The 82,909-nt window shown below is 72.4% G+C and carries 68 protein-coding genes and 3 pseudogenes; 28 read left to right on the forward strand and 43 right to left on the reverse strand.

From position 1 onward, the window contains the following. Nucleotides 1-635, reverse strand: a pseudogene (locus tag MTP10_RS37595) (hypothetical protein); the annotation flags it as partial. A 79-nt stretch (nucleotides 636-714) separates the two neighbouring features. Here MTP10_RS37595 and MTP10_RS37600 point away from each other — a divergent pair. The 4 genes from MTP10_RS37600 to MTP10_RS37620 all read left to right on the forward strand — a co-directional run bounded on the left by MTP10_RS37600 (nucleotide 715) and on the right by MTP10_RS37620 (nucleotide 5,345). Next, nucleotides 715-1,944: a hypothetical protein gene (locus tag MTP10_RS37600; protein ID WP_310716121.1), complete on the forward strand. Its 1,230-nt coding sequence runs from the start codon at nucleotides 715-717 to the stop codon at nucleotides 1,942-1,944. 256 nt (nucleotides 1,945-2,200) lie between these two features. Beyond that, the gene (locus MTP10_RS37605; protein ID WP_310716122.1) at nucleotides 2,201-3,202 is read left to right on the forward strand and encodes an SIS domain-containing protein; all 1,002 of its coding nucleotides are present in this window, start codon (nucleotides 2,201-2,203) and stop codon (nucleotides 3,200-3,202) included. Between the two features lie 68 nt (nucleotides 3,203-3,270). Beyond that, on the forward strand, nucleotides 3,271-3,930 hold the full coding sequence (locus MTP10_RS37610; protein WP_310716123.1) for an HAD family hydrolase: 660 nt from the start codon (nucleotides 3,271-3,273) through the stop codon (nucleotides 3,928-3,930). A 521-nt stretch (nucleotides 3,931-4,451) separates the two neighbouring features. Next, nucleotides 4,452-5,345: a hypothetical protein gene (locus MTP10_RS37620; protein ID WP_310716124.1), complete on the forward strand. Its 894-nt coding sequence runs from the start codon at nucleotides 4,452-4,454 to the stop codon at nucleotides 5,343-5,345. A 50-nt stretch (nucleotides 5,346-5,395) separates the two neighbouring features. Here MTP10_RS37620 and MTP10_RS37625 read toward each other — a convergent pair whose 3' ends face one another. Then, complete coding sequence (locus MTP10_RS37625; RefSeq protein WP_310716125.1) at nucleotides 5,396-6,712, reverse strand: PLP-dependent aminotransferase family protein; 1,317 nt, start codon at nucleotides 6,710-6,712, stop codon at nucleotides 5,396-5,398. A gap of 72 nt (nucleotides 6,713-6,784) precedes the next feature. Between MTP10_RS37625 and MTP10_RS37630 the strand changes: the two genes are divergently transcribed. Further along, nucleotides 6,785-7,702: a branched-chain amino acid transaminase gene (locus MTP10_RS37630; RefSeq protein WP_310716127.1), complete on the forward strand. Its 918-nt coding sequence runs from the start codon at nucleotides 6,785-6,787 to the stop codon at nucleotides 7,700-7,702. Between the two features lie 197 nt (nucleotides 7,703-7,899). On the opposite strand, the gene MTP10_RS37635 is transcribed toward MTP10_RS37630, so the two are convergent. Both MTP10_RS37635 and MTP10_RS37640 read right to left on the reverse strand, forming a co-directional pair. Continuing rightward, the gene (locus tag MTP10_RS37635; protein ID WP_310716129.1) at nucleotides 7,900-8,931 is read right to left on the reverse strand and encodes a phosphotransferase; all 1,032 of its coding nucleotides are present in this window, start codon (nucleotides 8,929-8,931) and stop codon (nucleotides 7,900-7,902) included. A 232-nt stretch (nucleotides 8,932-9,163) separates the two neighbouring features. After that, a complete protein-coding gene (locus MTP10_RS37640; RefSeq protein WP_310716131.1) occupies nucleotides 9,164-9,712 on the reverse strand; it encodes a GNAT family N-acetyltransferase in 549 nt (182 codons plus the stop codon). Between the two features lie 66 nt (nucleotides 9,713-9,778). On the opposite strand from MTP10_RS37640, the pseudogene MTP10_RS37645 reads away from it, so the two are divergent. Next, nucleotides 9,779-10,653 (forward strand): annotated as a pseudogene (locus MTP10_RS37645) (IS5 family transposase). An 18-nt stretch (nucleotides 10,654-10,671) separates the two neighbouring features. Here the strand turns inward: MTP10_RS37645 and MTP10_RS37650 are convergent. Then, nucleotides 10,672-11,751: a LacI family DNA-binding transcriptional regulator gene (locus tag MTP10_RS37650; RefSeq protein ID WP_310716133.1), complete on the reverse strand. Its 1,080-nt coding sequence runs from the start codon at nucleotides 11,749-11,751 to the stop codon at nucleotides 10,672-10,674. Nucleotides 11,752-11,927: 176 nt separating this feature from the next. On the opposite strand from MTP10_RS37650, the gene MTP10_RS37655 reads away from it, so the two are divergent. From MTP10_RS37655 to MTP10_RS37675, 5 genes are all read left to right on the forward strand, one after another. After that, nucleotides 11,928-12,791 carry a PfkB family carbohydrate kinase gene (locus MTP10_RS37655; RefSeq protein ID WP_310716135.1) on the forward strand — a complete coding sequence of 288 codons (864 nt, stop codon included), beginning with the start codon at nucleotides 11,928-11,930 and terminating at the stop codon, nucleotides 12,789-12,791. 15 nt (nucleotides 12,792-12,806) lie between these two features. After that, nucleotides 12,807-14,123 carry an extracellular solute-binding protein gene (locus MTP10_RS37660; RefSeq protein WP_310716137.1) on the forward strand — a complete coding sequence of 439 codons (1,317 nt, stop codon included), beginning with the start codon at nucleotides 12,807-12,809 and terminating at the stop codon, nucleotides 14,121-14,123. Nucleotides 14,124-14,127: 4 nt separating this feature from the next. Next, nucleotides 14,128-15,015, forward strand: a complete 888-nt coding sequence (locus tag MTP10_RS37665; RefSeq protein ID WP_310716139.1) for a sugar ABC transporter permease — start codon at nucleotides 14,128-14,130, stop codon at nucleotides 15,013-15,015. Then, the gene (locus MTP10_RS37670; protein WP_310716141.1) at nucleotides 15,012-15,899 is read left to right on the forward strand and encodes a carbohydrate ABC transporter permease; all 888 of its coding nucleotides are present in this window, start codon (nucleotides 15,012-15,014) and stop codon (nucleotides 15,897-15,899) included. The genes MTP10_RS37665 and MTP10_RS37670 overlap by 4 nt, the downstream gene beginning before the upstream one ends. 107 nt (nucleotides 15,900-16,006) lie before the next feature. After that, nucleotides 16,007-18,052, forward strand: a complete 2,046-nt coding sequence (locus MTP10_RS37675; RefSeq protein ID WP_310716143.1) for a beta-galactosidase — start codon at nucleotides 16,007-16,009, stop codon at nucleotides 18,050-18,052. Nucleotides 18,053-18,115: 63 nt separating this feature from the next. Here the strand turns inward: MTP10_RS37675 and MTP10_RS37680 are convergent, their stop codons facing one another. From MTP10_RS37680 to MTP10_RS37690, 3 genes are read right to left on the reverse strand one after another with little or no spacing between them, the layout of a single operon-like run. Continuing rightward, nucleotides 18,116-19,459 carry a sugar ABC transporter substrate-binding protein gene (locus tag MTP10_RS37680; RefSeq protein WP_310716145.1) on the reverse strand — a complete coding sequence of 448 codons (1,344 nt, stop codon included), beginning with the start codon at nucleotides 19,457-19,459 and terminating at the stop codon, nucleotides 18,116-18,118. Nucleotides 19,460-19,509: 50 nt separating this feature from the next. Continuing rightward, nucleotides 19,510-20,427 carry a carbohydrate ABC transporter permease gene (locus tag MTP10_RS37685; RefSeq protein WP_310716147.1) on the reverse strand — a complete coding sequence of 306 codons (918 nt, stop codon included), beginning with the start codon at nucleotides 20,425-20,427 and terminating at the stop codon, nucleotides 19,510-19,512. Nucleotides 20,428-20,429: 2 nt separating this feature from the next. Continuing rightward, nucleotides 20,430-21,347: a sugar ABC transporter permease gene (locus MTP10_RS37690; protein ID WP_310716149.1), complete on the reverse strand. Its 918-nt coding sequence runs from the start codon at nucleotides 21,345-21,347 to the stop codon at nucleotides 20,430-20,432. 247 nt (nucleotides 21,348-21,594) lie between these two features. Here MTP10_RS37690 and MTP10_RS37695 point away from each other — a divergent pair, with 247 nt between their 5' ends. Beyond that, entirely contained in the window at nucleotides 21,595-22,731 is a 1,137-nt protein-coding gene (locus MTP10_RS37695) for a LacI family DNA-binding transcriptional regulator (protein WP_310716151.1), read from the forward strand. A gap of 85 nt (nucleotides 22,732-22,816) precedes the next feature. On the opposite strand, the gene MTP10_RS37700 is transcribed toward MTP10_RS37695, so the two are convergent. The 4 genes from MTP10_RS37700 to MTP10_RS37715 all read right to left on the reverse strand — a co-directional run bounded on the left by MTP10_RS37700 (nucleotide 22,817) and on the right by MTP10_RS37715 (nucleotide 29,675). Further along, nucleotides 22,817-23,797, reverse strand: a complete 981-nt coding sequence (locus MTP10_RS37700) for an alpha/beta fold hydrolase (RefSeq protein WP_310716152.1) — start codon at nucleotides 23,795-23,797, stop codon at nucleotides 22,817-22,819. A gap of 448 nt (nucleotides 23,798-24,245) precedes the next feature. After that, nucleotides 24,246-24,563 (reverse strand): hypothetical protein, encoded by a 318-nt coding sequence (locus MTP10_RS37705; protein WP_310716153.1) that lies wholly within the window; start codon nucleotides 24,561-24,563, stop codon nucleotides 24,246-24,248. A 261-nt stretch (nucleotides 24,564-24,824) separates the two neighbouring features. Then, nucleotides 24,825-28,550: an AAA family ATPase gene (locus tag MTP10_RS37710; protein WP_310716154.1), complete on the reverse strand. Its 3,726-nt coding sequence runs from the start codon at nucleotides 28,548-28,550 to the stop codon at nucleotides 24,825-24,827. Then, complete coding sequence (locus MTP10_RS37715) at nucleotides 28,551-29,675, reverse strand: exonuclease SbcCD subunit D (protein ID WP_310716156.1); 1,125 nt, start codon at nucleotides 29,673-29,675, stop codon at nucleotides 28,551-28,553. 107 nt (nucleotides 29,676-29,782) lie between these two features. On the opposite strand from MTP10_RS37715, the gene MTP10_RS37720 reads away from it, so the two are divergent. Next, on the forward strand, nucleotides 29,783-31,276 hold the full coding sequence (locus tag MTP10_RS37720; RefSeq protein ID WP_310716158.1) for a prolyl oligopeptidase family serine peptidase: 1,494 nt from the start codon (nucleotides 29,783-29,785) through the stop codon (nucleotides 31,274-31,276). Here the strand turns inward: MTP10_RS37720 and MTP10_RS37725 are convergent. After that, on the reverse strand, nucleotides 31,249-32,190 hold the full coding sequence (locus MTP10_RS37725; protein ID WP_310716160.1) for an alpha/beta hydrolase: 942 nt from the start codon (nucleotides 32,188-32,190) through the stop codon (nucleotides 31,249-31,251). The two genes, MTP10_RS37720 and MTP10_RS37725, sit on opposite strands and share 28 nt — an antisense overlap. A gap of 299 nt (nucleotides 32,191-32,489) precedes the next feature. Here MTP10_RS37725 and MTP10_RS37730 point away from each other — a divergent pair, with 299 nt between their 5' ends. Then, nucleotides 32,490-33,974 carry an LCP family protein gene (locus MTP10_RS37730; protein WP_310716162.1) on the forward strand — a complete coding sequence of 495 codons (1,485 nt, stop codon included), beginning with the start codon at nucleotides 32,490-32,492 and terminating at the stop codon, nucleotides 33,972-33,974. Here MTP10_RS37730 and MTP10_RS37735 read toward each other — a convergent pair. Genes MTP10_RS37735 through MTP10_RS37750 form a run of 4 tightly spaced genes read right to left on the reverse strand, consistent with a single transcriptional unit; the run spans nucleotide 33,949 to nucleotide 37,295 of the window. Continuing rightward, nucleotides 33,949-34,920 (reverse strand): asparaginase, encoded by a 972-nt coding sequence (locus tag MTP10_RS37735; RefSeq protein ID WP_310716164.1) that lies wholly within the window; start codon nucleotides 34,918-34,920, stop codon nucleotides 33,949-33,951. The genes MTP10_RS37730 and MTP10_RS37735 overlap by 26 nt on opposite strands. Further along, nucleotides 34,913-35,740, reverse strand: a complete 828-nt coding sequence (locus MTP10_RS37740) for an amino acid ABC transporter permease (protein ID WP_310716166.1) — start codon at nucleotides 35,738-35,740, stop codon at nucleotides 34,913-34,915. Before MTP10_RS37740 ends, MTP10_RS37735 begins: the two co-directional genes overlap by 8 nt. Beyond that, nucleotides 35,737-36,381 carry an amino acid ABC transporter permease gene (locus MTP10_RS37745; protein ID WP_310716168.1) on the reverse strand — a complete coding sequence of 215 codons (645 nt, stop codon included), beginning with the start codon at nucleotides 36,379-36,381 and terminating at the stop codon, nucleotides 35,737-35,739. The genes MTP10_RS37740 and MTP10_RS37745 overlap by 4 nt, the downstream gene beginning before the upstream one ends. Then, a complete protein-coding gene (locus MTP10_RS37750; protein WP_310716170.1) occupies nucleotides 36,381-37,295 on the reverse strand; it encodes a glutamate ABC transporter substrate-binding protein in 915 nt (304 codons plus the stop codon). Before MTP10_RS37750 ends, MTP10_RS37745 begins: the two co-directional genes overlap by 1 nt. Nucleotides 37,296-37,401: 106 nt before the next feature. Here MTP10_RS37750 and MTP10_RS37755 point away from each other — a divergent pair, with 106 nt between their 5' ends. Further along, the gene (locus MTP10_RS37755; RefSeq protein ID WP_310716172.1) at nucleotides 37,402-38,541 is read left to right on the forward strand and encodes an ROK family transcriptional regulator; all 1,140 of its coding nucleotides are present in this window, start codon (nucleotides 37,402-37,404) and stop codon (nucleotides 38,539-38,541) included. Here the strand turns inward: MTP10_RS37755 and MTP10_RS37760 are convergent. Genes MTP10_RS37760 through MTP10_RS37770 form a run of 3 tightly spaced genes read right to left on the reverse strand, consistent with a single transcriptional unit; the run spans nucleotide 38,538 to nucleotide 43,116 of the window. Continuing rightward, on the reverse strand, nucleotides 38,538-40,622 hold the full coding sequence (locus tag MTP10_RS37760) for a methyltransferase domain-containing protein (protein WP_310716174.1): 2,085 nt from the start codon (nucleotides 40,620-40,622) through the stop codon (nucleotides 38,538-38,540). The two genes, MTP10_RS37755 and MTP10_RS37760, sit on opposite strands and share 4 nt — an antisense overlap. 60 nt (nucleotides 40,623-40,682) lie before the next feature. Beyond that, entirely contained in the window at nucleotides 40,683-41,687 is a 1,005-nt protein-coding gene (locus tag MTP10_RS37765; protein WP_310716176.1) for an enolase C-terminal domain-like protein, read from the reverse strand. 10 nt (nucleotides 41,688-41,697) lie between these two features. Beyond that, nucleotides 41,698-43,116 (reverse strand): MFS transporter, encoded by a 1,419-nt coding sequence (locus tag MTP10_RS37770; RefSeq protein WP_310716178.1) that lies wholly within the window; start codon nucleotides 43,114-43,116, stop codon nucleotides 41,698-41,700. A 285-nt stretch (nucleotides 43,117-43,401) separates the two neighbouring features. Here MTP10_RS37770 and MTP10_RS42175 point away from each other — a divergent pair, with 285 nt between their 5' ends. After that, on the forward strand, nucleotides 43,402-43,617 hold the full coding sequence (locus tag MTP10_RS42175) for a DUF6192 family protein (RefSeq protein WP_397334574.1): 216 nt from the start codon (nucleotides 43,402-43,404) through the stop codon (nucleotides 43,615-43,617). Between the two features lie 705 nt (nucleotides 43,618-44,322). Further along, complete coding sequence (locus tag MTP10_RS37775) at nucleotides 44,323-45,033, forward strand: ATP-binding protein (RefSeq protein WP_310716180.1); 711 nt, start codon at nucleotides 44,323-44,325, stop codon at nucleotides 45,031-45,033. Between the two features lie 89 nt (nucleotides 45,034-45,122). On the opposite strand, the gene MTP10_RS37780 is transcribed toward MTP10_RS37775, so the two are convergent. Continuing rightward, entirely contained in the window at nucleotides 45,123-46,202 is a 1,080-nt protein-coding gene (locus tag MTP10_RS37780) for a hypothetical protein (protein ID WP_310716182.1), read from the reverse strand. Between the two features lie 104 nt (nucleotides 46,203-46,306). After that, nucleotides 46,307-47,053, reverse strand: a complete 747-nt coding sequence (locus MTP10_RS37785) for a TetR/AcrR family transcriptional regulator C-terminal domain-containing protein (protein WP_310716184.1) — start codon at nucleotides 47,051-47,053, stop codon at nucleotides 46,307-46,309. A 99-nt stretch (nucleotides 47,054-47,152) separates the two neighbouring features. On the opposite strand from MTP10_RS37785, the gene MTP10_RS37790 reads away from it, so the two are divergent. Beyond that, complete coding sequence (locus tag MTP10_RS37790; protein ID WP_310716187.1) at nucleotides 47,153-48,598, forward strand: DHA2 family efflux MFS transporter permease subunit; 1,446 nt, start codon at nucleotides 47,153-47,155, stop codon at nucleotides 48,596-48,598. A gap of 60 nt (nucleotides 48,599-48,658) precedes the next feature. Here MTP10_RS37790 and MTP10_RS37795 read toward each other — a convergent pair whose 3' ends face one another. From MTP10_RS37795 to MTP10_RS37815, 5 genes are all read right to left on the reverse strand, one after another. After that, complete coding sequence (locus MTP10_RS37795; RefSeq protein ID WP_310716189.1) at nucleotides 48,659-49,780, reverse strand: VWA domain-containing protein; 1,122 nt, start codon at nucleotides 49,778-49,780, stop codon at nucleotides 48,659-48,661. Then, a complete protein-coding gene (locus tag MTP10_RS37800) occupies nucleotides 49,773-52,256 on the reverse strand; it encodes a DUF5682 family protein (protein WP_310716191.1) in 2,484 nt (827 codons plus the stop codon). The genes MTP10_RS37795 and MTP10_RS37800 overlap by 8 nt, the downstream gene beginning before the upstream one ends. 226 nt (nucleotides 52,257-52,482) lie before the next feature. Further along, complete coding sequence (locus MTP10_RS37805; RefSeq protein ID WP_310716242.1) at nucleotides 52,483-53,559, reverse strand: AAA family ATPase; 1,077 nt, start codon at nucleotides 53,557-53,559, stop codon at nucleotides 52,483-52,485. Between the two features lie 47 nt (nucleotides 53,560-53,606). Next, nucleotides 53,607-55,043 (reverse strand): DUF5691 domain-containing protein, encoded by a 1,437-nt coding sequence (locus MTP10_RS37810; protein WP_310716193.1) that lies wholly within the window; start codon nucleotides 55,041-55,043, stop codon nucleotides 53,607-53,609. After that, a complete protein-coding gene (locus tag MTP10_RS37815; RefSeq protein WP_310716194.1) occupies nucleotides 55,040-56,461 on the reverse strand; it encodes an SWIM zinc finger family protein in 1,422 nt (473 codons plus the stop codon). Before MTP10_RS37815 ends, MTP10_RS37810 begins: the two co-directional genes overlap by 4 nt. A gap of 81 nt (nucleotides 56,462-56,542) precedes the next feature. On the opposite strand from MTP10_RS37815, the gene MTP10_RS37820 reads away from it, so the two are divergent. Both MTP10_RS37820 and ligD read left to right on the forward strand, forming a co-directional pair. After that, a complete protein-coding gene (locus tag MTP10_RS37820; protein WP_310716195.1) occupies nucleotides 56,543-57,091 on the forward strand; it encodes a cupin domain-containing protein in 549 nt (182 codons plus the stop codon). Between the two features lie 153 nt (nucleotides 57,092-57,244). Then, the gene (gene ligD / locus MTP10_RS37825) at nucleotides 57,245-58,252 is read left to right on the forward strand and encodes a non-homologous end-joining DNA ligase (RefSeq protein ID WP_310716197.1); all 1,008 of its coding nucleotides are present in this window, start codon (nucleotides 57,245-57,247) and stop codon (nucleotides 58,250-58,252) included. Between the two features lie 27 nt (nucleotides 58,253-58,279). Here the strand turns inward: ligD and MTP10_RS37830 are convergent, their stop codons facing one another. Then, a complete protein-coding gene (locus MTP10_RS37830; protein ID WP_310716199.1) occupies nucleotides 58,280-58,732 on the reverse strand; it encodes an Lrp/AsnC family transcriptional regulator in 453 nt (150 codons plus the stop codon). 106 nt (nucleotides 58,733-58,838) lie between these two features. Here MTP10_RS37830 and MTP10_RS37835 point away from each other — a divergent pair, with 106 nt between their 5' ends. Both MTP10_RS37835 and MTP10_RS37840 read left to right on the forward strand, forming a co-directional pair. Further along, nucleotides 58,839-59,693 carry an LLM class flavin-dependent oxidoreductase gene (locus tag MTP10_RS37835; protein ID WP_310716201.1) on the forward strand — a complete coding sequence of 285 codons (855 nt, stop codon included), beginning with the start codon at nucleotides 58,839-58,841 and terminating at the stop codon, nucleotides 59,691-59,693. Beyond that, complete coding sequence (locus tag MTP10_RS37840; RefSeq protein WP_310716203.1) at nucleotides 59,690-60,115, forward strand: nucleoside deaminase; 426 nt, start codon at nucleotides 59,690-59,692, stop codon at nucleotides 60,113-60,115. Before MTP10_RS37835 ends, MTP10_RS37840 begins: the two co-directional genes overlap by 4 nt. Before the next feature lie 4 nt (nucleotides 60,116-60,119). Here the strand turns inward: MTP10_RS37840 and MTP10_RS37845 are convergent, their stop codons facing one another. The 3 genes from MTP10_RS37845 to MTP10_RS37855 all read right to left on the reverse strand — a co-directional run bounded on the left by MTP10_RS37845 (nucleotide 60,120) and on the right by MTP10_RS37855 (nucleotide 63,501). Next, nucleotides 60,120-60,977: an alpha/beta fold hydrolase gene (locus MTP10_RS37845; protein WP_310716205.1), complete on the reverse strand. Its 858-nt coding sequence runs from the start codon at nucleotides 60,975-60,977 to the stop codon at nucleotides 60,120-60,122. Nucleotides 60,978-61,069: 92 nt separating this feature from the next. Beyond that, a complete protein-coding gene (locus MTP10_RS37850; protein ID WP_310716207.1) occupies nucleotides 61,070-62,095 on the reverse strand; it encodes a cytochrome d ubiquinol oxidase subunit II in 1,026 nt (341 codons plus the stop codon). A 2-nt stretch (nucleotides 62,096-62,097) separates the two neighbouring features. Beyond that, nucleotides 62,098-63,501, reverse strand: a complete 1,404-nt coding sequence (locus MTP10_RS37855; RefSeq protein WP_310716208.1) for a cytochrome ubiquinol oxidase subunit I — start codon at nucleotides 63,499-63,501, stop codon at nucleotides 62,098-62,100. A 329-nt stretch (nucleotides 63,502-63,830) separates the two neighbouring features. Here MTP10_RS37855 and MTP10_RS37860 point away from each other — a divergent pair, with 329 nt between their 5' ends. Next, on the forward strand, nucleotides 63,831-64,994 hold the full coding sequence (locus MTP10_RS37860) for a glycerophosphodiester phosphodiesterase (protein ID WP_310716210.1): 1,164 nt from the start codon (nucleotides 63,831-63,833) through the stop codon (nucleotides 64,992-64,994). 58 nt (nucleotides 64,995-65,052) lie between these two features. Here MTP10_RS37860 and MTP10_RS37865 read toward each other — a convergent pair whose 3' ends face one another. Further along, entirely contained in the window at nucleotides 65,053-65,871 is an 819-nt protein-coding gene (locus MTP10_RS37865; RefSeq protein WP_310716213.1) for an alpha/beta hydrolase, read from the reverse strand. Nucleotides 65,872-66,081: 210 nt separating this feature from the next. On the opposite strand from MTP10_RS37865, the gene MTP10_RS37870 reads away from it, so the two are divergent. Further along, a complete protein-coding gene (locus tag MTP10_RS37870; RefSeq protein WP_310716215.1) occupies nucleotides 66,082-67,617 on the forward strand; it encodes an aldehyde dehydrogenase family protein in 1,536 nt (511 codons plus the stop codon). Between the two features lie 215 nt (nucleotides 67,618-67,832). Here the strand turns inward: MTP10_RS37870 and glnII are convergent, their stop codons facing one another. The 3 genes from glnII to MTP10_RS37885 all read right to left on the reverse strand — a co-directional run bounded on the left by glnII (nucleotide 67,833) and on the right by MTP10_RS37885 (nucleotide 72,703). After that, nucleotides 67,833-68,852, reverse strand: coding sequence for a glutamine synthetase (glnII, locus tag MTP10_RS37875; protein ID WP_310716216.1), 1,020 nt, complete (start codon nucleotides 68,850-68,852; stop codon nucleotides 67,833-67,835). 166 nt (nucleotides 68,853-69,018) lie between these two features. After that, the gene (locus tag MTP10_RS37880) at nucleotides 69,019-72,015 is read right to left on the reverse strand and encodes an AAA family ATPase (RefSeq protein ID WP_310716218.1); all 2,997 of its coding nucleotides are present in this window, start codon (nucleotides 72,013-72,015) and stop codon (nucleotides 69,019-69,021) included. Between the two features lie 10 nt (nucleotides 72,016-72,025). Next, the gene (locus MTP10_RS37885) at nucleotides 72,026-72,703 is read right to left on the reverse strand and encodes a hypothetical protein (protein WP_310716220.1); all 678 of its coding nucleotides are present in this window, start codon (nucleotides 72,701-72,703) and stop codon (nucleotides 72,026-72,028) included. 253 nt (nucleotides 72,704-72,956) lie between these two features. Here MTP10_RS37885 and MTP10_RS37890 point away from each other — a divergent pair, with 253 nt between their 5' ends. Next, the gene (locus tag MTP10_RS37890; protein ID WP_310716222.1) at nucleotides 72,957-73,280 is read left to right on the forward strand and encodes a carboxymuconolactone decarboxylase family protein; all 324 of its coding nucleotides are present in this window, start codon (nucleotides 72,957-72,959) and stop codon (nucleotides 73,278-73,280) included. Between the two features lie 56 nt (nucleotides 73,281-73,336). Here the strand turns inward: MTP10_RS37890 and MTP10_RS37895 are convergent, their stop codons facing one another. After that, entirely contained in the window at nucleotides 73,337-73,951 is a 615-nt protein-coding gene (locus MTP10_RS37895) for an urea carboxylase-associated family protein (RefSeq protein ID WP_310716224.1), read from the reverse strand. Nucleotides 73,952-74,078: 127 nt separating this feature from the next. Here MTP10_RS37895 and MTP10_RS37900 point away from each other — a divergent pair, with 127 nt between their 5' ends. Then, on the forward strand, nucleotides 74,079-74,729 hold the full coding sequence (locus MTP10_RS37900) for a TetR/AcrR family transcriptional regulator (protein ID WP_310716226.1): 651 nt from the start codon (nucleotides 74,079-74,081) through the stop codon (nucleotides 74,727-74,729). A gap of 51 nt (nucleotides 74,730-74,780) precedes the next feature. Here the strand turns inward: MTP10_RS37900 and MTP10_RS37905 are convergent, their stop codons facing one another. Both MTP10_RS37905 and MTP10_RS37910 read right to left on the reverse strand, forming a co-directional pair. After that, on the reverse strand, nucleotides 74,781-75,356 hold the full coding sequence (locus tag MTP10_RS37905; RefSeq protein ID WP_310716228.1) for a lytic transglycosylase domain-containing protein: 576 nt from the start codon (nucleotides 75,354-75,356) through the stop codon (nucleotides 74,781-74,783). A 372-nt stretch (nucleotides 75,357-75,728) separates the two neighbouring features. After that, nucleotides 75,729-75,962, reverse strand: a pseudogene (locus MTP10_RS37910) (transglycosylase SLT domain-containing protein); the annotation flags it as partial. A 404-nt stretch (nucleotides 75,963-76,366) separates the two neighbouring features. On the opposite strand from MTP10_RS37910, the gene MTP10_RS37915 reads away from it, so the two are divergent. Further along, entirely contained in the window at nucleotides 76,367-76,852 is a 486-nt protein-coding gene (locus tag MTP10_RS37915) for a glutathione peroxidase (protein ID WP_310716230.1), read from the forward strand. Between the two features lie 253 nt (nucleotides 76,853-77,105). On the opposite strand, the gene MTP10_RS37920 is transcribed toward MTP10_RS37915, so the two are convergent. Beyond that, nucleotides 77,106-77,468: a helix-turn-helix domain-containing protein gene (locus MTP10_RS37920; RefSeq protein WP_310716231.1), complete on the reverse strand. Its 363-nt coding sequence runs from the start codon at nucleotides 77,466-77,468 to the stop codon at nucleotides 77,106-77,108. Nucleotides 77,469-77,660: 192 nt separating this feature from the next. Between MTP10_RS37920 and MTP10_RS37925 the strand changes: the two genes are divergently transcribed. Then, entirely contained in the window at nucleotides 77,661-78,770 is a 1,110-nt protein-coding gene (locus MTP10_RS37925) for an FAD-dependent oxidoreductase (RefSeq protein ID WP_310716233.1), read from the forward strand. A 47-nt stretch (nucleotides 78,771-78,817) separates the two neighbouring features. Here the strand turns inward: MTP10_RS37925 and MTP10_RS37930 are convergent, their stop codons facing one another. From MTP10_RS37930 to MTP10_RS37945, 4 genes are all read right to left on the reverse strand, one after another. Next, nucleotides 78,818-79,492, reverse strand: a complete 675-nt coding sequence (locus MTP10_RS37930; RefSeq protein WP_310716235.1) for a response regulator transcription factor — start codon at nucleotides 79,490-79,492, stop codon at nucleotides 78,818-78,820. After that, on the reverse strand, nucleotides 79,489-80,853 hold the full coding sequence (locus MTP10_RS37935; protein WP_310716236.1) for a histidine kinase: 1,365 nt from the start codon (nucleotides 80,851-80,853) through the stop codon (nucleotides 79,489-79,491). Before MTP10_RS37935 ends, MTP10_RS37930 begins: the two co-directional genes overlap by 4 nt. A gap of 27 nt (nucleotides 80,854-80,880) precedes the next feature. Beyond that, nucleotides 80,881-82,044: an acyltransferase gene (locus MTP10_RS37940; RefSeq protein WP_310716238.1), complete on the reverse strand. Its 1,164-nt coding sequence runs from the start codon at nucleotides 82,042-82,044 to the stop codon at nucleotides 80,881-80,883. Beyond that, the coding region (locus MTP10_RS37945) for an alpha/beta hydrolase (RefSeq protein WP_310716240.1) at nucleotides 82,041-82,909 on the reverse strand (869 nt) is incomplete at its 5' end. The genes MTP10_RS37940 and MTP10_RS37945, both read right to left, overlap by 4 nt.

The following is an 82,909-nucleotide window of genomic DNA, read 5'->3' on the forward strand; positions in this document are numbered from 1 at the left end:
CGCGGGCGCGGCCGCGCCCACAACCGCTCGGCCAGCCGCCCCTCCCCCGGCCCGCCGCCCGTGCCGGCGGCCGGCGGGTTTGCGGCGGGCGGGTCCGCGGCCGGTGGCAGGGCGTCGACGAGGCCCGCGATGAGGCGGCGGCCGGTGGCGGCCACCGAGACGGGATCGAGCTGGTGGCGCAGCGAGTCGGACGCCCCCAGCACGGTGGTGATCACCTGGAGCCGGTCGAGCGGCGACAGGTCGGCGGGCAGGCCCCGCTGCGCCTGCACGGTGGCGCGCAACGCCTCGGGCTCGCTCTCCCAGGCGGCCTCGGGCCGGCCGGCCGGGTCGCCGCTCCAGAGCCACTCGGCGACCGACTCGAAGCCTGCCGTCCGGGCCAGCACGAGCGCGTCGCGCCCCCGGTAGTAGGGCCGGTCGAGGCCGAGGGCCGTGACGCCCGACTCGACGACCAGCTCCGGCGGCTGCCCACGCGGCCGCCCGCGCCGCGCCAGCCGCTCGATCTCGCCGGCCTCGAACAGGCTCCTGCGGTCATCGCCGTGCCGCCGCGTGAGCAGGCCGCGGCTGACATACGCGTAGAGCGTCGCCGGCTTCACGCCGAGCCGCTCGGCCGCCGTGGCGGCGTCGATCCACTCCACGTCCGGCCTCCGCCCATCACCTCTATGTTGACGAAAATCAATATTGATACACATTGAACGGCCATGTCAACGTGAGGACATGCCCCAGATTCACTTCCTCGACGTGACGAACCGGGACGGCGTACAGACCGCGCGCACCGGCCTGTCCAAGTTCGGCAAGACCATGGTCAACTTCTATCTGGCCAAGCTCGGCGTGGCGCAGTCCGAGATCGGGTTCCCGTTCCTGTTCCACGAGGTCCCGTACGTCAAAGCGCAGGTGGCCCTGGCCGAGGCCGGCGCGTTCGGCGGCCTGCGGCTGTCCGGCTGGTGCCGGGGCGTGGCGGCGGACGTGGAGCGCGCGGCGCCCCTGGGCCTGCGCCACTACAACCTGTCGATCTCGACCTCCGACTACATGATCCAGAACAAGTTCCGGGGCCGGCTCGACCGTGACGCGATCGTCCGCGAGATGACCGCCGCCGTCCGGGCCGCCAAGGACGCGGGCGCCGAGACGGTCGGCGTGAACGCGGAGGACGGGTCGCGCACGGACGCCGGCTTCCTGACGGAGTTCGCGCTGGCGGCCAAGGAGGCGGGCGCCGACCGGGTCCGGTACTGCGACACGATCGGCGGCGACACGCCCGGCCGCATCCGGGAGCGGTTCGCCGGGCTGGCCTCGGCCACCGGCATGCCGGTCGAGACGCACTGCCACAACGACCTCGGGATGGCCGTGGCGAACTCCGTCTCCGGTGCTCTCGGCGACCTGGAGGCCGGGCAGGACGCGTGGGTCAACACCTGCGTCAACGGCGTCGGGGAGCGCTCGGGCAACGCCGACCTGCTGTCCACGATCCTGGCCTTCCGGCACGGGTTCGGGCTGGAGGCGAAGGACGCGGAGATCGGCGACCCGATCGACCTGTCGTGGGCACGCCGGTTCGGGCTGTGGGCGGCGTACGCGCTGGGCCAGCCGCTGCCGTACAACCAGGTGGGGGTGGGCCGGAACGCGTTCGCCCACGAGAGCGGCATCCACGCGGACGGCGCGCTGAAGGACCACGGCAACTACGAGCTGTACGACGAGGCGACGCTCGGGCCGTTCCCGGAGGACTGGCACGCCCGGGCCGGGCGGGTGGTGCTGACCGGCGAGTACGGCGGCAAGGCGGGGTTCCGGCACGTCATGGAGGGACTGGACGCCGAGGTGGGCGACGAGGACCTGACGTTCCGGCTGGTGCAGCTCTGCAACGCGATGACCGGCCGCCCGCTCACCGACGACGAGCTGCGGCTGATCGCCGCCCACCCGCGAGAGCTGTCGCTGCTGTTCCCCGGCTACGAGGCCGCCTGAGCCGGGCCCCCGTTCCCCGTGACGCGGCCGCCTGAGACGGGCCGTGCGGCGTGCGCCGGCGGCCGAACCGGCCGGATGATGCCGCCGACGCCGCCGCGCCCGCCGCCCTCCACGGCCGCCCCGTAGACCGGCGCCTCGCCGACATCAACGCCCCCTCTCCCGTTCCGGCTCTTGACGGGCTCTCCCTTCCAGTGAGAACGTTACCAACGCATTGTTGAGAACGTTCTCAAATTCTTGAGAAGCGAACGGAGAGACCGTGACCGACCAGCTGCCGCTCAAGCCCATCGAGTCCGACCTGACGGAGAAGGCGCGCCAGACCATCAGCCAGCGTCCCCAGCTGGAGGAGCTCGTCGCGGAGGCCATCGGCAAGGGCCTGCGCAACGTGTTCTTCGTGGGCGCGGGCGGCTCGCTCATCGCCGCCTACCCCGGCCACTACCTGCTGGAGCGCGAGGACACCGTCCCCGTCTACAAGCTCCAGAGCGACGAGCTGAACACCGGGCGCACCAAGCGGCTCGGCGAGGGCTCGCTGGTCTTCCTCGCCTCCTACACGGGCAAGACCAAGGAGACCGTGGCCGCCGCCCAGTACGCCCGCAGCACGGGCGCCACCGTGGCCGTGATCAGCAAGGAGGGCGGTCCGCTGGCCGAGGCGGCCAACGTCGCCTTCACCGGTCAGAGCGACCTGTTCCTGCAGCTCGCCGCGTACGCCGTCATGCGGCAGAGCGGCGTCGAGCGTGACTGGGCGCTGCTCGACCAGGCTCTGGAGGCGTTGCCCGAGGCGCTGCTGTCGGCCGCCCAGGAGCACGAGGACCGGGCCAGGATCGTCGCCGAGACGCTCAAGGACGAGCCCATCACCTACGTCCTCGGCTCCGGCCCCAGCTACAACTGGGCGTACGGGCTGGCCATGTGCTTCCTGCAGGAGATGCAGTGGAAGCACGCGGCGGCCTTCAACTCGGGCGAGTTCTTCCAGGGCGCGTTCGAGGTCGTCAACGACGACGTGGCGGTCATCAACCTGCTCGGCGAGGACGCCTCGCGGCCCATGGCCGAGCGGGCCAAGCGCTTCCTCGACACGTACGCGAGCAAGAAGACCTTCCACATCGACACGAAGAGCCTGACGCTGCCGGGCATCCCGGCGGAGCTGCGCGGCGAGGTGTCGCCGCTGGCGATCGCCGTGCTGATGGACCGGGTGGCCCGTCACTACGAGGCCGTGCGCGGCCACGACCTGGACAAGCGCAACTACATGTTCAAGGTCGACTACTGATCCCGTACACGGAGACGACGACCCCCCGCCGGCGCTCCGGCGGGGGGCCCGTCATGGAAGGAGACCGTTTGCCCGTCGAGCTGGTGATCTTCGACTGTGACGGCGTGCTGGTCGACAGCGAGCGCATCTCGGTCCGTGTCGGCACGGCGGCGCTGCGCCGGCTGGGGTGGGACATCGACGAGCGCGAGTACGCCGCCAGGTTCGTGGGGTGCAGCGACGAGCACTGGTGGCGAGAGGTGGGCGCGAACGTCCCGCCGGGCTGGCGGGAGCGGCTGGCGGAGGAGCACGACACGGCCATGGAGGCCGGGCTGACGCCGGTGCCGGGCATGCCCGAGGCGCTGGAGGGCCTGACCGTGCCCGCGTGCGTCGCCTCCAACGGCGGGCACGCCAAGATCGCGCGCAGTCTGCGGCTGACCGGCCTGGCCGCGCGCTTCGCCGGCCGCGTCTTCAGCGCCGAGGACGTCGCCCGGGGCAAGCCGGCCCCCGACCTGTTCCTGCACGCCGCCGCCACCATGGGGACGCCGCCGGAGCGGTGCGTGGTGGTGGAGGACAGCCCCTTCGGGGTGCGGGCCGCGCGGGCGGCGGGCATGCTCTGCCTGGCGTTCACGGGAGGGCTCACGCCTCCGGAGCGCCTTTCCGGGCTGGGCGCCACGGGCCTGTTCGACGACCCCGCCGCCCTGCCGGGCCTCGTCGCCGCCCTCGACCGACAGCCGCCGCCACGCTTCTGACCTGCGCCGATCCCACCCATCAGGAGTGCGCCTGTGACGGTCGTCATGGGTCAGGTCACGACCGGGGACTCACCGTACGCAACCACCTGTCGGCCGCGATCCAGAAGCTCGGCGCCCGCACCCGCGCCGAGGCGATCGAGATCGCCGAGGAGAAGGGCTGGCTGGTCTGAGTCGCCGGGCGTGCGCGGGAACCAGCCAGACGACGGTGCCGCGGCCCGAGGAGAAACCCTGCTTCCAGGGACACGAACGGCCTTTTTCGAGGACGTGCGACAGCGGGCATGAAAAGGCCGATCCGTCTCCCTGCTTTCGAGCCGCGAAATACCTGGCTCCCGCCGGGGCGAGAATTTCGGTCACGCCATTGACCTGGGAAGTAGCCGTAATTCGGCAGTTTTCCCACCAGGGCGATTCCGGTCTCCGTGTGTGTGCCGATGCGGCATTCAGAGCGTCGCCGGATTCCCGCGTGACGATTCGCGGAAGTTGCGGTGACACAATGGCGAGCTTACGGCGACATGATCACACCCATGAAGCGCATCCCCCTCCTCCTCTTCGCGATCGCGTTGTTGACGCTGATCGCCACGCCCGCTCAGGCCGCCGGGCTCCACCCGGTCGTCGTCCGGCCCTACGCCGACCTCACCGAGGGTGTCACCGTCGCGCCGGACGGGACCGTCTACGTCGGACTGCTGTCCAAGGGCGAGATCCGGAAGGTCGACGCCACGGGCGCCGACAGCCTGCTGGCTGCCCTGCCCATCGGCGAAGGCCGGCTGAACGGCCTGGCCACCGACCGGCGCGGCACCGTCTACGCCCTGCTCAACTCCGGCCAGGCCGCCACCAACGGCGTCTGGCGGATCACCCCGGACGGCGACGCCAAGCTCCACGCCGCGCTGCCGGTCGGCTTCGCCAACGCCCTCGCCTTCGGGCCCGACGGCGCTCTCTACGTCACCGACTCCACGCACGGCGTGATCTACCGCGTGGCCGGCGGCAAGGCCTCGGTCTGGGTGAAGTCGCCGCTGCTCGCCCCCGGCGCGGACGGCGTGGGAGCGAACGGCGTCGCCTGGCGCTCCGGCGCGTTCTACGTCGCCGTCTCCGACCAGGCGCAGATCGTCCGCGTCCCGTACGGCAAGGGCGGTGCGGCCGGCGTGCCGACCGTCCACGTCAAGGACGCCAAGCTGGCCGGCGCCGACGGCGTAGCCTTCGACGTGCGAGGGCAGCTCTACGTCCCGAGCTTCACGGGCAACACCCTCAACATCGTCCGCGCCGACGGCGACGTGGAGGTTCTCGCCGACAAGCTGGACAGCCCGGCCAGCCTGGCCTTCGACGGCAGGACGCTCTACTTCGCCGACATCGGCGGCAACGGCGCGCCCAGCCTGATGAAGACCAAGACCACGCTCCCCGGCCGGCCGCTGTTGCGCGGCTGATCCCGGCCTCGTCCCGCCTCGATCGAGAAGCCCCAGCCGTCGCGCCAGGGTCATCTCCGCCGTGCCCAGGCTCGCGCGAGCGCCGCAACGGCCTGGTCGGCCACCGGCGGCGGCGGGGCGAAGCTGAGGCGCAGGTGATCGCGATGGCGGCCGTCCACCGAGAACAGGGAGCCGGGCGCGACCGCCACCCCCTCCTCGCGGGCCAGCGCCGCGAACCTGTCGCCGTCGGCGCCCGGCAGCCGCACCCACACCGACAGCCCCCCGGCGGGCCGGGTCCAGGACCAGTCGGGCAGCCGGTCGGCCAGGGCGGCGGTGAAGCGGTCGCGGCGGCGTGCCAGCTCGGCCAGCCACGGGCCGACGGAGTTGTGTTCCAGCAGTTCGGCGGCCAGCCGCTGCGCCACGGCGCTGGTGGCCAGGTCGGAGTCCAGCTTGACTTCGGTGATCCGGGCCAGCAGCGCCTCGGGCGCCGTCAGCCAGCCGATCCGCAGTCCGCCCCACAGCACCTTGGAGAGCGAGCCCACCGTCACCGTGCCGTGCGGGTGCACCAGGGACAGCGGCTCGGGCGGCGCGGCGCCGTCGTGGACGAGACGGGCCAGGGCGCGATCCTCGACCAGCGGCACTCCGGCGGCCCTGGCCAGCTCGGCGACATGCCGCAGGTCGGGCACGGCTCCGGTCGGGTTGCCGACGCCTGCCACGTAGACGGCGGCCGGGCGATGGCGGGCGAAGGCGGCCTCGGTGGCTCCGGGGTCGGTGAGGTCCACGGCGACGGCGTGCGCCCCGGTCCTGCGGAACGCCGCGAGCGCTCCGACGTACGTGGGGTCGCCGACGAGTACGCGCTCCCCCGCCCGCAGCAGCGTGCGCGCGGCCAGGTCGATGCCCTGCTGCGCCCCTCCGGTGATCAGCACGGACCCGTCCGCCGCCGCGGCGTCGCCGGAGCCGAGCAGGGCGCGCAGGCGTGGGTCGCCCATGGCGTCGTAGCCGTGGCCGCTCGGGCTGCGCAGCAGCGTGGCCGGATCGAGCGGCGGCATCGCCAGGTGGGAGGCGTCGGGCACGACGGAGGTCGACAGGTCGGCGGGCAGGACGGCATCGGTGAGCAGCCCCGCCATGGACCGCGTCCGGGTGACGTAGGTGCCGCTGCCGTGGCGGCGCTCGCACAGCCCCTCCTCGCACAGGGCGTTGAAGGCGGTCGCCACCGTGCCCCGGCTCATGCCGACGGCCTGGGCCAGCTCCCGCTCCGACGGCAGCCGGTCGCCGGGTGCGAGGGCGCCGGTCTGGGCGAGGTCGGCCAGCGCACCCGCCAGCCGGCGGCTCGGCGGCCCCTGGTGCAGCCGGATCCGGTCGAGGACCAGCGTGACGAGTGCTTCCATGTGGCACATACTAGCTTGCCACTTTGCCAAGTAGTGGCGTACCGTGCTGAGCCACTTGAGGAGGTGGCGTCCATGGAGACCGGCCGCATCTGGATGGACGGGACGCTCGTCCCGTGGGGCGAGGCCCGGGTGCACGTGCTCTCGCACGCGCTGCACTACGGCACGGGCGTGCTGGAGGGGACGCGGGCGTTCGACACCGGTGCGGGGCCGGCCGTCTTCCGGCTGCGCGAGCACCTCGAACGGCTCCACCGCAGCGCCCGGATCGTCGGGATGCGGGTGCCGTACGAGGTGGAGGAGCTGGAGGCGGCCACGCTGGAGACCGTCGCCGCCAACGGCCACCGCGCCTGCTACATCCGCCACCTCGTGCACCGCGGCTACGGCGAGCTGGGCCTGGCCGCGCGCGCCAACCCGGTCGTGGTGTCGATCGCGACGTGGGAGTGGGAGGCGCCGGCCGCCGGCGTGCGGTTGATGACCAGTACGTGGCGGCGCAACGACCAGGCGGCCGTGCCGACGGCCGCCAAGGCGACGGGCCCCTACCTCAACTCGGTGTTGGCCAAGGCCGAGGCGGTCGAGGCCGGCTACGACGAGGCGGTGCTGCTGAACGCGGCCGGCCAGGTCAGCGAGTGCACCGCCGCCAACCTGTTCGTGGTCCGCGACGGGCGGGTCAGCACCCCGCAGGCGAGCGCGGGGGCACTGGAGGGCATCACGCAGGACACCGTCGAGCGCCTGGCCGCCGACCTCGGGATGCCGGTGACAAGGCACGACATGATGCGTTCCGACCTCTACGGCGCCGATGAGGTCTTCCTGTGCGGCACCGCCGCCGGGGTGGTGCCGGTGCGCTCGGTCGACGGGCGCGAGCTGGCCGCGCCCGGACCGGCGACGAGCGCGCTGGCCGCCGCCTACGAGGAGGCCGTGCATGGCCGCGCCCCCCGCTACCGGCACTGGCTGACCCCGGTACGACCGCGCCTGGCGGCAGACCTGCTCCCCTGAGCCGGGACGGCCGTGGCGATGCCCCGGCAACGGTCAAGAGGGCGTGCGTAACGGCGGCCGGCCCCGTGCGGATTCAGCGGCCGTCTCCCTGGAGGCCCCCAGCCCCACTTGTCGCCCGCGATCCAGGCACTCAGACGCCTGCAGTGGGGCGGAAGCCGTCGAGATCGCCGAGGAGAAGGGCGGGCCGGGCCGAGTCGTCAGGCGGGCGTGGAGGCGAGCCAGGCGACGGTGTCGCGGAGCCCGGCCCACGCCTGCTCGCTGTCGGCCCCGCCGTCGTGCGGCGCGCGGAACCAGCCGGCGAAGGCGGCCACGTCGTCGAGCGCCCACCGCAGCCGGTAGCCGTCCAGGAGGGACCGGTCGGGACGGTGGCCGGTCGCCTCGGCGTAGCGGTCGAGGTCGGTCTGGTTCCGGGCGACGTGCCACAGGTCGCGCTCGGGCGGCGCGAGCCCCACGGTGTCCCAGTCGATGAGCAGGCTCCGGTCACCGAGCGTGAGCACGTTGCCGGGATGCGGCTCCCCGTGGGTCACGACGCGCCGGCGACCGTGCAGTTCCCCGGTCAGCCGGTCCAGCCCGGCCAGCCGGGCGCGCAGCACGCCCGCGTGGGCCGACAGCAGCGCACGCGCGCGTTCCCCGAACGGGCCGCCACGCCGGCGGGCCGCCCGGTCGTCCGGCGCGTCGCCCAGGGCGTCGTCCAGGGCCTGTTCCAGGCCGGCGCGCTGGGGCAGGGCCGCCGGTGCGACGGGGAGCGAGGCCGGGGGCTCCGCCTGGTGGAGGCGGGCGAGCAGGTCGATGACGCGGTGCCGCGCGCCGGGCGTGAGGGACTGGCCGAAGTGACCCGGCGCGCCGGGGACGAACGGGAGGACGCCGACGGCGTGACGGGCCCCGAGCCGCCGCACGGTCCCGCCGCCCTCGGCGGCTCGCACGGGCGCCACGACGAAGTCGAGCCCGCCGTGTTCGCGCAGGTGAACGGCGGTGTCCATGGCCCTCGTCAGCCCACGGTACGCGGCGTCAGGCCCGGTACCGAGATACTCCTTGGCCGCCAGATCCGCCACGGTGACGAACCATTTCCGCCCGGCGTTAGCGCCCTGGGTCGGGGGGACGGTGGCGATCCAGTGGTAGTCGCCGAAGCCCACAGGCGCATACTCCAGGGACACGGAGGACCCAATCCCCCACGCCGCCAGGGCATGCCGCACGTCCTCGTCGCCGACGCCCTCCGGCCGCTCCCTCACGCCCCCAAGGCTAACCAGCCGCCCGAACCACCGTCATCCCGTTGACTCCGCGTAACCAGGATGCCCCGGCAACGGTCAAGAGGGCGTGCGTAACGGCGGCCGGCCCCGTGCGGTTTCAGCGGCCGTCTCCCTGGAGGCCCCCAGCCCCGTACGGTGACCGGCGCCGACCAGGCGGAGCCGTACCAGAAAGTCCCCAAAACTAGGACGTGTTTCATAAGCGGCGCCGTGTGGCTCATACCTCTGGAAGGGAGGGATCGGGTTTCCAGGGGTTTGGTGCGGTAATGGACCAGCGTTCATGGTCGCGCCAGGCCCCGTCGATGTAGAGGTAGGCGGGCGACAGCCCTTCGTAACGGAAGCCCAAGCGCTGGGCCAGGGCCAGGGATGCCTTGTTCGCTGGCTGAATGTTGGCCTCCAGCCGGTGGAGCCGCAGGTCGGTGAAGGCGTGCTGCAGGGTGACGGTGAGCCCGTCGGTCATGTAACCCTGCCCTGCGGACGGGGCGAAGGCTGCATAGCCGAGGGACGCGCCCTGGTAGCGGCCTCGGATGATCGAGTTGATGTTGACCGTGCCGGCGGCTGCGCCGGTCTCCCGGACACGGATCAGAAAGCCCAGGTTGGTGCCGTCGTCGAAGCGGCGCATCCAGACCTGGAACTCCTCCGCGGTCGCGGGCAGCTGCATCCATGGCAGGTGCAGCTCGGTGCTGGCCTGCACGAGCGAGCAGAACTCGTCCTGGTCGGAGAGGGTGAGCGGGCGCAGTTCGACCCGTGATGGCATTTCGGACATGGATCAACGTTAGGGCCTGTTGTGAGCAGTGGATCGCCCGAGCGATCCATCTGGGATGATCTTGGTGTGGGTCGTGGTGATTTGACTGCCGCTCAGTGGGTGGTCCTGGAGCCGTTGCTGCCGGTCGGTAAGAAGCCGGGCAGGCCGCCGAAGTGGACGAAACGGCAGCTCATCGATGGGATCCGGTGGCGGACACGAACGGGTGCGCCGTAGCGGGACGTGCCCGCCCGGTACGGCGAGTGGGAGACGGTGTACGGGCTGTTTCGGCGGTGGCAGCGGGACGGCACCTGGTCGCGGATCTTGAAAGAACTGCAGGCCAGAGCCGACGCCAAGGGCCTGATCACCTGGGAGGTGAGCGTGGACTCCACGATCACCCGCGCGCACCAGCACGCCGCTGGTGCGCGTAAAAGGGGGATCTGCAGGTAGAGCCACCCGGCGGCGTCGATGTCGAGCCCGCCGACCATGGGCTGGGCCGCTCTCGGGGTGGGCTGACCACCAAGCTGCATCTGGCTGTCGAGCAGGGCCAGAAGCTGTTATCGCTGATCATCACTGCTGGTCAACGCGGGGATTCTCCTCAGTTCCAGCCCGTGCTGGAGCGGATCAGTGTGCCCCGGCTCGGACCGGGACGCCCGCGCAAGCGTCCCGACAGGGTCCGTGCCGACAAGGCGTACGGCTCGCGCGCCAACCGCGCCTACCTGCGCAGGCGCGGCATCACCTGCACGATCCCGGAGAAGGCCGATCAGATCCGCCACCGCAAGAACCGGGGCAGCCGAGGCGGTCGGCCGCCCACGTTCTGCAAGATCGACTACCGTGAGCGCCACGCCGTGGAATGCGGCATCAACCGGCTCAAACGCCACCGGGCCGTCGCGACCAGGTACGACAAGCTCGCCGTCCGCTATGAAGCCACCGTGACCATCGCCGCCATCACCGAGTGGCTGTGACCACATTTGAAACACACCCTAGCGGGAAGAGGCGGACTCTCGCTCGATGAAACGGGTCGGCAGCCTCCGGTGGGTGAAGCGTTTGTCGCTGCCCTGGACGCGGTCGAGCAGCAGCCGCCCCGCCTCCGCCCCCAGCTCGTAGATCGGCTGCGCCACCACGCTCAGCGGCGGCGAGATCGCCTCGGCCCAGTCCGCGTCGTCGAAGGCCACCAGCGACACGTCCACCGGGCAGCGCAGCCCGAGCCCCCGCAGCGCCTGGAGCACTCCCAGCGCCAGGAGGCTGTCCAGGGCGAGGATCGCCGTCGGCGGGTCCGGCAGCGCGAGCAGGCGCCGGGTGGCGGCGGCCGCGTCCTCCCGCCGGAAGCCCTCGGCGCTCACCAGCTCCGGCCGGGGCTCGACCCCCGCCTCCACCAACGCGTCGCGGTAGCCGGCGGCGCGCGCGCCGACCGTGGTGGCCGCCAGCCGCTCCACCCCTCGCAGGCCGGGACGGGACAGCTTGGCACGGAGCTTCTCATCGCCGCCGGTCAGTAATGCGACCGACCGGTGCCCGAGCTTGAGCAGCCGCTCGGTGGCGTCCTTGGCGGCGGCCCGGTTGTCGATGCCGACCGTGTCGGCTTCGAGGCCGGGCACCCGCCGGTCGAGCAGAACGATCGGGATGCCGGCGTCCACGACGGCCTGCAGGGCGTCGCGGTCGGCGACGTCCGTCGGGGCCACGACGAGGCCGTCCACGCGGCGCTCGGCGAGCACGCTCAGCGCCTTGCGTTCGAGCACGAGGTCCTCGTCGGTGTTGACGAGCAGCACCTCCCAGCCGCGCTCGTGGGCGGCGTCGGCGATGCCGCGCAGGGCACGCGAGAAGAACGGGTTCTCGATGTCGGGCACGAGCACGCCGAGCGTGTGCGTCAGCCCCGTGATCATGCTGCGGGCCAGGCTGTTGGGCCGGTAGCCGAGGCGTTCGGCGGCGGCCAGGACGGCCTCGCGGCTCTTCCGGCTCACCGAGCCGTAGCCGCCCAGAGCCCGGCCGGCCGTCGCGGTGGAGACGCCCGCCTCCTTGGCGACGATCTCGATCGACGGCATGGCCCGCCGGACGCTGCCGCTCATGCGCACCCCCGGTGCTGCTTGGTCGTGTCCTGGACATCATCCCTCCGCGAGGAGCGCGAAAGAGGTGATCAACGGGCCACGGTAGCGGATTCGGCGGCAACCCTTGACATGGGTCCCACAGATTGAGAACGTTCTCACCCAGGTGAGTGAGAACCTTCCCAGTCACAGGAGCCCGTGTGAACCCACGCCTGGTTGCCGTCGGCGACAACGTCGTCGACTGCTACCCCGACCTCGGCGTCATGTATCCCGGCGGGAACGCCGTCAACGTCGCCGTCCACGCCCGGAGGCTCGGCGCCGACTCAGGCTACCTGGGCGTCGTGGGCACCGACGCGGCGGGCCGGGCGGTCAGCGCCGCGCTCGCCGGCGAGGGTGTGGATCTGTCCCTGCTGCGCACCGCCGAGGGGCCCAACGCCTCCGCGACCGTCCGCCTGGTCGCCGGGGAGCGCAAGTTCACCGGCGGGCAGGACGGGGTGTCCCGGTTCCGCCTCTCCCCCGCCGACCTCGAACGGCTGGCCGAGGCCGACCTGGTCCACACCGGCGAGTGCTCCTTACTGGAGGACCAGCTTCCGGAGCTGGCCACGGCCGCGCGGCGGCTGTCGTTCGACTTCTCCGAGCGCCCCCGGGAGTACATCGAGACCCACGCCCGCCACGCCGGCATCGCGATCCTGTCGTCCCCGTCCGGCTCGCGCGACGAGGCGCTCGCGCTGGCCCGCCGGGTACGGGACCTCGGCCCCTCACTCGTCGCGGTGACGCTCGGCTCCCACGGAGCCGTGCTCGTCAGCGGCGACGAGACGGCCTGGGCCCCCGCCGAGCCGGTGGACGTGGTCGACACCCTGGGAGCCGGCGACGCGTTCATCGCCCGCCTGCTCGTCGGCGCCGTCCGCGGCGAGAACCTGCCGGACCTCGCCGCGGCCGCCACCGCCTACGCCTCCCACGCCTGCGCCTCGTACGGGGCCTTCGGGCACGAGGCCCCCCTCGACGCCACCCTCGCCACCCCCCAAGCCCCGGATCGCCTCCGGGGCCGAGGCAACGATGCCTAAGAGCAAGGAGTCAGCATGAACAAGCACCGCTGGAGCGCGCTCTCGCTGGTCACCGTCCTCGTCGCCGCGGCCGGCTGCGGCGGCGGCGGGTCCGACGCGGCGCCCGCCAAGGCCGACCTGGCCGCGCCCAAGGAGAAGTCGGGCACGCTGACGATGGTGACCAAGTTCGCCTCCCCGGAGTACGCCCCGTACTTCGAGAAGGTGGTGGCCGCCTACGAGCAGGCCAACCCGAAAGTGGACATCAAGCTGGAGCAGGTCGGCGACCAGGCCTACAAGGACAAGATCCGCGTGCTGAGCGCGTCGCGCGACCTGCCCGACATCTACTTCTCGTGGGCGGGCGACTTCACCAACAAGTTCGTCCGGGCCGGCCTGGCGGCCGACCTGACGAGCGTCCTCGGCCCCGGCACCCCGTGGGGCTCGACGTTCGCCCCGGCGGCGCTCAAGGCGTTCGAGTACAGCGGCAAGAACTACGGCATGCCGATCGACCTCGACGGCAAGTACCTCGCCTACAACAAGACGGTCTTCGACAAGGCGGGCGTCACCGTTCCGAAGTCGTTCGAGGAGCTGCTGACCACCTGCGACAAGCTGAAGGCGGCCGGCGTGCAGCCGATCGCGTTCGGCAACCAGTACGGCTGGGCGGCTATCCACTACATCACCCAGCTCAACGCCTACGACGTGCCGGCCCAGACGCTGACCGCCGACTACAACCCCGCCGGCGGCGCGTTCACCGACCCCGGCTACGTCACGGCGCTCAAGCAGTTCGCCGACCTGGTGGGCCGGTGCGGCACCAAGGACGCCAACGGGCTGTCGCACGAGACCGCGCAGGCGCAGTTCCTGTCCGGCAAGGCGGGCATGCACTACCTGGAGTCGGTCGAGTTCGAGGCGGTCGAGAAGGCCAAGCCGCCGCTCGAGTGGAGCTTCTTCCGGCTGCCCGCGCCGTCCGGCGCCACCGGCGACGCCTCGGCGCTCACGGGCGCGCCCGACGGGTTCCTGGTCAACGCCAAGAGCAAGAACGCGGGGCTGGCGGTGGACTTCCTGACGTTCATGTCCAGCCAGGAGAACGCGGCGGCGATGACCAAGGAGATCGGCTGGCTCAGCCCGGTGAAGGGCTCGGCGGCCGCGGCCAACGCCAACAAGCAGCTCACCGACGCCCTGGCCGACATGGACAAGGCCGGAAATTTCGCGATCTGGCTGGACACGATCACCCACGCTGAGGTCGCCAGCGCGTACCTGTCCGGCGTCGAGGGCATGCTGTCCGGCTCCCGCACCCCCGAGCAGGTCATGACCGGCGTCCGCGAGGCGGCCGCGAAGGCGAAGAAGGAAGTCGGTTGATGCCATGGGCGCCTTGCTGACCCGCTGGCGCGCCTGGGTATGGGTGCTGCCCGCCGTCGCCCTGCTGCTGGTGTTCGTCTACTACCCGATCGTGGACAACCTGCGGCTGAGCTTCTTCTCCTGGAACGCCTTCTCCCCCGAGCCCCGGTTCGTGGGTCTGGACAACTACCGCGAGACGTTCACCGACCCGGTGTTCTGGCGGGCGTTGCTCAACAACATCGCCTACGCCGTCGTCTCCCTGGTCTTCCAGGCCGGCCTGTCGCTGGTGCTCGCGGCGCTGCTGGAGGAGCTCGTCGGCAAGCGGCTGCGCGGGCTGCTGCGCACGCTGTACTTCATCCCGGCCGCCATGTCGATCACCGTCGCGGGCGTCCTGTTCTCCTTCCTCTACAACCCCAGGTACGGGCTGGTGAACGAGGCGCTGCGGGCCGTGGGCCTCGGCCACCTGGCCCGGGCCTGGCTCGGCGAGGAGTCGTCGGCCATCTGGAGCGTCATCGGGATGAGCCAGTGGCAGGGGGTCGGCTACACCGCCGTGCTGTTCGTGGTGGCCATGCAGCGCATCCCGCGCGAGTACTACGAGGCCGCCAAGGTCGACGGCAGCGGGGCGGTCCGCACGTTCTTCTCGATCACGCTGCCGATGGTCCGTGAGATGACGACGCTGATCGTCATCCTCACGGTCTCCGGGGCGTTCCTCGTCTTCAACGAGGTCATGGTGATGACGGCCGGCGGCCCGGACAACTCCAGCCAGGTGCTCGGCACGTGGCTGTACCGCAAGGCCTTCTTCGAGGACGACATGGGCTACGCCGCGTCCGTGGCCACGGTGATCTTCGTCATCACGTTCGCCATCGCGGCCGCGCAGCTGGCCGTGTCCCGACGCCGGAGGTATGACACGTGATCGCGCTGAACTCCGCGCTCGACGGCCGGGCCGCCGCCCGGCACCGGCCCCGCGCCAGCGTGGGCTTCCGGACCGTGGTGGGGCGGGTGCTCGGCTGGACCCTGCTCGGGGCGTTCGCCGTGGCCGTGCTGTACCCGGTGCTGTGGATGGTGCTCAGCGGGTTCAAGGACAACCAGGAGATCTTCAACCAGCCGTGGGGGCTGCCGGGCGAGCTGCGCTGGAGCAACTACGCGCGTGCCTGGGACACGGGCGTGGTCCGCTACTTCACCAACAGCGTCATCGTCACCTCGGCGTCGATCGTGGCCACCACGCTGATCAGCGCCTGGGCCGCGTACGGGCTGTGCCGGCTCAAGCTGCCGTTCGGCAACGCCGTGGCGCTGCTCGTGCTGGGCGGGCTGCTGCTGTCGCCGACGGTGGCGCTCATCCCGCTGTTCCGGCTGCTGACCGCGATCGGGCTGTTCGACACGTACTGGGCGCTGATCGTGCTCTACACGGCCTTCCGCATCCCGTTCACGATCTTCCTGATCCGGGCGTACATGATCGAGCTGCCGCGCTCCGTGGACGAGGCGGCCACGATCGACGGGGCGTCGAAGGCGCAGATCTTCTGGCGGGTCGTCCTGCCGATGTCGCGGCCGATCCTGGTGTCGGCGGCGCTGCTGCAGGCGCTGTTCGCGTGGAACGAGTTCGCGTTCGCGCTGGTGTTCGTCAGTGACGAGTCGCTGAAGACGCTGCCGGTGGGCCTGGTGTCGATGCAGAGCCGGCTCCTGACGGACTGGCCGGTGGTGCTGGCCGGTCTCACCATGGCGGCACTGCCCACGATCGTGCTGTTCCTGGTGGGGCAGCGCCAGTTCCTGCGCGGGCTGACGGAGGGCGTCGGCAAGTAGGAGCGGCTCCGGCGCCGCCGGAGCCGCGCCCGCCTCTGTCCTCACCTGTCCCCGAGGGGGGATGCGGTAGCCTATGTTTACGTAAACATCGGTCTGCAGGAGTAGCAGTGACAGCTCATCAGGCACCCCGCTGGCTTCGCTGGCCCTCGGACACCTCCCGCGGACGCCTCGCCTTCGGCGCGGACTACAACCCGGAGCAGTGGCCCCCGGAGGTGTGGCAGGACGACGTCCGGGCGATGCGCCGGGCCGGGGTGAACATCGTCTCGCTGGCGATCTTCTCCTGGGCCCGCCTCCAGCCACGCGCGGACCGGTGGGCCTTCGACTGGCTGGACCAGGTGATGGACCTGCTCCATGAGAACGGCATCGCCGTGGACCTGGCGACCGCGACCGCGTCCCCGCCGCCGTGGCTGACCACCGCGCACCCCGAGATCCTCCCCGTCGACCACGACGGCCGCACCCTGTGGCCCGGAGCGCGCCAGCACTGGCGCCCGACGTCGCCGGTCTTCCGCGAGCACGCCCTGCGCCTGGTCCGGGCCATGGCCGAGCGGTACGGCGGCCACCCGGCCCTGGCCGCGTGGCACGTGAACAACGAGCTGGGCTGCCACAACGTCTACGACTTCTCCGACGACGCCGCCGCGGCCTTCCGTACCTGGCTGCGCAAGAGGTACGGCACGATCGAGCGGCTCAACCGGGCCTGGGCGACGACGTTCTGGTCGCAGGAGTACGGCGCGTGGGAGGAGATCCTGCCGCCGCGCCTGGCCGCGTCCTACCCCAACCCGACCCAGCAGCTCGACTTCAAGCGGTTCTCCTCGGACGCGCTGAAGGACTACCTGCGGGCGGAGCGGAGCGTGCTGACCGAGCTCACCCCCGAGATCCCGGTCACCACCAACTTCATGGTCATGGGCGAGACCAAGGGGATGGACTTCGCCGACTGGGCGCGCGAGCTCGACTTCGTCTCCAACGACCACTACCTGCTGACCGGGCCGCAGGCCCAGGACGAGCTGTCGTTCTCGGCCAACCTGACCGGCATGCTGGCCGGGGGCGAGCCCTGGTTCCTGATGGAGCACTCCACCAGCGCGGTGAACTGGCAGCCGGTCAACCTGGCCAAGAGGCCCGGCGGCATGGCCCGGGACTCGCTGACCCACGTCGCGTACGGGGCGGACGCCGTGTGCTTCTTCCAGTGGCGGCAGTCGGCGGGCGGAGCCGAGAAGTACCACTCGGCGATGATCCCGCACGCCGGCACCGACAGCGAGGTGTTCCGGTCGATCGTGGACCTCGGCGCGACCCTGGAGGCGCTGGCCCCCGTCGCGGGGACGCGGCGTCGCCGGGCCGCGGCGGCGATCGTGTTCGACTGGGACTCCTGGTGGGCGAGCGAGCTGGACTCCCATCCCACCTCCCGCCTGCGGTACCGGCAGGAGGCGCTCGACTGGTTCTCGGCGTTCGCGGCGGCAGGCGTGCGGGTGGACGTGATCGGCTCCGCCGACGACTTCTCGCACTACGACCTGCTCGTCGCCCCGGTCCTGTACGTGGTGCCGCGGGCGCTCGCCGACCGCCTCAGCGCGTACGTGGCCGACGGCGGCCATCTCGTCACCACGTACTTCTCCGGCATCGTCGACGAGAACGACCACGTGTGGCTCGGCGGTCATCCCGGCGCGCTGCGCGATCTGCTCGGCATCCGGATCGAGGAGTTCGGCCCGCTGCTCGACGGTGACCGGGCCGACCTCGACCTCGGCGTGTCCGGCACCCTGTGGAGCGACCGGATCGACGTCACCGGGAGCGATGTCAAGGTCGTCGCCTCCTACACGTCCGGCGACCAGGCGGGCCGGCCCGCGATCACCACGCGCCCCGTCGGGACCGGCTCGGCGTCCTACGTCTCGACCAGGCTCGGACCCGAGGGGCTGCGGCCGGTGCTGTCCCTGCTCCTGACCACGAGCGGGGTGCGTTCCGAGCTTCCCGCCGCCGTCGCCGGAGCGGTGGAGCTGGCCGTGCGGACCGGTGACGACGCCGACTACTGGTTCCTCATCAACCGCACCGACGAGAGCGTCGTCGTGGACGGCGTGGCGGGCGAGGTGCTCCGGGGGCCGTGCCTGGCCGCCGGCCTGACCCTGGGTCCCCGCCAGGTGTGCGTCCTGCGCCGCCCGCACGGGTCCTGACGGGGGCATGACGAGGCCGGTCGCGGTGTCCCGCGACCGGCCTCGACGGTTCTCGCGGGGGGGTTACTGGACCGTGAAGCCCTGCTCCTGGCCGTACTTCACGGAGGCGTCCTGCCACGCCTTCAGGCCGTCCTGCAGTGTGGTGCCGCTGATGTACGCCTTGCCGACGGTGTCGTTGAAGACGCTGTTGGCGTAGACCTGGTACGGCAGGTAGGACCAGCCGGGGACGACCTGGCTCGCCGACTCGGCGAGGACCTGGTTGATCTGCTGGTCGCCGAAGTACGCGAACTTCTTGTCGCGGAAGGCCGGGGACTCCAGCTGCGCCTTGGTGGCCGGGAACGCGCCGCCGTCCACGCGGGCCTGCGCACCCTCGTCGACACTGGCGTACTTGGCGAAGGCGTAGGCCAGCTTCTTGTTGGCGGCGGCCTCCGGGACGGCCAGCGAGCTGCCGCCGTTCTCCGAGGTGGCCTTGCCGCCGCTCTCCCACTGCGGCATGGGCGCGACCCGCCACTTGCCGGCCCCGGCCTTGACGCCGGTCTCGAGGTTGGCGGGCATCCAGGCGCCGATCACGAGCGTGGCGATGCTGCCGTCACCGAGGCCCTTGTACCAGGCGTCGCTCCACGAGCTGACCGGTGCGACGAGCTTGCCGCTGACGAGCTGCTGCCAGGCCGTGGTGAACTTCTGCGTACCGGCGTCGGCGAAGTTGACGCTCACCTTGGTCCCGTCGACCTGGTAGGGCTTGCCGCCGGCCTGCCAGATCATGCTGGTGGTGAAGCCGGCGTCGCCGGTGTCGTTGGTGATGTACGCCTTCGGGTCGGCGTCGTGCAGCTTCTTGGCCGCCGCGATGTACTCGTCCCAGGTCGCCGGCACGTCGATCTTGTGCTTGTCGAAGACGTCCTTGTTGTAGAACAGGGCCATCGGGCCGGAGTCCATGGGCAGGCCGTAGATCCCGCTGCCGGAGTGGACGGCGCCCCACGGGCCGGGGGTGAAGGTGCCGTCGAGCTTGTCCGCGCCGAAGGCCGTCAGATCGGCGACCGCCTTGCCGAGCGCGAACTGCGGCAGGGCGTAGTACTCGATCTGGGCGACGTCGGGGACGCCGGAGCCGGCCTTGACCGCGTTCTGCAGGGCGGTGTACTGGTCGTTGCCGGTGCCGGCGTTGACCAGGTTGACCTTGACCTTCGGGTACTTGGTCTGGAAGTCGGCGACCACCTTCTTCAGGGTGGGCTCCCACGCCCAGACCGTGATGCTGCCGCCGGCGTCCAGCGCCGCCTGGAGGTCGTCGGTGGACGCGCCCTGGGTGGCGGCGGCCCCGGAGCCGCCGTCACCGGAGGAGCCACAGGCGGTGGCGAGCAGCGACACCGACAGCGCGGCGCCCAGCAGGAGGGCATGGCGGCGGGTTATCGTCATGGATGGCCCTTTCATGGGGTGTGCCTGGAGACGGTCGGGCGTGGCGTCGGTCATCCCTTGACGCTTCCGGCCGACAGCCCCGACTGCCAGTACCGCTGGAGCAGCAGGAACGCCGCGATCAGCGGGACGATGGTGAGCAGTGATCCGGTGATCACGAGGTTGAAGATGGCCTCACCGCCCGCGGTGGACGCCTGGCGGTTCCAGCTGTTGAGGCCGAGTGTCAGCGGATACCAGTCCGGGTCCTTGAGCATGATCAGCGGCAGGAAGTAGTTGTTCCAGGTCGCGACGACGGTGAACAGCAGGACCGTGACGATCCCGGGCGCCAGCAGCGGCAGGCTGATGCGGAAGAACGTCTGAAACTCCCGGGCCCCGTCCACGCGCGCCGATTCGAGGATCTCGTCGGGGACGGCGTCGGAGGCGAACGTCCACATGAGGTAGAGGCCGAACGGCGAGACGAGCGACGGGATGATGATCGCCCAGGGGGTGTCGGTCAGGCCGAGGCCGGAGAACATGAGGAAGGTCGGGACGGCCAGCGCGGTGCCGGGGACCGCGACCGCCCCGATGACGATCGCGAAGACGGCCTTCTTGCCGGGGAAGTCGAACTTCGCCAGCCCGTACCCGGCGATCGTCGCCAGCAGCGTCGCGCCGCCCGCGCCGACGACGACGTAGAGCAGGGTGTTGAGCAGCCAGCGGGTGAAGATGCCGCCGCCGTAGGTGAAGGTGTCGCCGATGTTGGCGAACAGGGCGAAGTCGCCGTCGAACCACAGGCCGAACGTGCCGAGCAGCCCTTCCTGCGTCTTGGTCGCGTTGATCACGAGCCAGGCCAGCGGGAGCAGCGTGTAGAGGAGCACGATCGCGGTCAGTGCGGTCAGCGTGGCGCTGCGCCGCCTCCGCGGTGACCTGCGCCGGATCACCAGAGGGCCGGAGGAGGTCCGCGCGCGGCGGGGAGCGTGGGTGGTGGCTGCCATGGTCAGGCCCCCTTCCGCATGCCGCGGAGCTGGACGACGTAGGCGACGACCATGGTGATCACGCCCATGACGATGGCGACGGTCGCCGAGTAGTTGAACTGCTGGCCCCTGAAGGACAGCGAGTAGGCGTAGTAGTTCGGCGTGAAGTAGGTCGTGATGGCGTTCGGGGCCAGGTCCTTGAGGACGCTGGGCTCGGTGAAGAGCTGGAAGCTGCCGATGATCGAGAAGATGGTCGAGATCAGCAGTGCTCCGCGCAGGGCGGGGAGCTTGATCGACCAGACGATGCGGAGCTGGCCGGCGCCGTCCATCTCCGCCGCCTCGTACAGGGACGGATTGACCACGCGGAGGGCGGAGTACAGGATCAGCATGTTGTAGCCGACGAACTCCCAGGTCACGATGTTGCCGATCGAGGCGAGGATCAGGTCGGCCGACAGGGGGTCCGGCAGCGACAGCCCGAGCGTCTCGTTCAGGTTGCCGATGAGGCCGAACTGGGTGCCGTACATGAAGCCCCACATCAGCGCCGCGACCACCGAGGGCACCGCGTAGGGCAGGAACACCGAGATGCGGAAGAAGCTCGTCCCGTACAACCGGCCGCTGTCGATCGCCAGAGCCACCAGCAGCGCCAGGAACAACATGATCGGGACCTGGACGACCAGGAAGATCGCCACCCTGCCGAAGGCGGACCAGAACTGCGGGTCACCCAGCGCCTTGAGGTAGTTGCCGGCGCCGACGAAGGTGGTCCCGCCGATCAACTGGGTGCGGAAGAGGCTCAGGTAGACGGAGTACGCGATCGGCGCCAGGAAGACGAGCGCGAACACCACCATGAACGGCCCGACGAACCGCCATCCCGTCCACGCTCGCCGCCCCCGGGGCGCCGCCCTCCAGCCGGCCGGCGCGCCCGCCTGCGGTGTTGCGACCACCGGTCCACTCCTCCCTGCCGGGACACCCGACTCTCAGCGTGACGTTCACGTGAACATACGGCCGGCGAGGGAGCCCCCGACCTGCTGACCCAGGGTGAGGAGGGGTGATCGACAAGTGATGTTTACGTAAACGTCCGTGCGGTATCGTGGCACCCGCCACACGGGTCGTCAAGGTTTCCCCCACGTTGACGGCCGTCCCGGCCTTGAGGAGGTCGGACGGCGGCGGAAGGGCGGCAGGGAGGAAGCAATGGACCGGGGCGGTCGGGAACAGAGGGACGCGATGCCGGGCGCGGCGTCCGGTGCGGCGTCTGGTGCGGTGCCCAGCGGCGGCGCGCGACGCGGCGGGTCGAACATCCCCGGCGGGCGCCGCAAGCAGCGCGTCTCCATGGCCGACGTCGCCAAGCTCGCGGGTGTCTCGTCGCAGACCGTGTCGCGGGTCTCGAACGGCCATCCCGGCGTGATCGACTCGACCCGCGAGCAGGTGCTCGCGGCCATGCGCGAGCTGGGCTACCGGCCCAACAGCGCCGCCCGCGCGTTGCGGTACGGCCAGTTCAACACCATCGGCGTCATCCTCTTCAGCCTGGCCTCGACCGGCAACAGCCGCACGGTGGAGGCGATCGCCACCCACGCCGCGGCCGAGGGGTACGCCATCACGCTCATCCCCATCGACGTGCCCACCCAGGACAACGTGCTGGGAGCCTTCACCCGGATGGGCGAGCTGGCCGTGGACGCGGTCGTCGTCATCATCGAGATCCACCTGCTCGACTCCGGCACCGTGACCCTGCCGCCCGGAGTGCACATCGTGGTCGTGGACTCCGACGCCGGCGACCGCTACAGCGTCGTCGACACCGACCAGGCCGAAGGGGCGCGACGGGCCGTCCACCACCTGCTCGACCTGGGACATCACACCGTCTGGCACGTGACCGGGCCGCAGACGTCCTACGCCGCTCAGAGCCGCGCCCGCGCCTGGCGCACCACGCTGGAGAAGGCCGGCCGGCCGGTGCCGCCGCCCCTGCACGGCGACTGGTCGGCCGAGTCCGGCTTCGCCGCCGGTCTCGCGCTCGCCGACGAGCCCGGCTGCACGGCGGTGTTCGCCGCCAACGACCAGATGGCCCTCGGGCTGCTGCGCGCCTTCCACGAGCGCGGCCGGGCGGTCCCCGGCGACATCAGCGTGGTCGGCTTCGACGACATCCCGGACGCCGAGTTCTTCGTCCCGCCCCTGACCACCGTTCACCAGGACTTCGCCGAGGTGGGCCGGAGGTGCGTGCAGCGGGCCCTGGTCCAGATCCACGAAGGCCGCCCCTCGCCCCCCGGCACCGACCTCGTCCCGACCAGCCTGGTGGTCCGGCGCAGCACGGCCGCGCCACGCTCGGCGGCCCCTTGATCGCCCGCCGGCGCCGGGCGACGGTCAGCCGGGGATCGCGTTCACGAGGCGCCGGCCATCAGTGCGGCATCCCCGGTGAAACAGGTCAGGTGAGCGCTCCGGAAAGCCAGTCGGCGGCGGTCGCCAGCCAGTCGGGGCGGACGTTGCCGAGCAGGTGGTCGCCGAGCGGGAGGTGCAGATACTGCCCGCGTGGTGCCAGGCGGGCCAGCGGCTCGCCGTTGGTCACGCCGGGGATGACGTCCTGGCCGCCGTCCACCACCAGCATGGGGCAGGCGATCCGCGGCGCGAGGGCCGACAGGTCCACCTGCCCGGCGAAGCGGCGGCCCTCCGGCCCGCCGCCGGCCCTCTGAACGAGGAGCTCCCGTACGGGGGGCGGCAAGGCGTCCCAGTGCAGCCGGAAGGGACCGCTGACGGTGACGGCGGCCGCGACGCGGGGCTCCCGTGCGGCGCTCTCGGCGACGTAGTAGCCGCCGAGGCTGAGCCCGACGAGTCCCACCCTGTCCGTGCCGAGTGCGTCGACGACCCGGCCGATCACGTGGTGGTAGTCGGCGCGGACCGTGGTGGTGGCGGTGAGCACGCCCTGTCCCGGCCCGTCCATGGCGAACACGGCCATGCCCCGGCGCAGCAGGGCGCCGACCACGTCGTGGAACTCCTCCTTGCCGGAGTCCAGTCCCGGAACCACCACCGCGGTGGCCGCGGCGCCGCCAGGGCCGCGCAGCCAGCCGGCGAAGCCCGGTCCCTCGATCCGGCGCGCGCCCGGCTCCAGCAGGTCGAGGGCACGGCCCATGGCGGTGTCCGCCTCGGCGGCCGCGACCGCCTGCTCACGGTTCGGCCCCAGGGTGGCGAAGTGGAACCAGCGCGCCGCCACCCGCAGGTGCTCGCCCGCGGAGATCGCCGTGGCCGCCTGCCCGGCGCGCGCCAGATGCCCACGCGCGGCGCGCATGAAGGCCGCACCCCAGTCCTCCAGGTCGGCGAGCTCGCCGGTGACGCGCAGGTACTCGTGCGGGTCCAGCCCCGCTCCGGTGGCGCGCGACAGGTTGGCGGCGGCGAATTCCGCGACGCTCATCGTGATGCCCCGATCGTCGGCACGGCCTTCGCCGGATACGGCGTTCCCGCAGGTCGATCACGACCCTTGCGGTCTGGCTCCAGCCTGCGGTACGGCGACAACGCCTCCGCCTTGATCAGCACTTCGGACGGAGAGGGCGCGGGCCGGGTGTCCCGGACGAGCTCCACCGGCCGCGCCGCGTCCCCCGTAGGGATCAATCTGCGCATGCGGCCATGAAACCGGCAGCCGGGTCGCGTGATCCAACAACGGAAGCGGCAGACCGACAACCACGGGTTGTCGCCTGTGGTGACGGGCTTGGATCTGGACCTGGACGCAGGTGCGCCCCTTCGTGCGGGTCTGTCCAGTGATCGGCTCTGCCCCGTCATCGGTAGTGGTGTTGAGTGCTCTTCATCGCAGCAGGGTGCGGTGGCACAGGAGATCGAAAGCCGACCGTCACGCGGGGTGGAACTCAGCGGTGGCGGGTGATCATGGGGCCGAAGTTCTTGCCATAGGTGAGGCCCACTGCGTAGACCGTCCTGGTTCCGGGCACCGCGCTCACCGCGGAGATCTGGACCTCGCGCCTGCGGTTCGCCCCTGCCATCGGCGGTAGCTCGGTCCGGCTGCCGTCGGGCGCGATCCGGACGGTCCCGCTCAAGCCGCCCTCATCGGCTTCCCAGTCGACCAGGATGATCCCGTCAGCGCCGTCGGAGCCGGACGCGCTGGCCTCGGCCGAGCCCGGCATCCGCGACCACGCCTTGCCGTCCCAGTGCATGGTGATGCCGCGCATAACGCGGCCAGGCGCTTGGCGATCAGCTTGGCACTCACAGCACATGATGCTGGAGACGCGCGGTGACCTCGTCCAGCGGCCCGCCACGACACCAGCGCGGCAACCTTAACGACAGTCTCCAGCTCCGGCATCCTTCACCACCCCTCTACGGCGTACACGGCTCCCTGGCAACGTACGCAGCGCCACGCACACCCAAGACCCGAACACCGCGACCAGCGGTCACGTCCGGGGGCGTGTCAGCCACCCGTACGTTCGGGGTGATCAACCGGTGCCGACCGTCGAGAGGGTCGAGCCGGTGCGGGTCTTGGCCACCTTGAGCTGGGCCGGGATGCGGCTGCGCAGCTCCGGGACATGGCTGATGATGCCGACCGCGCGGCCGCCGTCGCGCAGCCCGTCGAGGATGTCGAGCACCCCGTCCAGCGTGTCCTCGTCCAGCGTGCCGAACCCCTCGTCCACGAACAGCGTGCCGATCTCCGCCCCGCCCGCCTCGGCCGTGACCACGTCGGCCAGGCCGAGCGCCAGCGCGAGCGAGGTGATGAAGCTCTCGCCGCCGGACAGCGTCGCCGGGTCGCGGTCCACGCCGGTCCACCCGTCGCACACCCGAAGCCCGAGTCCGCCGCCGGAGCGCCCCCGGGCGCCGGCCGTCTTGCGCAGGTCGTGCTGGAGCAGGTAGCGGCCGGCCGACATGTGGTCGAGGCGCTCGTTGGCGGCGTCGACCACCTGCCGGAGCCGCTCCCCCAGCACGAACGACGACAGGCTCATGCTCCACTGGTTGTCGCTCGACGTGCCGCTGGCCAGGGCGGCCAGGCGCTCGGCGAGGCGGTGCCGCTCGGCGGCGGGCCGCCACCGGTCAAGGCCCTCCTCCAGCTCGGCGAGCAGCTCCCGCAGCCGCCGCTCCCTGGCCTCGGCCCGGTCGCGCGCCGACGCGAGGACGGTGTGGGCGCGCTCGGCCTCGTCGCGCTCCGCCTCCAGCGCCTCCAGGTCGGGAACGGGCTCGGCCGCCGCCGCCACCAGCTCCGGGTCCTCCAGGGTGGCCGTGACCGCCGCGTACTCGTCGTCCAGCCGCCGCAGCGCCTCGGCCCTGCTCTCCTGCTCCGCGGGGGACCGCACGGCCCCGGCCGCCTCGGCGGCGTCGCCGAACCCGGCCTCCACCGCCGCCCGCTCCGCCGCCCGCACCGCCTCGGCCCGCTCACGCTCGGCGGCGACGGCCCGCCGGGTCGCCTCCAGCGCCTCGTGGAGCAGCTCCGCCTCGTCGTTCAGCCGGGACAGGCGGGCGGTGAGCGTCTCGTCGGCGCCGCGCGCGCTGTCGAGCCGCGCGGTCAGCCGCGTCGCGTCCCCGCTGAGCTCCTCCTGCCGGGTACGGCCCGCGGCCAGCCGCGCGGTGACGCGACGGACCCGCTCCTCCAGCTCCACCCGCTCCCGCGCGAGCCTCGCCGCCTCGGCCGCGAGCGCGCTCTCCCGCGCCGCCGACCCCCGCAACCGCCGCACCACCTGCTCGGCCTCGGCCAGCGCGTCGGGCCCCATCTCGGGCGGGAACCCGTCGAGCGGCTCTCCGCCGACGCCGGCCGTCAGCCGGTCGTCGCCGGCCGTCTGCCGGCCGGTGGGGTCGCGTGTTTCGTCCGCCGCCGGTCGCTTCCCGGCTTCGCGCTGGAGGGAGGCGAGGAGGGGCAGGTCGCTCTGGAGGAGGCGGCCGGCGAGGCGGGCGCGTTCGGCGCGGAGGCGGGGGCGGGGGGGGCGGCGGGCCGCGAGGGACTCGCCGACCTCCCGGGACCGCTCCCTGACCTGGTCGCGCTCCACCTCGATCCGCTCGTACACGGCAAGCAGGGCCGGCTCCTGAGCGGCGATCGCCTCCAGGCGGGCCAGCTCCCGCTCCGCCTCCCGCACCGCGGATTCGGCGGCGTCGAGGTCCAGCCCGAGGGTGGCCTCCACCGCGTCGGCGTGGCGGGACCGGAGGGTGGCCAGCGCGCGTTCGGCCGCCTCACGCTCGGCGAGGGCCCTCTCGTGGGCGCTCTCGGCGGCACGCTCGTCGTCCGGTGACGGAGCGCTCGGGGCGGGTGAGGCGGGGGCGGGATGGTGGTCGGAACCGCACACGGCGCACGGGCGGCCCTCGGTCAGGTCGCGGGCCAGCTCGGCCGCCATGCCGTCGATGCGGGCCTGGCGGATGTCGAGCCAGCGTTCGCGCAGGCTCTGGGCCTCGTCCACCAGGGCCTCGCACGTGGCGGAGGCCGTCACCAGCTCGGCCGCCAGGCCGTCGCGGCGCCGGACCGTGTCAAGGGACGTCCGCGCCGCGTCGAGCGCCGCGCCGACCGCCGGGATCACCGCCGCCTCCGCGCGCATCGCGGCCAGCCGGTCGTGGGCCTGCGCGAGCCGTTCGGGCAGCTCCGCCTCGGCGGCGGCCACCTCGGCCCCCTGCCGCTCCAGCCGGGCGATCTCGTCGCGGAGCCGGGTGAGCTCGCGGTCGACGCCGATGAGCTCGGTGGCGCAGGCGTGCACGGCCTCGGCGGCCGGGATGCGGGCCGCGTCCAGGCGCGCGTCGGCGAGCCTCTGCTCGGCCTCCTCGACCAGACCGGGCAGCGTGGCGAGACGGGCGGCGGCGGACTCCTCCTCGGCGACGAGCCGGGTCAGCTCGGACTCGACACGGACCAGGTCGCGGCGCACCACGAGCAGCCTGGCCTCCTCGGTGAGGAGCTCCGACAGGCGCGCGATCTCCGCCTGCCGCTCCCGCTCCAGCCCGGCCAGCAGCTCCGGCTCCACCATGCCGGGCGCGTTCGACCGTCCGGGGTGCGGGTCCTGGGGCGGCTCGGTGGTGTACGGGCTCGCGCCGCCTGCCCGCCCGTCCCGGCCGCCGGGGATCACGCCGGAGGTGCGCAGGTCCGCGGCCCGGAGGAGGGGGTGGGCGCGGGTCAGGGCGTCGGCCGCGAGGGTGCGGGCCTTCGTCGCCGCCTCGGCACGCTGGCCGGCGGCCGCGATGAGCGGCAGGACGCGGTCCGCGCGCAGAGCGTCGTCCAGGAGCGCCTGGAGCTCGGCCCGCTGGTCGGCGCGCTCGTCGAGGGTGCGGCGCATCGTCAGCGCCTCGGCGTGGCGGCGCTGACGGGCGGCCAGGGCGGTGGCCTGCTCATGGCGGACACGGGCCCGTCTGAGCGCCCGCTCCGCCTCTGCGTGGTCGGCGTTCGTACGGGACACGACGGCGCGGGCGGCGTCGAGCAGGGCGCCCGCCCAGCGCAGCGGGTCGGTCTCCGGGGTGCGGGTGTCTGCCTCTTCCGGGACCGGGCCCGCCTCCTCCTCGGGGACGGCCGCCGTGAGGGTCGCCGGCAGGTCCGGTCCGGCGGCCTCCTGGAGGCGCTGGATGGCGTAGTCCACCTGCTGCCGCAGCTCGCCCTGCTCCCGCCACGTCCGCTTGCGGTGCTCCGCCAGCCACGACTCTGTCTGCGTGAACACCTTGACCGTGAACAGCCGCTCCAGCAGCCGGCGCCGGTCGTCGCCGTCGGCGCGCAGGAAGCGGGCGAAGTCTCCCTGCGGGAGCATGGCGACCTGGCAGAACTGGTCGGCGTTCATGCCGAGCAGCCCGCCGATGAGGTCGCCCGCCTCGTCGGAGCGGGTGGTGAGCCCCTGCCAGCCGGCGGGCGTGCGCTCCTCCACCACCACCTTGGCCTTCTCCTCGGTGAAGCCCGTGCCGCGCAGCTTGGGGCGCTGCCAGACGGGTGAGCGGCGCACGCGCAGCAGGCGGCCCCGGATGGTCACCTCCAGCGTGACCGACGGGCCAGTGCCGGGCGGGGCGTGGTCGCAGCGCAACGCGCGGGCGCTGTTGCGCTGGCCGGGCACCTGGCCGTACAGGGCGAAGCAGAGCGCGTCGAGGATCGTCGTCTTGCCCGCGCCCGTGGGGCCGTGCACGAGGAACAGGCCCGCCTCGGTGAGCGCGTCGAAGTCGACCGTCTCCGAGCCGGGGAACGAGCCGAAGGCGGTGAGGGAGAGCAGGTGCGGTCGCATCTACGCCATCGTCTCCTTCACCCGTGACGCCTCGATCGCCTGTCTCAGCAGCTCCTCCTCGTCGGTGCCGGCGGGCTCGCCGCGTACCTCGCGGACGAAGTCGAGCGCCACCTCGGCCTCGGGCCGGCCGCTGAGCCGCGCGGGCGCGGCGGCCGGCACGGCGCCGACCGGGTCGAAGGAGAGGGCGAGGGTGTGCGGGAAGCGGGCCCGCAGCCGGTCCATGGCGGACTTGGGGCGCACCGGGTCGGTGAGCGTGATCTGCAGCCAGTGGTCCTCGTGGCCGGAGTACGCGGGGGAGGTGAGCAGGTCGTCGATGAGGCCGCGCAGGCGGGCGACCGGCCGGGGCACCGGCGCGGGCGCGAACTCGACGGACTCCGCCGCCCCGGAGGCCCCGATCGTCACCAGCCAGGACCCCTTCACGTGGGCGACCTCGCTGAAGGAGTAGGCCAGCGGCGAGCCGGAGTAGCGGACGGTCTCGGACATGCGCTGGCGGCCGTGCAGGTGGCCGAGCGCGACGTAGCTCATCCCGTCGAACGCCGTGAGCGGCACGTGCGCGATCCCGCCGACGCTGATGTCGCGCTCGCTGTCGCTCGCCTCCCCGCCGGTGACGAACACGTGGGCGAGGACGACCGAGGCGCGGCGGCGGGCCGCGTCGGCGCGGACGCGGGTCATCGCGTACGACAGCGCCGCCGTGTGGCTGCGCTCGTCGAGCTCCCACGGGGCACGCACCAGCTCCGGCTCCAGGTAGGGGATGCCGTAGAAGGCCACGTCGTCCACGAGCACCGGCTCCCAGGCGCGGGACGGGTCGGTGCGGACGTGGACGCCGGAGGCGTCGAACAGCGAGGCGCCGAACCCGAGGCGGCGCGCCGAGTCGTGGTTGCCGCTGATGAGGATTACCCGCGCCCCGGCCGCCACCAGGCGGCCCAGCGCCTCGTTGCACAGGGAGACCGCGTCGACGGGCGGCAGCGCCCGGTCGTAGACGTCGCCCGACACCGCCACCACGTCGACCCGCTCGGCGCGCACGGTCTCGACCAGGTGGTCGACGAACGCCGCCTGGCCGGCCAGCAGGCTCTCCCGGTGGAAGGAGCGCCCGAGGTGCCAGTCGGAGGTGTGCAGGATCCGCATGTCGCAGGAAGCTAACAGCTCTCACCGACAAATGCGGCCTCATGCGCCACAGGACTCGGGAGTAGGCTGGAAGATCAGCGGGCAAACCAACGCACATGGGGAGGCCGATGGGCGCGGGCCGTGGCACGTTGAGCGTGGCCGCCGGTCTGGTGCTGGTGGCTCTGGCCTGCGTCGGTTATGTGCTCCCGCCCGCCTTCGACTTCCCGCCGCTCGAGGCCGACCAGGCGTTCCGGTCGATCCCGGCGCAGCCGCGCGACGAGCTGCGGCCGGTGGCGCAGAGCGCCCGGTTCGCCGTGGAGGACGTGTCGGTGCCGGCGGAGGGCCAGCGGCTGGAGGGCACCGTGCGGGCGCCGCTGACGCCGGGCCGTCATCCGGCGATGGTGTTCGTGTCGGGGTCGGGCAACGGGTCGCGGACGGAGTTCGCGCCGCAGGCGGATTTCCTGGCCCGGACGGGCGTGGTGACGCTCGCCTACGACAAGCGGACGGTCGGCTACAACTTCCGGGACCGCGACTTCGGGCTGCTCGCCGACGACACGCTGCGGATGGTGGATCTGCTGGCCAAGCGGCCGGACGTGGACCCGTCGCGGATCGGGCTGTGGGGCGTCAGCGAGGGCGGCTGGGTGGTGCCGATCGCGGCGGCGAAGAGCCCGTCGGTGGGGTTCGTGGTGCTGGTGTCCTCGCCGAACGTCTCCCCGCTGCGCCAGGTGGCCTGGGCGCTGAACGAGCAGCTCCTGCGGCTGCGGGCGCCGATCGGGGTGCGCGACCTGCTGACGCGGGCCATGGGCGGCGTGGGTTTCGACTTCCTGCGCTACGACGCGATGCCGGCGCTGCGCCAGGTCAGGCAGCCGGTGCTGGCCTTCTACGGCACGGAGGACCCGTCCATCCCGTTCGTGGAGTCGACTCGGGCGCTGACCACGGCGCTGACGGGCTCGGGCAACGACCGCTACACGATCCGGTTCATGGCCCACGGCGACCATGCCATGCGGATCAACGGCGGCCCGTTCACACCGGGCTACCTGGACACCCTCGCCAACTGGATCAGCGGCCTGCCCGGCACGGCGGTGCCGCCGGTGCACCTGGCGGGCGCGACGCCGGTCCAGCTGTTCGAGGCGGCCGACGTGCCGGCCGCTCCGTGGTACGCGGGCGGCGCGATGCTGGGGCTGACGCTGTGCCTGACCGCCGTCGGCTACGTGGCCGGCCCGGTCGCCGTCATGCTCGTACGGCTGCGCGGCGGCCCGGTGGCGCTGGGCGAGACGGACGCGAGGCTGTGGCCGCCGATCAGGCGCCGGCTGACCCGGATGGCGTGGACGGGGCTGGGGCTGCTGGCGTCGGTGCTGCTGTTCATCACGGTGCTGGTGCTGTTCGCCGTGAACCAGGCGGGGGCGTGGCCGGCGGTGCTGGCCGGCTGGCTGATCGTGCGGGTGCTGGCGGCGCTGATGCTCGTGCAGGAGGTGACCGCCGTCGCGGCGGTCGTGTCGGCGCTGCGCGAGGGGATGCGGCCGGACCGCTGGCAGCACGTCGCGATGGCGGGCGTGCTGGGCGGCACGGGCCTGCTGCTGGTGGCCGCCGCCTACTACGGCTTGTTCGCCTTCCCCTGGTGACCTCCTGACGGGGCCGGGACGAACGCGTCCATCCAGCGGTCGATCTCGGCGAACACCCGCCTGCGCACCGGCTCGGCCGACAGCACGAGGTCGTGCACCCCGTCGGGCACGCGCACGCACGTGACGTGCGGGCCCACGCAGGTGGCCCAGCGGGCGATGTGCCGGGGATCGAGCACGATGTCGGCCGACCTGGCCTCGGGGACGAAGTCGCGTACCCGCAGCCCCCGGGTCGAGGCCAGCACGAGCACGGGGACGTCCACGGAGAGGCCGGCGTGCAGGCGGCGCTGCGCGCGCCGGATCGCGGCGAGCCACATGGCGTGCACGGAGAACCCGCCGTGCGGCTTCAGCTCCAGGTCGTAGTCCCACTCGCCGCCCTCGGAGCGGTGCAGGGTGCGGCCGTACACGGTGCTGGGCGGCAGCGGCAACGCTCTCCTGCTGTACGACAGCGGCGTCTTGAGCAGGTCGGCGGCCACGCGGAGCGGGGTGGGCACGTTGAGGTCGAAGAAGGGGCTGTTGAGCACGAGCCCCTGGACGAGGCCCCGGCCGCGGACCCGGTCGGCCCACAGGGACGCGACGAGCCCGCCGGTGGAGTGGGCGTTGAGGGTCACCTCGTCGTGGTCGCGGCGGATGAGGCGGACGGCCTCGTCGATCTCGGGGAAGTACTCGGTGATGCTCCTGACCAGGCCCCTGGTCTGGTGGGGCAGCAGGGACCTGCCGTACTTGCGCAGGTCGAGCGCGTAGAAGTCGATGCCGCGCTCGACGTAGTGCTCGGCCAGGTGGTCCTGGAAGAAGTAGTCGGTGAACCCGTGCAGGTACAGCACCGCCCGGCGGGAGCCCGTGCTCCGTGACACCAGGGTGGCGACGACCTCGCCCTCGAAGTCCGGCTTCATCGGCAGAACGGTGATCTCGTACATGGAAGACACGATATGGTTTCGCCCCCTTCGTAGGCATCCTGGACGGACCCTCCGCTCATGGCAAAGATGGCGGCGCACGGCCCGGCGGAGCGCTTCAATGGCCCGCGGGGCGCTTTCATGAGACGGCCGCGCGCGACGGGCCCGGCCGGCGTGAGGCCGTGCCTGACGGCGAATCGGTTAGTGATGTTCATTCCGGCATAACGAGATATTTCGCATACGACGCGTAGGCTGCCGCCTCGAATCGGCCTACGGTGTGGTTCACGGGGAACGGGGATGGCGTGGGGCAGGCAAAGAAACCGGTGAGCGCCTGGGGCGTCCTCGGCTGGCTCGCGCTGTCGGCGCTGGCGCCCGGATCGGCGCATCTGCGCACCGGCCGGCGCAGGACCGGGCTCGTCCTGCTCAGCCTCTACGTCGCCGGGCTGCTGGCGCTCCTGGCGGTGGCGCTGACCACCGACAACCTCCTGGGCACGCTGGCCGCCGAGGACTCCTGGCTCATGTCGATCACGATCGGCGCGGCGGTGCTGGGCGCGGCCTGGTTCTTCCTCATGGTCCACTCCTTCGTGGTGCTGCGGCCGGGCGCGCTCCCCCAGGGGGGCCAGGTCCTCACGGGCACGCTCGCGGGGCTGCTGGCGGTCGCCTCGGTGCTGCCCTTCGGGCTGGTCGCGCAGTACGTCTGGACCTCGAAGGAGACCCTCAACGGCATCTTCGACGCGCCCGAGACCTCCGAACCCCTGGCGCAGGAGTCGTCGCGCCCGCAGGACCCGTGGGCGGGCCGCGAGCGGGTCAACATCCTGCTGCTCGGCGGCGACGCCGACGACAACCGGATCGGCGTGCGCACCGACAGCATGAACGTGGCCAGCGTCGACGTGAAGACCGGCAACACCGTGCTCGTCAGCCTGCCCCGCAACCTGGAGGACGTCCGGTTTCGGCCGGGCACGCCGATGGCCGCGCGCTTCCCCGCCGGGTTCCGGCTGCCGCCCGACCCCGGCGGCGGCCGCAGCGACCTGCTGAACAGCGTGTGGGAGTACGCCGACGCGCACCCGGAGATCTTCGGCGGCAAGCAGCACCAGGGCCCCCGGGTGCTGATGGACACGATCGGCTACACCCTCGGGCTCAAGGTCGACTGGTACGCCCTGGTGAACATGTGGGGCTTCGCCCGGCTGATCGACGCGATCGGCGGCGTCCGCATCCACGTCGAGCAGGACGTGGTGTTCGGCAAGTACAACGAGGGCCTGGTCAAGGCCGGCACGCGGCGGCTGAAGGGCGCCGACGCCATGTGGTACGCCCGCTCGCGCACCTACAGCGACGACTTCACCCGGATGCGCCGCCAGCGCTGCGTGATCGGGGCGCTGCTGGAGCAGGCCGACCCGGGGACCGTGCTGACCCGGTTCAACCGGATCGCGCTGGCCACCAAGGAGCTGATCCGCACCGACATCCCGCGGCCGATGCTCAGGCACCTGGTGCCGCTGGCCCTGCGGGTCAAGGAGGCCAAGGTGACCAGCGTGCAGTTCGTGCCGCCGCTGATCAACACCGGCTACCCCGACTGGGAGAAGATCCGGCAGGTCACCCGGGAGGCGATCCAGGAGTCAGCCCGGAGCGCCCCGGCCGAGGCGGCCGAGGCCACCGAGGCGGCCTCCCCGACTCCCGTCGCGGCGACGGGGACGCCGCAGACCCCGCTCGCGACCGAGACGCCCCAGGCGCGCAGGACCCCCAAGGCCGGTCCGAGCGCCAAGGCGTCCGACGCCCCGGCCAAGGCGCTCACCGAGGGCTGCGGAGCGGCGTGACGATCTGTCCCACCGGGACGCCGCCGCCCAGCACGTCCACCCGCTCGAACTCCTCGGCCCCCGACACGTCCACCCCCATGCGCCGCAGGACGGCCAGCGCGACGGCCGTGGTGGCGCGCGGGCTGCCGTCGATGACCTTCACGGCCACCGCGTGTCCGGAGGTCGGCGCCACGACGAGCACGCCCTCCGCGCCGCCCTTGACCAGGGCTCCGGGCAGGGCGCGCATCAGCTCGGTGTTCTGGTGGCCGGTGCCGCCGACGTACTCGGGATGCTGCCGCATGGCGTCGGCGACCTGACGAGGACCGCTGCCGGGCGCGGCCGTCACCAGCGCCCGCACGGCGCGGGCGAGGCCGGTCAGCGACAGCCCGAACAGCGGCGCGCCGCAGCCGTCGACGGCCACGTGCGCGGCCTTCTCCCCGGCCAGCTCCTCGGTGAGGGAGCGGACCCGCTGCTGGAGGGGGTGGTCGGCGGACAGGTAGGACGGCACGTCCCAGTCGTTGGCGACGCAGGCGGCGAGCATGGCGGCGTGCTTGCCGGAGCAGTTCATGCGCTCGCGGGACGGGCCGAGCCCCTGCCTGACGAGCGCGTGCGCGGTGGCCTGGTCCTCGGGCCAGGACGGCGGGCAGGCCAGGGCGTCGAAGCCGAGCCCGTAGTCGGCCAGGATCTCGCCGGTCACGCGTACGTGGAAGTCCTCGCCCGTGTGGCTGCCGGCGGCGATGGCCAGGCGCGGGCCGGCCAGCGCGGCGCCCGCGGTCAGGCAGGCCAGCGCCTGGAACGGCTTGGCGGACGAGCGGGGCAGGACGGGCGCGTCGACGGGGCCGAGCGCGACCTCGGCGCGGCCGGACGGGTCCAGGCCGACGGCGCTGCCGTAGTGGACGCTCTCGGTGAAGCCGGATCGGACGACTTCCGCCAGGACGGCGAGACCAGGCACTGCTGCCTCAGGCACGGGCGGTTCTCCTTCTCGGGACGGCGCGCTGGCGGGCCTCCAGCGCGCGGGCGAGCTTGGACAGCGACATGTTGACCACCAGGTAGACGAGCGCGACCACGATGTACGTCTGGATGAGCAGCCCGTTGAAGTTGGCCAGCACCTTGGCGCTGTAGAGCAGCTCGGTGTAGCTGACGACGAAGCCGAGGGAGGTGTCCTTGAGCAGGCCGACGGACTGGCTGACGATGGAGGGCAGCACCCGCCGGGCCGCCTGGGGCAGCACGATGAGGCGCATGGTGCGCCCGGGGGTCAGCCCGACAGCCAGCCCGGCCTCGCTCTGGCCGCGCTCGACGGACAGGATGCCGGCGCGGAAGATCTCCGCGAACGACGCCGCGTGGGACACGCTCAGCGGCACGACCAGCTTCCAGAACAACGGCAGGTCCAGGCCGTAGCGGGGCAGCGCGAACAGCACCACGTACACGAGCAGCAGGGCCGGGACGGTCCTGACCACCTCGACGTAGCCGGCGGCGGGCACCCGGGCCCACGACCGGTGCGACAGCCGGCCGAGCGCCAGCACGAGGCCGAACGCCATGGCCAGGGCCGCCGACACGACGGCGGCCAGCGCGGTCGAGCCGAGGCCGTTGAGCATGTACCGCCACATGGGCCAGGTCGTGTACGGCTGCCAGCGGGCGGCGTCGAGCTGGCCGTTGGCGGCGAACTGCCGGACGGCGAGCACGGCGAGCGCCACGGCGGCCAGGGCGCCGAGGACGGTCGCGATCCGCATGCGCCGCCGCGCCCGCGGGCCGGGCTCGTCGAACAGGACGGTGGTGGAGGTGTTCACCGCAGGATCACCAGCCGCTTCTCCAGCCTTCCGGTGAGGAGGCCCGCGCAGGCGGCGAGCACCGCGTACGCCAGGCCGGCGCCGACGAAGATGGGGATGGGCTGCGCCTCGACGAGGTTCACCCGGTTGGCGGCGGCGGTCAGGTCGATGACGCCGACCGCGCCGGCCAGGGCGGTGTTCATGGTCAGGGCGATGAAGATGTTGCCGAGCGGCTGCACGACCGTGCGCAGCGCCTGCGGCAGGATCACGTGCCGCAGCGACTGGGTGAACGTCAGCCCGATCGCGCGGGCCGCCTCGCCCTGCCCCTTGGACACCGCGTTGACGCCCGAGCGCAGCGCCTCGCCGATGTAGGCCGCCTCGTACACGGCGATGACCACGATGGCCGTCACGAGCAGGTCGGCCTGGATGCCGATCTCCGGCAGGCCGAAGACCGCGAGGACGAGCAGCACCAGCAGCGGCAGGTTCTGGAACGTCTCGACGTAGGCGGTGCCGATGGCGCGCAGCACGCGCACGGGGCTCACGCGCAGGGCGGTGACGATCACGCCCAGCACCGCCGCGCCGATGAACGACGCGGCGGTGAGCTGGAGTGTCACGACCAGGCCCTGCCAGAGCTCGGGCAGGTGATCGAGGATGACGGACATCAGGACCCCGGCACGGACCCGATCTTGGGCGCCTGGGGGGCGTCGCCGGTGACGACGGTGCCGATGGAGTTCTTCCAGATGCCCTGCCAGACGCCGTTCGACTGGATCTTGCCGAGCCAGTCGTTGACGAACTTCTTCATCTGGTCGTCGCCGTGCTTGAGCCCGATGCCGTACGGGTCGACGGTGAAGGGCTTGGTGACGATCTGGATGGAGGGGTCCTTCTTGGCGTCGGCGATCAGCAGCGTCTCGTCCTGGACGTAGGCGACGCCGCGGTCCTGCTTGAGCGCCTGCACGCACTCCGGGTCGCTGCCGAAGGTGATGATCTCGGCCTGCGGCGCGAGCTTCTTGATCGCGGGGATGGCCGGGGTGTTGGCGCCCGCGAGCACCTTCTTGCCGTTCAGGTCCTCCGGCTTGGTGATGCCGGACGTGCCCTTCTTCACGGCGATCGTCAGGCCCGAGGTGTAGTACGGGCCGGCGAACGCGACCTGCTTCGCGCGCTCCTCGGTGATCGTGTACGTCTGGAAGACGACGTCCACGGTGCCGTTGGCGAGCAGCGCCTCCCGGGTCTCCGAGGCCGAGTTGACGATCTTCACCTTCGGCTCGCCGAGGATGTACTTGGCCAGCGCCTTGCCCAGGTCGGCGTCGAAGCCCTCGACCTGTCCCGTGCCGGGATTCTGCTGGGACAGGAGCGGGGCGTCGAGCGAGCCGCCGACGAGGAGCTCGCCGCGCTGCTTGATCTTCTCCATGGTCGAGCCGGGCAGGATGTCGGCCGCCTCGGCGACGGGCGCGTTGGCCAGCACGTCGGTCGCGGTCTTCGACTCGCCGGGCACGGCTGGCACGGCGGGGCTGCTCGTCTCGCCGCAGGCCGCCAGGCCTAACACAGATGCGGCGACGACTGCGAGCATCTTCTTCATGAGCGTCCACTTCCTTCGATGTCGAAGATAAAGGGGACCGTAATGGTGGATTTCGGAGGAAGTCAATACGTTGCTGGCCTAAGTAGATCGATGGTATGCATCTCCCATGAAGCAGCGGCTGCCCGTGCAGGGGGCACAGGGGGACCTGTTACGGCTCGTCGCCACCGGCGGCGCCGAGTCGCGCGCCGACCTGGCCCGCCTGTCGGGGCTGGCCGCGTCGAGCGTGTCGCTGCGCGTCGAGGAGCTCATCGAGGCCGGACTGCTGGTCGAGGAGGGCTCCGGCACCTCGCGCGGCGGCCGGAGACCGCGCCGCCTGTGCCTGTCGCCGACGGCCGGCGTGCTCGCGGTCGCCGACCTCGGCGCCCACCACGCCCGGCTCGGGCTGCTCGACCTCAGCGGCGCGCCGCTGGTCGTCGAGGAGGTCCCGTGCGAGATCGCCGAGGGCCCCGAGGCGACGCTCGACCTGCTGTCGGACGCTTTCGACCGGCTGCTGGCCGAGCGCGTGCCGCCGGCGGTGCCGCTGCGCGGCGTCGGCACCGGGGTGCCGGGCCCCGTCGACCCCGCGACATTACGCGTGGTGACGCCGTCGCGCATGCCCGGCTGGAACGACTTCCCCGTCGCCGACCACCTGCGCGCCCGCTACGACCTGCCCGTCCTGGTGGAGAACGACGCCAACCTCATGGCCGCCGGCGAGGCCCGCTCCTGGCCCGGCTGCGACAACCTCATGGTGCTCAAGGTGGGCACCGGCATCGGCTGCGGCGTGATCGTCAACGGCCGCCTGCACCGCGGCCGCGGCGCGGCGGGCGACATCAGCCACGTGCGGGTCAGCTCCGACTCGTCGGTGATCTGCGCCTGCGGCCACCCCGACTGCCTGGAGGCGTACGCCAGCGGCGCCGCCCTCAGCGCGGCGCTGGCCGACGCGGGCGTCGAGGTGCAGCACACCTCCGGCATCGTCGACCTGGTCAACGACGCCGTGCCCGAGGCCACCAGCATGGTGCGCAACGCGGGCCGCCGCATCGGCGAGGTCCTCACCGTGCTCGTGAACTTCTTCAACCCGGACGTGGTGGTCGTCGGCGGCAGCCTCTCGGCGGCCGAGCCGCTCATCACCTCGATCCGGGCCGCGGTGTACGAGCGGTGCCTGCCGCTGGCCACGCGTGACCTGGAGATCGCGCCGGCGCGGGCCGGGCGGGACGCCGCGCTGCTGGGCGCCGGGTCCCTGCTGCTGGACGCCGCCGTGGCCTCCTAGATCGCGAGTCTGTGGAAGGTCGCCCGCCAGCGGCGGCGGCCGGGCTCGCGCAGGTCCTCGATCTCGCCGACCGCCAGGCCGCCGGTCGCGAACGCGGTGATCTCCGCCCGGGTCAGCGGCCACGGAGGCGGGAACACCGGGTCACCCTCGTCGCGGCCCGAGGCGATCACCAGCAGCGTGCCGCCGGGCCGTACGAAGGAGGCGACCCGCGCGATGGCCTGCTCGTGCAGCGGCTCGGGCAGCGCCTGCACGGTCATGACCTCCACGACCAGGTCGAACGCGCCGCGCCACTCGGCGGGCGGGTCGAGCAGGTCGGCGGCGCGGTAGGCGACGGCGGTGCCGGGGAAGCGCTCGCGGGCCAGGCGCACTGCCGACTCGCTGACGTCGAACGCCGTGGTGTCGTAGCCGAGCCCGGCCAGGTGCTCGGCGTCGTCGCCCAGCCCGGCGCCCACGACCAGCGCTCTGGGCACCGGGTCGCCGCTCTCGGGCTTCCGCCCGTCCGTCCAGCCGACGAGCAGCGGGTGCGGGCCGCCGGAGTCCCACGGGACGACGGCCTCCCCGGCGGCGGAACCGGCGTACAGGCGCTCGAACCAGCCGGTGGCGTCGCCCCCGGCCAGCGACTCGGCGGCCAGCCGGCGCGCGTCCTCGTCGGGGTCCTTGGCCGACATGTCACCTCCCGCGATCTCCGCGGCCAGTTCTACCACGTCCACCACGTCACCCCCGGGGCCGGTCAGCACGCGCTGGCGCCAGTGGTCGGCGTGGGTGTACCCCTGGCGGCGCAGGCCGTCCTGGAGGACGGGGAGCAGGACGCAGACGGCGCGGGACGGGTGGGGGCACACGGTCTTGACGTGCCACCAGTCCAGCTCCCTGGCCCTTCCCTCCTGGGCGAGCCGTACGAGGTCGGTGACCGTGTGGGAGTCGCCGAGCAGGGCGCGGGCGGCGGCGCGGAGCCGGTCGAGCTGGTCCTCGTGGTAGAAGAGCCATTGGTCGTCGGTGATGTCGGCCAGTGACAGCCCTCGGGGCCCCAGGCGCCGATCCTTGGTGTAGTGGCGCAGCAGGACCCGGCCGTGCCTGCGCTCCACATCCGCGGGCAGATCCGTCAGCACCGGCTCGGTGACAGGCTCCACGGCCCTGTCCGGCCTCCAGCCGACCTCCTCAACCAGCCTTAGCTCGTGCTTGTCGAGCTCCTCGCTCGTGTACGCGTCGTAGCCCGGGCCCACCTTCGCCAGCAGGTCGTCCTCGGTGAGCAGCCGGCGGAAGGTGCGGTAGACGTCGGTGAAGTACACCGGCTGGGCCATCTTGTGGACGTAGCGCAGCACATGCCAGCTGAAGGCGTGGCCGATCAGGTTCTCCCGCCGTGTCGCGCGCTCCAGGACTCCCGGGCCGCCGACCAGCTCCGCGGTGGCCTTCCAGAGGTCGTGGCGCATCCTGTAGGCCTGCTCGCGCAGCCACGGACGCCACCGGCACGGTTCGCCCCGCGCCGCTCGCCCGATGTCCTCGGAGTTCAGGACGAGGACGAACCACGTGCGTCTCGGCACCGTGCGCGCCAGGATGAACTCGCGCACGAGGATGACCCGCAGCTCCTCCCTCGTCAACCCCATGAGCATCGGCACGCCCAGCTTGACGCCGCTGCCGATGCCGAGTGGCCCACGCCAGACTCTCACCTTCGCCCATGCGCTCAGGCGGATCACGGGGAGTGGCTGGTCCCAGCCCACCATCTCCGCGGCCTCCGCCACCACGGCGCGCAACCCGTCGGGGTCCGCCCGCTGCAGCCGCGGGTTGCGCCAGCCGTACCACGTCGGGCGACGGCGGATCGCGTACCGCACGACCCCGAAGCAAGCCAGCATAAGCATCGACATCCTGACGCCCATGGTGAAGAGGATCTCGCCCGACGACGGCACCTCGCCGGGGCCCGCGGGCTGGACCAGCGCGACGACTCCCCAGACCGCTGCCCCGGCCACCGCCGCCGCCAGCGCGACGCTCAGCACGTACCTCACCCATGTGTGCAGCAGACTCGACGGCAAGAGGCGCGCCCTCAGCCCGAGCACCCGCCACCACGTCGGCTTCGCCACGTCCTCCACGCCCACCCCTCCCTCGCCACCCGTCGGCGATCAAGGTAGGGCGGGCGGGTCACGGCGGGGTCACGCCAGGAAGTGGTCCTTCGACAGGCGGCGGACGCGGGGCTCGTCGATGGTGTGGCCGAGGCCCGGCTGGGTGAGCGGGACCGCGACGACGCCCCCGTTGGCCCCGACGATGGGCGTGACGATCTGGTTGCTGCGCGGCGGCTGGGTGACGTCGCACGGCAGCGTGCAGCCCGGCAGGCTGGCCAGCGCGACCGTGGCGGCCCGCGCCAGGCCTGCGCCCTGGCCGCCCGCGCACTGGATGTCCCAGCCGGCCGCCGCGGCGCGGTCGTGCGCGCGCCGGGCCTCGGTGAGGGACGGGAACGCCGTGGGCCGCAGCAGCAGCACGCGGGCCGCGCGCAGCGTGAGAAAGTCGTCCAGCTCGGCCGACGAGCGGACCTCCACGGCGACCGACGCGGCCACCTGGTCCTGCAGCGAGGCGTGGGCGTTGACGTCGCCCACCGCGAACGGCCGCTCGATGACCTCGATGCCGTAGGAGTCGAGCGCGACGAGCTGGCCCTCCTCGGTGTAGGCTCCCGCGCCGTCGACGGCGAGCGTCAGCGCCGGGTACGCCTGCCGTACCGCCCGGACCGGCTCGACGTCCCAGCCGGGGCGGATGTCCAGCGTGACGTGCCCGTACCCGGCGCAGACCTGCTGGTTGACGCGGGCGACGAGGTTCTCGACCGAGGTGTCGGGCGACAGCCGGACGGTGGCCATCAGCGAGGTGCGGGTGCCGCCCACCGCGTGGGCGAGCGGGACGCCGCGCATCCGGGTCCACAGGTCCCAGCAGGCCATGTCCACCGCCGGGTCGCTGCCGGGCAGGGCGTCGGGGTGCTCCCAGTCGACGCCGATCAGCAGGGCGCCGAGCGTCTCCTCCAGCCGGGAGAACGTCTTCCCTCCGGGGGCGAGGGCCTCCCCCCACCCCGTCATGCCGGCGTAGTCGGTGAGCTTGACGAGCAGGCTCTCGGACCGCCTGCCGACCGGCAGAACGATCCGGAAGACCTCCAGCTCCCGCACTCGCGGCATGTGCCCCCCTTTATGACGCGGTCCCCTCCATAGTGCCTGCCTTCGCCGACTGGGCAAAACGGGGAGCCACCACGACCGCCAGGACGGCGAGGGTGAAGGTGAACGCCAGACCCACGAGGTACGACTCGCCGGTGGCGGTGAACAGCGCTCCGGCGCCGGCCACGGCCACGACGGTGAAGACGGATTCGCCGACGCCCACGGCGGCGGTGTTGCCGCCCTCCTCGCCCGGCCGGGACATCTCCAGCACCATGACCGAGACCGTCGGGTGCAGCATGCCGATGCCGAGGCCGGAGATCGCCATGGCGACGTGGGCCACGGCGAGCGGGGCGGCGTCGACGAGCACGAGGGACACGAGGGCGATGCCGACGGCGATGAGGGCGGCGCCGCCGCGGACCGCGGCCACGTTGCCGATGACGCCGCGGCCCTTGATCCAGGAGCCGGTGGACCAGCCGAGGGCGCCGATCGTGAGCACGATGCCGGCGCCGGTCGGGGACACGCCGCGTTCGCTGCTCAGCATGAGGGGGATGAGCACCTGGGTCGCCATGAGGGCGCCGTACGCGAGGCCGCGCAGCACGGGGGCGCTGGGCAGGCCGCGGGCGGCGCGCAGGGAGCCGGGCAGCAGGAGCCTGGGCAGGCTGACGGCGAGCAGGACGACGCCGGCCGCGACGAGGGGCAGCCCGGCCAGCTCCAGCGCGCTGCCGTACTGGATGAGGGCGGCGGCGACGGCCGTCAGCGTGGCCCACACGAGCTTGCCGCCGAGGCGCGGAGCGGGAGCGGCCGGCTCGGTCGCGGACCGGTCGGCGTCCGCCGGTCCGCTTTCCGCAGGCGCGCCGAGGTGGCGGCCCGCGATGCCGCGCCACAGCAGCAGCGCGGCGGGGACCACGATCAGCGACACGCCGATGAAGATCCACCGCCAGTCGGCGTTCTCCACGACGAGCCCCGCGATCGCGGGCCCCACCATGGACGGCACCACCCACGCGGCCGAGAACAGCGAGAACACCTTCGGGTGCATCGCCGGCGGGTAGACCCGCGCGACGAGCACGTACAACGACACCTGGACCAGTCCGGCCCCGAGTCCCTGCACGAACCGGCCGGCGACCAACACCTCCATCGTCGGCGCCAGCCCGGCGATCAGCAGGCCGGCCACGAAGCTGACCACTCCGGCCGTCAGCGGCGCGACGGGGCCGCGCAGGTCGCTCCACCGCCCGCCGAGCACGGTGGCGATCACGCTGGCCGCCAGGGTGGCGCTGAACGCCAGGTTGTACAGGGACATGCCGCCCAGCTCGCGCGCCACGACCGGCATGGCCGTGGCCACCGCCATCGCCTCGAACGCCACCAGCATGATCAGGGCCACCAGGCCGACGCTGACCGCCCGGTAACTGGGGGACACCACGCCGGCGGGGGCCGGAGCTTCAAGAGTCGTTGTCATATCCGGAACGTTAGGGTTCCGGACGCCGGGGCACATCGGGCGCGAGTCCTAGGCAATTGGGCCTAAGAGGGTGTTGCTGCACTTTCGATCTTGGAAATCGTCGTCCTTGGGAGGTGAGAGGAGGCCACGCGACAGCCTTCAGGAGGGGGACGGGTGTGGTGGTCGTGGCCTTTCGGGTGCTGGTGGTCATGCGGTGCGCCGGGTCAGTGTGGTGGGGTGCCGATGACGGACGCGCCGACGACCTGGACATGCCGCTGACCACCTTGCTCGACAACTCGACCCGCCCTGGCACAAGAAGCCCAGACCCGCCGGTGGACGCAGGACGCCGCCAAGCGGGAGGTCGGCCAGCGGGTCAACCGTCCCACGACGGTGCAGGAGAAGGTCAACAAGGTTCACGATCTGCTGGAGGATGAGAAGGCCGCAGCCCAGGTGGCGACCGATCGCCACACCAGCCGCAGGTGGTGTCGGAGGTTGTCGAGGACCAGACCGCGATGCACCTAGTCGACCGGGCGCAGGTCGACCGTTCCCACCGGGTCGCTCAGCAGCGGCTGGAGGCCGTGCCCAAGCCTTACCGTGTCACGGAACCCATCAAACGAGACACGGCAAGCCGCAGCTATACGGCCACGAAACCCGTGGTGAGTGCCTCTCATGGAATCTCGAACCGAGCAATGCCTGAACTGCGAGGCACCCTTGCCCCCGCCCGCCGCCCGCGGCGGTCGGCCTCCGTCGCTGCCCGCCGCTACCGCAACTGACAGCACGCAGCTCAATCGGAAAGCAATGAGTCACCGAGAGTGATGTCGGGCTGAGATCCGATCCCTCCGGACTCCGAAGAACCGCGCTCACGATTGGCGATGTCACCGGATCCAAGAACAGGCCCTCAACGCGGTGGACACCGACGACGATGAGGACGACTTGGAGCCGCTGCACTGCTCGGCAATGGCAGGGCCAAACGGTCACTGATCGCTGCCACGGTCGACGACCATGTTGGTGCTGTCGGTTATGGTGGCGGTATGGGTTGCTTCGCCGCTATGAACATTCGCGCCGCCGCTTAGCGGCGGTATCGCGGTTGCCGTAAACCGCGGCCTCATTGCCTGCCCCGCGGGGGTAAGGGCCAGGGCCTACCGCCGGATCAGTGTCCCGCCGGCAGCCCATTTGCGTGTCTCGCTGTGCTGCCGGATCGTCCTGCGTGATCCGGGGAGCAACTCCATGTCGCAGCAGTTCCATCCAACGCAAGACCCTTTCGCTCGCACGTCGGAGGCATTCCTCGCCGTCGCCGTCGCCGTCGCCGACAAGCTGGCCGCAGCCACCGCGAAAGCGAAGCCGAACCATGACGTGCAACCCGAACCCGCCAAGCTTTTCCTGATGGTCGGGCTCCCCGGCGCTGGAAAGACCACCCGGGCCGAAGAACTCGCCGCGGCGCACCGCGCGCTGCGGCTGACCCCGGACGAGTGGATGCTCTCCCTGTTCGACGGGTCGCAGCCCGACGGCAAGCGCGACATGCTGGAGGGACGGCTCATCGCACTAGCCCTGCAAGCGCTGCACCTGGGCACCAACGTCGTGCTCGACTTCGGGCTCTGGAGCCGCGACGAACGGTCGGCACTGCGCTGGCTGGCAACATCGGCCAGGGCAGCCTGCCAAGTCATCTACCTGCCCATCGACAAGGACGTCCAACGCGCCCGGATCGCACACCGCCAGACCACCGCACCGCACACGACATTTCCGATGAGCGAGGCGGACATCGACACATGGCGAAAGCAGTTCCAGGCGCCAGATGCCGCCGAACTCGGCGGCGGCGACATCCCCGGTCCGCCACTGGGGTGGCTGACCTGGCCGCAGTGGGCCGCAGACCGATGGCCCTCGCTTGCACACGGCAACGCCTCCGAGGCGCGGAGGCGACATCGGCCAGCGGCCGAGTGACGGATCCGTCGGTGCAATCGGCAAGAGTGTGTCCACGCCTCGGCGAAACCCAGATCAACTACTCCGGCTTGAGATTTGGCAACAACCCTCTAAGGACGTACGACGGCTCTCCCGGGACCTCCGGCCACCGGAGCGGGCGGCGGGGCGCAGGCGGGGCGGGTGCGGGCGGCGTACGAGCGGGCGGACAGGAGCAGACCGTAACCCAGTCCGGCGAACGCGAGCCCGCCGAACAGGATCATCCAGGTCAGCCCCGCGCGGGTGAACCCGTCAGGTGACGCGGCCGAGGGCAGCACGCCGAGGGCGCGCAGCGACGCGTACACCACCAGCACCGAGCCGTACGCCGCCAGCCCCGCCCCGACCGCCCAGGCCGGGACGAGCGGCAGCATCCGCGGCACCCGCAGCCCGGCCACCAGCGGCGTCCACCGGGGGAAGACCGTTCCCCAGCGGTGCAGCAGGCCGAGCGTCAGCACGACGGCGAGCAGCGCGGCGAGCACGGTGACGTCGACGCCCACCGACGCGAGCGCCCGGGCCGCGCCGGGCGCGCCCGCGTTCGCGGCGTGCCACCTCTCGGCCGTGACGCCGAGCGCGTCCCCGCCCAGGGTCCAGATCGTCTTCACCCCGGCCCACGGCAGGACCCCGCACAGCAGCAGGGCGGCCGCAGTCCGGGTGCGGCGGGTCGAGGTGGACGGGCCGGGGTGGGTGAGAGGGCCGCCGCCGGCGTAAGGATGGGTCCGGCCGCAGCGGGCGCACCTGCCCCGCAGGCGGCGCAGACCGGTCGTCAGGCCGTGCGCCAGGACGGCGGCGCCGGCGGCGTCGAGCAGCACGCAGGCCAGGCCGGTGGCGCTCTCCACGCCCGCACCGGACAGCAGCGTGACCAGGTGCACCGGCAGGCTGAGCGCCCCGGCGGCGAACACGGGCAGCGCCGCCGCGAGTACGGCCGTCGCCGCCACCCTGACGCGGTGGCGGAGCGGGCGGGTCACGGCCGCGCAGGCGACGGCGGCCACGAGGGCGAACGCGGCGAGCAGGAACTGCGCGGCCGGCGGGTAGGCGACCTCGGGGGTCAGCGGCACGGTCGTGCCGGTGACCGCCCAGGCGCTCTGGACCGCCGCGTACAAGACGCCCCACGCCACGGCGGCGCGGGGCACGGGGGCCGGGGGTCGGGGTGTCACGGAGGCTCCTCGGAGACGGGTGCGGCGGCGTTCACGATCACACACGCGTACGTCCCGGCCCTCGTCACCTCGCGAGGGGAGCCCGCTCCCCCGCCCAGGGGAGATCACCGCGGCATGCGCGCCGCCAGCCCGTCGAAGATCAGATCCAGCCCGTACCGGAAGCGCGTCTCGCCGTCGTCCTCCACCAGCGCCTTCGCGTGCTCGCTCAAATGCGGGTACCGCTCCGGCGGCAGCGACCCGAAGTACTCCTCGATGTGCGACACCCACGTGTGGAAGAACTCCTCCGGGCTCGACGCTCCCACCGCCTTCATCCGGGAGAAGTGCAGCGACCCCTCGAAGGCGTCCGCGCAGACGTAGAGGACGATCCGGTCAAAGGCCAGCGAGGCGTCGCGCGGCGACATGCCGGCGTCGATGAGCAGCCCGAACATGTACTCGGCGACCCGTATCGCGTTCGGCCCGGTGGGGACGCCGGCCAGCGCCGCGCGGGCCACGTCGGCGTGGGCGAGGATGACGCGGTGCATCTCCAGCGCGCACCGGCGCAGCAGGGGCTGCCAGCGGGCGGGGTCGTACTCCGGCAGCACGACCTCGCCGAGCACCCGGTCGTAGATCAGCTCCAGCAGCTCCTCCTTGGCCGCCACGTGCGCGTACAGCGAGGCGGGGCCGGTGCCGAGCTCCTGCGCCACCCGCCGCATGCTGAGCGCGTCGAGCCCCTCCGAGTCGAGGATGCGCAGCCCGGTCTCCACGATCAGCTCCCGGCTGAGCTGGAGTCTCGGCTGCGGCTGCTTGCGGGCCTTGCGCCAGGGCGGCACAGGGACGTCCGGGCGGTCATCGTCGCTGTTCCGGCTTCGCATACGAACACTGTACTTGACACGAACACTGTTCGCCCATAGAACAGTGCTCGTTGACGAACGGTGTTCGTAGATCCGAACGGTGTTAGAAGGAGTCCCCCCATGACCGTCACCACCTCGGAGGCCACCACCGGCTTCCAGCCGCACCGCTGGCGCTGGCCCGCCCTCGCCGTCATCCTCGCCGCCGAGGTCATGGACATGCTCGACGCCCTCATCACCACCATCGCCGCCCCCACCATCCGCCAGGACCTCGGCGGCGAGGAGAGCCTCGTGCAGTGGCTGGGCGCCGCCTACACGCTGGCCATGGCCATCGGCCTGATCACCGGCGGGCGGCTCGGCGACCTGGTGGGCCGCAGGCGGATGTTCCTGATCGGCGCCGCCGGGTTCACGGTCATGTCGCTGCTGTGCGGCCTGTCGACGAGTCCCGAGCTGCTCATCGCGGGCCGGGCGTTGCAGGGCCTGTTGGGGGCGGTGATGCTGCCGCAGGGGCTCGGCATGATCAAGGAGATGTTCCCGCCGGAGGAGATGGGCAAGGCGTTCGGCGCGTTCGGCCCCGTGATGACGATCTCGTCGGTGGGCGGGCCCATCCTGGGCGGATGGCTGGTCGACGCGGACCTGTTCGGCGCCGGCTGGCGCATGATCTTCCTGATCAACCTGCCCCTCGGGCTGGCCGCGGTGGTGGCCGGGATGAGGTACCTGCCGGAGATCAGGCTCACCAGCGCCACCAGGCTGGACCTCGTGGGCGTGCTGCTCGTGTCCGTGGCCGCGTTCCTGCTGATCTACCCGCTCATCCAGGGCCCCGAGCTGGACTGGCCGGCCTGGACCTTCGTCTCGATGGCGGGCTCCGCCGTGATGTTCGCCGTCTTCGGCGTGTTCGAGTCGCGCCGGGCCAGGAGCGGCAAGGACCCGCTGGTCACGCCGAGCCTGTTCCGCAAGCGGGCCTTCAGCGGCGGCCTGGCCGCCGGGCTGGCGTTCTTCTCCGGGATCATGGGCTTCGCCCTCGTCCTGACTCTCTTCACCCAGGTGGGCCTCCACTACGGCCCGCTCAAGGCCGGGCTCACCGCCCTGCCGCAGGCGCTCGGCGCGGTGGCCGGCTTCGGCCTGGCCATGTCGGGGCTGCAGGAGCGGCTCGGCCGGGGCCTGCTGCAGATCGGCGCCGTCGTCATGGCCGCCGGAGCCGCTGTGCTGGCCGTGACCGTGCACCTCACCGGCCTGGACCTCTCGCCGTGGCAGCTCGCCCCCGGCCTCGCCGTCGCCGGCGTCGGGATGGGCATGGTCATGGCGCCGTTCTTCGACATCGTGCTCGCCGGCGTGGACAACCACGAGTCCGGCTCCGCCTCGGGCACGCTGACGGCCGTGCAGCAGCTCGGGGGCGCGCTCGGCACCGCCGTCCTGGGCACGTTCTTCTTCCACCTGCTCAAGAGCCAGTGGGGCTTCGGGCCGGCGATGGAGGCCACGGTGTGGGCCGAGGTGGGCCTGCTCGGGCTCACGCTGGCGCTGTCGTTCCTCCTCCCGCGCCGCGCTCTTCCCGGCGGGCCGGGCCACTGACGCCCGCCCGTCCGTCCGGGGACATGGCCTTTCCGGGGCCCGCGGGCTTCGACATCAGGCTCAGGACGTGTGGCTCTCCACCCAGTGACCCAGGTCACGGCCCTCCAGCGCGGCCGCCATCAGCTCGGGGAACGCGTCGGGCGTGCACGCGAAGGCGGGCACACCCAGCGCCGCGAGGGCGGCGGCGCTGTCGTGGTCGTACGACGGCGCCCCCTCGTCCGACAGCGCCAGCAGGACGACCACCTGCACTCCGGCCTGGCTCATCGCGGCGACCCGGCGCAGCATCTCGTCCCGGGCGCCGCCCTCGTACAGGTCGCTGACCAGCACGAAGATCGAGCCGGCCGGCCGGGTGATGAGCCCCTGGGCGTACGCCACAGCCCGGTTGATGTCGGTGCCGCCGCCGAGCTGCGTGCCGAACAGCAGCTCCACCGGGTCGTCCAGCCGGTCCGTCAGATCGACCACGGCGGTGTCGAACACGACCAGCGACGTCCGCAGCGACCGCATCGACGCCAGCACCGCCCCGAACACGCTCGCGTACACCACCGAGGCCGCCATCGAGCCGCTCTGGTCGACGCAGAGCACCACCTCACGCCGCACCGCCCGCTGCCGCCGGGCGTGTCCCACCAGCCGCGACGGCACGACCGTGCGGTGCTCGGGCAGGTAGTGGGAGAGGTTCGCCCGGATCGTCCGGTCCCAGTCGATGTCGGCGGCCCGGCGCGGCCGGTAGGTCCGGGCGGAGCGGTCGAGCGCGCCGGTGACGGCCGCCTTGGTCTTCCGGGCCAGCCTGCGTTCGAGCTCTCCCACCACCTTGCGGACCACGGCGCGGGCCGACTCGCGCGCCCGGTCGGGCATGATCCGGTTCAGCGCGAGGAGCGTGCCGACGAGGTGCACGTCGGGCTCGACGGCCTCCAGCATCTCGGGTTCGAGGAGGAGCCGGGTGAGGTCCAGCCGCTCGATGGCGTCCCTCTGCATCACCTGGACCACCGTGGAGGGGAAGTACGTACGGATGTCGCCCAGCCAGCGGGCGACACGGGGCGCGGAGGCGCCGAGGCCGCCGTCGCGCTCGTACACGGCGGCCAGCGCGGTGTCCATCGCCGCGTCGGCCCCCTCCAGCGCCACGCCGGTGCCGTCAGCTCCCCCACCACCCAGAACCATGCGCCATCTGCGCATCCGCTCATCCATGCCCGCTCCCGGTCCCGCTCCCGACACGACTGCCTCCGGTACCGCCGCCTCCAGCTCCTCCAGTGCCGTCTCCTTCGGTGCCGTCTCCTCCGGTGCCGCCTCTGTCGAGGTCGCCTCGTCCGGTGCCGCTTCGCCCGATGATCGTCAGCACGGTGGCGACCGCAGGCGCCGCCCGCCGCTCGTCCACGTCCCGCTCCGTCCGCCGCTCATGCCGCCCGGCGGACCGGACCCGCTCCCCGATCGCCCGTCTCTCCGGTACGGCGAAGCCGCCGAACGTGCGGCGCAGCAACGGCAGCACGCCGGTGAACTGGTCGCCGGACAGCCCGGTCAGCCACCCGTCCACGAGCTCCAGCAGCCGGGCGTCGTGCACCAGCAGCAGCCCACCACCCGCCAGGAACCCCTCGACCCAGGCGGCCGCCCTGGCCGGCGGGTGCCCGCTCGACATCGCCCTGGACATCCGCTCGGCGGCGTCGTCCAGCTCACCGGCGTCGAGCAGGATGCGGGTGAGCCGCCCCTCGATCAGCCCGTGCAGGCCGGGCCGCTCGCTCAGACTGCGCAACGTCCGCAACCAGCGCCCCCGCACACCTGGCGTCCCTGCGTCACCGCTGCGGTCACCCGAGGCCGCGCCGCCCGGTGGTGCGTCCGGGGCTTCGAGGAGGGCGACCACCGCGTGCACCGCGTCGATGTGGCCGAGCAACGCGGCCGCCGCCTCGTCGTCCAGTCCCGTCACCGCCGCCGGCAGCCCGACGCGTACCCGGTCCAGCATCGACCGGACGATGACCGCCAGCCCCTCGGCCGGAGTGCCCCGCACGTCGCCGTAGCGGTGCGCGCGGGCCATCGCCGGCAGGGCCGCCATCAGGCGGGTGACGTCGATGTCGAGAGCGGCCCTGGCCGAGAGGGCGGCCAGCACCTCCGGCAGTGCGTCCGGCAACTCGGCCAGCAGGCACCGCTCCACCAGATCCGCCAGATCGGCCAACGACACCACCACCCCGGAACCGGCCCCGGAACCGGCCCCCGAGCCGGAACCCGGCCGTGAGCCGGACCCAGGTCCCGGGCCACCCCCGGACGCCGACCAGCCCCCCGGAGACGCGCCGCCGCCCGAAGCCAGGTCACGGGCACGCTGCGTGGCCGCCTCCGCCACCGTGACACCGAGCGCGGCGCTCTCGATCAGCGTGACGTCGAACTCGGGCCGCCACCGCAGCCTCCACGTCTCCTTGAACGTCCCCTTCCCCCGCGACTCCCCCGGCGTGCCCCAGCCGACGCCGAGCAGCCGCAGCCGGTGCAGCAGGTGGCTGCGTTCGAGGTCGAGGGGCTTGCGCAGGTCGAGGGTCACGTCCCGGTCGATCGCCTCGGGCTTGAACCGCAGCCGCCGCTGCTGGTCACGAAGGTCGCGCTGAAGGGGCACCATGGGCGTGTGGTCGGTGACATGGCCGAGGCGGTCCCCCACGACCATGCGCCGCTGGATCAGCTCGACGGCCGGCTCGTCGCCCTCGCACAACACGGCCCGGACGGCCTCGGTGACCTCGCCGAGTCCGGCCAGGGGGCGTCCGCGCAGCGTGGCGAGGCCGTGGGCGAGCCGCGTCGCCTCGATGACGTGCGCGGATGACACCGGAAGGCCCTCGTCACGGAGCACCCCGGCCGCCGCGGCCAGCCACCGCTCGACGGGCCGGTCGGGCGCGGCGAACAGATGGTCGTACCAGCCCGGCGACCCGATGCCCGCGCCGTAGCCGCTCCACCAGGCCAGCCGCCCGTACGTCCACGGCACCCACGTCAGCTCGACCTTCGCCTTGGGCAGGCCGCGCAGCAGCGCGTCGTCGGCCTTCACCGGCGGCAGCGGCCCGGTCAGGGCCGGGACGTGCCAGGCGCCGCAGACGACGGCGATCCGCTGGTGCCCCTCCTTGAGCGCGGCCCGGAGGATCCGGCGCATGTACGCCTCGCGGCGGGCTTCCCGCTGGTCGGGCACGTATCCCTCGCGGACGGCGGCCATCGCCTCGGCGATCGCCTCGAACGGGGTGTCGCCGCGATGCTCGACGACGTCCTCCCACCAGCGCTCCGGATCGTCGTACCCGGCGGCGAAGGCGAGCGTCGCGATGGGATCCACCCGCACCTCCACGGGCGTGGCGCCGGCGTCCCCCGGCACGGCCGGGACCGTGCCGGGAGCCGGGTCGACGAGCGAGTGCGCGGCCGGGAGGTCGCAGAAGCGTACGGGAACGCCGTGGGCCGTGCCGTACAGGATGGCCTGCCACTCGGGCGAGAACCGCGCGAACGGCCAGAACGCCGCGCTCGACGGCGCGCCCGGGACATGCGCCAGCAACGCCACCGGCGGCTCCAGCTCAGGGGCCAGGGCCACGAGCGGGTCGGCCTCCGGCGGCCCCTCGACGAGGATCGCGTCGGGCCGCAGCCGCCGCAGCTCCTCTCGCACGGCCCTCGCCGACCCGGGCCCGTGGTGGCGCACCCCCAGGACCGAGACAGTCATCGCATCTCCTCGAACGTGGAGCCCCCGCGCCGTCGGACGCGGGAGCGGTGCGGGAACGGCCGTCGACGACGAGACGCCGCCGTCAGAACAGGTCACCGTCGGAATCACGTGCGCTCAGCACAGGCCCCGGCCAGAACACGTCCCGGTCAGAACAGGTTCCGGGCAGAAGCCGTCCCGGCCAGAACAGGTCCCGGTCGGAACCCGCCTCAGTCGGAAGAGCTCGCGGTCAGGAGACGTCACGGCAGGCCCGGTAGAAGTCCTGCCAGCCCGGCCGCTCGCGGACGACCGTCTCCAGGTACTCGCGCCACACCACCCGGTCCGACACCGGCTCCTGCACCACGGCCCCCACCATCCCCGCCGCCACGTCGGCCGGCCGCAGCACCCCGTCGCCGAAGTGCGCGGCCAGCGCGATGCCGCTGGTGAGCACCGAGATGGCCTCGGCCGTGGACAGGGTTGCGCTGGGCGACTTGACCCTGGTGCGGCCGTCCTCGGTGACACCCGCACGCAGCTCCCTGAACACCGTCACCACGCGCCGGATCTCCTCCAGCCCCGTCGAGGTGCCCGGCAGCTCCAGTGACCTGCCGAGCTGGTCGACCCGCCGCGAGACGATGTCGACCTCCTCCTCGGCGGTGGCCGGGACGGGCAGCACGACCGTGTTGAAGCGGCGGCGCAACGCGCTGGACAGGTCATTGACGCCCTTGTCGCGGTCGTTGGCGGTGGCGATGAGGTTGAACCCGCGCCTTGCCTGCACCTCGTGCCCCAGCTCGGGGATGGGCAACGTCTTCTCCGACAGCGCGGTGATGAGGGCGTCCTGCACGTCGGACGGCATGCGGGTGAGCTCCTCGACCCGGACCACGCGGCCCTCGGCCATGGCCCGCATCACCGGCGACGGGGTCAGCGCCTCGATCGACGGGCCCTCGGCCAGCAGCCTCGCGTAGTTCCAGCCGTAACGAACGGCCTCCTCGGCGGTGCCGGCCGTGCCCTGGACGAGCAGCGTGGAGTCGCCGCTGATGGCGGCGGCCAGGTGCTCCGACAGCCAGGTCTTGGCCGTGCCGGGCACGCCGAGCAGCAGCAGCGCGCGGTCGGTGGCGAGCGTGGCGACGGCCACCTCCACGATGCGGCGGGCTCCCACGTACTTGGGCGTGATGCGGTCGCCGTCGCCGAGGACGTAGGTGGTGACCGCCCACGGAGACAGCTTCCAGCCGGGCGGTCGGGGCCGGTCGTCCTCCTTGGCGAGCAGGTGCAACTCCTCGGCGTACTGGTCCTCCGCGTGAGGGCGCAGAACGCCTGCGTCGTTCGGCACGCCCGCGTCGCCGCCCGTGCGGGCTCCGCTCACCGGGCTGAGGTCGTTCACGAAAGCTCCTCCATCATGTCGGCGCGGAACCGCAGCATGGCGGCCACCTGCTGCACCGCCGGCTCGGTCGAGTAACGCGCGGCCAGATCGGCCAGCGCGGGCGCGACCCGCTCGCCGGCCAGCTTGACCAGCTCGCCGAGGTTCCAGGGCTGGGTGCCGGCCACTTTGACGATCTTCGCGAGTACGGCCGTGGCCAGCTCCTCGCGCCAATCCGGCGACACGCCGCCCAGCACCATGATCAACTGGCTGTCCAGATCATGCTCGCGGACGAACGCGGCGGCGAGCACCTGCTGCTCGCCGGGCGGCAGCACGGTCAGCAGGTCGGCGATCGGGTCCCAGGCGAACATCGCCCGCGCCCACGCCGGATCGCGCTGCAGCAGGGCGGCCCGGACCCAGGCGGTCTTCACCTCGGCGTCCCAGTCGGGGATCCGCAGGGCCAGCAGCGGCGCCGGGTCGGGACCCCAGATCTCCAGCGGCGCGCGGGCGATGACCTGCTGCAACCACCAGGCCCGCTCACCGATGCCCCGGGGCGGCTTGACCTTGACGCCGTCGCGCTCCATCGCCCGGTCGCACTCCTTCGGAGGCTCCACGCGCATCACGCCTCCGGCGATGGTGAAGCAGGCACGGGCCCGCTCGGCCATCCGCCGGGACAGGGCGGAGCCGGGCAGCCGGGCCAGCAGGTTCGCGGCCTGCTGGCGGACCTCGCGGCGCCGGTCGTCGAGCACCCGTTCAAGGAACGGCTCGTCCCCGATGGACAGCTCCTCGGCCAGCACGGTCACGAACTCCGCCCGGTCGTCCGGCGTCTCGCTCTCCCACGTGCTCTCCAGCAGTTGCCGCGCGGCCCCGGGATCGTCCACCCTGAGCCGCCGCACGTACGCGCGGCGGTCGGCGGGGCTTCCCAGGTCCCATGTCTCGCCGGTCGGCTCTTCCAGCAGGTAGGCCCAGGCCGGATTGAGCCCGGCCAGCCACCGGCCGCGCCGCCCGGCGAGCACGCCGAGGTGCGCGCGGATGGAGCGGTCGCGGCGGCCGCGTTCGAGCAGCTCCGGCAGCACGTACGGGGGCACCCGGCGTCCGGTCGCCGCCGCGGCGGCCAGCCACTCGGGCAGCAGCCGCTCGTACTCGCCCCCGAGAATCCGCACCAGCCGCCCGGCCGCCACCCCGCCGACGGCCGCCTGCCCCTCCCGCGGCGCCATCCGCCCGTCCCCGGATACCTCCTGCCGAGGGGGGATGTGATCCGCGCCGGTGCCAGGGGTGGTCTCGCCCGAGGGGGCGAAATCGGGGCCCGCGCCGGAGGTCTGCTCGCTCGCGAGGGTGAGGCGGCGCCCGGCGCGCCGCCGGGCGACCTCCACGGCGGCGTCCGCCAGCAGATCCCCCTGGTACGGCCTGCGGTGGGTGCCCACCAGGGCCGTGGAGGCGAGGTCGTCCCAGCTCACAGGATCACCACCGTCCCGTCGTCAGCCCACGTCGTCAGGGGGCGCAGCCCGTACGGCGTCCACTCGGCGGCGACCGTGACGGGGTGGCCTCCGGAGACGGCCATCAGCCGCCACGGGTCGTACGCGCTCCGGTGCAACGGGAATCCGCCGAGACGGGTACGCCCGGGAACGACCCCGGCCAGGACGAGGGGCCAGGAGTCGGTCCAGGGGTCGGCGGCGAGGGCGGCGGCCACCTCGTCCATCGCCTCCTCCGGCGTCACCCCGGGCGGCGCGCCCATGAGCGCCGCGGGCCCAGTCGTGGCGGGCACGGCCGCCGTCGGCCGCATGGTCGTCGCAGGCGCGGGCGGTGCGGGCGCGGGCGGTGCGGGCGCGGGCGGTGCGGGCGGGGATGGTGGTGCGGCGTGCCGGGTGGTCAGGAGGGCGCGGAGCGGGGCGGCGCCCGGGTAGAAGACCAGGTCGGCGTGCACGGTGGTGCCGGTGACCAGCGAGGCGTCCAGGGCGTGGCCCTGCGGGGCGAACGACAACACCAGCGCGGGCCGGCCCGTGCCGCGGCCCCGCAGCCACAGCCGGCGGGACGTCAGCCGTTCCTGCACCTCGTCGCGCTGCCCCAGGACGTCCCAGCTGTCCCGTACAGTCGGGCCGGCCAGCACCTCCTCGCGCGTCACCTGGAACCCGACCCGCGACAGCACCGTCTGCACCAGCGGGGCCGGCAGGTGGGCGCGGCGGCGGTAGGCCACGGCCAGCAGATCGATCAGGGCGTACTCCTCCAGCAGCCGCTCCGGCCAGTCGTCCGCCGCGCGGGCCGCCCGCAGGCGGGACACGGTGCCCGCCATCCCCGGCGCCTGGGCGTCCACGAGCCGCTTGGCCAGGTCGTCCCAGTCGCCGTCGCCGGCCGCGGCCAGGCCCTGGCGGATCTGGTCGGCCAGCCAGCGCTCCAGCTCGGCGAGCCCGGCGGTCACGCGGGCATGCCGGGCGGACTCCGCCGCCGTGCCACGCCCGCCTCCCCGGCCCGCGGCAGCCTCCATCCCTCGCGGCGCCTCCCCCGGTCCTGCCACCGGCGCGACGTCCGAGGTGGGGCGAGTGGCGCGGTCGGCGAGCCAGTCGGCGGCCCACCCCGGCGCGGCTCCGGCGGCGGGCACCTCGCCGGCCGCCCAGAGCAGCAGCAGCCCGAGCGCGTGCTTGCACGGGAGCTTCCGGCTCGGACAGCCGCACCGGTAGGCGGGCTCCGCGAGGTCGACACACGTCCGGTACGGCTTCGCCCCGCTCCCCGCGCACTCGCCGAACACCACGGCGGCACCGTCCGCGACGACCCCGAGGAGCGGCCACGCGGCAGCCTTCGCCACACCCTGGGCGGCCTTGCGGGACGGCGCGTCGGGGGCGAGGGCGAGCACCTGGTCGCGGCTCCACCGTTCGATCACCTAGGGCACACTAGCCACTCGGACCGACATTTCCAGCCCCGCCTGACAACGCCGTCAGGAGCGAGATCATAGACTCGCCCCGTGGAGCTGACGATCTATCCCGACGGCCCGTCGACCGAGGTGGCGGACGAGGCGGAGGCCCTGGCCAGCGGGCTGTCCGGGCAGCTCGTCCTCGACGGCACCCGGTTCCTGCGCCGCGACGTCCACGGGGCCCCCGTCCGGTTCGAGGAGCGCCCTCCCATCGCCCGCGCGCTCGACCTGCTGCCCCACCCCGAGGGCGGCTGGTTCCGCGAGACCTGGCGCTCGCCGGTGTCGTTCCGGCCGGACGGCTATCCCGGCCCGCGCGCCAGCGCCACGGGCATCTACTTCCTGCTCCAGCCCGGCGAGCAGTCGGTCCCGCACCGCGTACGGTCCGACGAGGTGTGGCTCTGGCACCGGGGCGGGCCGCTCACGCTCACCGTCGGCGACGAGACGGTCGTGCTCGGCCCGCTGGTGGAGGAGGGACAGGTGCCGCAGGTCGTGGTCCCGGGAGGGGCCTGGCAGGCGGCGCGCCCCGCCGGCGACGAGGCCGTGCTGGTGAGCTGTGTGGTCTCGCCTGGCTTCGACTTCCAGGACTTCACGGCCGACTGAACGTTCCAGGCTTCACGGCCGACCGGACGTTTCAGGCCTCACGGCCGACCGGAACGGCCGGGAGCGACAGGAAGCGGGTGCTTTGTCGGGACTTGACCCGTCCTCTACTCCCACCGGACCGTAGCCGTCCCCCGCGCGGGAAGGCCATCCGTCATGGGGCGACTCCCCACGTACCGGCCGATGCTCGCCCAGCTCGGCCGCCTGCCGCCACCCGCGCAGCACGACCTGTGGTCGGCGGAGATGAAGTGGGACGGCGTGCGCGGCCTGGCGTACGTCGAGGCGGGGGCGCTGCGCCTCATGTCGCGCAACGGGCACGATGTCACGCCGGCCTATCCGGAGCTGTACCCCATGGCCGGGGCCGTGGGCGGCCGCGACGTGGTGCTCGACGGCGAGATCGTGGCGTTCGACGACAGCGGCCTGCCCAGCTTCGGCGCGCTGGCGGCGCGGATGCACCAGCGGCGGCCCATGAGGATCGCCGAGCTGGTCAGGACCGTCCCCGTCACGTACATGATCTTCGATGTGCTGCACGTCGACGACCGCAGCGCCATCCGCCTGCCGTACGACGAGCGCCGGGAGCTGCTGGAGGGTCTGGTGCGGCCGGGGTTCCGGTGGCAGACGCCGGTGGCGTTCCTCGGCGACCCGCGGGCGGCGCTGGACGCCAGTCACCGCCTCGGCCTGGAGGGCGTGGTCGTCAAGCGGCGCGACTCGCCGTACCGTCCGGGCGGGCGGGGCCCGGAGTGGACGAAGGTGAAGAACTTCTCCCATCTGGAAGTGGTCATCGGCGGGTGGAAGCCGGGCGCGGGGCGGCGTGCCGGCGGGATCGGGTCGCTGCTGCTCGGCGCGTACGACCCGGGCGGGCGGCTGATGTACGTGGGGCACGTCGGGACCGGGTTCACCGACGCCATGCTGGTCGCGCTGCGTGAGGACCTGACGCCGCTGGAGCGGCCCTCGTCACCGTTCGGGCAGCCGGTGCCGCGCGAGTACGCCCGCGACGCCCGCTGGGTGGAGCCGCGGCTGGTCGGCGAGGTGCGGTACGCGGACGTGACCGGCGACGGGCGGCTGCGTCACCCCTCGTGGCGCGGCCTGCGCCCGGACCGCTCGCCGGAGGAGGTGCGGACGGACGGCCTCGCCGCCGAGCGAGAGCGGGGCGCCGCGAGCTGATCCCCGGGGAGCGACGAGGAGGAGCGTTCAGGTGGAGGGCGCGGCGGGGGCCCGGTAGGCCAGGGTCTGGCTGTAGACGACGTTGGTCGTGGTGCTCCCGAACTGGGCGAGCTCGTCCACGATGCGCTCCAGGTGTCCCATGGAGACGGCCGCCACCTTGAGCGTGTAGCAGTCGTCCCCGGTGGTGCGCAGGCATTCGAGGATCTCCCGGCGCTCGCCGAGCAGCCGGTGCAGCGGCTCGTGCCGGTTGCCCGGGTACTTGAGCCGGACCATCGCCAGCACCGCGAAGCCCACCTTGGCCAGGTCGATCTCGGCCCGGTAGCCCGTGATGACGCCCGCCGCCTCCAACCGCCGTACCCGCTCGGTGGTGGCCGAGGCGCTGAGGTTGACGCGCCGGGCCAGCTCGGTCAGAGGGACGCGGCCGTCCCGCTGGAGCTCGGCGATGATCGCCCAGTCGGTCGCGTCGACATTCTCTGCCATGGGCCCAAACTACCGGGAGATCCACGGCCGTCCAGCCCTCATAGCGTGAGGATTGCCTTCCGGATCGGCTGTGAGGGTGGATAGCGTTGGACGGGTGCGGATAGGTGTGAATGTTCCGAATTTCGGCCCCGGGACCGACCCCGGCACGCTGCGCCGGTGGGCGCGGACCGTCGAGGGTCTCGGCTTCGACCTGCTGATGGTCTCCGACCACGTCGTGGTGACGCCCGACGTGGCCGAGCAGTACCCGGCGCCGTTCTACGAGCCGTTCACCACGTTGTCGTGGCTGGCCGGCGTCACGGACCGGATCGGCCTGGGCACGACCGTGCTCATCGTCCCGTACCGTCATCCGCTGCTGGTGGCCCGCATGGCCGCCAACCTGCAGCAGCTCAGCGGCGGACGGCTGGTGCTGGGCGTGGGCGTCGGGTGGGCCCGGCAGGAGTTCGAGGCGCTGGGCGTGCCGTTCGAGCGGCGCGGCGCGCTGACCGAGGAGCACCTGCTGGCCATGCGCGCCGCGTGGGAGAACGAGGACGACTACCGCGCGGGACGCATCCCGCTGTGGGTGGGCGGCAACAGCGACGCCGGCATCCGCCGGGCCGCGCGGCTGGGCGACGCCTGGCACCCGCTGCGGCGCACGGTGCCCTGGATGCGCGAGGCGGCGGTCCGGCTGGCCGCCGCGGCCGAGGAGCTGGGGCGTCCCGTGCCGGCCATGGTCCCGCGCATCGTGCTGCGGCTGACCGACGCCCCGGTCACGGGCCCGGACCGGCTCGCCGGCGAGGGCACGCTCGACCAGGTCCTCGGCGACCTGGAGGAGCTGCGGCTGCTCGGCGTGGAGACGGTGGTGCTGGACCCGTTCGGCGAGGACCCGGCGGAGACGCTGTACCCCGAGGCGGCCTGGCGGGCGCTCGCCGCTGTGGCCGCCGCTCGTAAGATCAATCCCGATGTACGGACGGAGTCCCCATGACACACGACGACGAACGGTTCCTGCTGCGGGCCATCGAGCTGGCCGCCGAGGCCCGTGAGGGCGGCGACCCGCCGTTCGGCTCGCTGCTGGTGGGCCCGGACGGCGACGTGCTGGTCGAGGAGCGCAACTCGACGGTGACGGGCGGCGACATCACCGCCCATCCCGAGTTGAAGCTGGCCCGCTGGGCGGCCCGCGAGCTGACGCCCGAGGCGGCGGCGGCCACCACGATGTACACGAGCTGCCAGCCGTGCGGCATGTGCACGGGCGCGATCGAGCGCTCGTTCCTCGGCCGCGTCGTGTTCGCGCTGTCCACCGAGCAGCTCACCGGTCTGAAGCCGCCGGCCACGGCCGCTGGTCCCCGCCTGGAGGGACCCGCGCTTTACGAGAAGGCGCAGGTCCCGGTGCAGGGCTACTACGTCTGAGACGTCACGACACCCGGGCCGGCAGGCGGGACTCCAGCCAGGGGCGCAGGACCGGCAGGACGGCGCCCGGCTGCATGGCGCCGGTGTGGTCGAGGCCGTCCAGCACCCGCACCTCCCACCCGAGCGACTCCATCTCGTCCCGCCGTCCGGTGAACGGGCCGGCGATGTCCACGATGACGCCGCCCCACCGCTCGTCGTACTGGATCACGTCGGCGGAGCCGGCGAAGCACAGCCGGGGGCAGGTGACCCGCGACTGCACGGCCAGGTCGTCGAACCCGCGCAGTTCCTCGTACAGGGTGACGAACTGCTGCGTCTGGCCGGGCGTCATCGTCACCTTCACCTTGGACCAGTCGCCCGGCTCCCCTGGCTCACCGTCCGGCTCCTCGGGGGCCGGGTCGGTCGCCATCGTGTGGGTGGCGGTGGTGACGGCCAGCATCGCCGCGTACGGGCCGCCGATCGGCGGGTAGCCGCCCATGACGAGCGCCGACAGCCGGTCGGTGCGGACGGCGAGCTGGAGGCCGCTGAGCGCGAGCCAGGAGTAGCCGTAGTACGCGAACCGGTCGGCCCCGGCGGCGTCGGCCACGGCCAGCACGTCGGCGGCCACGTTGGCGGGGGTGAGCGTGTCCGGCTTGGGCTGGGCCAGGACATGGCCCTCGTAGTCGAACGCGACGACCGTGAAGCGGTCCGCCAGTCCGTCGATGAGGGTGCGGCCCAGCGCGGGGTCCGCGCCCCACTTGCGCATCTCCTCCGCCTGCGGGCCCTCGACGGGACGGGGGTTCACGGGCAGGAGCACGGCGGGGCCGTCCCCCTCGATCTCGACGTCGATCTCGGCTCCGTCGTGGAGTGTCACCCGGGTGGTCATCCGGTTCACCTCTGATTCCTTATGGCATAAAGAGTTACCCGACAGAGGATAGCTTATGGCGTAAGGAAAAACATGAACCGGCGGGAGGGTACCTAACTCCCGGCCTGCTCCCGGTCCTTGCCGGCGGTGTGCCCGCGCTGGAACGTCGCGTACAGCCACCACAGCGACGGCACCAGCAGCACCGCCCCGACGGCCAGGGCGCCGAGGCTGGCCGCCAGCACCGTCCCGGTGGCCGCCGCCTCCCGCAGCGTCACGCCCGGCAGCAGCACCGGGTACTGCCCCACGCCCCACCCCCACAGCAGCCCCACCACGGCCAGCGCGCCGGTGATCCGTACCGCCAGATAGCGGCGCAGCCACAGCAGCGGCAGCGACGCCACCCCGGCCACCACCGACAGCACCAGGAACGGCAGCGCCCGGCCGGAGGTCAGCTCGGCGAACAGGCGCGGCGCGTCGGCGTGCAGCACCAGCAGCCCCGCCGCCGACAGCACGCCCACGACCAGGCCGGCCACCAGGGCCCGGCGCCGGAACTCCTCCGCCAGGTCCTTCTGCCCGGTGCGCTCGGCGTCGCGGGTCAGGTAGCACGCGGCCAGGTACGCGGCGGTGCCGACGGCCAGTGCGCCCGCCACCAGCGACGTCGGGTTCGCCCAGCTCGTCACCAGGTCGCCCTTGGCGATGCCCGGCGGCACCCGGCCGGAGGCGATGGCGCCCGCCACCGTTCCCAGGAAGAACGGCGTGACGACGGACGAGAACGCGAACGTCGCCCCGAACAGCCGCTGCTGCCACAGCTCCGTGGACGCCTTGCGGAAGGCGAAGGCCGCGCCCCGGGCGATGATGCCGAGCGCCGCGAGCGTCAACGGGATGTACAGGGTGGAGGCGACGGCCGCGAACACCGACGGGACGCCCGTCCACATCAGCACGAGCACGAAGATCAGCCAGACGTGGTTGGCCTCCCAGACGGGACCGATGGAGTGCTCCACCAGCTCCCGGCTGCGGCGTCCCGTGGCGGCCCCGCCGGCCAGCAGGTCCCACACGCCGCCGCCGAAGTCGGCTCCGGCGAACAGCACGTACGCGGTCAGCCCGATCCACAGCACCGCGAGCATGATCTCCGGCAGCGGCATGGTCAGACGACCTTGTAGCCGGAGACGTCGGGCTCCTGCGGCGCGACGGGCACCGGCACGTCGCGCGCCAGCCGCCGCAGCACGTACACGGTGGCGACGGTCAGCGCCACGTACACCACCGTGACCAGGACGAAGCCGTACACCAGGCCGGGCGCCGGGTTCACGGCGGCGGCGGTGCGCAGCACGCGGAAGACGATCCAGGGCTGCCGCCCCACCTCGGTGACGACCCAGCCGGCCTCCAGCGCCAGCACCGCCGCCACCCCCGACAGCGCCGCGGCGCGCGCGAACCACACCGTGCGCGGCGGCTCACGCCGCCTCCACCAGGACACGGCCAGCCACGCGGCGAGCAGCAGCAGCGCCATGCCCATGCCCACCATGATCTGGAACGCCCAGTGGACGATGTTGACGGGCGGCCGGTCGCCGGGCGGGACCACGTTCAGGCCCTGGATGGCGGCGCCGGGATCCCAGTGGGCGAGCAGCGACAGCCCGTACGGGATCTCCAGGGCGTACCTGAGCTCGCCGTCGACGGCGATCCCGCCCAGGTGCAGCGGCACCCCGCGCCCCGACGCGAAGACCCCCTCCATGGCGGCCAGCTTGACGGGCTGGTTGTCGGCCACGAAGTGCGCCGCCCAGTCGCCCACGCCGATCTGGAACGGCGTGACGATCCCCGCCACGGTCAGCGGCAGCAGCAGGCCGACCCGGTGGTAGCGGTCATGCCGTCCGCGCAGCATGGCCACGGCGTACACGCTCGCCATGCCATACCCGGCGACCATGAACGCGGCCAGGATCATGTGCACGGTCTGCGGCGGCGTCGCCGGGTTGAACATCGCCGCCCACGGGTTCACCGCCACCACCCGGCCGTCGCGCAGGAGGAATCCGGTCGGCTGCTGCATCCAGGCGTTCGCGGTGACGACGAAGAACGCGCTGGCCACACCCGCGATGACGATCGGCACGCCGGACAGCATGTGCGCGACGGGCGGCATCCGGTCCCAGGCGTACAGGTAGATGCCCAGGAAGATCGCCTCGATGAAGAACGCGATGCCCTCCAGCGAGAACGGCAGCCCGATGACCTCGCCGTACGTTCCCATCATCCCCGGCCACAGCAGGCCCATCTCGAACGACAGGATGGTGCCGGAGACGGCGCCCACGGCGAACAGCACGCCCATGGCCCGCGCCCACCGCCGGGCCAGCAGCCGGTAGTGGACGTCACCGGTGCGGTGCCCCCGCCACTCGGCCAGCAGGGTGATCGCCGGCATGCCCACGCCGAAGCAGGCGAGGATGATGTGCCAGCCCAGGGAGAGCGCCATCTGCATCCGCGCGGCCCCCAGATCGGCCGAACTCGCGGCGGCCTCCTTCAGGGCCGTCCCGGCGGCATCGCTCACGGTGGTGAGAAGGGGAGCGACCATGTGTCATCTCCTGCTGGGAAGGGACCGGCCCCGGACACTCTGATCCCTATCCCGCCAGCGACCTGCGACACCGTCATGCTGCGGTTTTTGCCGTCCCCCCGCGCCCCGCTGACGGAGCGAGCCCCGTCAGCCGGGGCGGCGGAGGGTGCGGCGCACGGCCAGGCCGCCGAAGGCCACCGACGCAGTTGCCGAACGAGGAGTCGGCCCCCGCCCGGAACACCGAGAAATTTCGCTGTTATTGCGCCATAGCTGTATTTCGGTCCTTACCATAATCGGCGGCGGTGATCACCGGTGAGAGTCTCCGGTGCCGACACCGCAGGGAGTCCCACGTGCGAAAGATCGCAGTCACCACTGCCACCACCCTGGCCGTCCTCGTTCCGCTCGCCGGAGCGGCCGCCGCCCCGGCCGCCGCCGAGCCCGCGGCCGACCGGTCCAAGGTCGTCGTCATCGGCCACCGCGGCGCGGCGGGTCACCGCCCCGAGCACACGCAGGGCGGATACGAGCTGGCCGTGGCCATGGGCGCCGACTGGATCGAGCCCGACCTGGTGCCGACCAAGGACCACGTCCTGGTCGTCAGGCACGAGAACGAGATCTCCGGCACCACCGACGTGTCGCTGCACCCCGAGTTCGCCGCGCGCAGGACCACCAAGGTCGTCGACGGGCGCGACGTGACCGGGTGGTTCACCGAGGACTTCACGCTGGCCGAGCTGAAGACGCTGCGCGCGGTCGAGCGGCTGCCGGCGATCCGCCAGCGCAACACCGTCTACAACGGCTACTACCAGGTGCTCACGTTCCAGGAGGTGCTCGACCTGGCCAAGCGGCTCTCCCGCCAGTACGGCCGGCAGGTCGGCGTCTTCCCCGAGACCAAGCATCCGACGTACTTCAGGTCGATCGGGCTGCCGCTGGAGGAGCCGCTGATCGAGACCGTCAAGCGCAACGGGCTCGACCGGCCGAACAGCCCGGTGGTGGTGCAGTCGTTCGAGCCGTCCAGCCTGAAGCGGGTGGCCAAGGAGCTGCGCGTGCCGTTGTGGCAGGCGCTCGGCACCACGGGCCGGCCGTACGACCTGACGGCGGCCGGGGACCCGACGACGTACGCGGACATGATGAAGCCCGAGGGGCTGGCGAAGATCGCCCAGTACGCCCGGTGGATCGGGCCGGACAAGTCGTCGGCGATCCCGGTCAACCCGGACGGCGGCTGGGGCACCCCGACGACGCTGGTGTCGGACGCGCACAAGGCTGGGCTCAAGATCGGCGTGTACACGTTCCGCAGCGAGAACCAGTACCTGCCCCTGCAACTGCGCCGCGGTCAGGCGCCGACCGACCACGGCGACGCGCTGGCGGAGTACCGCGCCCACCTGAACCTCGGCGTGGACGCCTTCGTCACCGACTACCCCGACGCCGCCGTCCTGGCGAAGTCCGAGCGCGGCAAGCCGAACAAGCTCGTGCAGCCGCAGCAGTTCGACAACGGCCTGCCGGACGAGGGCCGGGAGTAGCCGGCCAAGGGGCCGCCTTCCCCGTGGAGGCGGCCTCCTCGCGCGGCGTCCTGGCGGGTCACCGGCCCGTGATGAAGGCGAGCAGGTCGTCGTTGAGCTGGTCCCGGTGGCTGACGAACAGGCCGTGGCCGGCGGTGGGGTACTCGTGGTAGACGGCGCCGGGGATGAGCTTGGCGGTGCGGCGGCCGGTGACGTCGATCGGGGCGGAGAAGTCCGCGGCGCCGTGGACGACCAGCGTCGGGACGTTGATCTCCGGCAGGGTGGCCCGGTGGTCGAAGTTGACCACGTTCCGCTGGCTCTCGCGCACCGCCCACGGCGAGACCTCCAGGCACTGACGCATGGTGAACTCGACCTGCGCCGGGGAGACGTCGTTGCCCAGGTGGGTGGCGAAGAACGCCTGAGCCTGCCGGGCCAGCCACTTGGGCCGGTCGGCGTCGAGCGAGGCGATCGACGCGTCCAGGATGGCGCCGGGGATTCCCTCGGGGTGGTCGTCGGTCTGCCGCATGAACGGCAGCATGGCGGAGACGAGGGCGATCCGCGCGATCCGCTCGTCGCCGTGCCGGTGCAGGTACCGGGCGATCTCGGCGCCGCCCATCGAGTGGCCCACCAAGGTCACTTCGCGCAGGTCGAGACGCTCGATCAGCACGGCGAGATCGTCGGCCGCAGTGTCCATGTCGTAACCGGTGCTGGGCCGGTCGGAGCGGCCGTGCCCGCGCCGGTCCAGGGCGATGCAGCGGTAGCCGCGCTCCACGAAGTACGGGATCTGGTACTCCCACATGTCGGAGCAGAGCATCGCACTGGCGACGAACACGATCGGCCGGCCCTGGCCGTAGTCCTCGTAGGCCAGCCTGGTCCCGTCGTTCGTCTCGAAGAACATCTCATTGCCCCCAATGTCTGGTGTGGGTGGTTCTGCGGTGCTGATGGGTAAAGTCTCGCGTGGCGGAGGTAGCGCTGCCAATTACGTCCCAGGTAAGTGACCTTGGTGGATTCTCGAACCGAGCCCGCGAACGCGGACCCGCGGGGGTCCGCCTTGGGTTTTCTGCGGCGGGATGATTGTCTGGCCGTAGGAACTTTGAGGAGGGCACCGGTGACCCGTCAGATCGTCTCCGTCGTGGGTGGCAAGGACGCCGCCAGCGCGAGCACGTACCAGTCGACCAACCCCGCGCGCACCGGCGAGGTCGTGGCGAGCGTCGGGATGGCCGACGCCGACACGTTCGCCGCCGCCTGCCGGACCGCCAAGGAGGCGCAGCGCGAGTGGGCCAAGGTCCCCGCGCCGGTGCGCGGGCGGGTGATCGCGTCCATCGGGCGGCTGGTCGAGGCCAACGCCGAGAGCCTGGCCCGGCTGGTCACCGAGGAGATCGGCAAGCCGTACGCCGAGGCGCTGGGCGAGGTGCGGGAGATCGTCGACACGTGCGACTTCTTCCTCGGCGAGGGCCGCCGGCTGTACGGACAGACCGTGCCGTCGGAGATGCCGGACAAGAACCTGTTCACCTTCCGCAACCCGGTGGGCGTGGCGGCGGTGATCACCGCGGGCAACTTCCCGGTCGCCGTGCCGTCCTGGTACCTGGTGCCGGCGCTGCTGTGCGGCAACGCCGTGGTGTGGAAGCCGGCCGAGTACGCGGCCGCGTCCGGGCATGCCCTGTACCGGCTGTTCGCCGCGTCCGGCCTGCCCGACGGGGTGCTCAACGTGGTGTTCGCCGACGGCGCCGAGACGTTCGGCGGGCTGGAGCGGGCGCTGGAGGAGGGGACGGTGCAGAAGGTCGGGTTCACCGGCTCCAGCGAGGTCGGGCGCAAGGTGGGCGAGCTCACCGGGCGCCACCTGCAGTCGGCGTGCCTGGAGCTGGGCGGCAAGAACCCGATGGTGATCATGCCGGACGCCGAGCTGGATCTCGCGGTCGAGGGCGCCCTGTTCTCCGGGTTCGGCACGGCCGGCCAGCGCTGCACCAGCCTCGGCACGGTGATCGTGCACGAGAGCGTCCACGACGAGTTCGTGGAGCGGTTCGCCGCGGCGGTGCGGGAGGCCAGGATCGGCGAGCCGGACCAGGACGTGCTGGCGGGCCCGCTCCTCGACCAGAAGTTCGCCGACCGGTACGAGGAGTACCTGACCTGGATCCAGCCCCACCATCGGGTCGTCACCGGCGAGACCGGACGGATCACCCCGGACAGCGCGCGTCAGGACTTCACCGGCGAGGGCGGGCTGTACTACCACCCGGTCGTGGTCGACGGGGTGCGGCCGGAGGACCGGCTGTTCCTGGAGGAGACGTTCGGCCCGATCGTCGGCGTGACGACGTTCCGGACCCTGGACGAGGCGATCGAGCTGGCGAACCTGCCCGGTTACGGCCTGTCCAGCTCCATCTACACGACCGACGCCCGGCACGCGTTCCGCTTCCGCGAGGGCGTCTCGGCGGGCATGGTCAGCGTCAACAACTCCACGTCCGGGGCGGAGGCGCACCTGCCGTTCGGCGGCAACGGCAAGTCCGGCAACGGCAGCCGCCAGTCGGGCATGTGGGTGCTGGAGCAGTTCACCCGCTGGCAGGCGATGAACTGGGACCACTCGGGCCGCCTGCAGAAGGCCCAGATGGACGTCGCCGACATCACCCCCGACCTGGACTTCCGCCTCTAGGCCGCCGGCGGAGGATCCTCCCGCGAGAGGAAGCCGGGAAGAAAGCCACTCCGCCGCGGGCGTCGGCCTGCGCGGCGGAGTGGCTCCGTGTCACGATGGGCGGTGCCCCGATTACCGTACGGCGTCGAGAGGCGACGGTGCGCAGTCGGACAACGCGGGAACGCGGGCCCCATCGGGGGTGCCCGCGTTCCCTGAGATCAGCGTCGTGCCACCGGTCAGACGAGGCCGGCCTTCTCCAGCGCCGCGCAGCAGGTGTTCACCAGCAGGCGGGTGACCACGTACGGGTCGATGTTGGCGTTGGGGCGACGGTCCTCGATGTAGCCCTTCTTGTCCACCTCGACCTGCCACGGGATGCGGACGGAGGCGCCGCGGTTGGACACGCCGTAGCTGTACTTGTTCCACGGGGCGGTCTCGTGGTGGCCGGTCAGGCGCAGCTCGATGTCGGCGCCGTACTGGGAGACGTGCTCCATCGGCTTGTCGCCCTCGCCGAGCGACTCGCACGCGACGATGATCGCGTCGTAGTTCTCGCGCATCGCCTTGGTGGAGAAGTTGGTGTGCGCGCCGGCGCCGTTCCAGTCGCCGCGAGCGGGCTTGGCGTCGAGGGTGGCCTCCACGCCGAACTCCTCGGCCGTCCGGTAGAGCAGGTAACGGGCGACCCACAGGTGGTCGGCCACCTCGACGGGGCCCGCCGGGCCGACCTGGAACTCCCACTGGCCGGGCATGACCTCGGCGTTGATGCCGGAGATCGCGAGGCCGGCGGCCAGGCAGCGGTCGAGGTGCAGCTCGACGATCTCGCGGCCGAACACGGCCTCGGCGCCGACGCCGCAGTAGTAGTGGCCCTGCGGGGCGGGGAAGCCACCCTCGGGGAAGCCGAGCGGGCGGCTGCCCTTGAAGAAGGTGTACTCCTGCTCGATGCCGAACCAGGACTCCTGGCCGGCGTACTGCTCGGCGATGGGACGCAGCAGGGCGCGGGTGTTGCTCTTGTGCGGGGTGCCGTCGATCTCCTCGACCTCGCACAGGACGAGGATGTGGTCACCGCCGCGGATCGGGTCCGGGTAGGTGGACACCGGGCGCAGCACCCGGTCGGAGGAGTGACCCACGGCCTGGTTGGTGCTGGAGCCGTCGAATCCCCACACGGGCGGCTCGGCGCCATCGGCAAGGATCTTCGTCTTCGAGCGCAGCAGGGCGGTGGGCTCGGTGCCGTCGATCCAGATGTACTCAGCCTTGTAGCTCACGAACGGTCCTTTCGGGGTTTCTCTCAGCCGCGCCGAGTCTTGCGGACGGCCGTTTCCCGCTTTTTGCCCGAATGTGAACGTCGTGTTAAGTGACACCGATCCGCATCTCCACTTGTGAGGGCATGCGGACGTGCCGGGCCGGAGGTCTCCCGCCCGGCCCGGCGCTTCAGTTGCGCGGGTCCCTCCCGTTCACGCCGTCGTAGCCGAGCAGGCGCATGGCGGTGTCCGGGTCCATGGCGGCGGCCAGGAGCTGCGCTCGGGCGTGCGCGTGGTCGCGCTCACGCTCGGCCTTGACCTGGGCCGCCCGCATGCCGCGGACCGCCACGAGCGCGAGGCCGATGCCGACGACCACGGCCACCACGACGACGAACACGATGAGCAGCAGCCCCGGCGAGGCCACCCCCGTCCCCTTGCCGCCGCCGGTGGGCGGCGCCATGCCTGTCAGGGCGAGCCCGACGAGCAGCACGAGCGTCACCAGCGCGAGCAGGCTCGTGACCAGCACCCAGCCCCGCCCGCGCAGCCCGCGCCGCGGCGTGGGGACGGGGCCGGCCAGGGACGCGGGGGCCGCCGGAGGATCGCCGGCCGGCACCGGGGCCGACAGCGGGGTGGTGGCCACGGGGGCGGCGGCCGGCGCGGGCTCCGGCGCCCACGGCACGAACTCCGGCCGCCCGTCCGCCGAGATCACGGCGGACGCGGCGGAACCAGGGGGCGCAGCGGAAGCAGGGGGCACTGTCTGGATGACGGGTGTCCCCGAGGGGGCGTTCTGCAGGATCTGACCCGTGACCACCTCCCCGGCGCCCGTCGGCTCCGCGACCCCCGGCAGGTCCCGGTCGATGCGGCTGTGCTCCTTGTGCGCCCGTGCCGCCTCCAGGTGGTACTCCTCCAGCTCCTGGTACAGCTCGTCCGAGGCGTAGACCGTGCCGTCGATGATCGGCCCGGGGCGCCGCTCGACGATGGCCACCACGTCGTCACCGTTGAGCGTCTTGTGGGTCTCCAGCGCGTGCGCCACGCACAGCACGTCGCGCCGGTGCTCCTCCAGCAGCCGCTCGGTCCGCTCCAGCAGCCGTACGAGGTTGAACTCGATCCGCTCCCCCAGCACGTCGGGCGTCAGCTCGGGTCTGCCCCTGGGGGGCTCCTGGTCGGCGATGCCGGTGGGGCCGCCGTCGCGCCGCGGCATGGCCTTGCCGCCCATGATCTCCAGCTCCTGGAGGGCGGGCAGCGAGGTGACCCCGGAGCCCATGCCCCAGTGGGACTCCATGAGCGCGGTCAGGTAGGTCGCCGAGTGCAGGTCGCCGGACACGCCGGAGGAGTTGTCCTGGCCGAAGAACATCCGCTCGCCGGCCAGGGAGGCGAGGGAGACCATGATGTCGGCCTCGTACTCGGACTTCCACCGGGTGAACTGGTCCTCCGGCTTGATGGAGGCCACCATGCCGAGGTAGTCGGCGCCCTTCTCGATGGTGGCGATGTCGATCTCCAGGTGGAAGCGGGTGACGTAGGCGACGACGGCGTGGCAGGCCTCGTGGACCGCGACCGCGTGCCGTTCCCGCTCGATGTACTCGACGTCCTCGGGCGGGCCGAGCTGCTTGAGCCGCTTGGCGCGCAGCACGTCGGACCAGGTGATGACCTCGCGCTCGTCACGGATGGCGGTGATGAGCGACTCGTTGACCAGGTCCTTGATGGTGGCGCCGGTGGCGTACGGGGTGATGGTGGCGAGCTTGTCGATCTGCTCGGGGGTCAGCTCGTGCTCGACCTTGTCGAAGTAGCCCTGGTAGGTGCGCAGCCGCCCCGCCTTGGACGGATAACCCACCTTGTAGATGCGGTCGATGCGGCCGGGGCGCAGCAGCGCCTCGTCGAGCGCGTCGGGCCGGTTGGTGGCCATCATGACGAGGATGCGGTACTTGGGCGGCGGCTTGGGCCGCATGCCGAGCAGCCGGCGGACGAGGCGGTTGAAGAACCCGCGCGGCTTCTTGAGCCCGGACAGCTCGGTGAGCAGCGCCTGGAGGGTACCGGGGTCGCCGCTGTTCAGGCCGCCGCCCATGACGAAGCGGTTGCGGGCGCTGGGCTCCTCCGGCTCCCGGCCGCGGCGGAAGGCCAGTACCGAGCGGGTCTCCTCGGACAGGTAGCCGAGGCCGTGGCAGTCCGCCGCGCCGGAGAACGCCGACCAGCCGCCGCCCTGGCCGGGCGGTCCCTGCACGGCGAGCCGGCCGCGTTTGCCGAGCGAGTCGGCCTCGTCGAAGAAGACGATCACGCCGCCGTACCGCAGGGCGAGCTTGCGCAGCTTGCGGAACAGCGTCTTGACCTTGAGGATGCCGATGCCCATGAACATGTTGGTGAACGCGCCGGGGTCCACGAAGACGTACGGCTTGCCGGTCTCCCCCGCGACCGCCTCGGCCATGAGCGTCTTGCCGGTCCCGGGCGGCCCCCACAGCAGCAGGCCGCTGGGGACGTACCCGCCGCGCTCCTCGATCTCGCCGGGCCGTTCGAGGAAGACGATGTTCTCGCGGACGCGCTCGACGACGTGGTCCTGGCCCCACACGTCGGCGAAGCGGGTCTTGATGTCGTCGGGGAAGTACGTCTCGACGCCGCCGCGCGACAGGAACCAGAACATGCCGACGAACTGGATGATGACCACGAAGAACAGGAAGACGATCTGGAGCAGGAACGGCAGAGCCTGGAACACCAGCGCGGGGGCCCGGAACAGCGCCAGGAACGGGCTGGTCTCCAGGACGGCGCCGAGCACCAGCGCCACCAGCACGACCCAGAACACGATCTTGACGGCCCGGGAGATCCGGTACCGCGTCCAGTCGTCGAAACGGGTGAGCGCCCACCGCTCGAACCCGCCGAACACGCGGCGGCTCCAGAACCCGTGGTAGCGGGGCGAGCGCTCGCTGACGAGGAAGTGGAGCTGGCGCAGCGCCTCGGCGCCGAGCAGCCAGAAGATCCACTGATGCTCGTAGGCGATGGCCCGCATGGCCTCCGGGAAGGTGACGATGCCCTCGTAGTCGGCCATGGTCTTCCAGGACAGGACGAGGAAGGCCGCGCCCAGCCCGATGAGGAACTTGCTCCGGTCCCAGAACGGCATCCTCTTCCTGGTGACCGAGTCGGGGTCGGCCGGCCCGCTGCCGGGCGCGCGCAGCCCTTCGTGGTGCGTGGTGGTGGTCAACTGTGCCCCCTCATCCGGGCAGCCGGAGCAGTCTGAACGAGTCGGCGATCCTGTCGAACTCCGCGGCACGGGCCTGGAAGCAGATCGCCTGGCAGCCGATGAGCATGACGGAGACGGTGTCGCCCTGCTCGTCGAGGATGGCGGTGTGGTCGAAGGTCTGGACGTCCGCCCCGATCCGGTAGTTGAAGCGCACCCTGACGCCCCTGGCGCCCCGGTCGAAGGTGAGCACCTGGTCGCTGATCTGCTCGAACCCGGTGAACAGCGGCTGCCTGCCGGAGGCCGTGGCCTGTGCCTCGTACAGCTCGCGCACCCGGGCGGTCACCGGCAGGACGAAGTCGCGGAGCCGGTCGAGGGAGACCCCGTCGCGCTGCTCGTCGGTGAGCTGGTGGACGGTCGCGTAGACGAAGGGCTCGGTGGAGCCGAGCAGGTGGGTGACGTCCGGTTCGGTCGACTGGTCGAAGGCGACGGACCAGACGCGCCGGGACCGCTCCGCCTCGGCCTGGGAGCCGGGCTGCGTCCCGCTCAGGTAGAGGTCGATCTGGTGGGCGTCGAGCTGGGCGAACGAGGCGGGCACCTTGAAGTAGGTGGTGCCGTCACGGTCGCGCACGTAGGTGTAGTCGGGCTGCCCGCACGCGGACAGCATGAGGGCCGCGGCCATGAGCGCGACCCGGGCCCGTGCCGTTCTCACCGGGGGTTACCTCCGCTTGGCGGACCAACGCCGTTGTTGTGCCCGTTTTCAGGCGCGGTGAGCCGGATGTACGGTGAGAAATCTTGACCAGATCTTGGCCGGACCTAGGCTTCGGTCGTTACAGATCAGACAGAGCCGTGGTCAGGGCCACTCCCCAACGGTCACCGCCGTACAACGTTCGTGCAACCCCCCATTGGTTCCTCTCAGGAAGTGACGAAAGATATGAGGATCCCTCCGACTGGGGAGCGCACTCATGAAAGAACCGGTGATCGAGACCGTGGACTCCTACGGCATGACGGCCGAGCGTCAGTTCAGCGACCTGTGGTCGCGTGACGTGCTGTCGGTCAGGGACCGCCGCCTGCTGCTCCTGGGCCTGCTGATCGGCCAGGGAATCGACGACCAGGCGGAGGTCCAGCTCGACGCCGCCCTGCGCACGAACCTGCTGTCGGAGGACGAACTGCGCGAAGTCGTGGTCTTCATCACCCACTACGCGGGGTGGTCACGAGGGACCAGGCTGAACACCCAGGTGGAGGAGCTGATCGCCCGGGTGCGGGAGGAGGACCCGGGCCCCGCCTGAGCGCCAGCGGCAGGCCGGCGGCCGGCGCGGGGTTCGCCTCTCGCGTGGATGTCTGCTCAGTTCAGGGCGCTGACGTCCATCGCCAGCGACGTCGGCTCGCCGGCGTTGATCCCGACGAGGTCCTGGGGGCACGCGGAGACCACGAACACGCAGTCCATGGCCGCCTCGAACGTGATGGCGTCCCCCGGACGGCTGAGGGCGGGCAGCCAGCTCAGCCGTCCGTCCTCGCCGACCGGGATCCGCATGAACACGTTGACCGGCTGCGGCGTGAAGGGAATGGACAACCCCATCGCGGCGACCGCGCGATGCAGGTTGTCCGCGCACGAAGGGTGGGAGGCCGTCGCGCCCAGTCCGGCGTACCGGGCCGGATCACAGGCCGCGATCAACATGTCGTGCCGGCCCGGAGAGGTGTCGGAGACGAGCGTCAGTATCGGTCGCCGCCGGTCGGTGACGAACGGCTCGCCCAGCGCGGGGAACAACCGTTTCGTGGCGGCGCGCGTATGGGCGGCGCTGAGATGCTCGGTCACGTCCTCGGCGGCGAAGGCGAACACGTCGCCGACCTGGCCGCCTTCAAGATCGACCACGCTCACGCGCTGCCCGGCGGCCAGCCGCGCCGCACGCGCTTCCCGCGCGGGGACGACCGTGCGCCCCGCGGCTGTCATGGCTTCCATGCCTCAAGGCAACCATCGGACAGCCCCGCGGGACCATGGACGTTCATCCAGCGTTCGCGTCTGAAGCTGGCATAACACACATCGCCGGCGAGGGACGTACGCTGTACGTGCGTCCATAGAATGAGCCATGACCACGTTGCCGCTGTCCAGGGCGCGCATCGTCGCGGCCGCGATCGACCTGATCGAGCGGGAGGGCGCCGACGCGGTGTCCATGCGGCGCATCGCGGCCGAGCTGGGCGTCGGCGTGATGTCCCTCTACAACCACGTGCCGACCAAGGACGCGCTGCTCGACGGCGTGGCCGAGGCCGTGCTCAGCGAGATCGAGTTCACGGACGACGCGGACGCCGACTGGACCGACCGGGTCCGGATGCAGGCGCGCGCCTTCCGGCAGATCGCGCACCACTATCCGCGCTGCACCATGCTCGTGGTCAGCCGCCAGCTCCACTCCGCCGCCGGGCTGCTGCCGGTCGAGCGCGCCCTGGCCACCCTGCGCAGCGCCGGGTTCGACGGGCCGGACGCGGTGCGGGTGCTGCGGCTGTTCATCGCCTTCGTCGTGGGCTCGCTGCTGCGCGAGGTGGGGGTGACGCCGGCGTTCGCGCCCACCGACCACCGGCACCTGGCCGGCGCGGAGGCCGCCGACCCGGCCCTGTTCCCGGAGGTGAGCGCCCTCGCGCCGCTGCTCGGCGCCTGCGACCACGAGGCCGAGTTCGCGTTCGGCGTGGAGCTGCTCATCCAGGCGATCACCGTGCATCCGGCACGCAGGGAGGGCACCCGCTGACACCGGGCGCCCTCCGCTCGGGCAGCCGTTCCTTCCCCAGAACGGCTGCCGTCAGTACCAGTTGTGCGATCGGAAGTGGCCCCAGGCGCCGCACGGCCGGCCGTACCTGCCCTTGATGTAGGCGAGGCCCCAGCGGATCTGCGTCTCCGGGTTCGAGCGCCAGTCGGCGCCCGCTCCACTCATCTTGCCTCCGGGCAGGGCCTGCGGGATGCCGTAGGCGCCGGAGGAGCTGTTGTATGCGCGGTGATTCCAGTTGCTCTCCCTTGTCCAGAGACTGTCCAGGCACTGGAACTCCTGGTACGACCAGGACCTGCGGACCACCTGGTCCAGGGCGATCACCTTGTTCCTGCGCTGGGGCCTCAGATCGGCGGCCTGCCGGCCGTTCAGCAGCCGGGTGGCGAGCCCGGTCTTGACAGAGGGCGTCCAGGTGCGGAGCCGGATGACCGGGGCGTGCCATGAGCCCTGGTGGACGACCGGCGTCGCGGCCCTCCGCTGAAGGGCCCGTGTGTCGGCCCTCCACTGGTGGGCCTGTGCGTGCGAGCCGGCTCCGGTGGCCGGCTCGGTGGCGCCCGGTGCGGCGACGGCGGGCGTCGCCGTGGTGCCGAGTGCGACGGCGGTTGCCGTCACGGTCAGAGCGCTGTGAAGGGCGCGTTTGCTGTCCAATGCGATCCTTGCTGTCGGGTCGCGTGCGGACGGGCGCGCCGGTCGCCCGGACACCCTGCCGCTCCGCGTCCGTGGCTCGGACGAGGAGGGCCCGCGCGGCCTCTCCGGGTTCCTGTGACCGCCCGATCGTGCTGGGCGGCCCGGAGGGCTCCGCGACGTTCCTCTAGCGGGTTTCTATTACGCTCCGTAATCAGCGGTCACGCACAGCGACACGCGATGGACAGGTGTTTGCGTGATCCTTCACGACTCGTCGCCGTCTCGCTGGGCCTCCGTGACGCGTCCCGGCGGCCGGCTTGCGCCACCTTTACGGGAAACGGGGACGTCCGCGAGGCTCGCTCAGTACCAGCCGTGCGACTCGGAGTGCGCCCACGCGCCGCAGGGCGAGCCGTACCGCTGCTTGATGTAGGACAGGCCCCACCTGATCTGCGTCTTGGGGTTCGTGCGCCAGTCGCTGCCCTTGGAGGCCATCTTGCTGCCGGGCAGCGCCTGGGGGATGCCGTAGGCGCCGGAGGAACTGTTCTGGGCGCGGTGGTTCCAGCCACTCTCCTTGCGCCAGAGCTTGACGAGGCACTTGAACTGGCCGTTCTTCGTCCAGCCGCGCTTGGCGGCCAGAGTCTTGGCGATGGCCTTGTTCTTCGCGCCGGCCGCCTGGGCGGTCTGCGCCTGCGCGGCCGTGGCCCCGCCACCGGCCACGAGGGCGGCCGAGAGGAGCAGGACACTGGCACGACGAAGCATGGACATGGATGGGGGTCCCTTTCGAGCGGGGGTCGGGGAAGCGACACCATGCCGGAAAAGCACCCTTTATCGCTAGTTGTCCATCTCTGCGTAGATCGGTAGCAAAGAGCGTAATATGTCCGTATTCAGGGCTTTTGTAGCTAAAAGTGAACTGCGTCACATTTTCTGGCGATCACGTTTGGAGATCCACCACCCGTGCCTTCGCGCCGATCCCGAGGAGGGCTCTATAGGGTCAGATCATGACTCTTCGCGACATTCCGCTCCGCACCCTCGCGGGCGACCCCACGACGCTCGGCGAGCTCGCCGGCGGCCAGACCCTCCTGATCGTGAACGTCGCCTCCAAGTGCGGCCTGACCCCCCAGTACGCGGGCCTCGTCGAGCTCCACCAGCGCTACGGGCCGCGCGGCTTCAGCGTCGTGGGCATGCCCTGCAACCAGTTCATGGGCCAGGAGCCGGGCTCGGCCGAGGAGATCCAGGAGTTCTGCGCGACGACGTACGGGGTGGACTTCCCGCTGCTGGAGAAGGCCGACGTCAACGGCCCGGACCGCCACCCGCTCTACGCCACGCTCACGCAGACCCCGGACGCGGCCGGCGAGGCCGGTGACGTGCAGTGGAACTTCGAGAAGTTCCTGGTCACCCGGGACGGCGAGGTCGCGGCCCGCTTCCGCCCCGGCACCCCTCCGGAGGACCCGGCGATCGTGGCCGCCATCGAAAAGTCCCTGTAAAGCGGCCCCCAAGGAACGAACCGCAACCCCAAACCAGCCCCAAGACCCCACACCCGGAGGAACGCCAAGGCGCGCGGGCCCCAGGGCAACGCCCTCGGAGGGGCGCGCTACGCGCGTGTCGCTTCAGGGAGCGCCCGCGCCGAACCCCTGCCCGCGCGCACACGAGCGCCAGGCGTGACGAGCTTCGTGGGCGGCCCGGACGCGAAGGGGCATCGGCCCCGGGCTACGTGCCGAGCCGTGAACGCACCGGCCCCTAACAGTCGTCGCCCAGCAGGTGCTCGCTGGCCCAGGCCGAGATCTGGCCGAGTGCCGGCATCAGGGCGACGCCGCGGTCGGTGAGCGCGTAGGAGACGGCGACCGGCGGCCCCTCCTCGACCCGGCGCGTGATCAGGCCCGCGGCGGCCAGGTCGGCGAGGCGGTCGGACAGCACCGAGTCGGAGATCCCGCCGATGGCGCGCGAGAGGTCGCGGAAGCCCACCGGGCCCTGACTCAGGGTGCCGAGGATGACGGCGTTCCAGCGCTTCCCCAGGAACACGAACGCGCGGGCCAGCGCGGCGTCGCCGCGGACGCATGCCTCCGACGTCACGTCGTGGCTCTGGTTGGGGGTCACCGCCATGATTCCACGCTAGCGCACGCGCACAGCCCGCGGACGGCCGCGAATCCCCCTTCCGGGCGGCATCGGAACGGTGCTCCGCACCACCCACTCGCATCCGTAGGCGCTAGCGTGTAACTTGTCACTTCGGAAATAGAAGTGACTCTCTTTCCGCTATCACATGACGCCGCTCACCCACCACAGGCTGGAGTCGCCATGACCGACAACACCTCCACCGCCCGCCCGTCCGTCGTCGTCCTCGGCGGCGGGTACGGAGGCGTCACCGTCGCCAAGACGCTCGACGATCTGGCCGACGTCACGCTCGTCGACCCCACCGAGGGGTTCGTGCACAACGTCGCCGCGCTGCGCTCGCTGGTCCAGCCCGACTGGGTGGACCAGATCTACCTCCCGTACGACCGGCTGCTCTCCCACGGCCGGTTCGTGCGCGACCGTGCCGTACGGGTGGACGGGCGCCGGGTCGAGCTTCAGTCCGGCGGCGTCCTCGAACCCGACTACCTGGTCCTCGCCACCGGCTCCTCCTACCCGTTCCCCGCCAAGAACGACGAGCCCGGCCTCCTCGCCGCCAAGGAGCGTCACCGGGCGGCCCACGACGAGCTGACCGGCGCGGCGCGCGTCCTGATCGTGGGCGCGGGGCCGGTCGGGCTGGAGCTGGCCGGCGAGATCAAGGCGTTCCACCCCGACAAGCACGTCACCGTGACCGACATCGCCGACGACATCCTGGCCGGCCCGTTCACGCAGGAGCTGCGCGACGAGCTGCGCCGCCAGCTTCAGGAGCTGGGCGTCGAGCTGCGGCTGGGCGTCAAGCTGCGGGAGCTGCCGGACACGCCGCCCGCTACGCGGGGCGCCGTCCGCGTCACGACGACCGACGGCGAGGAGATCACCGCCGACCTCTGGTACCGCGCTTTCGGCGTCCGGCTGCACACCGAGTACCTCGACGGCGGGTCGCTCGCGGACCGGCGCGACGAGCGGGGTTACGTCCGCGTCGACCCCCGGATGCGCGTGGAGGGCGAGACGCACGTCTTCGCCGTCGGCGACATCGCGAACGCCGACCGCGACATGGCGGCCATGGCCGGCCGGCAGGCGGAGGTGGCGGCCGGCAACATCCGCGCGCTGATCACGGGCGAGGGCGAGCAGCAGGAGTACACCCCGCTCGGGCCGCTCATCGCGGTCACGCTCGGGCCGGAGGGCGGAGCGGGCTCCTTCGGCGAGGGCGTCGTCGGCCCGGAGACGGTCGCCCAGGGCAAGGGGCGGGAGATGTTCGTCGGCCGATGGGCCGAGATGTTCGCCCAGGAGGACGGCCGGTAGCCGGCGGGGCTCAGTAGCCGGCGGTGGAGCTCAGTAGCCGGCGTGGCTCAGTAGCCGGACGGGCGGACGAGGCCGGTCTCGTACGCGAAGACGGCGGCCTGGGTGCGGTCGCGCAGGCCCAGCTTGACCAGGATCCGGCCCACATGGGTCTTCACGGTCTGCTCGGCCACCACCAGGCGTCCGGCGATCTCCGCGTTCGACAGCCCCTGCGCGATCAGGGACAGGACCTCGGTCTCGCGCTCCGTCAGGTCGCCGAGCCGCTCCTTGAGCGGGGCGCGCGGAGCCCCGGCCATGCGGGAGAACTCCGAGATGAGCCGCTTGGTGATGTTCGGGGCCAGCAGGGCGTCGCCCGCCGCCACGACCCGCACCGCGTGCGCCAGCTCGGCGGCCGAGGCGTCCTTCAGCAGGAAGCCGGACGCGCCGGCGCGCAGCGCCTCGTACACGTACTCGTCGAGGTCGAAGGTGGTCAGGACGAGGACCTTGGCGGTGGCGCCGGCGGTCCGGGTGATGCGCCGGGTCGCCTCGATGCCGCCGAGCTCCGGCATGCGGATGTCCATCAGGACGACGTCCGGGGACAGCTCGGCGGTCATGCGGACGGCGTCGAGGCCGTTCACGGCCTGGCCGACGACCTCGATGCCGGGCTCGGCGTCGAGCAGGACCGTGAAGCCCTGCCGGACCATCACCTGGTCGTCGGCGATCACCACGCGGATGGACTGCGTCATGCGACGTCCTCACCGAAGGCGACAGGGGGAGCCGGGGCGACGGGGAGGACGGCGGTCACCTCGAAGCCGCCGTCCGGGGCCGGGCCGGTGGCCAGCTCGCCGCCCAGCATGGCCGTGCGCTCCCGCATGCCCAGCAGCCCGTGACCGGGACCGCCCGGCGGCGGCACGGGGCGGTCCGGCGCGGTGTTGGCGACCCGGATCACCAGGGCGGCGGGCAGGTACCGGAGCTCCACCCGCGCGTCGGCCCCGGGGGCGTGGCGCAGCACGTTGCTGAGCGCCTCCTGGACGATCCGGAACGCCGACAGCTCCACCCCCGGCGACAGCGGGCGCGGCTCGCCGGTGGTCTCGGCGGTCACCGTCAGCCCGGCGCCGCGCACGTTGGCGACCAGCTCGTCCAGCCGGTCCAGGGCGGGCTGCGGACTGTCACGCGACCCGTCGGCGTGGGCGTCCTCCGAGCGCAGCACGCCCAGGATCCGCCGCAGCTCCGTCAGCGCCTCCACGGCGTTCTGGCGGATGCCCGCCAGGTTGTCGGTCAGCTCGCCGGGCGGGTTCTCCACCAGGTGCGGCGCCACCTGCGCCTGGATGGAGATCACCGACATGTGGTGGGCGACGACGTCGTGCAGCTCGCGGGCGATCCGGCTGCGCGTCTCCAGCACGGCGCGGCGGGCGCGCTCCTCCGCGGTGATCACTTCCTGCTCGATCAGGCGGCTGCGGGCCACGCGACGGCCGCGCAACGCGGCGCCCATCATGGTCGCGATCACCAGGACGGGCACGCCGGCCGGGGCGTCGCCGAGGCTGTCAGGCACGTTGATCAGCAGGACGCAGGACGTCCCCACCAGGATGGTGATCGTCAACGTCTCGACAGCCACCCTGGGCCGCATCCGCAGCGCGACCAGGAACAACACCCCCGCCTGCAGGCCGACCGCGGGCGCGGTCCAGGACCAGACGAGCGGCAGCCACTCGGCCGCCACCCGACCCACGTCCGGTGTCACCGGCCCGGGTAACCGCGCGGAGGGCGCCCATCGGTACGGCAGGTCGGCGACGGCCGCCGACCCCGTGGGCCACGAGCCGGCGACGGTGACGGCCAGCGACGCCCACCACGCCATGAGCGGCCGGAACATCGCCACGACCAGCACCACGGCGTGTACCAGAGCGAGCCCCTGGAAGGCCGGGTAGTCGGGATAGCCGCGGCCGGCCAGCCCCAGGGTGACCGCGTACAGCACCACGAGCACGTGCGGCAGCCGGCCCAGCGGGCGCGGCCCGGCCATGCGCGGCAGCGGGTCCGGTCCGAGAGCCAGGAGGTCCGCCCGGAGGTCCGCGAACAGCGCACGCGGCCCGCGCCCCCGCCCCTTCACGCCCATGCGCCCCTTCCGGTCAACGGGTCCACCCTAGACATGCCGCGTCCCGCCGCCGGAACGGGTCCCCGCCCGCTCGTACGCGTGGAAGGCCGCCCAGCAGCCCAGCAGGGCCAGCGCGAAGGCGGGCAGCCAGAGCAGGCGGGCGAGCACCCATCCGGCGTCCGAGGGGAGCGTGTGCAGGCCGGGCAGGGGCACGCCGGCGAGCAGGCCGAGCGCCGTGACCGCCATCATCGCGGTCTGGTGCCAGAGGAACAGGGTCATGGCCGACAGGTTCACCAGCGCCACCGGCGCCCAGGCGGCGGGCCGTCGCAGCGCCCGCCGCAGCGGGTCGTACAGCAGCCGGGCCGCACCGCACTGGGCCAGGCCGAAGGCGACGGCCGCCAGAGTGGGCGGGGAGAGGTTGGAGACCGGGGCGCCGGGCACCCCGACCATGGCGGCGGGATAGCCCGCCCACAGCACGAGCCCGGCCGCGACCAGCCCGGCTCCGGCCAGCAGGCCCCACGCGGCCGACCGGGCGCGCGGGCCGTCCCAGACGCGGGCCGCGCCCAGGCAGTACGGCACCAGCCAGCCCGCCGGGACGTTGACCCAGCCGGCCCAGGCGGGGCCGTCCAGGCCGTACCGGACGAGGTCGGCCAGCGCGACGACGGCGAGCGGCCACAGCGGGTTCAGCCGGGCGACCAGCGGGGTGGCCGCCGTCAGCGCGGCGTGGACCAGCAGGAACCACAGCGGTGACAGCACCAGCCTGACCAGCGCGTACACGGTCTGCTGGCCGGCGCCCGAGGCGAGCATCACCACCGCCGCCAGGCTCCAGACCGCCGTCACGGCCGCGACCGGCCGGAACAGCCGGGCCAGCCGGCCGCGGACCCACGGCCCGTATCCCACCCCCCGGGCCCGCGCGGAGGCGTGGCTGAGCGCCGCGGCGCGGCCGCCCACCCAGAAGAACACCGCCAGCGTCTGCAGCGTCCAGGAGACGGGGGTCAGCCCGGGCAGGTACGTGAGCGGGCTCGCGCTGCGCAGCGTGCCGCTGTCCACCACGAGGGCGGTGACGAGCCAGTGGCCCAGGACGACCCCGGCGATCGCCAGCGCGCGCAACCCGTCCAGCGCCCTGTCACGCCCCGGCGGGGTCGCGGCCTCGATCCGCCCGGCCAGGTCACGCCCGGCCAGGTCACGCCCGGCCACCCCCTGCCCGGTCATGTGTCATGTCCCGTCCGGGCCGGAGGCCGGCCGGACGCGATGGCGGCGAGATTGGCCAGGCTGAGCGACCCCGCCTTCAGGTAGTCGCTGTGCCCGCCGTCGCCCGCGGCGAAGACCCGGGCGCCGAACCACGGCCCGACGGGGTCGGCGCCGAGTCCCAGCGTGGCGAACGGGAGCCTGATCCGCACGTTGGGGATCGCGGCGACCCAGTCGCCGGTGGCCCGGCCGGCCCAGACGGTGGCGCGCGTGCGCAGTCCCGCGACGGTGTCGACGCCCACGCCGGCGCTGGCGTACAGGACGATGCCGGCCACCTCCAGGCCCGGCGCGGCCCGCCCGCACACCACCGATCCGTAGGAGTGGCACAGCAGGGAGATCCTGGCGTGCAGTTCGAGCGCGCGCAGCGTCCGCACGAAGCCGCGCAGGGCGGGCGCGGCCTCCTCGGCGCGGCCGGTGGTCAGCACCTCGGTGCTCACCGTGCTCGGCGTCCGGTACCCCACCCACGCGACGACCGCCGCCCCCTCACCGAGCGCCTCGCGCAGCCGGGTCGCGCCGGCCCGCAGCCGGTCGTACATGTCCAGGTTGGTGTCGGAGCCGGGCACCAGGACCGCGATCCGGTCCGCGCGGGACAGGTCGCCGAAGACCTCGACGGTGCGTCCGCCGTCGCGCCCGTCGAAGGACAGGAAGCTCCGGTCCGGGCCGCCCATCTCGCGCAGCCGGCCGGCGCGGCGGACGTCGCCGTGGCCGGCCGCGGTCCGCTCGGCCGCGCGGATGTCCTCGCGGGTGGCGGGTGGACCTGGGGGACGTATCGATGGATGCTGCAGGGACCTGGAGGTAGGAGTGCGGATGCGCGAGAACGGCGCAACGG

Source organism: Nonomuraea sp. 3-1Str (assembly GCF_031570565.1).
Lineage (GTDB): Bacteria > Actinomycetota > Actinomycetes > Streptosporangiales > Streptosporangiaceae > Nonomuraea.

Coding starts and splice junctions, on each gene's coding strand:
- MTP10_RS37600 (WP_310716121.1), top strand. CDS start 715: ATGCCCCAGATTCACTTCCTCGACGTGACGAACCGGGACGGCGTACAG.
- MTP10_RS37620 (WP_310716124.1), top strand. CDS start 4,452: ATGAAGCGCATCCCCCTCCTCCTCTTCGCGATCGCGTTGTTGACGCTG.
- MTP10_RS37625 (WP_310716125.1), bottom strand. CDS start 6,712: ATGGAAGCACTCGTCACGCTGGTCCTCGACCGGATCCGGCTGCACCAG.
- MTP10_RS37630 (WP_310716127.1), top strand. CDS start 6,785: ATGGAGACCGGCCGCATCTGGATGGACGGGACGCTCGTCCCGTGGGGC.
- MTP10_RS37640 (WP_310716131.1), bottom strand. CDS start 9,712: ATGTCCGAAATGCCATCACGGGTCGAACTGCGCCCGCTCACCCTCTCC.
- MTP10_RS37650 (WP_310716133.1), bottom strand. CDS start 11,751: ATGAGCGGCAGCGTCCGGCGGGCCATGCCGTCGATCGAGATCGTCGCC.
- MTP10_RS37660 (WP_310716137.1), top strand. CDS start 12,807: ATGAACAAGCACCGCTGGAGCGCGCTCTCGCTGGTCACCGTCCTCGTC.
- MTP10_RS37665 (WP_310716139.1), top strand. CDS start 14,128: ATGGGCGCCTTGCTGACCCGCTGGCGCGCCTGGGTATGGGTGCTGCCC.
- MTP10_RS37680 (WP_310716145.1), bottom strand. CDS start 19,459: ATGACGATAACCCGCCGCCATGCCCTCCTGCTGGGCGCCGCGCTGTCG.
- MTP10_RS37685 (WP_310716147.1), bottom strand. CDS start 20,427: ATGGCAGCCACCACCCACGCTCCCCGCCGCGCGCGGACCTCCTCCGGC.
- MTP10_RS37695 (WP_310716151.1), top strand. CDS start 21,595: ATGGACCGGGGCGGTCGGGAACAGAGGGACGCGATGCCGGGCGCGGCG.
- MTP10_RS37700 (WP_310716152.1), bottom strand. CDS start 23,797: ATGAGCGTCGCGGAATTCGCCGCCGCCAACCTGTCGCGCGCCACCGGA.
- MTP10_RS37705 (WP_310716153.1), bottom strand. CDS start 24,563: ATGCGCGGCATCACCATGCACTGGGACGGCAAGGCGTGGTCGCGGATG.
- MTP10_RS37710 (WP_310716154.1), bottom strand. CDS start 28,550: ATGCGACCGCACCTGCTCTCCCTCACCGCCTTCGGCTCGTTCCCCGGC.
- MTP10_RS37715 (WP_310716156.1), bottom strand. CDS start 29,675: ATGCGGATCCTGCACACCTCCGACTGGCACCTCGGGCGCTCCTTCCAC.
- MTP10_RS37720 (WP_310716158.1), top strand. CDS start 29,783: ATGGGCGCGGGCCGTGGCACGTTGAGCGTGGCCGCCGGTCTGGTGCTG.
- MTP10_RS37725 (WP_310716160.1), bottom strand. CDS start 32,190: ATGTACGAGATCACCGTTCTGCCGATGAAGCCGGACTTCGAGGGCGAG.
- MTP10_RS37745 (WP_310716168.1), bottom strand. CDS start 36,381: ATGTCCGTCATCCTCGATCACCTGCCCGAGCTCTGGCAGGGCCTGGTC.
- MTP10_RS37750 (WP_310716170.1), bottom strand. CDS start 37,295: ATGAAGAAGATGCTCGCAGTCGTCGCCGCATCTGTGTTAGGCCTGGCG.
- MTP10_RS37755 (WP_310716172.1), top strand. CDS start 37,402: ATGAAGCAGCGGCTGCCCGTGCAGGGGGCACAGGGGGACCTGTTACGG.
- MTP10_RS37765 (WP_310716176.1), bottom strand. CDS start 41,687: ATGCCGCGAGTGCGGGAGCTGGAGGTCTTCCGGATCGTTCTGCCGGTC.
- MTP10_RS37770 (WP_310716178.1), bottom strand. CDS start 43,116: ATGACAACGACTCTTGAAGCTCCGGCCCCCGCCGGCGTGGTGTCCCCC.
- MTP10_RS37775 (WP_310716180.1), top strand. CDS start 44,323: ATGTCGCAGCAGTTCCATCCAACGCAAGACCCTTTCGCTCGCACGTCG.
- MTP10_RS37785 (WP_310716184.1), bottom strand. CDS start 47,053: ATGCGAAGCCGGAACAGCGACGATGACCGCCCGGACGTCCCTGTGCCG.
- MTP10_RS37790 (WP_310716187.1), top strand. CDS start 47,153: ATGACCGTCACCACCTCGGAGGCCACCACCGGCTTCCAGCCGCACCGC.
- MTP10_RS37795 (WP_310716189.1), bottom strand. CDS start 49,780: ATGGATGAGCGGATGCGCAGATGGCGCATGGTTCTGGGTGGTGGGGGA.
- MTP10_RS37800 (WP_310716191.1), bottom strand. CDS start 52,256: ATGACTGTCTCGGTCCTGGGGGTGCGCCACCACGGGCCCGGGTCGGCG.
- ligD (WP_310716197.1), top strand. CDS start 57,245: ATGGGGCGACTCCCCACGTACCGGCCGATGCTCGCCCAGCTCGGCCGC.
- MTP10_RS37830 (WP_310716199.1), bottom strand. CDS start 58,732: ATGGCAGAGAATGTCGACGCGACCGACTGGGCGATCATCGCCGAGCTC.
- MTP10_RS37840 (WP_310716203.1), top strand. CDS start 59,690: ATGACACACGACGACGAACGGTTCCTGCTGCGGGCCATCGAGCTGGCC.
- MTP10_RS37845 (WP_310716205.1), bottom strand. CDS start 60,977: ATGACCACCCGGGTGACACTCCACGACGGAGCCGAGATCGACGTCGAG.
- MTP10_RS37850 (WP_310716207.1), bottom strand. CDS start 62,095: ATGCCGCTGCCGGAGATCATGCTCGCGGTGCTGTGGATCGGGCTGACC.
- MTP10_RS37855 (WP_310716208.1), bottom strand. CDS start 63,501: ATGGTCGCTCCCCTTCTCACCACCGTGAGCGATGCCGCCGGGACGGCC.
- MTP10_RS37865 (WP_310716213.1), bottom strand. CDS start 65,871: ATGTTCTTCGAGACGAACGACGGGACCAGGCTGGCCTACGAGGACTAC.
- MTP10_RS37890 (WP_310716222.1), top strand. CDS start 72,957: ATGAAAGAACCGGTGATCGAGACCGTGGACTCCTACGGCATGACGGCC.
- MTP10_RS37895 (WP_310716224.1), bottom strand. CDS start 73,951: ATGGAAGCCATGACAGCCGCGGGGCGCACGGTCGTCCCCGCGCGGGAA.
- MTP10_RS37900 (WP_310716226.1), top strand. CDS start 74,079: ATGACCACGTTGCCGCTGTCCAGGGCGCGCATCGTCGCGGCCGCGATC.
- MTP10_RS37915 (WP_310716230.1), top strand. CDS start 76,367: ATGACTCTTCGCGACATTCCGCTCCGCACCCTCGCGGGCGACCCCACG.
- MTP10_RS37920 (WP_310716231.1), bottom strand. CDS start 77,468: ATGGCGGTGACCCCCAACCAGAGCCACGACGTGACGTCGGAGGCATGC.
- MTP10_RS37925 (WP_310716233.1), top strand. CDS start 77,661: ATGACCGACAACACCTCCACCGCCCGCCCGTCCGTCGTCGTCCTCGGC.
- MTP10_RS37930 (WP_310716235.1), bottom strand. CDS start 79,492: ATGACGCAGTCCATCCGCGTGGTGATCGCCGACGACCAGGTGATGGTC.
- MTP10_RS37935 (WP_310716236.1), bottom strand. CDS start 80,853: ATGGGCGTGAAGGGGCGGGGGCGCGGGCCGCGTGCGCTGTTCGCGGAC.
- MTP10_RS37940 (WP_310716238.1), bottom strand. CDS start 82,044: ATGACCGGGCAGGGGGTGGCCGGGCGTGACCTGGCCGGGCGTGACCTG.